107 protein-coding genes and 7 tRNA genes (2 of these 114 cut by a window edge) are annotated in these 115,343 nt (G+C 36.4%); 82 read left to right on the top strand and 32 right to left on the bottom strand.

Annotated elements, in window-relative coordinates:
- From CDOMF_RS02550 to CDOMF_RS02590, 9 genes are all read right to left on the bottom strand, one after another.
- On the bottom strand, positions 1-207 hold the start of the coding sequence (locus CDOMF_RS02550; RefSeq protein ID WP_260952318.1) for a GGDEF domain-containing protein. The gene continues 870 nt to the left of window position 1, outside the view; 207 of the gene's 1,077 nt are visible here — the first part of the coding sequence; it begins with the start codon at positions 205-207; its stop codon lies off the left edge, out of view.
- A gap of 168 nt (positions 208-375) precedes the next feature.
- The gene (locus tag CDOMF_RS02555; RefSeq protein ID WP_260952319.1) at positions 376-1,494 is read right to left on the bottom strand and encodes a M20/M25/M40 family metallo-hydrolase; all 1,119 of its coding nucleotides are present in this window, start codon (positions 1,492-1,494) and stop codon (positions 376-378) included.
- A 12-nt stretch (positions 1,495-1,506) separates the two neighbouring features.
- Positions 1,507-1,971, bottom strand: a complete 465-nt coding sequence (locus tag CDOMF_RS02560; RefSeq protein ID WP_260952320.1) for a YjiG family protein — start codon at positions 1,969-1,971, stop codon at positions 1,507-1,509.
- Positions 1,968-2,606 carry a nucleoside recognition domain-containing protein gene (locus CDOMF_RS02565; protein WP_260952321.1) on the bottom strand — a complete coding sequence of 213 codons (639 nt, stop codon included), beginning with the start codon at positions 2,604-2,606 and terminating at the stop codon, positions 1,968-1,970. Before CDOMF_RS02565 ends, CDOMF_RS02560 begins: the two co-directional genes overlap by 4 nt.
- Positions 2,607-2,841: 235 nt before the next feature.
- The gene (locus CDOMF_RS02570) at positions 2,842-4,611 is read right to left on the bottom strand and encodes a M3 family metallopeptidase (RefSeq protein WP_260952322.1); all 1,770 of its coding nucleotides are present in this window, start codon (positions 4,609-4,611) and stop codon (positions 2,842-2,844) included.
- A gap of 9 nt (positions 4,612-4,620) precedes the next feature.
- Positions 4,621-6,009 (bottom strand): C4-dicarboxylate transporter DcuC, encoded by a 1,389-nt coding sequence (gene dcuC, locus CDOMF_RS02575; RefSeq protein WP_260952323.1) that lies wholly within the window; start codon positions 6,007-6,009, stop codon positions 4,621-4,623.
- A 503-nt stretch (positions 6,010-6,512) separates the two neighbouring features.
- Complete coding sequence (locus CDOMF_RS02580) at positions 6,513-7,058, bottom strand: SCO family protein (protein WP_260952324.1); 546 nt, start codon at positions 7,056-7,058, stop codon at positions 6,513-6,515.
- 9 nt (positions 7,059-7,067) lie between these two features.
- Positions 7,068-7,535, bottom strand: a complete 468-nt coding sequence (locus tag CDOMF_RS02585) for a hypothetical protein (RefSeq protein WP_260952325.1) — start codon at positions 7,533-7,535, stop codon at positions 7,068-7,070.
- A 1-nt stretch (position 7,536) separates the two neighbouring features.
- Positions 7,537-7,986 (bottom strand): copper chaperone PCu(A)C, encoded by a 450-nt coding sequence (locus CDOMF_RS02590; RefSeq protein WP_260952326.1) that lies wholly within the window; start codon positions 7,984-7,986, stop codon positions 7,537-7,539.
- Positions 7,987-8,107: 121 nt separating this feature from the next.
- On the opposite strand from CDOMF_RS02590, the gene CDOMF_RS02595 reads away from it, so the two are divergent.
- The 10 genes from CDOMF_RS02595 (at position 8,108) to CDOMF_RS02640 (ending at position 17,162) form a co-directional block, all read left to right on the top strand.
- Positions 8,108-9,013: a L,D-transpeptidase family protein gene (locus tag CDOMF_RS02595; RefSeq protein WP_260952327.1), complete on the top strand. Its 906-nt coding sequence runs from the start codon at positions 8,108-8,110 to the stop codon at positions 9,011-9,013.
- A 1-nt stretch (position 9,014) separates the two neighbouring features.
- On the top strand, positions 9,015-9,257 hold the full coding sequence (gene cmeU, locus CDOMF_RS02600) for a CmeU family protein (RefSeq protein ID WP_260952328.1): 243 nt from the start codon (positions 9,015-9,017) through the stop codon (positions 9,255-9,257).
- A complete protein-coding gene (locus CDOMF_RS02605; protein WP_260952329.1) occupies positions 9,250-10,260 on the top strand; it encodes an alanine racemase in 1,011 nt (336 codons plus the stop codon). Before cmeU ends, CDOMF_RS02605 begins: the two co-directional genes overlap by 8 nt.
- Positions 10,261-10,355: 95 nt before the next feature.
- Complete coding sequence (locus CDOMF_RS02610) at positions 10,356-11,054, top strand: response regulator transcription factor (protein ID WP_260952330.1); 699 nt, start codon at positions 10,356-10,358, stop codon at positions 11,052-11,054.
- Positions 11,042-12,211, top strand: a complete 1,170-nt coding sequence (locus CDOMF_RS02615) for a PAS domain-containing sensor histidine kinase (RefSeq protein WP_260952331.1) — start codon at positions 11,042-11,044, stop codon at positions 12,209-12,211. Before CDOMF_RS02610 ends, CDOMF_RS02615 begins: the two co-directional genes overlap by 13 nt.
- A 108-nt stretch (positions 12,212-12,319) precedes the next feature.
- Positions 12,320-13,705: a hypothetical protein gene (locus CDOMF_RS02620; RefSeq protein WP_260952332.1), complete on the top strand. Its 1,386-nt coding sequence runs from the start codon at positions 12,320-12,322 to the stop codon at positions 13,703-13,705.
- Between the two features lie 10 nt (positions 13,706-13,715).
- Positions 13,716-14,675 (top strand): MBL fold metallo-hydrolase, encoded by a 960-nt coding sequence (locus CDOMF_RS02625; RefSeq protein ID WP_260952333.1) that lies wholly within the window; start codon positions 13,716-13,718, stop codon positions 14,673-14,675.
- An 18-nt stretch (positions 14,676-14,693) separates the two neighbouring features.
- On the top strand, positions 14,694-14,870 hold the full coding sequence (locus CDOMF_RS02630) for a hypothetical protein (protein ID WP_260952334.1): 177 nt from the start codon (positions 14,694-14,696) through the stop codon (positions 14,868-14,870).
- Positions 14,845-16,635 (top strand): CobW family GTP-binding protein, encoded by a 1,791-nt coding sequence (locus tag CDOMF_RS02635; protein WP_260952335.1) that lies wholly within the window; start codon positions 14,845-14,847, stop codon positions 16,633-16,635. Before CDOMF_RS02630 ends, CDOMF_RS02635 begins: the two co-directional genes overlap by 26 nt.
- 104 nt (positions 16,636-16,739) lie before the next feature.
- Positions 16,740-17,162, top strand: coding sequence for a hypothetical protein (locus tag CDOMF_RS02640; protein WP_260952336.1), 423 nt, complete (start codon positions 16,740-16,742; stop codon positions 17,160-17,162).
- A gap of 25 nt (positions 17,163-17,187) precedes the next feature.
- Here CDOMF_RS02640 and htpX read toward each other — a convergent pair whose 3' ends face one another.
- From htpX to ribA, 5 genes are read right to left on the bottom strand one after another with little or no spacing between them, the layout of a single operon-like run.
- Positions 17,188-18,039 carry a zinc metalloprotease HtpX gene (htpX, locus tag CDOMF_RS02645; RefSeq protein ID WP_260952337.1) on the bottom strand — a complete coding sequence of 284 codons (852 nt, stop codon included), beginning with the start codon at positions 18,037-18,039 and terminating at the stop codon, positions 17,188-17,190.
- Positions 18,026-18,400 (bottom strand): hypothetical protein, encoded by a 375-nt coding sequence (locus CDOMF_RS02650; RefSeq protein ID WP_260952338.1) that lies wholly within the window; start codon positions 18,398-18,400, stop codon positions 18,026-18,028. Before CDOMF_RS02650 ends, htpX begins: the two co-directional genes overlap by 14 nt.
- The gene (locus CDOMF_RS02655; protein ID WP_260952339.1) at positions 18,397-18,606 is read right to left on the bottom strand and encodes a PP0621 family protein; all 210 of its coding nucleotides are present in this window, start codon (positions 18,604-18,606) and stop codon (positions 18,397-18,399) included. Before CDOMF_RS02655 ends, CDOMF_RS02650 begins: the two co-directional genes overlap by 4 nt.
- Complete coding sequence (gene rsmG, locus CDOMF_RS02660) at positions 18,599-19,147, bottom strand: 16S rRNA (guanine(527)-N(7))-methyltransferase RsmG (RefSeq protein WP_260952340.1); 549 nt, start codon at positions 19,145-19,147, stop codon at positions 18,599-18,601. Before rsmG ends, CDOMF_RS02655 begins: the two co-directional genes overlap by 8 nt.
- Positions 19,134-19,709: a GTP cyclohydrolase II gene (gene ribA, locus CDOMF_RS02665; protein ID WP_260952341.1), complete on the bottom strand. Its 576-nt coding sequence runs from the start codon at positions 19,707-19,709 to the stop codon at positions 19,134-19,136. Before ribA ends, rsmG begins: the two co-directional genes overlap by 14 nt.
- Before the next feature lie 63 nt (positions 19,710-19,772).
- Between ribA and hemB the strand changes: the two genes are divergently transcribed.
- From hemB to CDOMF_RS02820, 31 genes are all read left to right on the top strand, one after another.
- Positions 19,773-20,750: a porphobilinogen synthase gene (gene hemB, locus CDOMF_RS02670; protein WP_260952342.1), complete on the top strand. Its 978-nt coding sequence runs from the start codon at positions 19,773-19,775 to the stop codon at positions 20,748-20,750.
- Positions 20,747-21,664: an ornithine carbamoyltransferase gene (argF, locus tag CDOMF_RS02675; RefSeq protein ID WP_260952343.1), complete on the top strand. Its 918-nt coding sequence runs from the start codon at positions 20,747-20,749 to the stop codon at positions 21,662-21,664. Before hemB ends, argF begins: the two co-directional genes overlap by 4 nt.
- Before the next feature lies 1 nt (position 21,665).
- Positions 21,666-22,157: a DUF2603 domain-containing protein gene (locus CDOMF_RS02680; protein WP_260952344.1), complete on the top strand. Its 492-nt coding sequence runs from the start codon at positions 21,666-21,668 to the stop codon at positions 22,155-22,157.
- Entirely contained in the window at positions 22,157-23,518 is a 1,362-nt protein-coding gene (hemN, locus tag CDOMF_RS02685) for an oxygen-independent coproporphyrinogen III oxidase (protein ID WP_260952345.1), read from the top strand. Before CDOMF_RS02680 ends, hemN begins: the two co-directional genes overlap by 1 nt.
- Positions 23,518-24,768, top strand: a complete 1,251-nt coding sequence (locus tag CDOMF_RS02690) for a (Fe-S)-binding protein (RefSeq protein ID WP_260952346.1) — start codon at positions 23,518-23,520, stop codon at positions 24,766-24,768. Before hemN ends, CDOMF_RS02690 begins: the two co-directional genes overlap by 1 nt.
- Positions 24,769-24,892: 124 nt before the next feature.
- The gene (locus CDOMF_RS02695; RefSeq protein ID WP_260952347.1) at positions 24,893-26,683 is read left to right on the top strand and encodes a TolC family protein; all 1,791 of its coding nucleotides are present in this window, start codon (positions 24,893-24,895) and stop codon (positions 26,681-26,683) included.
- 44 nt (positions 26,684-26,727) lie between these two features.
- Entirely contained in the window at positions 26,728-27,360 is a 633-nt protein-coding gene (locus CDOMF_RS02700; protein ID WP_211436563.1) for a transglutaminase-like cysteine peptidase, read from the top strand.
- Complete coding sequence (locus tag CDOMF_RS02705) at positions 27,360-29,291, top strand: bifunctional diguanylate cyclase/phosphodiesterase (protein ID WP_260952348.1); 1,932 nt, start codon at positions 27,360-27,362, stop codon at positions 29,289-29,291. The genes CDOMF_RS02700 and CDOMF_RS02705 overlap by 1 nt, the downstream gene beginning before the upstream one ends.
- A gap of 5 nt (positions 29,292-29,296) precedes the next feature.
- Positions 29,297-31,429 (top strand): type I secretion system permease/ATPase, encoded by a 2,133-nt coding sequence (locus tag CDOMF_RS02710; RefSeq protein ID WP_260952349.1) that lies wholly within the window; start codon positions 29,297-29,299, stop codon positions 31,427-31,429.
- 8 nt (positions 31,430-31,437) lie between these two features.
- Entirely contained in the window at positions 31,438-32,856 is a 1,419-nt protein-coding gene (locus CDOMF_RS02715) for an HlyD family type I secretion periplasmic adaptor subunit (RefSeq protein WP_169974415.1), read from the top strand.
- Positions 32,853-33,512, top strand: a complete 660-nt coding sequence (locus tag CDOMF_RS02720) for a DUF5416 domain-containing protein (RefSeq protein WP_260952350.1) — start codon at positions 32,853-32,855, stop codon at positions 33,510-33,512. The genes CDOMF_RS02715 and CDOMF_RS02720 overlap by 4 nt, the downstream gene beginning before the upstream one ends.
- A 12-nt stretch (positions 33,513-33,524) precedes the next feature.
- Entirely contained in the window at positions 33,525-34,136 is a 612-nt protein-coding gene (locus CDOMF_RS02725) for a response regulator transcription factor (protein WP_260952351.1), read from the top strand.
- Positions 34,137-34,218: 82 nt separating this feature from the next.
- A tRNA-Thr gene (locus CDOMF_RS02730) sits at positions 34,219-34,294 on the top strand.
- A 56-nt stretch (positions 34,295-34,350) separates the two neighbouring features.
- Positions 34,351-34,435 (top strand) — tRNA-Tyr (locus tag CDOMF_RS02735).
- An 8-nt stretch (positions 34,436-34,443) separates the two neighbouring features.
- Positions 34,444-34,520 (top strand) — tRNA-Gly (locus CDOMF_RS02740).
- Positions 34,521-34,654: 134 nt separating this feature from the next.
- Positions 34,655-34,729 (top strand) — tRNA-Thr (locus tag CDOMF_RS02745).
- Between the two features lie 90 nt (positions 34,730-34,819).
- Positions 34,820-36,019, top strand: coding sequence for an elongation factor Tu (gene tuf / locus CDOMF_RS02750; RefSeq protein ID WP_169974409.1), 1,200 nt, complete (start codon positions 34,820-34,822; stop codon positions 36,017-36,019).
- 57 nt (positions 36,020-36,076) lie between these two features.
- Entirely contained in the window at positions 36,077-36,250 is a 174-nt protein-coding gene (gene rpmG, locus CDOMF_RS02755; protein ID WP_169974407.1) for a 50S ribosomal protein L33, read from the top strand.
- Positions 36,251-36,268: 18 nt separating this feature from the next.
- Positions 36,269-36,344, top strand: a tRNA-Trp gene (locus CDOMF_RS02760).
- Between the two features lie 13 nt (positions 36,345-36,357).
- A complete protein-coding gene (gene secE, locus CDOMF_RS02765; protein ID WP_169974405.1) occupies positions 36,358-36,537 on the top strand; it encodes a preprotein translocase subunit SecE in 180 nt (59 codons plus the stop codon).
- Between the two features lie 15 nt (positions 36,538-36,552).
- Positions 36,553-37,083, top strand: coding sequence for a transcription termination/antitermination protein NusG (gene nusG, locus CDOMF_RS02770; protein WP_169974403.1), 531 nt, complete (start codon positions 36,553-36,555; stop codon positions 37,081-37,083).
- Between the two features lie 10 nt (positions 37,084-37,093).
- A complete protein-coding gene (gene rplK / locus CDOMF_RS02775; protein ID WP_169974400.1) occupies positions 37,094-37,519 on the top strand; it encodes a 50S ribosomal protein L11 in 426 nt (141 codons plus the stop codon).
- A gap of 61 nt (positions 37,520-37,580) precedes the next feature.
- Complete coding sequence (gene rplA, locus CDOMF_RS02780; protein ID WP_169974399.1) at positions 37,581-38,285, top strand: 50S ribosomal protein L1; 705 nt, start codon at positions 37,581-37,583, stop codon at positions 38,283-38,285.
- Between the two features lie 104 nt (positions 38,286-38,389).
- Complete coding sequence (gene rplJ, locus CDOMF_RS02785; protein WP_260952352.1) at positions 38,390-38,872, top strand: 50S ribosomal protein L10; 483 nt, start codon at positions 38,390-38,392, stop codon at positions 38,870-38,872.
- A 19-nt stretch (positions 38,873-38,891) separates the two neighbouring features.
- Complete coding sequence (gene rplL, locus CDOMF_RS02790) at positions 38,892-39,266, top strand: 50S ribosomal protein L7/L12 (protein ID WP_260952353.1); 375 nt, start codon at positions 38,892-38,894, stop codon at positions 39,264-39,266.
- Positions 39,267-39,383: 117 nt separating this feature from the next.
- Positions 39,384-43,523, top strand: a complete 4,140-nt coding sequence (rpoB, locus tag CDOMF_RS02795; RefSeq protein WP_260952354.1) for a DNA-directed RNA polymerase subunit beta — start codon at positions 39,384-39,386, stop codon at positions 43,521-43,523.
- The gene (rpoC, locus tag CDOMF_RS02800) at positions 43,516-48,024 is read left to right on the top strand and encodes a DNA-directed RNA polymerase subunit beta' (protein WP_260952355.1); all 4,509 of its coding nucleotides are present in this window, start codon (positions 43,516-43,518) and stop codon (positions 48,022-48,024) included. Before rpoB ends, rpoC begins: the two co-directional genes overlap by 8 nt.
- Before the next feature lie 198 nt (positions 48,025-48,222).
- Entirely contained in the window at positions 48,223-48,612 is a 390-nt protein-coding gene (rpsL, locus tag CDOMF_RS02805; RefSeq protein WP_169940604.1) for a 30S ribosomal protein S12, read from the top strand.
- A 75-nt stretch (positions 48,613-48,687) separates the two neighbouring features.
- Positions 48,688-49,158, top strand: coding sequence for a 30S ribosomal protein S7 (gene rpsG / locus CDOMF_RS02810; protein ID WP_260952356.1), 471 nt, complete (start codon positions 48,688-48,690; stop codon positions 49,156-49,158).
- A gap of 12 nt (positions 49,159-49,170) precedes the next feature.
- Positions 49,171-51,249 (top strand): elongation factor G, encoded by a 2,079-nt coding sequence (gene fusA, locus CDOMF_RS02815; RefSeq protein ID WP_260952357.1) that lies wholly within the window; start codon positions 49,171-49,173, stop codon positions 51,247-51,249.
- Between the two features lie 128 nt (positions 51,250-51,377).
- Positions 51,378-51,454: transfer RNA gene (locus CDOMF_RS02820), tRNA-Arg, on the top strand.
- A gap of 6 nt (positions 51,455-51,460) precedes the next feature.
- Here CDOMF_RS02820 and CDOMF_RS02825 read toward each other — a convergent pair.
- The 4 genes from CDOMF_RS02825 to CDOMF_RS02840 are packed head-to-tail and all read right to left on the bottom strand — an operon-like array spanning position 51,461 to position 55,342.
- Positions 51,461-51,817, bottom strand: coding sequence for a lipoprotein (locus tag CDOMF_RS02825; protein ID WP_260952358.1), 357 nt, complete (start codon positions 51,815-51,817; stop codon positions 51,461-51,463).
- A gap of 52 nt (positions 51,818-51,869) precedes the next feature.
- The gene (locus CDOMF_RS02830) at positions 51,870-52,787 is read right to left on the bottom strand and encodes an ABC transporter ATP-binding protein (protein ID WP_336296824.1); all 918 of its coding nucleotides are present in this window, start codon (positions 52,785-52,787) and stop codon (positions 51,870-51,872) included.
- A gap of 5 nt (positions 52,788-52,792) precedes the next feature.
- Positions 52,793-54,340 (bottom strand): ABC transporter permease, encoded by a 1,548-nt coding sequence (locus CDOMF_RS02835; RefSeq protein ID WP_260952360.1) that lies wholly within the window; start codon positions 54,338-54,340, stop codon positions 52,793-52,795.
- Positions 54,341-55,342 (bottom strand): Fe(3+) ABC transporter substrate-binding protein, encoded by a 1,002-nt coding sequence (locus CDOMF_RS02840; RefSeq protein ID WP_260952361.1) that lies wholly within the window; start codon positions 55,340-55,342, stop codon positions 54,341-54,343.
- Positions 55,343-55,527: 185 nt separating this feature from the next.
- On the opposite strand from CDOMF_RS02840, the gene CDOMF_RS02845 reads away from it, so the two are divergent.
- Positions 55,528-55,905 (top strand): rhodanese-like domain-containing protein, encoded by a 378-nt coding sequence (locus CDOMF_RS02845; protein WP_260952362.1) that lies wholly within the window; start codon positions 55,528-55,530, stop codon positions 55,903-55,905.
- Between the two features lie 7 nt (positions 55,906-55,912).
- Here the strand turns inward: CDOMF_RS02845 and CDOMF_RS02850 are convergent, their stop codons facing one another.
- The gene (locus CDOMF_RS02850) at positions 55,913-57,007 is read right to left on the bottom strand and encodes a CinA family protein (protein WP_260952363.1); all 1,095 of its coding nucleotides are present in this window, start codon (positions 57,005-57,007) and stop codon (positions 55,913-55,915) included.
- Positions 57,008-57,135: 128 nt separating this feature from the next.
- On the opposite strand from CDOMF_RS02850, the gene ileS reads away from it, so the two are divergent.
- The 12 genes from ileS (at position 57,136) to dapE (ending at position 72,632) form a co-directional block, all read left to right on the top strand.
- Entirely contained in the window at positions 57,136-59,895 is a 2,760-nt protein-coding gene (gene ileS, locus CDOMF_RS02855) for an isoleucine--tRNA ligase (RefSeq protein WP_260952364.1), read from the top strand.
- Between the two features lie 96 nt (positions 59,896-59,991).
- On the top strand, positions 59,992-61,350 hold the full coding sequence (gene gatA / locus CDOMF_RS02860; protein ID WP_260952365.1) for an Asp-tRNA(Asn)/Glu-tRNA(Gln) amidotransferase subunit GatA: 1,359 nt from the start codon (positions 59,992-59,994) through the stop codon (positions 61,348-61,350).
- Between the two features lie 2 nt (positions 61,351-61,352).
- Positions 61,353-62,801: an IMP dehydrogenase gene (guaB, locus tag CDOMF_RS02865; protein WP_169974371.1), complete on the top strand. Its 1,449-nt coding sequence runs from the start codon at positions 61,353-61,355 to the stop codon at positions 62,799-62,801.
- Entirely contained in the window at positions 62,801-63,904 is a 1,104-nt protein-coding gene (gene metX, locus CDOMF_RS02870) for a homoserine O-acetyltransferase MetX (RefSeq protein WP_260952366.1), read from the top strand. Before guaB ends, metX begins: the two co-directional genes overlap by 1 nt.
- Positions 63,901-64,107 (top strand): exodeoxyribonuclease VII small subunit, encoded by a 207-nt coding sequence (gene xseB / locus CDOMF_RS02875; protein ID WP_260952367.1) that lies wholly within the window; start codon positions 63,901-63,903, stop codon positions 64,105-64,107. Before metX ends, xseB begins: the two co-directional genes overlap by 4 nt.
- On the top strand, positions 64,100-64,900 hold the full coding sequence (locus CDOMF_RS02880) for a carbon-nitrogen hydrolase family protein (protein ID WP_260952368.1): 801 nt from the start codon (positions 64,100-64,102) through the stop codon (positions 64,898-64,900). Before xseB ends, CDOMF_RS02880 begins: the two co-directional genes overlap by 8 nt.
- 87 nt (positions 64,901-64,987) lie before the next feature.
- On the top strand, positions 64,988-66,295 hold the full coding sequence (gene murC / locus CDOMF_RS02885) for a UDP-N-acetylmuramate--L-alanine ligase (protein WP_260952369.1): 1,308 nt from the start codon (positions 64,988-64,990) through the stop codon (positions 66,293-66,295).
- The gene (locus tag CDOMF_RS02890) at positions 66,292-66,633 is read left to right on the top strand and encodes a hypothetical protein (RefSeq protein WP_260952370.1); all 342 of its coding nucleotides are present in this window, start codon (positions 66,292-66,294) and stop codon (positions 66,631-66,633) included. Before murC ends, CDOMF_RS02890 begins: the two co-directional genes overlap by 4 nt.
- Positions 66,634-68,835, top strand: a complete 2,202-nt coding sequence (locus tag CDOMF_RS02895; protein WP_260952371.1) for an endonuclease MutS2 — start codon at positions 66,634-66,636, stop codon at positions 68,833-68,835.
- A 53-nt stretch (positions 68,836-68,888) separates the two neighbouring features.
- Positions 68,889-69,488, top strand: a complete 600-nt coding sequence (locus CDOMF_RS02900) for a LysE family translocator (RefSeq protein ID WP_260952372.1) — start codon at positions 68,889-68,891, stop codon at positions 69,486-69,488.
- A 266-nt stretch (positions 69,489-69,754) separates the two neighbouring features.
- On the top strand, positions 69,755-71,509 hold the full coding sequence (locus CDOMF_RS02905; protein ID WP_260952373.1) for an EAL domain-containing protein: 1,755 nt from the start codon (positions 69,755-69,757) through the stop codon (positions 71,507-71,509).
- Positions 71,510-71,531: 22 nt separating this feature from the next.
- On the top strand, positions 71,532-72,632 hold the full coding sequence (gene dapE / locus CDOMF_RS02910; protein WP_260952374.1) for a succinyl-diaminopimelate desuccinylase: 1,101 nt from the start codon (positions 71,532-71,534) through the stop codon (positions 72,630-72,632).
- A gap of 7 nt (positions 72,633-72,639) precedes the next feature.
- Here dapE and hisG read toward each other — a convergent pair whose 3' ends face one another.
- Genes hisG through CDOMF_RS02935 form a run of 5 tightly spaced genes read right to left on the bottom strand, consistent with a single transcriptional unit; the run spans position 72,640 to position 75,765 of the window.
- Entirely contained in the window at positions 72,640-73,254 is a 615-nt protein-coding gene (gene hisG / locus CDOMF_RS02915) for an ATP phosphoribosyltransferase (protein WP_260952375.1), read from the bottom strand.
- Positions 73,251-73,874 (bottom strand): type III pantothenate kinase, encoded by a 624-nt coding sequence (locus CDOMF_RS02920; protein ID WP_260952376.1) that lies wholly within the window; start codon positions 73,872-73,874, stop codon positions 73,251-73,253. Before CDOMF_RS02920 ends, hisG begins: the two co-directional genes overlap by 4 nt.
- Positions 73,861-74,190: a hypothetical protein gene (locus tag CDOMF_RS02925; RefSeq protein ID WP_170018601.1), complete on the bottom strand. Its 330-nt coding sequence runs from the start codon at positions 74,188-74,190 to the stop codon at positions 73,861-73,863. Before CDOMF_RS02925 ends, CDOMF_RS02920 begins: the two co-directional genes overlap by 14 nt.
- A 1-nt stretch (position 74,191) precedes the next feature.
- On the bottom strand, positions 74,192-75,202 hold the full coding sequence (locus CDOMF_RS02930; protein WP_260952378.1) for a PQQ-like beta-propeller repeat protein: 1,011 nt from the start codon (positions 75,200-75,202) through the stop codon (positions 74,192-74,194).
- Positions 75,199-75,765 carry a hypothetical protein gene (locus CDOMF_RS02935; protein ID WP_170018599.1) on the bottom strand — a complete coding sequence of 189 codons (567 nt, stop codon included), beginning with the start codon at positions 75,763-75,765 and terminating at the stop codon, positions 75,199-75,201. The genes CDOMF_RS02930 and CDOMF_RS02935 overlap by 4 nt, the downstream gene beginning before the upstream one ends.
- Before the next feature lie 122 nt (positions 75,766-75,887).
- Here CDOMF_RS02935 and gatC point away from each other — a divergent pair, with 122 nt between their 5' ends.
- The 9 genes from gatC to CDOMF_RS02980 are packed head-to-tail and all read left to right on the top strand — an operon-like array spanning position 75,888 to position 83,385.
- Complete coding sequence (gene gatC / locus CDOMF_RS02940) at positions 75,888-76,175, top strand: Asp-tRNA(Asn)/Glu-tRNA(Gln) amidotransferase subunit GatC (protein WP_260952379.1); 288 nt, start codon at positions 75,888-75,890, stop codon at positions 76,173-76,175.
- A gap of 5 nt (positions 76,176-76,180) precedes the next feature.
- The gene (locus CDOMF_RS02945) at positions 76,181-77,263 is read left to right on the top strand and encodes a type IV pilus twitching motility protein PilT (protein WP_260952380.1); all 1,083 of its coding nucleotides are present in this window, start codon (positions 76,181-76,183) and stop codon (positions 77,261-77,263) included.
- A gap of 1 nt (position 77,264) precedes the next feature.
- Positions 77,265-77,930, top strand: coding sequence for a CvpA family protein (locus CDOMF_RS02950; RefSeq protein ID WP_260952381.1), 666 nt, complete (start codon positions 77,265-77,267; stop codon positions 77,928-77,930).
- Positions 77,931-77,935: 5 nt separating this feature from the next.
- Positions 77,936-78,391 (top strand): Fur family transcriptional regulator, encoded by a 456-nt coding sequence (locus CDOMF_RS02955; protein WP_260952382.1) that lies wholly within the window; start codon positions 77,936-77,938, stop codon positions 78,389-78,391.
- Between the two features lie 21 nt (positions 78,392-78,412).
- Positions 78,413-79,915, top strand: a complete 1,503-nt coding sequence (lysS, locus tag CDOMF_RS02960) for a lysine--tRNA ligase (RefSeq protein WP_260953116.1) — start codon at positions 78,413-78,415, stop codon at positions 79,913-79,915.
- Between the two features lies 1 nt (position 79,916).
- Positions 79,917-81,161: a serine hydroxymethyltransferase gene (locus CDOMF_RS02965; RefSeq protein WP_260952383.1), complete on the top strand. Its 1,245-nt coding sequence runs from the start codon at positions 79,917-79,919 to the stop codon at positions 81,159-81,161.
- Positions 81,161-81,703, top strand: a complete 543-nt coding sequence (locus tag CDOMF_RS02970) for a DUF1882 domain-containing protein (protein ID WP_170018594.1) — start codon at positions 81,161-81,163, stop codon at positions 81,701-81,703. Before CDOMF_RS02965 ends, CDOMF_RS02970 begins: the two co-directional genes overlap by 1 nt.
- Positions 81,704-81,712: 9 nt before the next feature.
- Positions 81,713-82,600 carry an SPOR domain-containing protein gene (locus tag CDOMF_RS02975; protein ID WP_260952384.1) on the top strand — a complete coding sequence of 296 codons (888 nt, stop codon included), beginning with the start codon at positions 81,713-81,715 and terminating at the stop codon, positions 82,598-82,600.
- A complete protein-coding gene (locus tag CDOMF_RS02980) occupies positions 82,600-83,385 on the top strand; it encodes a shikimate dehydrogenase (protein ID WP_260952385.1) in 786 nt (261 codons plus the stop codon). The genes CDOMF_RS02975 and CDOMF_RS02980 overlap by 1 nt, the downstream gene beginning before the upstream one ends.
- Positions 83,386-83,430: 45 nt before the next feature.
- On the opposite strand, the gene pyk is transcribed toward CDOMF_RS02980, so the two are convergent.
- Complete coding sequence (gene pyk, locus CDOMF_RS02985; RefSeq protein ID WP_169974325.1) at positions 83,431-84,888, bottom strand: pyruvate kinase; 1,458 nt, start codon at positions 84,886-84,888, stop codon at positions 83,431-83,433.
- 182 nt (positions 84,889-85,070) lie between these two features.
- On the opposite strand from pyk, the gene CDOMF_RS02990 reads away from it, so the two are divergent.
- The gene (locus CDOMF_RS02990) at positions 85,071-86,129 is read left to right on the top strand and encodes a TRAP transporter substrate-binding protein (protein WP_260952386.1); all 1,059 of its coding nucleotides are present in this window, start codon (positions 85,071-85,073) and stop codon (positions 86,127-86,129) included.
- Positions 86,130-86,155: 26 nt separating this feature from the next.
- Here CDOMF_RS02990 and recR read toward each other — a convergent pair whose 3' ends face one another.
- From recR to CDOMF_RS03005, 3 genes are read right to left on the bottom strand one after another with little or no spacing between them, the layout of a single operon-like run.
- On the bottom strand, positions 86,156-86,728 hold the full coding sequence (gene recR / locus CDOMF_RS02995) for a recombination mediator RecR (RefSeq protein WP_260952388.1): 573 nt from the start codon (positions 86,726-86,728) through the stop codon (positions 86,156-86,158).
- Complete coding sequence (locus CDOMF_RS03000; protein ID WP_336296825.1) at positions 86,725-87,972, bottom strand: ArsS family sensor histidine kinase; 1,248 nt, start codon at positions 87,970-87,972, stop codon at positions 86,725-86,727. Before CDOMF_RS03000 ends, recR begins: the two co-directional genes overlap by 4 nt.
- Positions 87,972-88,643, bottom strand: coding sequence for a response regulator transcription factor (locus tag CDOMF_RS03005; RefSeq protein ID WP_169974319.1), 672 nt, complete (start codon positions 88,641-88,643; stop codon positions 87,972-87,974). The genes CDOMF_RS03000 and CDOMF_RS03005 overlap by 1 nt, the downstream gene beginning before the upstream one ends.
- A 165-nt stretch (positions 88,644-88,808) precedes the next feature.
- On the opposite strand from CDOMF_RS03005, the gene dnaJ reads away from it, so the two are divergent.
- Complete coding sequence (gene dnaJ / locus CDOMF_RS03010; protein WP_260952390.1) at positions 88,809-89,954, top strand: molecular chaperone DnaJ; 1,146 nt, start codon at positions 88,809-88,811, stop codon at positions 89,952-89,954.
- A gap of 63 nt (positions 89,955-90,017) precedes the next feature.
- Here the strand turns inward: dnaJ and uvrC are convergent, their stop codons facing one another.
- Positions 90,018-91,823 carry an excinuclease ABC subunit UvrC gene (uvrC, locus tag CDOMF_RS03015; RefSeq protein ID WP_260952391.1) on the bottom strand — a complete coding sequence of 602 codons (1,806 nt, stop codon included), beginning with the start codon at positions 91,821-91,823 and terminating at the stop codon, positions 90,018-90,020.
- Positions 91,810-92,271 carry a hypothetical protein gene (locus CDOMF_RS03020; protein ID WP_260952392.1) on the bottom strand — a complete coding sequence of 154 codons (462 nt, stop codon included), beginning with the start codon at positions 92,269-92,271 and terminating at the stop codon, positions 91,810-91,812. The genes uvrC and CDOMF_RS03020 overlap by 14 nt, the downstream gene beginning before the upstream one ends.
- Before the next feature lie 224 nt (positions 92,272-92,495).
- On the opposite strand from CDOMF_RS03020, the gene guaA reads away from it, so the two are divergent.
- From guaA to CDOMF_RS03080, 12 genes are all read left to right on the top strand, one after another.
- On the top strand, positions 92,496-94,031 hold the full coding sequence (guaA, locus tag CDOMF_RS03025; RefSeq protein WP_260952393.1) for a glutamine-hydrolyzing GMP synthase: 1,536 nt from the start codon (positions 92,496-92,498) through the stop codon (positions 94,029-94,031).
- A 305-nt stretch (positions 94,032-94,336) separates the two neighbouring features.
- On the top strand, positions 94,337-97,984 hold the full coding sequence (locus tag CDOMF_RS03030; protein WP_260952394.1) for an ATP-dependent DNA helicase: 3,648 nt from the start codon (positions 94,337-94,339) through the stop codon (positions 97,982-97,984).
- A 468-nt stretch (positions 97,985-98,452) separates the two neighbouring features.
- Positions 98,453-99,091: a cupin domain-containing protein gene (locus tag CDOMF_RS03035; RefSeq protein WP_172128998.1), complete on the top strand. Its 639-nt coding sequence runs from the start codon at positions 98,453-98,455 to the stop codon at positions 99,089-99,091.
- 56 nt (positions 99,092-99,147) lie between these two features.
- Positions 99,148-99,525: an MmcQ/YjbR family DNA-binding protein gene (locus tag CDOMF_RS03040; protein ID WP_260952395.1), complete on the top strand. Its 378-nt coding sequence runs from the start codon at positions 99,148-99,150 to the stop codon at positions 99,523-99,525.
- On the top strand, positions 99,522-100,028 hold the full coding sequence (locus CDOMF_RS03045) for a DNA-deoxyinosine glycosylase (RefSeq protein WP_260952397.1): 507 nt from the start codon (positions 99,522-99,524) through the stop codon (positions 100,026-100,028). The genes CDOMF_RS03040 and CDOMF_RS03045 overlap by 4 nt, the downstream gene beginning before the upstream one ends.
- Before the next feature lie 24 nt (positions 100,029-100,052).
- Positions 100,053-100,697, top strand: coding sequence for a uroporphyrinogen-III synthase (locus CDOMF_RS03050; RefSeq protein WP_260952398.1), 645 nt, complete (start codon positions 100,053-100,055; stop codon positions 100,695-100,697).
- A 234-nt stretch (positions 100,698-100,931) separates the two neighbouring features.
- On the top strand, positions 100,932-102,191 hold the full coding sequence (purD, locus tag CDOMF_RS03055) for a phosphoribosylamine--glycine ligase (protein ID WP_260952399.1): 1,260 nt from the start codon (positions 100,932-100,934) through the stop codon (positions 102,189-102,191).
- Positions 102,188-102,640, top strand: coding sequence for an RDD family protein (locus CDOMF_RS03060; protein WP_260952400.1), 453 nt, complete (start codon positions 102,188-102,190; stop codon positions 102,638-102,640). Before purD ends, CDOMF_RS03060 begins: the two co-directional genes overlap by 4 nt.
- Positions 102,630-104,813, top strand: a complete 2,184-nt coding sequence (locus CDOMF_RS03065) for an LPS-assembly protein LptD (RefSeq protein WP_260952402.1) — start codon at positions 102,630-102,632, stop codon at positions 104,811-104,813. Before CDOMF_RS03060 ends, CDOMF_RS03065 begins: the two co-directional genes overlap by 11 nt.
- A gap of 26 nt (positions 104,814-104,839) precedes the next feature.
- Positions 104,840-105,514 carry a phosphoribosyltransferase family protein gene (locus CDOMF_RS03070; RefSeq protein ID WP_169974493.1) on the top strand — a complete coding sequence of 225 codons (675 nt, stop codon included), beginning with the start codon at positions 104,840-104,842 and terminating at the stop codon, positions 105,512-105,514.
- A complete protein-coding gene (locus CDOMF_RS03075; protein ID WP_260952404.1) occupies positions 105,515-107,722 on the top strand; it encodes a polyribonucleotide nucleotidyltransferase in 2,208 nt (735 codons plus the stop codon).
- An 18-nt stretch (positions 107,723-107,740) separates the two neighbouring features.
- Positions 107,741-108,592 (top strand): universal stress protein, encoded by an 852-nt coding sequence (locus CDOMF_RS03080; RefSeq protein WP_260952405.1) that lies wholly within the window; start codon positions 107,741-107,743, stop codon positions 108,590-108,592.
- A 74-nt stretch (positions 108,593-108,666) separates the two neighbouring features.
- Here the strand turns inward: CDOMF_RS03080 and CDOMF_RS03085 are convergent.
- Both CDOMF_RS03085 and CDOMF_RS03090 read right to left on the bottom strand, forming a co-directional pair.
- Positions 108,667-108,751: transfer RNA gene (locus CDOMF_RS03085), tRNA-Leu, on the bottom strand.
- Between the two features lie 49 nt (positions 108,752-108,800).
- Complete coding sequence (locus CDOMF_RS03090) at positions 108,801-109,103, bottom strand: F0F1 ATP synthase subunit C (protein ID WP_169974289.1); 303 nt, start codon at positions 109,101-109,103, stop codon at positions 108,801-108,803.
- A gap of 255 nt (positions 109,104-109,358) precedes the next feature.
- Here CDOMF_RS03090 and CDOMF_RS03095 point away from each other — a divergent pair, with 255 nt between their 5' ends.
- The 5 genes from CDOMF_RS03095 to CDOMF_RS03115 all read left to right on the top strand — a co-directional run.
- On the top strand, positions 109,359-110,693 hold the full coding sequence (locus tag CDOMF_RS03095; RefSeq protein ID WP_260952406.1) for a sodium-dependent transporter: 1,335 nt from the start codon (positions 109,359-109,361) through the stop codon (positions 110,691-110,693).
- 1 nt (position 110,694) lies between these two features.
- On the top strand, positions 110,695-112,029 hold the full coding sequence (locus CDOMF_RS03100; RefSeq protein WP_260952407.1) for a sodium-dependent transporter: 1,335 nt from the start codon (positions 110,695-110,697) through the stop codon (positions 112,027-112,029).
- 31 nt (positions 112,030-112,060) lie between these two features.
- Positions 112,061-112,555 (top strand): TRAP transporter small permease subunit, encoded by a 495-nt coding sequence (locus CDOMF_RS03105; protein WP_260953118.1) that lies wholly within the window; start codon positions 112,061-112,063, stop codon positions 112,553-112,555.
- 1 nt (position 112,556) lies between these two features.
- The gene (locus CDOMF_RS03110) at positions 112,557-113,879 is read left to right on the top strand and encodes a TRAP transporter large permease (RefSeq protein ID WP_260952408.1); all 1,323 of its coding nucleotides are present in this window, start codon (positions 112,557-112,559) and stop codon (positions 113,877-113,879) included.
- A 92-nt stretch (positions 113,880-113,971) separates the two neighbouring features.
- A protein-coding gene (locus CDOMF_RS03115) for a DUF4139 domain-containing protein (protein ID WP_260952409.1) crosses the window boundary here: on the top strand, positions 113,972-115,343 show its 5' portion. The gene runs 50 nt beyond the window's last position; only the first 1,372 of its 1,422 coding nucleotides appear in the window; its start codon is at positions 113,972-113,974; its stop codon lies beyond the right edge, outside the window.

The raw sequence follows: 115,343 nt of genomic DNA on the forward strand, positions 1-115,343 counted from the left end.
TATCTTCTGATGTTTGTGTAAAAATTTTAAAGCCCCGCCAAAAACAGCTATGCTTATTATATTATAAAACATCATTAGTTTGTTTCCGCTATATATAAAAATAAACTCAAATGTTGCATGTATAACAAAACCTGCAAGAATTAACCAGAAATAAAATGAAGCTTTTATATATTGTGATAAATCTTTAATTTCACTGTAACTTTTCACTAAATAGTTCCAAAAATAAATTTAAACTTCTTTTATTTTATATATAGCATATTAAAACATTACTAATTATATTATACATATTGTATTATTAATTATTAATTATTTTCGTAGGATATAAGAAATTTAGTAAAAGAGCGTTTAGTTTTAGCCCTTTTACTAAAAGTGAGTTTATACTATCTTTTTGATGACGTCTAGGATTAAATTGCACTTTGGTACGATTGAGTCTACGACTAGATATTCGCTCTTTGAGTGCATGTTACCGCCTGTCGGTCCAAGTCCGTCTATGGTAGGGCAACCTGCCGAAGATGCGATGTTTCCGTCGCTTAATCCGCCCGCATCGACCCAGCTTACTTTGACTCCGCTTTCTTTTGCAACCTCGTCAAATACTGCTTTGATCTTTGGCAAATTTGCCTCATCTATCATCGGACCTTCTTCGTTTGTTAGAATTTTTTTATGCGTTACACCTTCGACAAAAGACTTGCTTAAAATTTCATCCAACTTCTTCTTGCAAAACTCAACCGAAGAGGCGAATTTATACCTCATCTCGAAATTTACCGAAGCGAAGTCAGGCACGACGTTTTGAGCCGTTCCGCCGTTTGTCATTATGGCGTTAAAGGTATGTCCGGCTTTAAAGTCGGTTAATTTTGAGAGCTCCACTATAAAATTTGCCGCCTCAACTACCGCAGAGCGACCTCTTTCAGGGTGATTGCCCGCGTGAGCCGAGACTCCGTGAAATTCTATAGTATAAGCTATCATGCCTTTTCTAGTTGCTACCATCGAACCATCTTCTCTAGCAGGCTCCATTACAAGGCAGTATTTTGACTTTTTGGCATACTCTCTTATCTGATCTTTCGTGAAATTTGAACCCGTCTCTTCGTGGGAGTTCAAAAAGACAGCTACGTTAAGCTTGCTTAGATCAAGATCTTTTATGACATATAAAGACAGCAAAGCTCCCGCCTTATCGTCTATAACTCCAAGTGCGTTTATCTTGCCGTCATTTTCTTTAAAAGGCACATCTTTGCCCCAGCCTACAGGAAAGACGGTATCCATATGCCCCACAAAAAGTATGTCGAAATTTTGCGCTTTGGGGTTGTTTGATATCAGCAAACAATCAGCCACCTTGTCAGTGTTAAGCTTGATTATCTTATGTTTTAATCCAAGCGAATTTGCTTTAGCTATGAACCATTTTGCGACCGAATTTACGCCCTCTATATGCGAAGTAGGGCTTTCTATCTCGGTTAGCTGCTTAAGCTCTTCTAAAAATTTAGGCAACTCCTCTTGTCTCATGATAGCTCCTTTCTAGACGATCATGCTCATAACAAGCATCGCAAGATAGGCGTTTAGTATACAAATTCCAAAAAGAACCAGATAGTGTCTTCCGGGAATTCCAAGCACTCCTAAAACTCTACCCATGTACTGAACTGTTGAGCCTACAAGCGCCATCCCCGGAAGTAGCACCGCTATATCGCCTGCTGTTAATGTGCCGTTTTGCACAAGCGCTACAAGCACGCCCGCAGAGCCGCCCCAGCTTAAAAACGCAGCCATAAATACAGCTATGGACTCGCCCGGAAGCCCAAGCGGCACCATGATGAAGCCAAGATAGTTTCCTATGATTTTAAGCGCGCCTGATACGTTTAAGATGTAGATGATCACAAACGCCATCAAAACGTTTGGGATAGTGTTATGGATAGCGATATCCCAGCCTTTTCTTGCGCCCTCTACAAATACGTCAGTTAGTAGTTTGTTATTTGTTTTATCACTCATACTTCAACCTCGTCATCTTTTACGAATTTTTTGACATAAAGTCTCATTAAATTTGCACCAAAAACTTTAAAAACAAAGATTATGCCTAAGCAAAGCGCGATAGAAACAGGCGCTAAAGCCCCGTTTTTATCAGGTATGATAAGTAGCGGTGCAAAAGATGCCAAGAAATTTGTGATCATAGCTCCTGCGCTAAACTGAAACGCCGCAAATATCAAAAGCTCTTTGTGAGTCATCCTGCCCTCTTGGCGCAAAAATTTTGCGGTAGAGCTACCCGCATCGGTGCTTTGAGTGCTAGCCATGAGCGATATGGAGCAAGCTCCGGGAATGCCCATCATAGGTCTTAAAACAGGAGTAAGCCAAGCTGAAGCCGCATATAGCGCGTAGTATCTTTCAAATATCGCAACAAATCCAAGTGCCAGCATGACGCTAGGAACAAGGCTTAATGCAAATAAAAATCCGCCTTTTGCGCTGGTTCCGCCTGAGGTTTTAAACCACTCCGGGAATTGACCTGTTAGCTTGCTAAAGTCAAAAATTCCACCTGCAATATCCTTGGTAAATCCACCAAAGAAAACGATAGCCGCTATCAAAGCTATAGTGCCGATAATCAGCTTTTTTGTATCTCTTGCCTCTTGCATTGAGCCTCCTTGATTAGATAAGTAAATATAATAAAAATATACATTTAAAAGACTTAATAAAGAGTTAAAAATGGCTTTAAATAATAAAAATATTTTTTAAATTGATATTTTAAGATTGAATTTAAAAGATAGTATGATAAGTGTCAAAATTTCAGGTAAATTCGGCTTAAATCATTTGGGATATAAGTGGCAAAGTTAAATTTACCACTTATTTATGATTTCTTATTCTGAGTATCTAACTTAAATTTTGACTTCTCTTTTTGCTCATTGCCTTAAATTCTTCCACATAACCAAGCGCGCCATCGATACACTCAAGCCAAAATTCACTTTTTTTGATATCTTTTTTAAAGTGCTTTTTGATGATATCATCGACACTCATTGAGCCGGTATCTCTTAAAAACGCTTTGTAAATTTCAAAGAAATTTGGCTCTTTAGCTCTAAATTTTTCTATCAAAAACTGCGATAACAGATAGCCGACCGTGTAAGGGTAGTTATAGATGTATTGATCGGTTTTGTAAAAATGCAGCTTAAAGTATGGCAAAAACTCTTCCGTATCTTGCGTGCTACCGGCATACCACTTTTGCCAAGCGTTTTTCATCATCTCGTTTGTCTCTTTTGGCGTTACTAAGCCGCTGCTTCTAGCTTTGATAAATTCGGTCTCAAAGCTATACCTAACAGGAATGTGAAGCATGAAATTTGCTGCTGATTTAAGCTCTTGCCAAAGGATATTAAAGAGCGAATTTTTATCGGCATTTTTCTTAAGATACTCTCTTAAAACCGCTTCGTTAAAAGTGCTTGCAACCTCGGCTAGGCTCATTGGAAATTCAGTTTGGATACTTGGCATATCGCGCATTATCCAGTAGTGCCACGCATGACCAAGCTCGTGAGCTTGCTGTATCATGTGCGCCTCGGTGCCCATGTATGTAGAAAATACTCTAGCCTGCTTAAGCTCGTTAAATCTAGTATAAAACGCACCTGCAGCTTTGTTCTCTCTCGTGCTTGCCTCTATCCAGCGATTTTTAAGCATAAGATCTATAAAGCCTGAAATTTCTTCGCTAACTTCACTTAAAGCCGATTTTATCGTGGATATGGCTTGATGATACGGAATTTGTGCTTTAGCAGAAAACGGCGAAGGCGCAAGCAGATCGCACGCACTTATGCGTTCTTTGCCAAGATATGGCGCTCTTAAAGTTACCGCCTCTCTTATCTTGCTAACTCGCTTTTGGAGTGCCGAGTGCATCGCATCTATCGCGTCGTGGCTGATTTTATTTTGCTCAAAACTCGGTAAGAATATATCGCATTTTGCCTCTTTAAATTTAGCCTGTCTAAATCCGTGCAGCATATTTAAGGCATCCACGTAAATCGGCGCGTGCTTTTCGTAGTGTTTGCTAAGCTCATTAAAGACATTTTCGCGAAGCACGCTATCCGGAGAGCCCTTTAAAATGCCTCCGCACTTTGCAAAGCTATAGTTTTTTACTTCGCCAAGGCTATCTTGTGCCTTGATATCGATGAGGTTGTTTAAATGCGTAAAAATCGCATAAATCGGAGTAAAACTGCTTTGCTCAAGCTCGGCAAAAATTTCTTTGTTTTTTAAATTTTTACTCCGGCTGTTTTTTTGCTCTTTGTAGTAAAATTTCCAGTGCGAAAGCCCAAATTTTTCCCACTCATCCTCGCTTAACTCTTCAAATTTGGCTAGCATTGCTTGCTTTATAAGCTCTAGCTTTGAGAGCTGGCTTTGAATTTTTGCTTCTACGACGGCTACTCGCTCATCTTTTGTATTTTCGCTCATCTTGCAGCGACAAAACGCCTTTAAAGATGAGAGCTTATCAAAGCCCTCTTCATAAAGCGCGGCAAGCTCTTTAGCCGAAAATTTGCCGGTTTTAACTAAATCGCAAGCCTTACTCAGCACATCTTCAGCTCTTTTTAGCGAGCCGGTAAAATTCTCATGCTCAAAATCAACATAAGCATCATCAAAGCTCCATTGCGGAAGAGTTTGCGCCTCCATGACCACTCCTTAAAGCACAAGTAGAAATACAAATATATGATGGCTGATAAGTCCTAGTATCGCAGGGACCGAGCAGCGTTTCACGAGGCTTAGCGGGTTGCACTTAAGCATACCTGCGATGGCTACGACCACACCTGCGACAGGCGAGAGCGGACGCGCGATGGTTGAGGCTTGATGCATAGGAAGAACTAGCATCACCGAGCTTACGTTTAATTTGGTTGCGATTTGCGGTGCAAGCTCGACAAGAGGATAAAAGCTAGCTCCGTTTGAGCCTGCGATAATGGCGACCACGGTTGTGATGAGCACAAACACGACCGACATGCCAAATCCTCCAAGCCCAAGCGTATTTGCAAGACTTACAATGCTATCAAGCATGCCAAGGGATTTAAATCCTTGAGCAAAGACTCCTGCTGCGATGATGAGAGCAACCACTCCGCTTAAACTGCGCCCCATGGCTTGCAAAAAGACTTTTAGCCCCTCTGCTAGCGGCTCAAATTTAAATCCATGCCTGATAGTCTCAAAGCACATCGCGATGATGACTGAGAGTAGGATGATGGCTGAGATGTTTAGTTTGATTGATTTGAGGCAGTATTCTGAAAAGACAACCACTAAAATCATCGGTAAAAACGGCAAAATCGCATAAATTTTAGGTGCGGTCGCAGTAGGTGGCTTTGTAGCTTCGTCAAATTCTATGCTCTCTCCGACATGCTCGCTGCATACCCAGCCCTCTTTTTTATCCAAGTATCTATTCCAAAAAACTAGCGCTATGCCGATAACGATAGAGGTTGGAAGCGCGGCCGGAATTTTGTACAAAAAGACATAATCAAGCAGCGAAAGCGAAGTGGCTTTAGCCGAAGCAGCGGTTGAAGCGCCTATGAGCACCATCGAAGCGGCACCTGACATGCAGCAGATCGAGCCTACTGTGAGTTTGTTTAACCCAAGCGAGATTAGGATAGGTCCAAGAAGCGCAAGGCAAAGCACGCCAAGACCTGCGGCACTTGTGATGACCATGCTTATGAGCTTTGCTATGGCAAATGCGACAAATATCATAAAATAGGGGCTTTTGATCTTTGATAGCCTTCCCGTGGTAAGCGAGACGAAAGCACTGTTTGCTCCGATATGCGTCATGTAAGTGGCAAAACCGACCATAAACATGATAAGAAGCCCAAGATCAGCCATGCGGTCTGAAAACATATAGCGGATGTACTCTACGATGTCTAGGTACTCGTTGCCCGTAGGCGTGGCCTTTTTAGGCATAAATTTGCCCGTTTGAAGAACTATAGAGCAAATAAGCATAAATACGCCCGATAAAAACAGCGTAAGCGGTGCGTATTTACCCTTGATAATCGCCCAACCGACGATAAATAGCACTGCCGAACCGATGATAACGCCAAGCATTTGATCTCCTTTTTGTGTGAATTTGTTTTAAGTTTTGAATTGTAAAAACAGTGAATATTTTTTAAATTTATGTAGTCGGATAAAGATATGCCTGATATGGCTTTTAGTATCTCAAATCTCATTGTCTTTCTTATTTTTTAATTCTATATATATTATTTAATAGTTATTAATATAGAATTTTTAATATTGAAATTTTATCTTGCTTTTGTTTTAAATTTAATTAAATTTAAAAAGCTAAAATTAATATACTATATAAAAATTCTTTATTATAAGAAATTTGATTGTTCTATACTTTTTAAAATACTTTAAAAAGATAATAAAGGCTAATGGTATTTTTAACGACAATAGTAAATTTATTAGAATTTATAACTTGATTTTGTATAATCATAAGACTAAATATAAAGGATTTGTATTTTGACATCAATTATCTTGGCTACTTTTCTTATCGTTTTGACGATCGGCCTCATCTATGTTATCGCGTATGAAATGCACGATGAGGATTATTAGTTTTTTACCAGCTCTTTGATACTATCTCTTATATTTTCTATCGTTAAATTTGAAACTTCACTTACCAACTTACCCTTTTTATCAAGCAGATATATAGACGAGCTGTGAGCTACGGAGTAGTCCATGGCTGATTTTTCAAGCCTTATCTTTTTGTATTTGGCTCCGTAGGTAGCGGTAACTTTTTTTAGATTATCCACTACTAAACCATATGAGTTCGGATAGAAGTATTTAGCGTATTCATCCATCGTCTCAGGCGTATCGCGCTCAGGATCAAGCGTGATAAAAAGCACTATGATATCATCTCTTTTAAGCTCGCCAAGCACGCTGCTAACGAGCCCAAGAGTAGCAGGGCAGACGTCAGGACAGGAGCCAAATCCAAAATAGATGATTTTGTACTTGCCATCAAAGCTTTTTAACGTCACATCGCCGTTTATGCTCTTAGCGCTAAAGTTATAAACTCCGCCGTTTGCATATTTAAGCCCTAGAAAGACTCCGGCGGAAATTATCATGATAAACACGACGATCGAAGAAAAAAGCTTCATTTTGGCTCCTTATTGTTTTAGATCAAAGTCTATATAAAGCCCTGTTTTTTTGCCGCCGTCAAGCACTTCAAACCTATATCTCATAAGGCTTATGACGCAAGCACTTAGCACGACATCGGCTTTGTATTCGTTATCTCTTTTTTCAAGCTTGGCTTTTATCACACCCATTTCCATATTTACGCCGTGAATTTCTAGACTCGGTTCTTTGAAATTTAGCTCATTAAGACCCTCTATCCACATGGAAACAGGCTGCATCACGTAAACCGGCCTTGGAGAGAGGCTGAAATTTACGGTTTTGCCTTTAAATTTAACCGGACATGAAAAATTTGCGTTCATATCGCACTCAAGCGGAGTTAAATTCGTATCAACCTCTGCAAATTCGCTCTCTTGGCTTGATGACTTCTCGCTAAACACATAAAATCCGCCCGCGATAAAGGCTACGGCAAAGATAAGTGCGGCTATGATTTGTTTATTCATCTTAGTGCTTATGCATGCTTTCTTTTTTCATGACCGGCTTAGCGACTACGTCTTTAAGTTCGATTTTTGAGCCGTTGTCAAATTCAAGCGTCACGTCTATCTTATCGCCTTCTTTAACAGGTGCAAATATATTCATAAACATCACGTGAAGCCCACCCGGTTTTAAGCTCACTTCGCTTTTAGCAGGAATTTCTATATCATCAACCTGAATCATCTGCATCATGCCGTCTGCGTGCTTATGAGTGTGCAGCTCGGCTGTTTTTGAGATATTTGAGCTGGCTGCTATAAGCTTTACGGCTTTATCGGTATTATTTTTGATATCCATAAATGCAGCGCTATTTTTCACGTGCGGAGGAGTGGCTTTTGCAAAAGCGTTTGAAACCTCAATGTCTGCCGCATTTGCCGCGCAAAAAGTCGCAACTAAAGCCAAGGCTGATAACGTTTTTTTCATGTGTTTCCTTTTCTCAAAAATTTATTAACAAATATGAAATTATATCAGAAAATATATTTTTTCAAATTTAAACTCGCTGTGCTATAATTGGGCTTTTTATTATGACTTGATAGGGTTTTGTTTGAAAAAATTATTTATATATTGCATGCTAGCTGTTTTTGCCTTCGCAAACACTGAAAATTTAAAAGAGATTAGCTACTGGAAGGATAAATTTGTCGGCAAGGATCTGAAATTTGGCTACTATGAAGCAAAAACTACGATAATAACTGTAAATAAATACACTAAAGATATGCGGACATTTTTTTACGAAGATGGCGTTTTGGCAGAGAAATTTACTCAAAATGTAATTACGGGCAAAAAGGGCGATAAGCAAAAAGAGGGCGATTTGAAAACCCCTGTTGGCTTATATGACATAACTAGCCGATTTACTCCGCCTGACCGCTACTACGGGCCGCTTGCGTTTGAGCTTTCGTATCCGAATTTGCTTGATAAAATTTCTAAAAAAACTGGCAGCGGTATCTGGATACACGGCTTTCCGATGGATGGTAGGCGCGATAATGAAGTTAGAACCAGAGGCTGCGTAGCGATGGATAACGATAGGCTTTTAAAATTCGGCAAGGTTATAGAAGATAACGGTTTGGTTCTTATAGACGAGAGGCATGACACGCTTGCAAATGATGATGATATCGCTTTTGTGATGGCTTTTGTGTTTAAGTGGAAAAGCGCTTGGAGAAAAAACGACATAGATAAGTATCTGAAATTTTATTCTAAGGATTTTGTGCGGTTTGACGGGATGAACTTTGGCGAATTTGTCAAATTTAAAAAGAGAATTTTTGCCAAAAACGAGCAAAAAGAGATAAAATTCTCAAATTTTGCAGTCACCCCATATCCAAATGAGCAAAATTTAAAAATTTATAGAGTCGTTTTTCATGAGGATTACAGCGCTCCTTCGCATAAATTTAGCGGTAAAAAAGAGCTTTACGTAAGGCTTGAAAGCGGCAAAGCAAAGATCATAACGGAGAGATAATATGCAAGAAAAAAGTGAAGTAGTAAAGTCTAAGATAGAGGCGATTTTAAAAGCAAGAAGCGAGTTTTTTGCCGAGCTTGACGCTCAGGTGCCAAAGATAGAGGGCACTGATGTGTTTGATTTTAGCAAGTGCGAAAAGGGCGATTTAAAAGCCATATATGCGAAATTTTATGCTTATGACTACAGCGTGCGCAAGCTTTTACCTGATGTTTATGAAGCTTATGGTGTGAAATTTAATGTCTGAAATTTTATTAAATCGCGCTGCGTATCTAAATAACCTTTCTAAAATTTGCTCCAAAGCTGGCGGCAAAGAGCGCGTTATACTCGTTCTTAAGGATAATGCCTACGGACACGGTGCAAAATTTATAGCAAAAGAGGCTAGTAAATTTGGGATCAAATTTACAGCGGTTAAAGATGAACGCGAAGCTAATGAGTTAGATGGTTTTTTTGATCAAATTCTAATACTTTCTCATTTGCCAAATGGAAACGAGAGCGATAGATTTATTTATGCGGTTAATGAGCTTTCGAATTTGCAAGCGTTTAAAAGTGGCACTAAAATTCATTTGGCTATAGATACTTTGATGCACAGAAATGGCATAATACTTGATGAAATCGAGGCTGCTTGCAGGATAGCTAAGCAAAATTCGCTTAAGATTTTAGGCGCATATACGCATTTTCGTTCTGCAGATGAGCTAAATAGTGATTATTTTGTGCAAAGAGAGAATTTTAAAATTGCAAAAGAAAAAATTCTAAAATATAGCGGACTAAATCAAGATGATCTGATTTTTCATTCGCATAATTCTGCCGGTCTTGAGAGGTTTAAAGAGCTTAAAAACGAGTATATGAGAATCGGAATAGCTCAATATGGGTATGCTCAGTTTGATGATAGTTTAAATCTTGAGAGAGTAATGGAGCTTTGGGCCAATAGAATTAGCAGAAGGGAGCTCAAAAAGGGTCAATGCGTAGGATATGGAGCTAAATTTTGCGCAGATCGGAATATGGTAGTGGCAACTTATGATTTAGGCTATGCGGACGGACTTTTAAGGTATGATGGAGAAGGAGAGCTAATCTTGCCAAATGGCAAAAAAATGCTTGGCAAGATGTCTATGGATAGCTTTAGCTGTGAAGACTCAGGAGATAAGATTTGTGTATTTGAGGATGCAAGAGAATTTGCCAAGTTTTTTAACACCATAGAGTATGATGTATTGTCCAAACTATCGCCAAATTTAAAAAGAAGATGGGTTTAGATATATAATATAGAATATAATACTACTTTTATAAAAAACTTTAATATCATAAATTGGTTATAATTGTCGGTTAAAAAGATAATCAAGAGGTTTATATGGATATAGAACATATTAAAACTAAAACCTACCCTATGACAGCCTTGTATGTAGAGGATGACGATGAAGTTAGAGTCCAAACTGCTAAAATTTTAAAACTATTTTTTAATAGTGTAGTAGAGTGTAATAATAGCTATGATGGGCTAAAAGAGTTTAAAAAACATAGTCCTGATATAGTTTTTACCGATATAAATATGTCTGGTATAAACGGTCTTGAGATGCTTGAGACTATTAAAAATATCAATCCTGCTACAAAAAGCATCATATTTTCAGCGTATGACGATACTGCATATTTTACTAAGGCCATCGAAATAGGTGTGGATGGTTATATTTTAAAGCCTTTTTTGATATCAGATCTGCTAAATGTTTTAGAAAAGATAATTAATTCCGATGATATGAAACAAAAAAATTTAATTTGCTTAGACAACGGATTTGTATGGGATAGTGAGGGATTAAATTTGTTAAAAGATAATAGATCGATTAGACTTACCAAAAATGAAATTGAACTTCTTAAAATGCTTTTAAGCTGTAAAGAGAGGGTTGCAGCAAGCGAGGATATAGAAAATAGACTATTTAATGATGATATTTGCGATAATAAGCGTATAAGAAATATCATATCTCGCTTTAATAAAAAAGTGGATTATCAACTGATAGAGAATATATACTCTCAAGGATATAAGATAAAATGCCAATACTAGACATAGAGCAAAATTATGAGAGATTGGATAAGATATTTTTTAATTCCGGGGTTGGAATTTTTATAGTAGATAAGAATAGGAATATCTTAGAGTGCAATGAGACGTTTTGTAGAATTTTTGGATATGAATATAACGAGATAATAGGTAAGTCTGCAAGAGTAGTGCATGTAAGCGAGAAAAAATATCTTCATTTTGCGGAAATCGGTTTTAATAAAGTTAGAAAAAATCAGGCCTTATATCTAAACTATGAATTCAGACATAAGAGCGGAAAGACAATATGGCTTAGAATTTCAGGAGACTCTATAACTAGCAAAAAAGAAGTTTTGTGGATAGTGGTTGATATTACGGAGCAAGTTTTGGTTGAGAAAAAACTAAAAGAGAGTAAATTAAAGATAAAGCGCCTTAATAAGACACTAAATTGCGAAGTTGAAAATCAACTAAGGGTCATTAGGCAGCAAGATGAACAGCTGCAGTATCAATCGAGGTTAGTTCAGATGGGAGAGATGCTAAATATGATAGCTCATCAATGGAGACAGCCACTATCTGCTATTTCCGCGACCACGTCTTTTTTATCCGCGAGTTTGATGCTTGATAGTTTTAAAAAAGATGAGTTTTTGGGCGAGATTGGAAAGATAGAGGAGTATGCCAAGCATCTATCAAATACTATCGATGATTTTAGAAATTTTTTTAAACCTACAAAAGCGAAAGAGACTACTACTCTAGAAGAGCTTTCAAACATGGCAATAAATATGGTAAAAGCTATTTTGTATACGCATAAAATTAAAATCTATACAAATTATAAGTGCGATAAACCGATAATGACGTATAAAAACGAAGTGGCGCAAGTTATTTTAAATCTTATTAAAAATTCTCAAGATGCGCTTCTGGAAAGAAAGATAGAAAACCCTATAATTGAGATTACAACATGCCGAGATAAAGATTTTTTTTGCCTTGGTATAAAGGATAATGCAGGAGGTGTGAACGAAGAGATAATAGATAAAATTTTTGATCTCTATTTTTCTACTAAAAACGATAAAAACGGCACCGGACTTGGTCTATATATGTCAAGAATTATTATAGAAGATCACTGCAAAGGAAAGCTTGAAGTGCAAAATTTAAAAGATGGAGCACTTTTTACAATAAAACTTCCTAAATAGAAACTCTTTTGAGACAATCTTAAAATTTAAGCCTACGCACTAAGACAAATCCGATACACTCTTTCCCTATAATGCCTTATGTAAAGAAATCACATTAGGAGGTGAGTAATGAGCGATTCTGTAGATAGACTTTACTTGGAAGAACGTAGGCTTGTTAGAAGATACGGTCCGGTAAAATCCGTGCTTTTAAATAGTTTGTTCATCTTTGTGATCTTTTACGCATCATGGTGGATATTTCAAGATCCAAGGGGGCTAATGAGGATGTATACCCCTTATGTGGGGTATATGTGGTGCAGATGGCTACTTGTTGTTATGATATGGGTTGCTTATCTATTTGATTTTTGGCCCTTTAAAAAGGAGTGGTTATATAAGGCAAATCCTATCAAAAAGGGAATAATTTTTACGATAATCGTATTTTTTACCTTTTTTGTATTTTTAAAAGTATTTTTCGAATTTATTATGGGTGAGCTTGCAATATCTTATTTTAGCCCTAGGCGTCTAGCCGAGCTTGGCATAACTGATTTTTACGCTTTGGAGTATGCGGCTCAAGCTATTTTGATGTTTGCCGCTATTGCATCTTGGATTGGGCCATCTTGGGTTGTAGCGTCCGAAAACTCGCCATGGGAGAGGCTAAAACAGCCTGTAAAAGGATTTAGCGTATTTGTTTTGACCTTTTTAATGAGCTTTATAGTATATTTTGTATTTTTTCATTCTCAGATGGGAATTTTATTCGATCCTTGGCAAAAATACACTTCTATTACTCCACCATGGTGGCATAATTTTGCCGATACCGTGCATGGAAATTTTAATATCGCTTGGATTATGTGTTGTACCGTTATGGTGTGGGTATATGAGACTATTTGGGAGAGATACCCTTTTAATCTAATTAGAACCGATTGGACGAGAAGAGCGGCAGCCTTTATCGGAATTATCGCTATGGCGTTTTGTATAGCTTTTTTCTTCTATTACCTTCAAGAGTTAATTTGGGGAGAGCATATTAGAGGCGACAGAAGGCTTTATGCGCCTGATTGGAGATGGCTGCATGTGGGCGAGATAGCGATATTTTGGTTGGTTCCGGTGCTGTTTTTAAAATTTTATTGCAATAACGGAGTTAATCAATTTTCAAAGCCCGTAAATATCCTATTGAGAACAATGATTACGATAGTTGCGGCAGTGATACTTTATTATGTATATTATCAAATTTCGCACTTTCTTTTAGGAACTCAAAAAGGATTTTCTCATCCGCAACAATTCCCGATGATTCCTATGATATGGTTTATCAATGTGATGCTTATAAACTACTGGTTTATGGATGGATGGCCGGGATGGAAGCTTGACGGAAAACGCGAAGAGGAAAAAGAGCATCTTGATGACTTTGGAAATAAAAACGCGTTGCTGGGTATGCTAATAGGCGTAATTATAGGTGCGATAATATACTTTATCGTAGTATTTTTAGCGCCTACTGTGGGCAATGTGCTTACTATATTTAAATAAAGGATATTCTATGACAAATGAAGCTAGAAGAGATTTTATAAAAGGCGGTGCAGCAGGTATTGGGCTGGGAGCACTTGCGTCTATGGGTATATTTTCATACTCTCCGGCAAGAGCTCTTTTTATGCCTGACGAGGTAAGAAAGATGAAGGATTTCGGTGCGATAAAAAGTGTCGAAGTTACAAATATATCTGAAACAAGCTGGTTTGATAACTCCGCTTTGATGGGAGATATAAAGGGTGCCGGAGGGCTTTTAGTGGATCAATATCTTTTTAACTGGCCTCCTTTTGGTAATGGCAAAGGGCTTGCCAAAGGAAGCTATAAGGAGGGAATGGAAAAGATTAAGCATCTATTGCCTGATAAAGTAGATGAGGCTTGGGAGGTTACTAAAGCTCTATCTGTTAATCCTGATAATGCGGGCGGATATGCCGCATTGATTGAGATAGAGCGACTAAATGGCGAAAAGAAAAAATACCTGTTAGATTGTGGCTGGTCATATAAATGGATGCATGAATGTTTTAAAAGAGAGGGTATAGATAAGATGCTCTCATCCGGAGAAATTGATACTCTCATCCTCTCTCATGAGCATTTTGACCACTTCTGGGGGTTGCCTGTAGTATTGAAATACAAGCCTGATATTAAGATTATTATCCATGAAGGATTTTATCCAGAAGGCAGACAATATATCAAAGATTCAGGCCACAAGGGCGAACTTGTAGTGTTTAAAAAAGGAAGAAACGAGATAGAGCCCGGAGTTTGTACGTTTTGCTACGATTGTCCTATAATTAGCCGTGTTTTTGGCGAGCAGTCAATCTTCGTAAATGTCAAAGATAAAGGTCTTGTAAGTATTACCGGATGTTGTCATCAGGGCATTATTACATTTTCCGACTCTGCATACAAAGAGCTAAAATATGATAATGATCAAATGTATGGAATTTACGGCGGACTTCATATATCCCCGTTTGATGACTGAGATCCAAAGTATGATGATTTGGTTATAGGACTTAAAAAATGGGATTATCAAGTCATGGCTTGCAACCACTGCACAGGACTTTTGACTGTTCAGAAATTTGCAAGAGAAGGTTATCCTATAGTAAAAGGAACGGCTAGATTTAGAACCAAGACAACTGATTATCTAGGCAATGGAGACAAGGTTAAATTCGGATAGTGAAATGGACTTAAAGGATATATTCCCGATTCAATTTAATTATGGATTTGATGATTACAGGATGCTTATGAGAAGCATCCTGATAAAATCTTTATATGATAGTCAGGTTAAAGCATTAAGTCATTATAAAGGTATGCATAAAAGCAACTATTTTAACGAGTGCTGGACTATGAAATTTGGATTTTCGGAAGGAGTTTATGGGCTTATATTGTCAGAAGTAAAAAATAGCGAAGCAATATTTATACTTTACTATTTTCCTTCCTGTTCGGAATATCTTTTAGACAACAGCTCTCTTTTTGAGGCCATGGTTTCCTCAAAAGAGGGTTACGCAGAGAAAATTAGAAATTTTTCTTCTTATGAAGAGCTTTTTAATAATTTTATTATCGCTAAAATTTATGTTAAAGTTGAAAGTAATGGGATATTCTTATCTTTAAAAACTAAATTAAAAGATAGAATATATGCAAAAGATGGAGTTTGTATAGATGGCAAACAAATTATAAAAAAGGGTGGCATAGATAAAAATTTCCCGTCCTTTAAGACCTCTCTTGCTTTTGTAAATTTTATTCACTTAGCTATATCCGGGATATATGAGCCCGATTTTAATTCGCTTAAGATATATAAAAAAGAAGGGGAGGCTATACACTATAGCAACTCTTTAAAATTAAATACTAAAAAAGATATATTTTCTAGTGAAATTTGCTTAAATATGCTTTACGGAAAGTCTGATAAAAACTATCTTTTTGATGAGAGCGGATTTAAAATTTTAAAAAATAACTCTTGTATGTATAAATTTTTAATAAATTTAAAAAAAGAGAGCAAAAATTTGGCGCTATCGACTCAAAAAGATAGGGCGAATTTTTTTATAATTACCGGTTTTCTTGGCTCTGGAAAGACTAAATTTCTTCAAAATTTCATAGAATATGAAACGGCTCAGAATAGATTTACCGGGGTTATTCAAAACGAAATTGGCAAAATAGGGCTTGACGGACAACTAGTTGATGCCAATTATGCGACCATTGAGATAGATGAAGGATGCGTGTGCTGCTCTATGGCGGGACAGATAAAAATGGCCGTAGCTAAACTAAATGAAAAAAAGCCCGACACTATACTACTTGAAACAACCGGAGTAGCCAATCCTTTTAACCTGTTAAGCGAGTTAAACGAGATAAAAGATATTGTAAATTTATGCTCTATCGTTACAGTAGTGGACGGAGCTAATTTTTTAAGAGAGTATAAAAAGTCAAAGATCGTTTTGGAACAGGTTAAAGCTGCTGATGTAATTTTATTAAATAAGATAGATCTTATAACTTCTGGCGAAAAAGATAAAATTTTGCAAATTTTAACTAAAAACAATAGATGTGCAGAGATTTTTGAAACTATAAATTCTGAATTAAATCCCAATTTTCTGCTCTACAACCAAAGTCAAACATCATATATAGCCTCTTTGATGATTGAAGGTAAAATACACGCCACTCATTTAAATGAGGGCATAGTTTCTTTTAAAAAAGATTTAAGAGAGTATATAGATAAAGAAAGATTTATAAATTATATTAAACAGCTTCCGGAAAATTTTTTAAGAATAAAGGGTGTGATTTCTTTTGAGAATGATAAAGCTCAATATGTATTTCAGTTTGTAAATAGTAGATTTGATATAACGCTTTTTGACAGGGAGAAGAGATGTGATAATTTTTTAGTATTTATCGGTAGGGATGTTGACGAAGAATTTTATTTTCCACAAGAATTTTATAAAATTTCTTACCATTAGTTTTGTGAAATTTAAAAAAGTATTACAAAATAACAGAAAATTAATTAAATTTTTTAAATTTTAAGGTTAAAATACTATGATTATTTTAACTTAAGGAATTGAAAATGAGAAAATTTTTAGGTTCGGCATTATGTGCGATCTCTTTAATGGCGATGCCTCAAGATACAGAGCATACTCCAGAACAGATAGCAAAAAACATAGAGATTGAAATTTCAGCCCATCTTCCTAAAAAAATAGATGAGCATATAACATTTAAAAACATTAAAGCATTCGGAAGCAAAATAACATATAGTTATGAAATTCACGATACGTCAAGCGTTAAATTTTCTCAGTTTTCGTGGCAAAAGATTGACGATATGAAAAAGACATATCACGAACGCGTATTAAAATCCGCATGTGAAAAAGAGGATACAAGAGCAATATTAAATACCGGTGTTGTTATGGAGTATAGATACACTCTGGATAGCGGCAAATTCTTCTTTCAATTTAGCTTAAGTAAAGACGAATGCGAGAAATCAGGACTTTAAAGAAATTTAGTAGAGCAATCCTCTACTAAATTATTCTTTTTAGCTCTTCAAGCCTAGCTATGCGATCCTCTGTTCTTGGATGTGTGCGAAATAGTGTATTAATTGTATTTTTTACGCTTCCAAATGGATTTATTATAAACATATGAGCGCTTTGAGGATCCGCATTTCTCATAGTATAGTTTTTTGCGTAGTTATCAAGCTTTCTTAGTGCACTTGCCAGCCACTCCGGACGCCCTGTAAGTAGTGCCGCGCCTTTATCTGCCTTGTATTCCCTCTCTCTTGATATAGCCATTTGTATCACTGTGGCAGCTATTGGCATAATTACAGCTAATAGTAGCATCAAAATTCCATTTGAGCGACTTTGGTTGCTATTGTTTCCGCTAAGGGCACCAAATTGGGCAAAATTTGCAAGTATAGCTATAGCCCCCGCAATCACTGCGGCTATTGAGCCTGTCAGTATATCATAATGCCTAACATGACAAAGTTCGTGAGCAAGGACTCCTTCTATTTCGTCTTTGTTTAGTAGATTTAAAAGCCCTTCTGTTACCGCAACAGCGGCATTTTTAGGATTTCTACCTGTTGCAAAGGCGTTTGGAACCTGCTCTGGTATTATATAAACCTTTGGCATTGGTAGATTGGCTTTTTTAGTTAGGCGACTAACTATTTCAAAAAGCCCTTTTGCATCGTTTTCATGAACTTCAATTGCTTTATAGTGCCTTAATACGAGCTTATCACTAAAAAAATATGAGAAAAAATTCATCCCAAGCGCGATTAAAAAGGCCATTATCATACCTTCTTGACCGCCAATCATTCCGCCTACGGTTACAAAAAGCAACATCAGCCCTGTCATTAAAAATACTGTTTTAAAAATTTCCATCTTTGATCCCTTTTGCGAAAATAGCCACATCTACACCCAGTTCACAAAGCTCTTTAATTTCAGCCTGGCTCTCTATGATAACGCAAATTTGAGAGTCAAAAAGATAGTTTTGTGCGACTTTGGCGGCCTCTTTGGCAAGCTCTTTTGGAGTGATTATATATTTTGCTCCGCAAGCGTTTGCCATTACGACCTGCACTATATCATCTGTTTTTAAACTAAAATTCGCACCTATTTTAATGGCTTTTGCTATCATAGCTTCTTGATAGTAAAATAAATTTTGTCTATCACTTCTTATATCGCTTTCTTTATGACAATAAAATAGCGGTTTATACGGCACAAGTGAGTGCCCTATAATTTTCATTTGGGATTCCTTACGCAATCTTTGCATATATATTTTGTACTGCTTAAAATCGCCTCTTTAACCTCTACAAAAGTGCCGCACTTACTACACTCTACGAAGTTTTCTATCTCTTTTACATCTTTGCTTTTTGTATGCTTTTTTCTACTTTTGAAAAAAACTATATAAATTACAATTAAAACTACTATAAAAACTAAAAATTTAGCCACAATATCCACCTATCAATACATAATTTCTATTTTTAAAGTTATAAATTTTTGCATCTATGCCTACTATTTCGTCTTTTACTCCACTGCCTTTGTATAGTAAAATTTGCGTCTTTTCGTCATAAAAACCTTTACAAATTTTTAAAAGATCCTTTGTTTTCATGAGTGCTCTAGATGTAATAAGATCAGCTATAAAAGGCGAAGAGAGTTCGATTTTCTCGCTTTTTACATTTAAATTTTCTAAATTCATTTCGGCCTTTACATAGCTTAAAAATGATGATTTTTTTAAATTTGGTTCAAATAGAGTCCAGCTGCAATCTCTTAAAATAAATGCTAAAAATATAGCCGGAAATCCTGCTCCGCTACCTACATCTATCGCAGTTTTCGGATAATATTCTAGAAATTCCAAAGGCCTTATACTATCATCCACTATTTCACTTATGTTTTTATAATTTGTTAGATTATGCACTCTGTTAAATTTTCTTAAAATTTCTCTAAATTTTTCTACTTTTTCATTAAAATCTAAAGGCTTATCGATTTTCATCAAGCATATGTCCCATTTGCTCTTTTTTTATCTTTAGATACTTCTCGTTAAATTTATTCGCATGTATTATGATAGGTACGCGTGCTACGACTTCCACACATTTTAAGCCCATTAGCTTTTGAGGATTATTTGTAAGCAAATTTATCTTGGATATTCCAAAATCTTTTAGGATAAAATCAACTATCTCATAAGTCCTCTCGTCAGCCTTAAATCCAAGCTGGTGATTTGCTTTGATAGTATCAAGCCCTTTGTCTTGCAAATTATATGCGTTTACTTTATTTAAAAGGCCGATATTTCGCCCTTCTTGACGTAGATAGATGACCATGCCGGTATGTTCTTCGATATATTTTAAACTCGCTTCAAGCTGGTCGCGACAATCGCATTTCAAGCTTCCTATTGCATCACCTGTTAGGCACTCCGAATGAATTCTTACATTAACTACATCTCCAAAAGGCTTTTTAAATATCACCAAATGCTCTTTTTCACCCTCTTTAAAAGCTTTTATCTCAAACATTCCGAAGCGTGACGGCAAATTTGCCACGTTAGATAACTTTATATTCATAAATTTTTAACTCCTAATATGTTACACTTATAAAACGATATTGTATCAAAGAAAAGGAAAAATATGTTTAAACGCTTTAGAAGACTAAGACTAGCTCCTGCGATGCGCGATATGGTAAGAGAAAGCAGACTAAATGTAAGTGATTTTATCTATCCGCTTTTTGTGGTGCCTGGTAGCGGCATAAAAAAAGAGATAAGTTCGATGCCGGGCGTTTTTCAGATGAGTTTGGATGAAATTTTAAAAGAGTGTGCGGAAGTTGTAAATTTGGGCATAAAATCGATTATTTTATTTGGAATTCCAAGCGTAAAAGATAGCATAGGAAGCGACGCTTTAAGCAACGACGGCATCATAGCTACGGCTTTAAGAGCGATAAAGGATAAATTTCCGCATCTTGTCGTAGTGACCGATCTATGCTTTTGCGAATACACAGACCACGGACACTGCGGAATTTTAGATCACGTTCACGAGACAGTGGATAACGACGCCACGCTTGAAATTTCAGCCAAGCAAGCAGTGATCCACGCTAAAAACGGAGCCGATATGATCGCTCCAAGCGGCATGATGGACGGCATCATCACTACGCTTCGCGGCGCGCTTGATGATAGCGGATTTGAAAATTTGCCTATCATGGCGTATTCGACCAAATTTGCTTCGGCTTACTATGGGCCGTTTCGCGACGTAGCGGAGAGCACTCCGAGCTTTGGCGATAGAAGAAGCTATCAAATGGATCCCGCAAATCGCTTGGAAGCGATAAACGAAAGCCTTGAAGATGAGGCTCAGGGTGCTGATATACTCATGGTTAAGCCTGCACTTGCTTATCTTGACGTGATTCGCGAGATCAAAAACGCTACCTTGCTTCCGGTTTGTGCTTATAACGTAAGCGGAGAGTATGCGCTGCTAAAAGCGGGCGCAAAGGCCGGTATCATCGACTATGAGCGCGTGATGATGGAGACTATGATCGGATTTAAAAGAGCGGGCGCAAGCCTCATCATCAGCTATCACGCAAAAGAGGCGGCTGAAATTTTAAGGAGAGCGTTGTGAGGCACTTTCTTACCCTTGATGACTTTAGCAGGGATGAAATTTTAGAGATGATAAATTTGGCTCGCGAGATAAAAAGCGAGGCGAAGGCTAAAATTTATAAACCCTATCTAAAAGATCAAATTCTAGCCATGATATTTGAAAAGAGCTCGACTAGAACGCGAGTTAGCTTTGAAGTGGGCATGCATCAGCTTGGCGGCAAGGGTATGTTTTTAAGCGCAAACGACCTTCAGATAGGCAGGGGTGAGCCGATAAAAGATACGGCGCGAGTGATTAGCTCGATGACCGATATGGCGATGCTTAGGGTAAATAAACACGAAACGCTTGAAGAGTTTGCAAAATTTAGTAAAGTTCCCGTTATAAATGGGCTTAGCGATAAATTTCATCCCGTGCAGCTTATGGCTGATTATCTAACTATGCTTGAGTTTTCAAGCGGCGAAAAAGTCGCTTACGTGGGTGATGGCAACAACATAACTCATTCTTGGCTTATGCTTGCAAGCAAGCTTGGGTTTGAGCTTAGGATAGCTACGCCAAAAGGCTACGAACCTGATGCGCAAATTTTAGAAAAAGCCATGCAAAACGCTAAAATTTCAGGAGCTAAAATTTATCTAACCGAAGATATCAAAGAAGCCGTTAGCGGCGCGGATGTCGTTACGACCGATACTTGGGTATCGATGGGTCAGGAAGCCGAAAAGGATAGACGCATAAAAGACTTTGAGGGGTTTTGCGTGGATGAAAATTTGATGAAACTAGCCAAAAACGGCGCGATTTTTCTTCACTGCTTGCCTGCTTACCGAGGATATGAGGTGAGTGAAGCGGTCTTTGAAGCGCATGCGGATGAAATTTTTGCCGAGGCGGAAAACCGCCTTCACGCACAAAAAGGCGTAATGGTCTGGCTTGATAAGAACAGGAAATAATATGAACAACAAAGATGAAAAATTAAAAGATACTTATAAAAAAATCGATGAGATAAGCAGCGAGCTTGGCATAGACGAGAGCGAAAAGACGGTATTTGAGATAATCCCTACAAATAACCCTAATCAAATGAGCCTGAGCCTAAAAAGTGGCACTTGGAACGGGGTTGAGCCGTGGTTTGGCATTGATGAAAATCAAAATTTACACACCATGGTTTCTGTAAAATCTCTAACCGAGCTAATTGAGAGCCACCGCAAGCTACAAAAAGAGAATTTTGAGCTTAAGCTTGAAAAGACGATTTGGCAAAACGTGCCCGTTGATTTTAGCGACGTTTGGGTTGTTGTAATGGATGAAATTCGCAAGATCGCAGCCAAAGAAAACGGCAAGAGAAGCCTAGATGTAAATTTGGAAAATTTAGTAAAAAATATCAAAAAAGAGCATCCGAATTTATTTGTGGATATGGAGGATTTGATGGAGAAAAGGAACAGAGCCTAATGGTAGATTTTGACGCATATGTGAAGTATTCACGACCCGGACCAAGATACACAAGTTATCCGACTGCACCTGAATTTAGCGATAAATTCACTTACGATGACTATATAAGAGAGCTTAAAAATCGCGATAAAACTCGCCCGCTTTCGCTTTATCTGCACCTGCCTTTTTGCCGATCGGCCTGTTATTTTTGCGGCTGTAACGTAGTTTATACGAGCAAAGAGGATAAAAAGGAAAGATATATCGACTATGTCGAAAAAGAGCTTGAAATTTTATCTCACCACCTTGATACAAGCGCGGAAGTTTTGCAGATGCACTTTGGCGGTGGAACGCCTACGTTTTTTGACAACAAGCAGCTTGATAGGATCATCCGAGCGATAAAGGCGAAATTTAAAAATTACTCAAAAGAGGCTGAGATAAGTTGTGAGATAGACCCTAGGTTTTTATCTCAGGCTCAGCTTGACGTGCTTGTAGGGCACGGGTTTAACCGCATTAGCTACGGCGTGCAGGATTTTGACGATAGAGTTCAAAAAGAAATCCACCGAATTCAGCCTTATGAAGTTACTAAAAAAGCTATTGAAATGGCGCGCGCGATGGGTATAAAATCCATAAACATGGATCTTATTTACGGCTTGCCGCTTCAGACTTTAGATAGCTTTAAGCGCACGCTTGATATGACGCTAACTCTTGATCCGGATCGTCTTGCCGTATTTAACTACGCTCACGTGCCTTGGCTTAAAAAGACGATGCGTAAATTTGATGAAGCGACTTTGCCAAGTCCTAAAACCAAGCTTGAAATTTTAAAATATACGGCTGAATTTTTTATCAAAAACGGCTATAAAATGATAGGTATGGATCACTTTGCAAAGCCTGATGATGAGTTATTTACAGCACTTGCTAACGGAACTCTTCACAGAAATTTCCAAGGATATACGACTAAAGGAGGAGCCGATCTTATAGGTATCGGTCTAACAAGTATCGGCGAGTGCAAGCGCCACTATGCACAAAATTTCAAAGATATGCCCGAGTATGAAGCGGCGATTGATAGAGGAGTTTTGCCTTATATGAAGGGAATTTATCTAAGCGAAGATGACTTGATCAGAAAGGCTGTGATAATGAGCCTTATGAGCAACTTTGCTCTTGATATCAAGGCAATAGAGGCGGAATTTGGCGTGAAATTTTTCGATTATTTCAAGGATGATTTAAAAGAGCTTGAGAAGCTAAGCGAATTTGTTCACATCACTCCTGAAAAGATCAGTGTAAATGAGACAGGAACGCTTATAATCCGCAATATCGCGATGTGTTTTGATGCGTATCTAAAACAAATTCCTGAAAATTTAAGACGTTTTTCAAAGACCGTATGATGTATAAGTTTAGTGAAATTGCAGATAAGTGCGTAAAGTGCGGCAAGTGTATCCAAGTATGCACGATACACAACATAAACAGTGATGAGGTTACATCTCCGCGTGGATTTTTAGATCTGCTTGGAGCTTATGAAAGAGGCGAGCTAGAGCTTGATAAGAATGCTAAAAATATCTTTGAAAGCTGTTTTTTGTGCACAAATTGCGTTGATGTCTGCCCAAATTCGCTTAGAGTTGATACGGCTATAGAAAATGTGCGCAGAAATTTAGCGCAGAAATTTGGCATAGCTTGGTATAAAAAGATGTTTTTCTGGCTTCTTAGACATCGCTTTATCATGGATGTCTGCGCTAGGCTTGGATATGTATTTCAAAGTTGTGCGTTTAAGATAAAAGAAAACACCATGACGCCGCGCTTTAGCCTTCCGATGGTGAAAAAAGAGCGACTTTTCCCGACCGCTTCTAAAAAGAGCTTTTTAAATTCGCATCCTGAATTTATAGATAATGGCGGAGAAAAAACGATAGGAATTTTTATCGGTTGTATGGGAAATTACGCTTATACAAGCATCGGAGAGAGCTTGCTAAAAATAGCGCGAAAGCTAAAGCTAAATGTAAATTTGATGAAGCAGCAAGCTTGTTGCGGTGCACCTGCTTATTTTACGGGCGATTTTGATACGGTTAGCGTACTTGCAAAAAGAAACATCGAGTATTTTGAGAGCTTATCAAACGAGCTTGATGCGATAATCATACCTGAAGCCACCTGTTCGGCTATGGTTAAGATCGACTATGAGCATTTTTTTCACGATAACGACGAGTGGAGAGAACGTGCAAAAAAGATAAGCGAGAAAATTTTCCTTGCTACGGAGTATCTGGAAAAGAATACAAATTTAGCTGAAATTTTAGCAGACAAAGGCAAAAAGCTTGAAAGCATAACGTATCATGATCCTTGCCACGCAAGAAAAATGCAAGGAGTTTTCAAAGAGCCTCGTAAACTTTTGGCGCAAAATTACGATATAGTAGAAATGAGTGATCCAAATGAGTGTTGTGGGTTTGGCGGAGTAACGATGCAGGCTGAAAAATATCACCTGAGTCGTTCGGCCGGGCAGAGGAAGGCCGCAATGGTAGATGCCGTGAATGTAAAATTTGTAAGTGCTGAATGTAGTGCATGCAAGATGCAAATTTCAAATGCACTTCACATACATGGATCAAATGTAAAATTTGAAAATCCTATAGATTTGATAGCGGCAAATTTATGAAATTTACAATCAAATTAAAAATTTAATTGATAGATTATTACGATGATATATTAAATTTTGTTTTTTTGTAGTATAATAATTGGGCTATTGCGAGATTAAAGAATTTATTGAAAGGATGTTTATTATGAAAAACATAGTTGTTATTAGCATGTTAGCTGCTACAAGTATATTATTCGCACAAGATATGTCTTATAGAATATATATGAGTACTGTTAGTGAAGCTATGGGCGAAAAGCAGATAAATAGAGCTTTAAAAAAAGTAAGAAGTGAAATTTCGAGTGACTATAGACTTAATGCTGATATTTATTTAGACAAAGGATATAGGGTTTTGTATGTAGATACTACACCTGTTTCTAAAGAAGAGGCCAGTGAGATACTTTCTCAAATTAAGAAAATTCCTGGTTATGAAGGCTCTTTGATGAAGAGAAAAACTGAGCAGAGTGTTAGCTCATTGGTTGTAAAAAATGTCTCTAAAGATGTTGTATCAAAAGAAGTAAAAATGGATACTTCTGGAGAGAAAGAGAGCATTATCGCTCATAATATTGTTGAGAAAAAAGTTGAGGAGCCAGTTTTTAAAAACGATAATAATTTAAATAGCTTAACGAATGTGGATAAACAAAATGTTGCTATTAATGAAGTTATAACTTTAAGTCAGGCTATAAAAACTATTTTAGAAGAAAATCCTGGCTTTAAAGAGACCGAATTTGCATATATGCAAGTAGGCAAGGATTTAAATATTGCAAATAATGCTTACTATCCTACCCTTGATCTATATGGAACTTATGGATACGCAAAAGAAAAAACTGATGACGGAAGAGTTGTTCAGACAGGTAAGGGCAAAAAGGCTACGGCCGGAGTAACTTTTGTAGAAAATATATATAATGGCGGAGCCGATAGGAATAGGATTATTTCTCAAAGTCATAGACTTGATGCTGCTGCATATAGCGTAGTTCAAAGGGCAGACAGACTGTCCTTGCAACTAGTTAACTCATATCTTGAAGTTATTAAAAATAAAGAATTGCTTAATATTTCAAAAGCTAATGTAAAAACCCATGAAGAAATTTATGCTCAGATAAAAGATAGAACAGATTCCGGATTTGCTAGAGGATCTGAAGAGAGACAGGTCGGTTCTCGTCTAACATTAGCACAAGCTAACTTGGTGGCTCAAGAAAATAACTATTATGATGCTTTAAGCACATTTGAAAAGCTCTATGGAAAAAGAGTTGAGGCTGAAAATTTAACTCTACCTAATTTTGATTTACCGCTTCCAATTGCTGAATATGTGGTATATGAAAAGGCTATGAGATGTAATCCTACCGTTCTTTTAGAAATGTCTAATATCAAGATGAATGAATCTGTGGTAAATGAAAAAAAGGCTCCTTTTAGACCTAGACTTGATTTTGAGGCATCAGCAGCTTATGAGAGAAATGATGTATTTTATGATGATTATAAAAAAGAGCAATATGACGCATTGTTAAGATTAAAATATAACCTTTATAATAAAAATATAGATAAACTTGAAAAAGAAAAAAGCAAGCTGGCTGTTACAGAGTCTATGCATAGCATGGAAAATGTCAAAAGAGATCTATCTGAGAGCTTGAAATTTTCATGGCAAACATATGTTTTGAATCAAAAAAAGATGGAGTATCTTGAAAGACACGTTGCGTATTCTAAAGATACTCTTGACTCATATAGAGATGAATTTAGAATAGGCAGAAGAGATCTAATTAATTTACTTGACGCAGAGAGCGAGTATAATAATGCTCTTACAGAGATAATTAATACTAAAAATGCACTTTTATATTCTAAATATAGACTTCTTGATAATATGGGTATGCTTACTGATAGCTTTGAACCAGGATTTTCAAAGAGGTATATTCAAGGCGCTTGCAGTATAGATAGCGACCTTAAATAAGTACTGAAATGATCGCCCGTATAAATACGGACAAAACTATACTTATGGCACTCTTTATGAGTGCCTTTTTTTTATTTTTTCTTTTTGCAGAAAATGAATTTATAAAAGCTTCCACATATGAAAAAATTGCTAAAATTTATGGCGAGAATGCTAAAAAAAGAGTAATAGGATTAAATAAGCTAATGGTGAGTTTGCAAAACTCTAGTGAGCAAGAGAAGCTTTTGAAGGTCAATGACTATTTTAATCTTCTTACATGGAAGGAAGACCAAGATGTGTGGGGAAAGAAAGACTATTGGGCTACCAGAATGGAATTTTTGGGTAAGGGCGCAGGAGATTGTGAGGATTTCGTAACTGCTAAATATTTTACATTAAAGCAACTTGGCATATCTACCGAAAAGCTCTATTTTACATACGTAAAAGCCGTTGAATACAATCAAGCTCATATGGTTTTATCATATTATGACACTCCAAAATCAATACCGCTTATCTTAGATAATATAAATCCCAAAATAAGAGTTGCTACACAGAGAAAAGATCTTGTTCCTGTCTATAGTTTTAACGGTGATTCCTTGTTTTTGTCTAAGCAGGAGGGTTTGGGGCAAGCAATTCCAGGGGGAAATAAAAAACAAAATCCAAAATGGTTAAATTTGGTGGATAGAATGAAAGAGGATGGATAATGACACTTTTTAAACAGATTATGATTGCAATTATGTCTTTTGGATTGGCTATATTTATAGCTGTTGGTATATTAAATTTCACCACTATAAATAATTACATATCATCACAGCTTAGTGCAAATGCAAGACATACAGCAAATTCACTTGGTCTTGCGATTAAAACAGTGGCCGATTTAAACGATGTTTCAACTATAGAAGCCATGGTTAATTCAATGTTTGATAGCGGTTATTACTCTATGATAAAACTTGTAGATGTTGATGGCAACGCTCTTGTTGAAAATACTCAAGAGACTGTGGTAGAAGGTGTTCCAAGCTGGTTTGTTAAGAATATAAAATTAAGCGCCCCTATAGAGAGTAGCGAAATTATGGACGGATGGTCGAAATTTGGCACTCTTTATGTTCAAAGCAATACTGGCATAGCATACTATGAGTTATATACTATATTAAAAAATGTATTTTATATACTAACTGTTATATCTATAATAGCTCTTTTTGTAAGTTATTTTGGAATAAAATTTATTTTTATACCTCTTAAGAAAGTTCAGATTCAAGCTGAGGCTATTTTAGGAAACCGATTTATAATTCAGGATAAAATTCCATTTACTGTGGATGTTAGGCGTATAGTTTTGGCAATGAATAGTATGGTAGGTAAGGTTAAAGATATTTTTGAACAGAGTGCGAAAACTCTTAGTAAATACGAGGATTTACTTTATAAAGATGATCAGACGGGACTGTTTAATAGAAGGTATTTTCAGAATAAATTTGATGATTATCTATCAAGCGAAGAGTATTCAAGTGGCTCAGTTATGATGGTGTCTTGTAAGGAATTGGATAAACTTAAAAAAGATTTAGGTTTTGAAAAGTGGAATAATTTAGTCGTCTCTATAGCAAATTCTATCAGTAGTCATACATCTGGCATGCTATGTTCAAGGCTTAATGATAACGATTTTATAGTCATAGCACCGAGTGTTACATCATCAAGATTATTCCATATCGGAGAAAATACTCTCTTGCAGATAAAAGAGATATTTGAAAAATTTGACTTGAAAAACGACGATTGTTTTGTTAATAGTTCCGTAGTAGAGTATTCTTATGATAGTAAGTTAAAAAATATAATGATTATATCCGATATAACCATATTAAGAGCCAAGGAGATTGGAAACTTTAAAATCAAAGTTTACGATGAGGGTTCTGAAATATTGCTTGGTAAAGAACAATATAGGCAACTTATAATAGACTCTATTGAAAACAATATGTTTAAATTTGCAGGACAAAAAGTAGTTTCTGTTATAAAAGAGATTGAGCATCATGAGCTATTTTTAAGGCTTGTTGATAAAGACGGTAGGTGGCAGATGGCAAGTTATTTTATGCCTATGGTAAATGAGTTAAATTTTGCAGCAAAGATAGATTTGTATGTTTTAAATAAAGCTGTAAATATGTTTAAAGAAAAAACATTGCCACAAGGTGCCATATCTATAAATTTAGGAAAAGAAGTATTAACATCTACTTATTATTTTTCAGAAATTGAAGCAGCATTTAGACAAATTAGACAAAACGCAACCGGCAAAGTTTATATAGAGATACCAAATAAAGATGAGCTGGATACTTCTATACTTATCAATTTACATAGAAAACTTCTTGAATTCGGCATAGGCCTTGGATTCGACCATTTTGGATTTGATGCTAAAAGTATAGAGAGAATTAGAGAAATTACTCCTGATTATGTTAAAATTCCAGCCAGAGACTTGATAGATTTCTTTGGTGAGAGTAGTTCCGAACAAAAGCACTCTTTTGATACAATGATGAGGAGTAAAGATATTAATATCATAGCCATAAGCGTAGAGAGCAAGGAGCAAAAAGAGAAGCTGGAGTCCCTTGGTATTGTTTCAATGCAAGGAATGTTTATAGAAGAGACAAAAAATATTGGATAATAAAAATGCAAGAAAAAGTTAAAAACGATGAGCTTTTGGATTGTTTAGTAATTTTTACTAAGCTTCACAATAATCCATATACGGCAGATGCTCTGATTACGGGATTGCCTGTAAGCGAGAATGAAAACGTGGAGCTTTTTTCATTAAATGGTTCAAAATCTCTTTTTACAAGAGCTGCTAAAAGAGCCGGATTCATATCTACTCTTGCAAATAAAGAAATTGATGAAATTTCTCCTCTTGTGCTACCATGCATTTTAATTTTAAGAGGTAAAAAGGCTTGTATTTTAGAGAGCTTTGAAGATAAAACTCATGCTAAAATCATAACTCCAGATATGCCAAACGGTTCGAATATAGTAGAGATAAGCAAGCTCAAAGAGGAGTATCTTGGCTATACATATCTTTTAAAGCGTGAATTTATACCTGAAGAAAGCAATAATTATCTAATAGATAGTAGATCCGAACATTGGTTTTGGGGTACTTTAAAACGTTCTAAAAAAATTTATATAGATGTATTAATCGCCAGTATTGTTGTAAATTTATTTGTTTTAGCAAGCCCGCTTTTTACTATGAATGTATACGATAGAGTTGTGCCGAATAATGCGGTAGAGACTCTATGGGTGCTCGCTCTTGGAGTTGGCTTTGTATACATAGTAGATTTATTTTTGAAATTTACAAGAACTTATTTTCTTGATATTGCCGGTAAAAAGAGCGATATTATTATGAGTTCTCTGCTTTTTGAAAGAGTTATGGATATAAAGCTTTCTGTTAAGCCAAAATCAGTAGGCTCGTTTGCCAATAACCTTAGGGAATTTGATACGGTTAGAAATTTTTTTACGTCTAGCACATTAGTTGTTCTTGTCGATCTTCCGTTCTCTATCCTGTTTTTATTGGTTATATACTTCTTGTCTGGAGCAATGGTGCTTGTTCCTATGGTTTTTATATTGCTTATTATAATATATACTTTTTTGATAAAGGATCCTCTTCAAAATAGTATTAAAAGTACTTTTGAGGCAAGCGCAAAGAAAAATGGAATACTTATCGAGACTCTAAATGGACTCGAAACAATTAAAACAATGGGCGCTACCGGTCATGCGCAGTGGAATTGGGAAGAGGCTACCGGCGAGATAGCCAATAAAAGCATAAAATCAAAGCTTATTTCTGCATCTATTGGCACTGTCACCTCTTTTTTAGTACAGCTAAATACAGTAGCTGTAGTTGTTCTTGGTGTATATATGATACAGGATATGAAGCTTACTATGGGCGGTCTTATAGCTGCTGTTATGCTCTCGTCTCGCGCAATAGCCCCTATGGGTCAAGTTGCTTCGCTTTTGGCTAATTTTGAGCAGACAAAAACAGCGTATGAGAGCTTAAAAAATATTATGAATTTGCCAGTTGAGCGTCCTGATGGCAAGAAATTTATTAGAAGAAATACTTTTGATGGTAAAATAGAGTTTAAAAATGTTAGTTTTTCTTATCCTGAGAGCACAAAAAGCTCCTTGGATAGAGTAAATTTTGTAATTAATGCCGGAGAAAAAGTAGGAATTATAGGCAAAAATGGTTCCGGAAAAACTACTATACAAAAGCTTATTTTAGGGCTTTACTCTCCAACGGATGGTTCCGTGCTTATAGACGGAATTGATATAAATCAGATAGATCCTGCCGATTTGCGCCGAAATATTGGATATGTACCTCAAGATGTAATGCTTTTTAAAGGAACTGTTAGGGCAAATATAGTTTACAAGGCTCCTCATGTCGATGATATGCAGATAATAAAAGCAGCAAAAATAAGTGGAGTCGATGAATATGTAGACTCGCATCCTCTTGGATTTGATATGCCTGTGTTTGAAAGAGGCGAGGGTATTAGTGGTGGTCAACGTCAAGCTATAGCAGTAGCAAGAGCTTTTTTGCTTGATAGCCCGATTATACTTCTCGATGAGCCTACAAATTCTCTTGATAGTAGTGTTGAGGCTAAACTTAAAAATAACCTTAAATACAATACTAAAAATAAAACTATGATACTAATAACACACAAAACATCACTTCTTGATCTTGTCGATAGATTAATAGTAGTGGATGGCGGTAAAATTTTACTTGACGGAACAAAAGAAGATGTTTTGGCAAAGCTTAGCGGGAAGTAGGTAGTATTATGAGCAAAGAGTTAAAAGAAAACTTAAAACGCCAAGAGGATATTGGTAAAAATTTAAATGATTCCGTGGATAATATTAAAAGGATTATCCAATCAAAAGAATATGATGCTTACGATTTAAGGTTTATGTCCAGCTTGTCTGAGGCGGTACTAGCAAAGGCTCCATCAACTTCAAGAAAAATTTTATATATTATTTTTATAACCGTTGCTTTTCTTGTAGGCTGGGCATCATTTGCCGAGATTGATGAGATTACAAGAGGCACTGGCAAGATCATTCCATCGGGCAAAAACCAGATAGTGCAAAATTTAGAAGGCGGTATTATAGAAGAAATTTTTGTTCACATGGGAGATGAGGTTAAGAAAGGTCAAATTTTGATAAAAATAGACAATAAAACCTTTTCGAGTAGCTATGGAGAGTCAAAGTTAAGACTTGATGAGCTTCAAGCAAAATATTTAAGGCTTGATGCCGAAGCTAATGACAAGGAATTTGACTACAATACAACAATGGATGATCAGATGAGGCAATCTGTTGCTTTTGAAAAGAGTCTTTTTGAAACTAATAAGGCTAGATTAAGAGAGCAGGTTAATATATTTGAAGAGCAGATTAAACAGCGACAAAGCGAGCTTAGAGAGCTTAGAAATAAAATTTCTCAGACCCAAAATAGTTATAATCTAATGCTTAAAGAGAAGCAGATAACTGAACCTCTTTTTAGAAAAGGGCTTGTAAGTGAGGTTGAATATTTGCAGCTTCAAAGAAGAGTGAACGATTTACAAGGCGATCTAAATGCGGCTACCTTATCTGTTCCCAGAATAGAATCAACAATAAAAGAAGTTGAAAATAAAGTAACGGAGGCGAGGCTTGCTTTTAAAAATAATGCAAAAAGAGAGCTTAATGAAGTTTCTGCTGAAATTTCAAGACTAAACGAGAGTCAGATTAATTTAAGTGACAAAGTTGAAAGGACTCTTGTAAGATCTCCGGTTGATGGAATTGTTAGTAAGCTAATGGTGAATACTGTTTCTGGTGTTATAAAGCCTGGTATGGACATAGCGGAAATTGTACCCAATGAAGACACCTTGATAGCCGAAGTTAAAGTAAGACCAGCTGACGTTGCATTTTTAAGACCTGGACTTGAATCTATCGTAAAGCTTACAGCTTATGATTTTTCTATATATGGAGGCCTTAAGGGGCAGGTAACTCAGATAAGCGCTGACACCGAGACAAATGAAAAAAGTGGAGAAAGTTACTATCTAGTTAGAATAGAGACACAAAAAAACTATCTTGGAAGTGAAGAAAAACCGCTTCGTATCAAAGTGGGTATGGTGGCTAGTGCGGATATTATAACAGGTAAAAAGACTGTGCTTGATTATCTATTAAAACCTATTCTAAAAGCCAAACAAAACGCTTTAAGAGAGAGATGATGCTAGAACAATCCGCTTTTTTAATAGAAGAGAGCGATAGTATATCTGGCGTCACTCATAAAACTACAGCCGATAAGGCTATTTATAGTGGTAAATTTAGCGAATATATAGTAACAAAATCCAAGCTTATAAAAGAGAGCTTGGTTGTAACAGATATGTTAAACGATAGAGATGGAGTTGATATTATAAATTCATCGATAAAAGAGCTGATCTTTAGTGATTGTGTTAAAAAATTTAGTGAAATTTACTCAAATTTTATTGAGCTTAAAGAGGTTCAAGAATCAAATTTAGATAATCAATTCAAATTTTCGATTACAGAAGAAGATAGTGAAAATTTTATATACAGATTTAAAGAGGCTATAGACATACCTTTTTATAGCGTGAGAAGTATAAAGATTTTTATAAATGGATATAATGAAATTTCAGAAAGTATAAATTTTGATTTGGATCTTTTGAGGGATGAAAGCCGGTATAAATATAAGATTACAAGTAATACTATTGAAATTATAATATTGACCAATTTGACTGCAAGTTTGACAAAGGAGTTTTTAAAAACTTTTACTTATAAAAAGATGGATTCAAGTTGTAGCGAGATAAAAGAGATTTATATAATTATTAATGATATTTTAATTTATAAGACAGAGATTGAAATTTAAAAAAGAGTTTAAGTGAAAATTCTATTATACACTTCAAGCAATACGCTTGCTAACGAGCTGAAGAGTAAATTAAAAGAGCATGAAATTTCTCTTATTTCATCAAATTCTAGAATTTTAGAAAAGATAATAGAGGGCGAATTTGACCTCGTATTGTTTGATGCATATAGCAATTCCAAAGAGACAATTCACGATATCTTAGCCCTTAATCCAGATACAAAGATATTGGTTTTATCTCGTGATCCAAATTTTACCGAAGGTAGGGAGTATCTTGTTCTTGGCGTAAAAGGCTATGCGAACGCTCATATGCAAGAAGTGCACCTTAATGATGCTATAAACAGCATAGTAGATGGAAATATTTGGCTATATCCTGAATTTATTCAAAGCATGATAGTTGTAATGACTAAAGAGAGCCCTGCTGTGAAAAGTACCGATGTGCTTGAAAAACTAACCGTAAAAGAGAGAGACATAGCAAATTTTATATATAATGGTCTTACTAACCAAGAGATAGCTGATGTTTCAAATATTACCCTAAGAACTGTGAAGGCTCATATCTCTTCAATTTTTGAAAAGACAGGCGTAAAAGATAGAGTAAATTTAGTGCTTTTAATGAGAAGTAACCAATAATTTAAATTTAAGGTCTGTATTTTTATAAAAACCTTGACTTTTAAAAAAAATTGAGCTATAATTCAGGCTTCACAAATCAGATGCTGGTGTAGCTCAGTTGGTAGAGCAACTGCCTTGTAAGCAGTAGGTCGGCGGTTCAAATCCGTTCACCAGCTCCATTTTTGTAACAGTGTTTGACCAGAAATACCAAGTGCATTTATTAATGTTAAAATAGGGTGAGATACTCAAGCGGCCAACGAGGGCAGACTGTAAATCTGCTGACTATGTCTTCCGTGGTTCGAATCCACGTCTCACCACCATGCTACGTGCGGGAGTAGCTCAGTTGGCTAGAGCATCAGCCTTCCAAGCTGAGGGTCGCGGGTTCGAGTCCCGTTTCCCGCTCCATGAGAATTTGGAACTAAACTGGGAGCTGTAAATATTTTTATACATTAATATTACAGACTACAAGTTTATTTTCATATAGTTGTTTATAATTGTTTTAGGTTTTAATTTTTATCTAGTGCCAAGCGTTTTGTAACGCTCATATGGCTCAGAGGTAGAGCACTTCCTTGGTAAGGAAGAGGTCGCGGGTTCAAGTCCCGCTATGAGCTCCACGAGTTTTTAATACTAAAGATAATACAAAGCACCAAAACAATTATAAATTTTTTAGTTTTAAAGTCATAAATATCACTACGGAGGAAGAGATGGCAAAAGAGAAATTTTCACGTAACAAGCCACACGTAAATATAGGTACTATTGGTCACGTTGACCATGGTAAAACAACTTTGACAGCTGCGATTTCTGCTGTTCTTTCAAGAAAAGGTCTTGCTGAGCTTAAAGATTATGATAATATCGATAATGCTCCAGAAGAGAAAGAGCGCGGTATTACTATTGCAACTTCACACATTGAGTATGAGACAGAAAATCGCCACTATGCTCACGTAGACTGCCCAGGTCACGCCGACTATGTTAAAAACATGATTACAGGTGCTGCACAAATGGACGGTGCGATTCTAGTTGTTTCTGCGGCGGACGGCCCAATGCCACAAACAAGAGAGCACATTCTTCTATCGCGCCAAGTTGGTGTTCCATATATTGTTGTTTTCATGAACAAAGCTGATATGGTTGATGACGCTGAGCTTCTTGAGCTAGTTGAAATGGAAATCAGAGAGCTTTTAAACGAATATAACTTCCCTGGTGATGACACTCCTATTATAGCCGGTTCTGCTCTTCAGGCTCTTAACGAGGCTAAAGCAGGCACAGAGGGTGAGTGGTCAGCAAAAGTTATGGAGCTTATGGCTGCAGTTGATAGCTATATCCCAACTCCAACTCGTGCAACAGATAAAGACTTCTTAATGCCAATCGAAGACGTATTCTCAATTTCTGGTCGTGGAACAGTTGTTACAGGTAGAATTGAAAAAGGTCTTGTAAAAGTTGGTGATACAATCGAGATTGTTGGTATCAGAGATACTCAAACAACAACGGTTACCGGTGTTGAGATGTTTAGAAAAGAGATGGATCAAGGTGAAGCTGGAGACAACGTTGGTGTCCTTCTAAGGGGTACTAAAAAAGAAGACGTTGAGCGTGGTATGGTTCTATGCAAGCCAAAATCAATCACTCCACATACAAAATTTGAGGGTGAAGTTTATATCCTTACAAAAGAGGAAGGTGGTCGCCATACTCCATTCTTTAATAACTATAGACCACAATTTTATGTAAGAACAACTGACGTTACAGGCTCTATAGCTCTTCCTGAAGGAACAGAGATGGTTATGCCTGGCGACAACCTAAAAATTACAGTTGAGCTTATAGCTCCTGTTGCTCTAGAAGAGGGAACACGTTTTGCGATCCGTGAGGGTGGTAGAACAGTTGGCTCTGGCGTTGTTTCTAAAATATTAGCATAATTTAATATTTTTTATTTTTAGCGGAGATTTTCATCTCCGCTTTTTAGAAGGAAATTTATGGCAAAAAATAATAGTAGAGTAAAAGTAGGTCTTAAATGTTCTGAGTCTGGTGATATAAATTACACTACGACAAAAAATAGCAAGACAACTACTGAAAAGCTAGAGATTAAAAAATATTGTCCAAGATTAAAAAAACATACAGTTCATAAAGAAGTAAAGTTAAAGAGCTAAATAAAAGGCTAACGCATTAGGGCAATAGCTCCAACGGTAGAGCGCTGGATTCCAAATCCAATGGTTGGGGGTTCGAATCCCTCTTGCCCTGCCATCAAAGGTTGAAAATGGAAAAACTAATAAACTATTTTAAGCTCTCTCGAGCAGAGATAATGAAGGTTATTTATCCTACGAAAGAGCAAGTTAGAAATGCATTTATAACAGTTTTTGCTGTTGTGGCTGTTATTTCACTTTTTCTAGCAATTGTTGATGTAGTAATGTCTTACTCTCTTTCAAAATTAATTTAAATTAAGGTATAAGCAATGGCACATAAATGGTATGCGATTCAAACTTATGCCGGCAGTGAGATGAGCGTTAAGAGAGCTATTGAAAATTTAGTCAAAGATCACAACATTGAAGAACAATTAAAAGAGGTTGTTGTCCCGACTGAAGACGTTATAGAGATTAAAAACGGCAAGAAAAAAATAAACGAGAGAAGTCTTTATCCCGGATATGCTTTTGCACATCTTGATCTAGATACCGCTCTTTGGCACAAGATCCAGTCTTTACCAAAAGTTGGAAGATTCATAGGTGAGTCTAAAAAGCCTACACCATTAAGCGATAAAGATATAAATTTGATTTTGGAAAAAGTCCAAAAGCGTGGAGCGCCTAAACCTAAAATTTCATTTGAAAATGGTGAGAGCGTTCGAATTACAGATGGACCTTTTGCAAATTTTACCGGTATAGTAGAAGAATACGATATGATACATGGAAAATTAAGGTTAAATGTTTCTATTTTTGGCAGAAGCACGCCGGTTGAAATTTTATATTCACAAGTTGAGAAGATAGTATAAGGAGAGGTTTATGGCTAAAAAAGTTATAGGCGAAATTAAATTACAAATTGCAGCAGCTAAAGCAAACCCAAGCCCACCGGTTGGTCCTGCTCTTGGTCAGCAAGGTGTAAACATTATGGAATTTTGTAAAGCATTTAACGAAAGAACTAAGGATATGGCAGGTTATAATATCCCTGTTGTTATCACTGTTTATGCTGACAGAAGTTTTACATTTATTACAAAACAACCACCTGCAACAGATTTGATCAAAAAAGCAGCTGGAATATCAAAAGGTGCGGACAATCCGCTAAAGAATAAAGTAGGAAAGCTTACTAAAGCTCAAGTACTTGAAATCGTTGAGAGAAAAATCGTCGATTTAAATACAAACGACAAAGAGCAAGCCGCTAAAATAATAGCAGGTTCAGCTCGCTCTATGGGAATTGAAGTAATCGACTAATCCTTAAACCGCCGAGGATTTAAAATTTATGGCGGAAGCACTTTTAAATGCGGAGAAATTAATGTCAAAAAAAACTACAAAAAGATTTAGCGAACTACTTAAAAAAGTTGAAGTAAACAAAATTTATGCGCTAGATGAAGCAATAGATACCGTTAAAACTCTTGCTTCTGCAAAATTCGATGAAACAGTTGAAATAGCACTTAAGCTTAATGTTGATCCAAGACACGCTGATCAGATGGTAAGAGGATCGGTTGTTCTTCCTGCTGGAACAGGTAAGACTGTTCGCGTAGCTGTTATCGCAAAAGACGCTAAAGCCGATGAAGCTAAAGCAGCCGGTGCAGATATCGTTGGAAGCGACGATCTTATCGAAGATATCCAAAAAGGCGTTATGAATTTTGATGTTTTAATAGCTACACCAAATTTAATGGGTCTAGTTGGTAAAGTTGGTAGAATTTTAGGACCAAAAGGTCTTATGCCAAACCCAAAAACAGGCACAGTTACAATGGATGTTGCACAAGCTGTTAATAACGCAAAGAGCGGTCAAGTAAATTTCCGTGTAGATAAACAAGGAAATATCCATGCCGGTCTTGGTAAAGTAAGTTTTTCAAAAGAGCAGCTAAATGATAACATCTCAACTTTCATTAAAGCTATAAACAAACATAAACCGGCAGCTGCAAAAGGAAGATATATCAAAAATGCAGCGCTATCACTAACTATGAGTCCGTCTATATCGCTTGAGACTCAAGAGTTGATAGATTTACGTTAATTAAATTTTAATAAATTTATATCTTAGATTGGAGATAGCCGAGGTCAGTAGACTTAATTGGACGACCCGCTCTGCTTGAAATCACCGGTCGGAAAGGAGAATGAATGACAAGAAGCGAAAAATCTGAAATAATAGCAAAACTTGAAGCTGAATTTAAAGATAATGAAGCGATTATAGTATGTGATTACCGCGGACTTAGCGTTAAGAAACTTGAAGTATTAAGAAATGCTGCAAGAGAGCAAAACGTAAAAGTTCAAGTTGTAAAAAATACTCTTGCAAATATTGCACTTAAGAATGCGGATAAAGACGGTATGTCTCTTAAAGATACCAATATATTCATTTGGGGCGATCAGCTTTTGGCTACTAAAGTTGCGGCTAAATTTGAAGAGACTAACAGTGAGTTGTTTAAGATTAAAACAGCGCACATTGATGGCGAAGTTGCTAGTGTTGAAAAAGTTAAAGCACTATCTAAAATGCCAAGTCGTGATGAGCTTATTGCAATGTTATTGCAAGTTTGGAATGCGCCTATCCAAAATTTCACAATTGGATTAAATGCGCTTAAAGAGAAAAAAGAACAATCAGCATAAAAATTAGGAGAATTTAAAAATGGCAATTACTAAAGAAGATGTACTAGAATTTATCTCTAATCTTTCAGTATTAGAGCTAAGCGAATTAGTAAAAGAATTTGAAGAGAAATTTGGCGTAAGCGCAGCTCCTGTTATGGTAGCAGGCGCAGCGGGTGGTGCAGCAGTGGCAGAAGTTGAAGAGAAAACTGAATTCAACGTTGTATTGCTTGACGGCGGTGAGAAAAAGATCAACGTTATTAAAGTTGTTAGAGCTCTTACCGGTCTTGGTCTTAAAGAGGCTAAAGATGCAGTTGAGCAAACTCCTTCAGTTCTTAAAGAGGGAATCAGCAAAGCTGAAGCTGAAGAAGCTAAAAAACAACTTGAAGAAGCAGGCGCTAAAGTCGAACTTAAATAATATTTATTATTTTGTTATTTTTGGAAGGAAGCTCTAGGGCTTCCTTAATTAAATTTTAGATGCCATAAATTTGTGGCTCAATACTTTTCTTTCAAACTTATACCACGAGGTAGATGCATGTTAAACAGCTTATACTCAGGAAATCGTCTTAGAGTTGATTTTTCAAATGTCGCTAAAGAGATAGATGTTCCTAACCTATTACAATTACAAAAAAAGAGTTTTGATTATTTTCTAAATTTGGGCGAAAATCAAGGCGAAAGCGGTATCGAAAAAGTTTTTAAATCAATATTTCCCATACATGATCCGCAAAATAGACTTTCGCTTGAATATGTAAGTTCAGAGATCGGCAAGCCTAAATACACTATTAGAGAGTGTATGGAAAGAGGTCTTACTTACTCTGTAAATTTAAAGATGAAAATTCGACTTATAGTTCATGAAAAAGATGAGAAAACCGGTGAGAAGATCGGTGTAAAAGATATAAAAGAACAAGAAATTTTTATACGTGAAATTCCTCTTATGACAGATAGAATTTCATTTATTATAAACGGCGTCGAAAGAGTTGTTGTAAACCAGCTCCATAGAAGCCCGGGCGTTATATTTAAAGAAGAGGAGAGCCCGACTGTCGTAAATAAGCTAATTTACACAGCCCAGATTATTCCCGACCGCGGTTCTTGGCTATACTTTGAATACGACACAAAAGACGTTTTATACGTTCGTATCAATAAACGCAGAAAAGTTCCTGTAACCATACTATTTAGAGCGCTTGGATATAAAAAACAAGATATTATAAAACTATTTTATCCTATCCAGACTTTAACTATTAAAAACAATAAATTTTTGACTGAATTTAACCCTGAAGATTATGTTGGCAGAATAGAATATGATATAAAAGATGAAGACGGAAATGTACTTCACGAAGCAGGTAAAAGGCTAACAAAGAAAAAAGCAGACAAGATCATAAGCGATGGTATAAAGTGGGTTGAGTATCCGACTGAAATTTTGGTTAATAGATTTTTAGCTTCTCCTGTGATCGATAAAGAGAGTGGGGAAGTTATATTAGATACTCTTGTGCAGCTTGATGAGAATAAATTGGTTAAAATTTTAGCCGAGCAAGACACTATAGAGATAGCAAACGACCTTGCGGCAGGCGTTGATGATGCGATTATAAACTCATTTATCGCAGATAGCGAGACTCTAAAACTTCTTAAGCAAACTGAAAATGTTGAAGATGAAAACGACCTTGCGGCAATTAGAATTTACAAAGTTATGCGCCCCGGTGAGCCTGTCGTAAAAGATGCTGCAAAGACATTTGTAAACGATCTTTTCTTCAACCCTGAAAGGTATGACTTAACTCAAGTTGGTCGTATGAAGATGAACCACAAGCTTGGACTCGATGTTCCTGAATATGTAACCGTTCTAACAAATGAAGATATTATAAAAACAGCAAAATATCTTATAAAGGTTAAAAACGGACAAGGTCATATAGACGATAGAGATCACCTTGGAAACAGACGTATCCGCTCTATCGGCGAGCTTTTGGCTAACGAGCTTCACCTCGGCTTCGTGAAAATGCAAAAGGCTATCCGTGACAAATTTACAAGCTTAAGTAGTAGCATTGAAGAAATTATGCCTTATGATCTTGTAAATCCAAAGATGATTACTGCGACTATAACTGAATTTTTCACAGGCGGACAGTTAAGCCAGTTTATGGATCAGACAAATCCGCTAAGCGAAGTTACACATAAGCGCCGTCTATCGGCACTTGGTGAGGGAGGACTCGTAAAAGAGCGCGCAGGATTTGAGGTGCGTGACGTTCACCCTACACACTACGGCAGAATTTGTCCCGTAGAGACTCCGGAAGGTCAAAACATCGGTCTTATAAACACACTTTCAACTTATGCGAAAGTAAATAACCTTGGTTTTGTTGAAGCACCTTATAAAAAAGTTGTTGACGGCAAAGTAACCGATGAGATCGTTTATCTAACGGCAACTCAAGAGGAAAATATAGTAATAGCCCCGGCTTCAACTCTTATAGATGATAACGGCTATATAGTTGAAGATCTGATCGAAGCTAGACAAGATGGTGAGATGATACTTGCTAAACGCGAGGATGTTAAGCTAATAGACCTTTGTTCGGGCATGATAGCAGGTGTCGCGGCTTCTCTTATTCCATTCTTGGAACATGATGACGCCAACCGTGCGCTTATGGGTTCAAACATGCAGCGCCAAGCAGTGCCGCTTCTTCGCTCGTCTGCTCCTATCGTGGGAACGGGAATGGAAAGAATCGTAGCGCGCGATGCTTGGGAAGCTATCAAAGCAAGACGTTCAGGTGTTGTCGAAAAAGTAGATAATAAAAATATATTTATTTTGGGTGAAGATGAAGCAGGACCTTATATAGATCACTACTTTATGGAGAAAAATTTAAGAACCAACCAAAACACCACATTTTCTCAGCATCCGATAGTCAAAAAGGGCGATGTGGTTGAAGCAGGACAAGTGATAGCTGATGGCCCTAGTATGGAAAGAGGCGAGCTTGCCATAGGTAAAAACGCACTTATAGCATTTATGCCTTGGAATGGTTATAACTATGAAGACGCGATCGTAATTAGTGAAAAGATGATACGTGAAGATGCATTTACGAGTGTTCATATCTATGAAAAAGAGATAGAAGCTCGTGAGCTAAAAGACGGAGTAGAGGAGATAACAAAAGATATTCCCAATATTAAAGAGGAAGATCTGATACACCTTGACGAAAACGGAATCATTAAGATCGGAACTCATGTAAAGCCTGGCATGATACTAGTTGGAAAGGTATCTCCAAAAGGCGAGGTTAAACCAACTCCTGAAGAGAGACTTTTAAGAGCGATCTTTGGCGAAAAAGCGGGGCATGTCGTAAATAAATCATTATATGCAACAGCTTCTATGGAAGGTGTCGTTGTAGATGTGAAAATCTTTACAAAAAAAGGCTATGAGAAAGACAATAGAACAAATAAGGCCTATGAGGAAGAGAAGTTAAATTTGGAAAAAGAGCATCATGATAGACTTTTGATGATGGATAGAGAGGAGATGCTAAAAGTAACTTCTTTATTATCTAGAAACGCTCTTTCTGATAGTTTAACTATCGGTAAAAAAGAGTATAAAAAAGGAAGCAGGATAGATAAGGCAGATCTTGAAAATATCAACCGCTTTACACTAAATACTATTGTAAAAAGCTTTGCAAGAGATGTTCAGAAGAAATATGACGAGCTTAAAAACTACTTCCAAAACGAGAAGAAAAAGTTAAAAGAAGAGCATGACGCCAAGATAGAAATTTTAGAAAAAGATGATATCTTGCCAAGCGGAGTTGTCAAACTTGTGAAGGTATATATAGCTACAAAACGCAAACTTAAAGTAGGCGATAAGATGGCTGGACGTCACGGTAATAAAGGTATCGTTTCAAATATAGTTCCAGAGGTTGATATGCCGTATCTTCCTAGCGGGCAGCCTGTCGATATCGTATTAAATCCACTGGGTGTTCCGAGCCGTATGAATATAGGACAAATTTTAGAAAGCCATCTCGGACTTGTAGGTTATCGCTTGGGTGAGCAGATAAATGAAATTTTTGAAGAGAAAAAAGGTGAGTGGATCAAGACCCTTCGTGCCAAAATGATTGAGATAGCCGATGTTTCTAAATTTACCGATGCTAAAAAAGCCATATCTAGTATAAGTGACGAAGATCTAATAGAATACGCAAGAGATTGGGCAAGTGGTGTTAAATTCGCAACTCCTATCTTTGAGGGCGTTAGAGTTGAAGAATTTGCTAAGCTATTTGAGATGGCAAAAGTCGATATGGACGGTAAAACCGAGCTTTATGATGGACGCACAGGCTCAAAAATAAAGGAGAGAGTAAACGTAGGCTGCATGTATATGCTTAAGCTTCACCACCTTGTCGATGAGAAAGTTCACGCAAGAAGTACCGGACCATACAGCCTTGTTACGCAGCAACCTGTCGGTGGTAAGGCGCTATTTGGCGGTCAAAGATTTGGTGAGATGGAGGTTTGGGCGCTTGAAGCTTATGGAGCCGCTCACACTCTAAGAGAGATGCTAACGGTAAAATCAGACGATGTTGAAGGTCGTTTAATGGCATATAAGGCACTAACAAGAGGCGAAAATGTACCAGAAACAGGAATTCCTGAGACGTTTTTCGTATTAACAAACGAACTTAAATCCCTTGCACTTGATGTTGAGATATACGATGAGGAAGATAACAATGAGTGAATTAAAACCGATTGAGATAAAAGAAGAGCACCGCCCTCGTGATTTTGAAGCTTTTCAGCTTCGCTTGGCAAGTCCCGAGAAGATCAAATCATGTAGTTATGGCGAGGTTAAAAAGCCTGAAACTATCAACTATAGAACTCTAAAGCCTGAACGTGATGGTCTGTTTTGCGCCAAAATTTTTGGTCCGATCCGTGACTATGAGTGCCTTTGCGGTAAGTATAAAAAAATGCGCTATAAAGGCGTTAAATGCGAGAAGTGCGGCGTTGAAGTAACCAGCTCAAAAGTTCGTCGCTCACGCATGGGACACATCGAGCTTGTAACTCCTGTGGCGCATATCTGGTATGTAAATTCACTTCCAAGCCGTATAGGAACGCTTCTTGGTATCAAGATGAAGGATTTAGAGCGCGTACTTTACTATGAGGCATATATAGTTGAGGCCGTAGGAGATGCATTTTATGATAACGAGAATAGCAAAAAAGTAGAAATTTATGACGTTTTAAATGACGAGCAGTATCAATCTCTTGCTCAACGTTTCGAGGATAGTGGATTTAGAGCTAGAATGGGTGGAGAGGTTATTAGGGATATGCTTGCAAGTTTAGATCTGATAGAGCTTTTAAATACTCTAAAAGATGAGGTGAGCGCTACAAATTCAGAGGCGAAGAAAAAAACTATCGTAAAAAGACTTAAAGTTGTTGAGGCGTTTTTAAATTCAGGCAACCGCCCTGAGTGGATGATGATTACAAATTTACCTGTGCTTCCGCCTGATTTACGCCCGCTTGTTAGCCTTGACGGAGGCAAATTTGCCGTTTCTGACGTGAACGATCTTTACCGCCGTGTTATAAATAGAAATGCACGTCTAAAGAGACTTATGGAGCTTGATGCGCCTGAAATCATTATAAGAAACGAAAAGAGAATGCTTCAAGAGGCGGTTGATGCCCTTTTTGATAACGGAAGAAGAGCAAATGCCGTAAAAGGTGCAAACAAGCGCCCGCTTAAATCACTTTCTGAGATTATCAAAGGTAAGCAAGGTCGCTTTAGACAAAATTTGCTTGGTAAGCGTGTTGACTTCTCAGGTCGTTCTGTTATCGTTGTAGGCCCAAAGCTTAGAATGGATCAGTGCGGACTTCCAAAGAGAATGGCTCTTGAGCTATTCAAACCGCACCTTTTAGCGCGTCTTGAAGAAAAGGGCTATGCAACGACCGTTAAGCAAGCCAAGAAGATGATAGAGGATAAGACGAATGAAGTTTGGGAGTGTTTAGAGGAGGTTGTTAAAGATCATCCTGTTATGCTAAACCGTGCTCCTACGCTGCATAAGCTCTCTATTCAAGCGTTTCACCCTGTGCTAGTTGAAGGCAAAGCGATACAGCTTCATCCGCTCGTTTGTGCTGCGTTTAACGCGGACTTTGACGGCGACCAAATGGCTGTTCACGTGCCACTCTCGCAAGAAGCTATCGCGGAGTGCAAAATTTTGATGCTTAGCTCGATGAATATCTTGCTTCCTGCAAGCGGTAAGGCTATAACCGTTCCAAGCCAGGATATGGTTTTAGGAATTTACTACCTAAGCTTAGAAAAGAGCGACACTAAGGGAGCAAATAAAATTTTTGCAAGCGTTGATGAGGTTATGATCGCTGAAGAGGCGCACTGCCTTGAAGTTCATTCAAAGATCAAAACCATGATCGACGGTAAGACGCTATTTACGACTGCCGGACGTTTGATCATCCGCTCGATATTGCCTGATTTTGTTCCTGAAAATATGTGGAACAGAGTCCTTAAGAAAAAAGATATAGCAAATTTGGTTGATTATGTTTATAAAGTAGGCGGACTTGAGATAACTGCAGGATTTTTAGATAAGCTTAAAAATTTAGGCTTCCGCTACGCTACAAAAGCGGGAATTTCTATCTCTATAGCCGATATCATCGTCCCTGAAGGAAAACAAAAGCATATAGACAGCGCTAAGAAAAAAGTACGCGAAATTCAAAACCAATACGGCGCAGGTCTTTTAACGGATTCAGAAAGATACAATAAGATCGTTGATATCTGGACTGATACAAATAATGTAGTTGCAGGCGAGATGATGAAGCTCATTCAAAATGATAAGGGCGGATTTAACTCGATTTATATGATGGCTGACTCTGGAGCTAGAGGTTCTGCTGCGCAAATTCGTCAGCTTGCCGGTATGCGTGGTCTTATGGCTAAGCCTGATGGCTCGATTATTGAGACGCCTATTACATCAAATTTCCGCGAGGGACTAAACGTACTTGAGTACTTTATCTCAACTCACGGCGCTAGAAAAGGACTTGCCGATACCGCGCTTAAAACGGCAAACGCGGGATACTTAACTAGAAAGCTAATTGACGTTGCGCAAAACGTTAAGGTTACGATTGAAGATTGCGGTACTCACGAAGGCGTTGAGATCACTGAAATCACCGAAAACGGCGAGCTTATAGAAAGCCTTGAGGAAAGAGTGCTTGGAAGAGTGCTTGCAGATGACGTTATAGATCCGATAGCAAATGAAATTTTATTTGCGGAAGGCACTTTAATAGATGAGGAGAAGGCAAAAGCCATAATTGAAGCTGGAATAAAATCTGTTAATATCAGGACTCCTATTACTTGCAAAGCCGCAAAAGGAGTATGTGCTAAGTGTTATGGCCTTAACCTTGGAGAAGGCAAGCTGGTAAAACCTGGAGAGGCTGTAGGTATCATCTCTGCTCAATCAATTGGCGAGCCTGGAACTCAGCTTACTCTTAGAACATTCCACATCGGCGGGACCGCTTCTACCGAGCAACAAGATCGCCAGGTTATAGCGCAAAAAGAAGGCTTTATAAGATATTATAACCTTAATACTTATGAAAATAACGGCAAGAGAATTGTAGCTAATCGTCGTAACGCAGCTGTTTTATTGGTAGAGCCAAAGATAAAGGCTCCGTTTGATGGCAAGATCGAGATAGAAATAGCTCACGAAGATGTAAATATTACCATAAAAGGTAAGAAAGAAGAGGCTAAATACACCCTTAGAAGAAATGACCTTGCTAAGCCAAACGAACTAGCCGGGGTTAGCGGTAAGGTAGAGGGTAAAATTCACATACCTTATGAGCATGGAGCTAGTGTTCAAGAAAATGAGAGTATAGCCGAAATTATTAAAGAGGGATGGAACATTCCTAATCGTATTCCTTTTGCAAGTGAAATTAAGATGGCAGACGGTGATCCTGTAGCTAGAAAGATAGTTTCTGGAGCAAATGGAGTATTGAAGTTTTATATCTTAAAGGGTGATTATTTAGAACGTATAAGAAATATAAAAAAGGGTCACACTGTAAGAGAAAAAGGTATGTTTGTAGTAGTTGCCGATGAGGATGATAGAGAGGCTGTGCGTCACTATATACCAAGAAATTCGGTTATTAAAGTCAACGATAGCGATATAGTAAGCTTAAAAGATCTTATAGCTGAACCCGTAAATGAAGAGCAGTTAATAGTAGCAGAATGGGATCCATACTCTACTCCTGTTATTGCCGAAGAGGCCGGAGTAGTGGCTTATGAAGATATAGAGCCTAACTATAGCGCTTCAGAACAATATGATGAGGCTACCGGACAGACTCGTCTTGTGATCAATGAGTATCTGCCTTCTGGTATTAAGCCTACGATAGTTATATCTACTAAAGACGGAAGGCTGATTCGATATCAGCTTGAGCCAAAGACGGCGATATTTGTAAATGATGGTGTAAGTGTAGACCAAGCCGATATTTTAGCTAGAACTCCAAAGGCTGTAGCAAAATCAAAAGACATCACCGGAGGTCTTCCTAGGGTATCTGAGCTATTTGAAGCAAGACGTCCAAAAAATACGGCTATCATAGCTGAGATTGACGGTATTGTAAGATTTGATAAGCCGCTTCGCTCAAAAGAAAGAATTATTATCGAAGCGGAGGATGGAACTACGTCTGAATACTTGATAGACAAGACCAGACAAATTCAAGTTACGAGCGGAGAGTTTATCCATGCTGGCGAGAAGCTAACAGACGGTCTTATCTCAAGCCATGACGTGCTCAGAATTTTAGGTGAAAAGGCGCTTCATTACTATTTGATAAGTGAAATTCAGCAAGTGTATCGCTCACAAGGTGTTGCAATAGCAGATAAACACATTGAAATTATAGTTTCCCAGATGCTAAGACAAGTTAAAATAATAGATAGTGGAGATACTAATTTCATAGTCGGTGATATGATCTCTCGTATAAGATTTAAAGAGGAAAACGAAAGAATAATGCGCATGGGAGGCAATCCTGCTATAGCTGAGCCTATCTTGCTTGGTGTAACTCGCGCGGCGATAGGAAGTGATAGTGTGATCTCTGCAGCATCTTTCCAAGAGACAACTAAGGTTTTAACGGAGGCTAGTATAGCTGCTAAAATAGATCATCTTGAAGATCTAAAAGAAAACGTAATTTTGGGTCGCATGATACCAGTTGGAACAGGACTTTATCAAGATAGAAAGATAAAGCTAAAACAAAATTAAATAATTTTTTGCCCTGCTCAATTTTGGCAGGGCAATTTATAAAATTTGAGCTTAGATTTAAAATTTATCTTGCTCAAACTTCGAATTCAAGAGTTTTAAAACCAACCTATAAGCTAAAAATTTAGAAATTTACCTTAAATTAAGCCATTTTTAAATAAAATTAAGTCTTTTTAATAAATTTAGTCGAAAGGAATTACTGTGCCAACCATAAATCAATTGGTTAGAAAAGAGCGCAAGAAAGTGATTGTAAAATCAAAATCTCCAGCGCTAAAAGAGTGTCCTCAAAGAAGAGGCGTTTGTACGAGAGTTTACACAACAACTCCGAAAAAACCAAACTCTGCTTTGAGAAAAGTTGCCAAGGTTAGATTAACCAGTGGCTTTGAAGTTATTAGCTATATCGGCGGTGAAGGTCACAACTTGCAAGAGCACAGCATTGTGCTAGTTCGCGGCGGTAGGGTTAAAGACTTACCAGGTGTTAAATATCACATAGTTCGTGGTGCGCTTGATACTGCGGGTGTTGCTAAAAGAACAGTTTCACGTTCTAAATATGGTGCTAAACGCCCTAAAGCCGGCGCAGCAAAGAAATAAAAATTTAGGTTCGCAGACGCGCTTTTGATTTAGTTGCGTTTGAGTAAAATTTATAAAATTTGAAGGAATAATCAAATGAGAAGAAGAAAAGCCCCTGTAAGGGAAGTTTTACCTGATCCGATATATGGAAACAAAGTAATCACTAAATTTATTAACTCGCTTATGTACGATGGCAAAAAAAGCGTAGCAACCGAGATTATGTACGGCGCTATCAAAGCTATCGAGAAAAGAAATAGCGAAGTTAAAGGCATAGATGTTTTTAACGATGCTATTGAAAACGTAAAACCGATCATGGAAGTTAAATCACGCCGTGTTGGTGGTGCTACATATCAAGTTCCTGTTGAGGTTCGCCCTGCACGCCAACAAGCTCTTGCTATCCGCTGGATAATCAGCTATGCAAGAAAAAGAAGCGAAAGAACCATGATAGACAAGCTTGCTAACGAGCTTCTTGATGCTGCAAATTCAAAAGGTGCATCTTTTAAGAAGAAAGAAGATACTTACAAAATGGCAGAGGCTAACAAGGCATTTGCTCACTACCGCTGGTAAGAAGGAAAATTTATGGCAGATAGAAAAACCCCATTACATATGGTTAGAAACATCGGTATCGCGGCTCATATTGACGCTGGTAAAACTACTACCAGCGAAAGAATTTTGTTCTTTACGGGCATGAGCCATAAGCTTGGCGAGGTTCATGATGGTGCTGCTACTATGGACTGGATGGAGCAAGAAAAAGAGCGTGGTATTACTATTACTTCAGCTGCAACAACTTGTTTCTGGAAAGATCACCAAATCAACCTCATTGACACTCCGGGCCACGTTGACTTTACTATCGAAGTTGAGCGTTCTATGCGTGTTCTTGACGGTGCTGTCGCTGTATTTTGTTCAGTTGGCGGCGTTCAACCTCAGTCTGAAACAGTTTGGAGACAAGCTAACAAATACCGCGTTCCAAGAATGGTTTACGTAAATAAAATGGACAGAGTTGGCGCAAATTTCTACAATGTAGAGAGCCAAATCAAAAACCGCTTAAAAGCAAATCCGGTACCTATCCAAATTCCAATCGGTGCTGAAGATACATTTAAAGGTGTTGTTGATTTAGTAACTATGAAAGCTTTGGTTTGGGAAGATGACAGCAAACCGACTACATTCGTAGAGAAAGAAATTCCAGCCGATTTGCTAGAAAAAGCAGAAGAGTACCGCGCGAAAATGGTTGAGGCTGCTGCTGAAACCGATGATGCACTTATGGAGAAATACCTTAGCGGTGAAGAGCTTAGCGTTGAGGAGATTAAACAAGGTATAAAAGCCGGTTGTCTTTCAATGTCAATCATTCCTATGGTTTGCGGAACTTCATTTAAAAATAAAGGCGTTCAACCGCTTCTTGATGCTGTTGTTGATTATCTTCCGGCTCCGGATGAAGTTGAGGCGATAAAAGGCGAGTATGAAGACGGCACAGAGGTAAAGGTTGAGTCAGCCGATGATGGCGAATTTGCCGGTCTTGCGTTTAAGATCATGACAGACCCGTTTGTCGGTCAGCTAACTTTCGTTCGTGTTTATCGCGGCAGCCTAGAGAGCGGTAGCTATGCTTACAACTCAGCTAAGGGCAAAAAGGAGAGAATCGGTCGTCTTTTAAAGATGCACTCAAATAAAAGAGAAGAGATTACAGTTCTTCACGCCGGGGAGATCGGCGCTGTTGTGGGACTAAAAGAGACTCTAACAGGCGATACATTATCAAGCGAAAAAGACAAGGTAATCCTTGAGAGAATGGACTTCCCGGATCCGGTTATCTCTGTTGCGGTTGAGCCAAAAACTAAAGCAGATCAAGAGAAGATGGCGCTTGCACTTCAAAAGCTTGCGCAAGAAGATCCAAGCTTTAGAGTTAGCACGGACGAGGAGAGCGGTCAAACTATCATCTCCGGTATGGGTGAGCTTCACCTTGAGATCATCGTTGATCGTATGCTTCGCGAATTTAAAGTTGATGCAGAAGTTGGACAACCTCAAGTTGCATATCGCGAAACTATCCGTAAAACAGTCGAGCAAGAGTATAAATATGCTAAGCAATCAGGCGGACGCGGTCAATACGGACATGTATTCCTACGTCTTGAGCCACTTGAGCCTGGTACTGGATTTGAGTTCGTTAATGACATCAAAGGCGGCGTTGTACCTAAAGAGTACATTCCGGCTGTTGAAAAGGGTTGTAAAGAAGCGCTTCAAAACGGTGTTCTTGCAGGCTACCCTGTAGAAGACGTTAAAGTTACGTTGTTTGACGGGAGCTACCACGAAGTGGATAGCTCTGAAATGGCATTTAAACTTGCTGCTTCAATGGGCTTTAAAGAGGGCGCTAGAAAAGCAGGTGCAGTTATACTTGAGCCTATGATGAAGGTTGAGGTTGAAACTCCTGAAGAGTATATGGGTGATGTTATCGGCGACCTTAACAAGCGCCGCGGACAAGTTAGCTCAATGGATGAAAGAAGCGGTAATAAGATCGTTACAGCGTTTTGCCCACTTGCTCAGATGTTTGGCTACTCAACAGACCTTAGAAGCCAAACTCAAGGTCGTGCTACATACTCTATGGAATTTGATCACTATGAAGAAGTTCCTAAAAACGTATCTGAAGAGATCATTAAAAAGAGAAACGGCTAAAATTTAGGGCGGGACTTTCTCGCCCTTTTTAAATTTATTTAAATTAATAAGCTTGCAAACATATTTTATAAAATTTACTTGGTTTATTTGAATATTTATCAAGAATAGTATTTGTTTTTTTACCTTTTGTCCTCATAGCTCAGCTGGATAGAGCGCAAAATTCCTAATTTTGAGGCCGTGAGTTCGAATCTCGCTGAGGACACCATCTTGATTATATTTTAAAAATCTCTTCTAATTTTTGTTTTTCTTTTGTGCTGTTTTCTTCTAATATGTTATTTAAAATATCTTTAGTGTCTTTTCTTATCTCATCTATAGTGCTCTCTACTTTATCTTTGATCTCTTCAGCGCTTTTTATAGCCTTATCGGTAACCGTATCTATAATGTCTTGTGTGTTTCCTTTTATTTCTGAGGTTTTATCAATGACATCTTTTGCAGCGTTAGAGCCTTTTTCTATTATTTTGTTGGCAGCGTCTTTTGTGGAATCAACTATCTCTTTAGCTTGTTTGCCATCAGAGCATCCTGATAAAAGTAGAGTTAAAAGTATTATGAGGATTGAAATTTTATTCATAAAATAGCCTTTTGTTTTATTCTGTATATTTTAGGAGAATTTAGTTAATATTTTAGTTTAAATCAAAGCCAAATTTATCACTTATTTCAATATTTGAGTTTATGATGCTTTTAAATTTTACATTCATAAATTCTAATTCAAGCTCATAAAATGCACCTAAAAATCGGTAACTTAATACATTTGCTTCAAATTTATTGCCGCTTATAATTTGTTCCGGTCTAAACATATATCTCTTATTCTTAAGCCACTGTTTAAATTCATCTGGAAGCACTTCTATATTGTATCCTGCCACAGAATTCATTTCACCTAAAAATTTTGCCACCTCGAAACTACTTGGATTAAAATAGAGCTCTTTAGGTGTGCCAATATCTAAAATAATACCATTTTTAATAAGTGCAATTCTATCACTTAGCATAAAGGCATCTTCTTTATCGTGAGTTACCATAATAGCACTTAGACCGTTTTGCTTAATCATCTGTTTTAATTCGGATCTTAAAGTATGGCGGAGATTGTGATCTAGATTTGCAAACGGCTCATCAAGTAATAAAAGCTTTTCTTTGTTTGCCACTGCTCTTGCAAATGCCACGCGTTGAGCCTGTCCTCCTGAAATTTGATCGCACATTTTATTTTTTAGCTCTTTTATTTTAAATTTCTCAAGCAGACTCTCTATCTCTATATCACGTTCGTTTTTAGGCATTTTTGAAAGAGCGAATTCGATATTTTTATTTACATTTAAGTGCGGAAATAGAGCGTAGTTTTGAAACATCATGGCCACACCACAATCTTTTTTAAGTTCTATATCTCCGCTATCTTTTGTCTCAAGTCCGGCTATAATTCTTAAAAGAGTGCTTTTACCGCATCCGCTTTCACCCAAAATACTTAAAATTTCACCTTCTTTTAGTGTCAAATTTATATGTTTCAAAACATCTATGTTGTTAAATTTCTTGTTTAAATTTCTAATATTTAAAATTTCCATTACGCTTTTTTCCTAGATATTATTTCAAGCCAAATTACTGCCACTAAAGATAGCAAAACTATTAGTAAAGATGGCAATGCTGCCGCATATAATCTCTCGTCTGTGGCGTAGAAAAACGCTCTAATGCTAAGAGTTTCAAAGCCAAGCGGACGAAGTATCAGGCTTAATGGCAGCTCTTTTACAATGTCTATAAAAACTACAATCAACGAAAGAAAGAAAAAGTGCCTTAATAGGGGGAAATGCACTTTAAAAAAAAGTGTGAATTTAGATCTATTAAGAAGTAGGCTTGCGTCATCTATATTTTTTGGAATCTTTGCGTAACCACTCTCTACGGCATATACAGAAGTCGCTAAAAATCTTACAATATAGCCAAAGATCAATACGACAAACGAGGCTGATAAAAATTGAGTGCCAAAATTTCTATCTATATATCCGAATACTATCATCACGCATAGGCCTATGCTTGCCCCTGGGAGTGCATAGCCAAGAGAGGTAGTTTTTAGCAAGAATGTATTTAGCTTATTGTTTTTGATAATTCTTGTTGAAAATACTAGAAAGAAGCTAATAAAAGTTATTAAAATTGCACTTATGATAGCCATTAGAAGCGAATTTCCAGCCATGGTTATAAATTCTAGCTTGAAATCTTGAATCGTCATTATGCTCCAATAAACAAGCCAGATAACAGGAAATAAAAATGCCAAACAAAAAATTACAAAGCACCACAAGAAAGCTAAAGTTTTCCCGATAGTGTTAAGCTCGCTTTTGGTTGTTGTCTTTGCGATATTGTGTGTATTAAAGCTATAGCCTTTCGAATTTTTATTGATATGCTCAAATATCATTATGATAAATACTAAAACCATTAGCATTGCAGCCAAAATAGATGCGGAGTATGAGTCTCCTAAATCGAACCATAGTTTAAATATCCCTGCGCTAAATGTTGCCACTCCGTAATAAGCTACAGTTCCGTAATCACTTAAAGTTTCCATTAAAACTAACATTGCTCCGCCTATAATGGCTGGTCTAGAGAGCATCACGGCTACTCTAAATATTTTAAACTGAGACAGTTTATAAATTTTACATACGTCAAAAAGCACTTTCGACTGAGTTTTAAAGGAAGTTTTTGCGAACATATAGATATATGGATAAAGCGATAAGGAAAGCACAAAAATGGCTCCGTAAATATTCATAAAATCAAGCCTAAAGCCGAAAATTTTATGAAAATAGCCTTGAAACTCCATTATTCCGACATAACAAAAGCTAAATATGTAAGCTGGTATGGCAAGCGGAAGCATTAGGGCATATTCAAAGAAATTTACAAAAGGAAATCGGTAGTTAGCTACTATCCATGCCGAAATAACGGCTATTGTGGCACTTAGAGCCAAGACCCCGAAAGCTACTAAAAAAGTGCCTTGAATATACCTTAAAAATAGATATTTAAAAAAATGCTCTAAATTGGAGTAGTCTCCAAAAGCTATCTCGAAAAAAATGCTAATAATAGGGACTAGGATGATGAGGGCGACCGTAATCGCCCAAAATTTGATATTCACTTATTTCCAGCCAGCCATATCAAATATTTTTACGGCTTCGCTTATTTTTTCTACAGATTTATAAAGTGGAGTTGAGTCCTCTTTGAATTTTCCAAACGCTTTGATTGTATCGCTCGGTTCTACTGCTGTATTTACAGGATATTCGTAGTTAATGCCTGCAAGTATCTTTTGAGCCTCAGGACTTACCATAAACTCCATAAATTTGATAGCATTCTCTTTGTTTTTAGAAGCTTTTGTAAGCGCTATACCGCTTATATTTACGTGTGTTCCGCGGTTATCTTGATTAGGGAAGATTACTCCTAAAATTTTAGCTACCTCTACATCTTCAGGCTTTGGAGAATTTAGCATAAGTCCGATGTAGTAAGTATTCATTACCGCCACTTGACCCTCTCCTGCAAATATTGCTTTAGCTTGGTCTCTATCGCCGCCTTTTGGATCACGAGCTAAGTTGGCTAGAGTGCCTTTAGCCCATTTGCTAGCCGCGTCTACACCTTCGCTCTCTATAATTGAAGCCAGAAGAGATGTGTTATATCCTGCTGTAGCACTTCTAATTAGAAGTTTGCCTTTTAGCTCAGGTTTGGTTAGGTCTTGATAGTTTTTAATTATACTTGGATCAAAATTTCTCTTGTCATAAGCTATTATTCTAGCTCTTTTTGAGATAGCAAACCAATATCCCTCTGCGTCTCTATATTGAACCGGAACAATTTTTTCTAGAGTTTGAGATTTTACAGATTGCAATACGCCTTTTTTCTTAGCTGTGTAGAAATTTCCGGCATCTGCAGTGATAAAAAGGTCCGCTACAGAGCTATCGCCCTCTACCTCAAGCTTTTTAATAAGCTCTCCACCCTTTGCCTGAGTTGCATTTACTTTAATTCCAGTTTTTTCTTCGAATAACTTATAAAGTTGTGTGTCAGCGTCATAGTGGCGAGCAGAATATATGTTTATTTCAGCAGCAAGTGCAAAACCTGCTAGCAAACTTAAAGCTAGTATGCTTTTTTTCATGTCTATCCTTTTTAATGGTATTGAAACTCAAAATATTAGCATTTATTTCTTATAATAATATTAAGTATTGTAAATGCAGCTTATACCGAGGTAAAAGAGTGAGATTATAATATAGGCATTTGTTAAAAATTTTTTAACAAAAAAGTGATAATATTTCCTCAATTTTAAAAATAAAAGGCAAAAAATTGAAAAAATTTCTACTTCTATCAATGGCTGCATCGGCTGCTTTTTCTCAGTTTCAAAATGTAAATGTAACGCCTCAAAATATTAATGATTACGAGCAGATTGTAGACATTAGAACAGAGCCTGAGTGGAGAGCTACGGGCATAGTAAAAGGTGCTAAAACAATAACCTTTGATCCTTACAATACTACTAAATTTATACAAGAGCTAAAGGATAACTTTGATATCTCAAAGCCTATAGCTTTGATTTGCAGAAGCGGCAACAGAAGCTTTCATGCAGCTAGAATGCTTGATTCTGGTGGGCTAAATATCATAAATTTAAATGGCGGAATGGGTGCTTTGATTAGACAAGGCTACGAGCCTGTTCCTTTTAATAAATAAAATTTATTCAAAAAAAGATTTCAGGAGCAATGCGCAATAAGCATGTATAGGCGTGCAGTGCGCTTTGTTCTCTTATGTAGTTTCTATCTCCTTTTAAATTTAGCCTATCGACTATGATCTTGCCGTTTTTGCTTAAGGCTCCTACAAATACAGTTCCTACGGGTTTTTCTACGCTTCCGCCGTCAGGTCCCGCTATGCCGCTCACGGCCAATGCGAAATCAGCTCCGCTTGAGCGAATGACCCCACTTAGCATCTCATTTACGCATTGTTCGCTTACCGCTCCATAAGTTTCAATAGTATTCTTGCCAACTCCTAGCCATTCTGCTTTAATCTCGTTTGCATAAGTTATAAGCGAGCCGTCAAAAGCGGCTGAAACTCCTGCAAATTGACCAAATTTGGCTGCTATTAACCCAGCTGTACAAGACTCCGCAAAAGTAATTTTTAGATTTTTTCTAATGAGTGTTTTTGCGATATGTTCAACTAAATTTCTACTGGCGATAAATTTTTGAGAAAATAGATTTTTAACGCCGTTTATAAAGCTTTCTATCTGACCAAATTTATTAGCTTCCGCCCTTACGATAACTAAATTCTCTATGATTTGGGATATATAAATTTGTACTTCGTAAGTTTTAGCAATCGGTTCTAATAAAATTTTAGTACTTTCGCTATCGATATCAAATAGGTTAAAATAAGTAAAATTTATATTTGGTTTTATGTGAATTTGCCCTATTTCTTTAGTTGGAATAGCTTTTATAAGATTTACTTGAGTATCATTTAAATTTATTAAAAAGCTATCTTTCGTTATTGTTATAGCTTTGCTTGGCGCAAGTGTATTTTGCTCCTTTAGTTCTATTAAATCCTCGCTTAATGTAGCCAAAATTTTAGCCGTAGTTGCGTAGTTTTCGTTTGAGGCAAATATGCAAAGAGTATCAAATTTAGAGCATAAGTTTTCTATGATAAATGGCAACTCTTTGTCGCTTTTATTGGCGAAGTTAAACTCTCCAAGCTCTTTAAAATGAGCCTTGTAAAAGCTAAAAATATAGCCCAAAAAAGCGGCGTTTATGCTTAAATCCTCTCCGATTATCAAAAGTGCATTTTTCATAAAAACCTCCTTAATTTTTGAAATTATATCACAAAAAAATCGACTAAATTTTTGGCTTAACGCTCGATTTTCAGTAGCCTTTAATCACTGCTTAGATAAAATTTGCAAATTTGAAACAAGGCAACAAGATGGATTATAAAGATACACTCCTGCTTCCAAGCACCGAATTTCCCATGCGAGGAAGCTTGCCGCAAAACGAACCGACGCGGCTAGAAAAATGGTACGGCGAGAGAGACATCTACTCTAAAATGAAAGCCAAACGCCAAAAGGCGAAAAAGAGCTTCAACCTCCACGACGGACCTCCATATGCAAACGGCAACCTCCACATAGGACACGCACTTAACAAAACCCTAAAAGACATCATCACTAAGACTCACTACTTCTTTGGCGAAGACATCCGCTATACTCCTGGTTGGGACTGCCACGGCTTGCCGATCGAGCAGCAAGTTGAAGTAAAGCTTGGCGAGAAGAAGAAAGCCATGAGCACAACTCGGATCAGGGAGTTTTGCAGAGAGCATGCAAGAGAATTTATAGGGATCCAAAAAGAGGGCTTTAAACAGCTTGGTATAGTCGGTGACTGGGATGATCCTTATCTTACGATGAAATTTAAATTTGAAGCTGAAATTTACAAAACGCTTTGTAAAGTAGCTAAGCGCGGACTTTTGATAGAGCGAAGCAAGCCTGTTTATTGGAGCTGGGCGGCAAAATCAGCCCTTGCAGAAGCTGAGGTCGAGTATGAAGATAAAGAGGACTATAGCATCTACGTAGCCTTTAAACTAGGCGATGAGGCGCTAAAAAAACTAGGAGTTAAAGAGGCAAGCGCAGTCATCTGGACTACGACTCCTTGGACTCTTCCTGCAAACCAAGCCATAAGCTTAAATCCAAATGAAAAATACGTAGTTACAACTGAAAATTTGATATTTGCCAAAGAGATGATCGAAGAACTCGTTAAAGAAGGACTTACAAAAGGCGAGATCGTAAAAGAATTTAAAGCCGGCGAGCTTGAAAATCTCCACGCGATAAATCCTCTAAACGACCGTGAGTCTAAATTTATCCTCGGCGAGCACGTTACTATGGACGGCGGAACGGGTCTAGTTCATACGGCTCCGGGGCACGGTGAGGATGACTATCACATAAGCTTAAAATACGGCATCGAAGTTATCATGCCTGTGGATGAGGCAGGACTTTACGACTCTACGCTTAGAGTTAAGAAGCTTTTCCGCGCGGATGTAGCGGATGAGCTGGTTGGCATGCATATATTTAAAGCTAATGAGAAAATTTTAGAAATTTTGGGCAAAAGCTTGCTTAAAGTTAGCAAATTTACCCACTCTTATCCTTTCTGCTGGAGAACGCATAAGCCGGTTATCTACCGCGCGACAAAGCAGTGGTTTATCGCTATGGACGAGCCAAAGATAGACGGAAAGACTCTAAGAGAGGTTGCGCTTGCGGAGATAGAAAAAGTTAAATTTTACCCTGCAAGCGGTGCAAGAAGGATAGGGTTGATGGTTGCAAATCGCCCTGACTGGTGTATCTCTCGCCAAAGAGATTGGGGTGTGCCAATCGCGTTTTTTAGAGATAAAGAGACGAAAGAGCCGATATTTGATAGCGAAATTTTGGATTTTGTAGCCAAAATTTTTGAAGAAAAAGGAGCTGACGCTTGGTGGGATATGGAAATTAAAGAGCTTCTACCGCCAAACTCCAAATACGACGCTAAAAATTTAGAAAAGGTAACCGACATCCTTGATGTGTGGTTTGATAGCGGCAGCACTTGGTCTGCTGTTTTAAAGAGCGGAGATTACGACGCGGGTGGCTATCAGGCTGATATGTATTTAGAAGGTAGCGATCAGCATAGAGGTTGGTTTCAAAGCTCACTTCTTTTAAGCTGCGCGGCAGAAGGACAAGCGCCTTATAAAAGCGTCTTAACTCACGGCTTTACCGTCGATGAAAACGGTCAAAAGATGAGTAAGAGTAAAGGTAACGTCGTAGCTCCGCAAGACGTGATCAAAACTTACGGCGTTGAAATTTTGCGCCTTTGGGTTGCGCTCAGCGACTACTCAAGCGATCTAAAGATAAGCGATAACATCTTAAAGCAAGTTAGCGAGCAATACCGCAAGATAAGAAATACCATAAGATTTTTGCTCGCAAACGTAAATGACTTAGATGATCTTGAGACTTCAAATTTCAACATCCTTGATAAGTGGATACTAAGCCGCGCTAGACGCGCTTTTGGCGAGGTTGAGACGGCGTTTAGAAATTACGATTTCTCAAAAGGCTTTAGTGTGCTTATGAATTTCTTGAGTGCCGATCTTTCTGGTATCTATCTTGATATTTGTAAAGACAGGCTGTATTGTGACGAGATGGACGGCGATCGCAGAAGATCGGCTCAAAGTGCGATGGCTATCATCACAAGAGCGCTCTTGCCGCTTATAGCACCGACTCTTACATATACGGTTGATGAGGTTATGGACTATGCGCCTGAGATCATCAAAAACGGAGCCAAAGACGCATTTGATCTTGAGTATGCCCCGATAGATTTTGAATTTGAAGTGGATGATGAGCTTTTAGCTCAAAGTAGAGAGAAATTCTTTGAGCTTATAGACGTGCTTAAAAAAGACAAAAAGATAAAATCAACTCTTGAACTAGTGCTTCAAACCAGCTCAAATTCTATCCTGAGCGAAAATTTAGACGAGATAACCGACTGGTATATGGTAAGTGAGATCGAGAGCCTTGATGATAAGGATAGTTTGGCTGAATTTGAGATAGGACATGACAAATTTAAGCTTGTAATGTCAAGCAAATTTAAGTGCCCAAGATGCTGGAAATTTAGCGCTAAACATGACGGCGAAACCTGCCCGAGATGTGAAAGAGTGCTTAAAAATGCTCTCTGAGCCGATACATTTTAGCGTCATCGTAGCCACTATAGCAGCGATACTTTGCGTAGTGGGCATCGGGATAATTTTAGTAAATAAATTTAAGGAAAACAGATGATAACTTTAAAAGAGGCTTTAAAGCTCTCAAACGAGGAGATAAGATCACTAAGAAGCGAGCTTGAGGCAAAAATCATAGCCGAGAAAAGGCTTGGAGCTTATGTGGAGCAGCTTGAGAATTTACCCATATCAAAGCTTGGCGAAGGCATTCCTATAGCGATCAAGGACAATATCCAAGTAAAAGACTGGAGCATAACATCATGCTCTAAAATTTTGCAAGGCTACGTAGCGCCTTATAACGCAACTGTCATAGAAAAGCTTTTAGAGGCGAATTTGGCGCCTTTTGGTAGAACAAATATGGATGAATTTGCGATGGGTAACACTACCGAGAGTTCAATTTATGGAAAAACTTTAAACCCTTTAAATAACGCTCATATCCCTGGAGGCAGCAGTGGCGGCTCTGCGGCTGCGGTAGGCGGCGGTATAGCCATAGCCGCACTTGGTAGCGATACCGGCGGTAGCGTGCGTCAGCCTGCTGCATTTTGCGGATGTGTGGGCTTTAAACCGACTTATGGGCGTGTAAGCAGATACGGTCTTGGCGCTTACTCAAGCAGTTTGGATCAAATTGGTCCTATAACTCAAAACGTAGAAGACGCATCGATACTTTATGATATCATCGCTGGGCATGATGAAAGAGATAGCACAAGCGTAAATAAGAAATTCGAAACTACTGCAGATAAGCTTAACGCCAATAGAAAACTAACAATATGTGTGATAGAAAACTACATAAACGAGGCTAGTGAAGAGACTAAAAGCGCACTTTTGAAAGCGGTTGATGTATTAAAATCAAATGGACATAAGATAGTTTATAAAAATTTAGACACTTCAAAATATGATATAGCAACCTATTATATAATAGGAACTGCCGAAGCGAGTGCAAATTTAAGCCGTTTTGACGGAGTTAGATATGGACGCAGAGCAGAGGCTAAAAATTTAAAAGAGTTATATATCAACTCTCGCTCGGAAGGCTTTGGTGATGAAGTAAAAAGAAGAATTTTACTAGGAACCTTTGTGTTAAGTAGCGGATATTACGATGCTTATTATATAAAAGCGCAAAAAGCAAGAGCGTATACAAAGACAAAATATGAGCAAATTTTAAGCGAATGCGATCTCATGCTAATGCCTGTAGCACCTACTACGGCTCCTAAATTTGGTGATATTACGGATCCGCTTCAATCATACTTAGCTGATATATATACTATAGGTGTCAATTTAGCCGGACTTCCTGCGGTATCTGTTCCTGTGGCTAAGGATAAAAACGGCTTAAATGTCTCGGCTCACCTTGTGGCTAAGGCATGGGATGAGCAGACTCTGCTTGATGGTGCATTTGGCTTGGAAAATTTAATAAAAGGATAAAGATGAAGATAGTTAAAAGAGCTCTCACCTTTGAGGACGTACTTTTAGTTCCGCAGTATTCTGAAATTTTACCCAAAGAAGTTAGTATAAAGAGTGTATTTTCTAAAAACATTACTTTAAATATCCCTATTGTATCGGCTGCTATGGATACGGTTACCGAACACAGGACAGCCATTATGATGGCTCGTTTAGGTGGCATAGGGGTAATACATAAAAATATGGACATAGCCTCTCAAGTTCACGAAGTAAGACGAGTAAAAAAGAGCGAAAGCGGGGTCATAATAGATCCCATATCTATATCTCCAGATGCGACGGTTGGTGATGCACTTGATATGATGGCAGATCTTCATATCTCAGGAGTTCCTGTTGTGGATAGCGAAAATAAACTGATTGGAATTTTAACAAACCGTGATTTGAGGTTTGAAAACGATAGAAGAGTGCTTGTAAAAGATCGTATGACAAAGGCTCCTTTGATAACCGCTCCAAAGGGCTGCACTCTTGATGATGCTGAGAAAATTTTTAGTCAAAATAGAGTAGAAAAGCTCCCTATAGTCGATAAAGATGGACATCTTGAAGGACTTATAACGATAAAAGATCTTAAAAAACGTAAAGAGTATCCAAATGCCAATAAAGATAGATATGGCAGGCTTCGTGTTGCTGCTGCTATTGGCGTAGGACAGTTTGATAGGGCTAAAGCTCTTGTGGAAGCTGGCGTGGATGTTATAGTTATGGACTCTGCGCATGGACACTCAAAAGGTATCATAGATACTCTAAAACAGGTAAAAGCAAATTTTAATGTAGATGTAGTTGTTGGAAATATCGCAAATCCAGCTGCAGTTAAAGACTTGGCAGAGGCAGGAGCAGACGGCATAAAAGTAGGAATCGGTCCCGGATCGATTTGTACTACAAGAATTATAGCGGGAGTAGGAGTGCCGCAAATTTCAGCCATAGATGACTGTGCAAACGAGGCTAAAAAATATGGCATTCCTGTTATAGCAGATGGTGGAATTAAGTATTCAGGAGATATAGCTAAGGCTCTTGCTGCAGGCGCTAGTTGCGTTATGGCCGGAAGCTTGCTTGCAGGATGCGAGGAGAGTCCAGGAGAAGTTATAACTTTCCAAGGAAGACAATATAAAGTATATAGAGGTATGGGCTCTATCGGAGCTATGACCAAAGGAAGTTCTGATAGATATTTTCAGGAAGGCACAGCTCAAGATAAGCTTGTACCGGAAGGCGTAGAGGGTCGTGTGCCATATGTGGGAAGTGTAAAAGATGTTGTGCATCAACTTTTAGGCGGACTTAGAAGCGCAATGGGCTATATGGGCTCAAAAGATATACCAACTCTTCAAGAAAGGGCCGAATTTGTTGAGATTACCAGTGCGGGACTTAAAGAAAGTCACGTTCATGACGTCGTTATAACACAAGAAGCACCGAACTATAAAGTTAATTAGTGTTAAATTTAAAAACCAAAAGAGAGAAATTTGACGAACCGCTTTACCTTGAGAGCGGTCGAATTCTCTCAAATTTTGAGCTTGTTTATGAAACTTACGGAAATTTAAATCAGGATAAAAGCAACGTTATTGTCATCTGCCACGCACTTACCGGCTCACACCATGCCGCAGGCAGGTATGAAAACGATACGAAATCAGGCTGGTGGGATAACTTCATAGGTGATGGCAAAGCGGTTGATACGAATAAGTTTTTTGTCATTTGCGTAAATATTTTAGGCTCAAATTTTGGATCCACAAATCCGCTTAGTATAGAAAAAAGCACGGGTAAACAGTATCGCTTAAGGTTTCCAGTCCTTACGATAAGCGATGTGGTAAAAGCTCAGATGAAGCTTTTTAAAAGACTTGGCATAAAGCAGGCTCACGCAGTTATCGGCGGTAGCCTTGGCGGTATGCAGGCACTTTGCTTTGCGATTGAATTTCCTGATTTTGCAAAAAATGTAATCATCATGGCGAGCACTTATCAGACTAAACCTTGGGCGATCGCATTTAATAAAATCGCAATCGAAGGCATCTTGCGCGACAAGGAATTTAAAGACGGCGAATACGATCCAAACGATATCGCAGAAAGCGGACTTGTCGGCATGGCGCTTGGCAGGATGGTAGGGCATATTAGCTTTTTAAGTCCTGAGTCGATGGACGTGAAATTTGGCAGAAACTATGTCGAGACAGACGGACTTTACGAGCTTACGGGGCGCTTTCAAGTAGATAGATATATGGAGTATAACGGGCATAATTTCCCAAAGCGCTTTGATCCGCTGAGCTATCTTTATATCGTTAAGATGATGAATATCTTTGACTGCACGAGGCATTATGATAGCCTTGGTGACGCGCTTTCTTGTATCAAAGCAAGGCTTACTCTCATATCATTTAGCGGCGATATACTCTTTCCGCCAAGTTGTATGAAGGAGATGGCGGACGAGCTTGCTAAGCTTGAAAAAGCCTGCGAGTGCGAATATATCGAGATAAATAGCAGCTACGGACATGATGCGTTTTTAGTTGAGATTGATAAATTTGAAGATCATGTAAAAAAGGTTTTAAAATGAGTGAAGAGATAAGACAGGATCAGTTTGAAGATAAGCTTATAAAGGCAAATGAAATTTTAGAGCGATTAAGCGATGAGAATATCAGTCTAGAGGAGAGTGTAAAGCTTCACAAAGAGGGCAAAAAGCTACTTGATGAGGCGGCTAAAATTTTACAAAACGCCAAGCTTGTCATAAACGAAATAGAGGATGAAAAAGATGAGTAAAATTTGTGCATTGCAGCTTGCAACTCAACCTATGAGCGATTCTAGACTTGATTATTATTTTAAGATGTGTGCCGATGAGGATGCTCGTCTTGTAGTGCTTGGAGAGTATGTTCTAAATAGCTTTTTTAAAGAGCTTGAGACCATGCCTAAAAGCATTATAAAAGAGCAGAGTGAGAGGAAAAAAGAGTCGCTTTTAAATCTTGCCAGTAAATATGATTTGACTATAGTTGCGCCTTTTGTTTTAAGCAAAGGAAAGGAATTTATAAAAGTCGTTGCAAAATTTAATAATAGCGGAGTCAAATTTCATGAACAGCAAATTTTAATGCCGTATTCACACTGGAATGAGGCGAAATTCTTTAATAATGCTCAAGAGGACAAGATAAATTTTATGACCTTTATGCATGAAAAATTTAAAATCGGTGTGATGTTTGGTTACGAATCTCACTTTGACCCTGCCTGGGCGTATATGATGAATAAAAAAGTAGATATCATAGTAATGCCGACTGCGAGCACTTTTTTTAGTGAAAATCGCTGGGAAGAGCTTTTAAAGACTAGAGCTTTTACGAATAATACATATATTTTACGGGTAAATCGCGTGGGAAATCATAAGGTAACCGCCGGTCAGTGGAATTTTTACGGAGATACGATGCTTATTGATCCTTTAGGTGAAGTTGAAGCCAGTCTTGGAAACGGCGAAGAGATGTTACTGGCAAAGGTTAGTAAGCAAAAGATTGGTAATGCCAGAAATTTGTGGGAATTTAGAAAGATACTTCACAAGAGAGGACTTGTTTAAATTGTCTAATTTCTTATTTTAAATAGCTAAAAGTATCTAAGTCTCTTTTGGATATAATCGATATAAATTTTAATTCAAGGTCAAATTTTGAAAAAAGTCCATTTTATAGGTATAGGCGGCATAGGAATTTCGGCAATCGCTAGGTTTTTAAATGAAAAAGGTTTTGAGATAAGCGGTAGCGATATCAAAGAGAGTCCAACTACTATAGAGCTGCAAAATCAAGGCATTAAAGTCATCACTCCTCACTGCAAAGAGGCTATCAAAGATCAAGATTTCGTCATATATTCAGCAGCTATAAAGAGCGATAATATCGAACTTATCGAGGCTAAAAATAAAGGCATAAAGTGCTTATCTCGCAAAGAGGCATTGCCTATGGTTTTGGAGGGTAAACGTGTATTTGCGGTGGCGGGAGCTCATGGCAAAAGCACTACTTCTGCGATGCTATCCGGCCTTCTTGAAGGCTCTGTAATCATAGGTGCGATCTCTAAGCAGTTTAACTCCAATATGAAATATGAAGCTCATGAAAATGTGATATTTGAAGCTGACGAGAGTGATTCTAGCTTTTTAAACTCAAACCCGTATCTTGCTGTCGTAACCAATGCAGAGCCCGAACATATGGAACACTACGAGCATGATTTGGAGAAATTTCATGCCGCATATCGCGGATTTTTAGAGCGTGCTAAAGTTAGGGTGATAAATGCCGAAGATGAGTTTTTAAGTACTTTAAAAATAGAGGCGGTTAGACTAAATCCAAGCGTTGATATTACCGATATGAAGATGGTTGTAAGAGATTTTGTCCCTTATACCACATTTAATCTTAAAAATTTGGGCAAATTTGAGGTGCTTGGAATGGGCGAATATATAGCAATCGATGCTAGTTTAGCCATTTTAGCGGCGATTAACGAAGTATCTTTAAGTTCAATTAGAGAAAATTTGCTAAATTTTAAAGGGATAAAAAAGCGCTTTGATATACTGACTGCAAGTCGTAATTTTGTACTTATAGATGACTATGGACACCATCCTACTGAGATTAAAGCTACTTTAAAATCTGCATTTGAATATGCTAAGTTACTTGGAATTTCAAAAGTTACAGCCATATTTCAGCCACATAGATATACTAGACTTAGTGCGAATTTGGATGCTTTCAAAGAGAGTTTTAAAGGCATAGACGAGCTTGTAATTTTACCTGTATATGCGGCTGGTGAGACACCTATAGTTATAGATCTGAAAGAGGAATTTAAAGAGTATAATCCGGTAATGACTAAAAAAGTTGAGCGAGAAGGCGATGCTATCGGATTTATAGATGAATTTGGAGTAAAAAATTTGCTTGATGACGGGCTTGTAATAGGCTTTGGAGCAGGAGATATCACATATCAGTTAAGGGGAATTTTATGAGAATTTTATTTATTTTAGCGGCTCTTTTACTGGTTGTTTTGCTATTTAGCATAAAACATGAAAGCCTTAGTCTAAAGGCTAAAGTAATGCTTACGATAGTCATATCTATTGTTTGCGCAGCCGCTTGTTTTTATCAATTTGAGTTTGAAAATAGACAGGCTAAATCTCAAGAAATTTTAACACTTTTTAATCAAGGAAAAATTTTAAAGTGTGGAGATATTGAAGTAAATAATTCAAAATTTAATTACGAATTTGGCACCTCCTCTTTTGTTGCAAAACGCGCAATCACAGAGCTTCGTAGCATAAAAGTAGATATTAAAAATTGCGAGGCGAAGTAAGTGGATAGGCTTATTCAAACCCTTGATTTGACTGAATATATCGCTAAATTTAGCTCATTTTTGGCCCGCGAAAAGCCTCTTTTTATGCCTGGAGACACAAGACTTCACTATGAAAAGATTATCGAACTCTCTTTAATGGAGTTTAAAGAGCCGGAGAATACCGCAAATTTAGACGATGCACTAATGCGCCTTAGCAAACAAGCAATACTTCATATAAGTGAAATTTACGAATTTGCCAAAATTATCAGATATTTTACCTATCTAAAAACTCTAAAATTTGAGAAAAAACTTGGAGAGTGGCTTGCAAAGATAGAAATTCCGGAAGCGGTTTTGAAAGCTGCAAACTATTTTGATAAAAATGGTGAGTTAAAAGATGAGATAGATGAGAGATTGGTTGGCATAAGAGCCGCTTTTAACACAAAAAAAGCGCAAATTGATGCCGACATGAAAAGGCTTATATATTCTAAGTCGATAACTCCTTATCTTGTCGATACACAGGTGCATTTTATAAACAGTCAAGAGGCGTTGCTAGTTAGAGGAGGCTTTAATCACGCTTTAAAAGGCACCGTTATAGGGCGTAGCGCTAGCGGATATTTTTATATAATGCCGGCGAATATAGAAAAGTTAAAAAAAGAGCAAAGTGAGCTAATAGATAAAAAAGAGCAAATAATTTATGAATATGCAAAGCAGATTAGCGGAGTTTTTCACAAAAATTTATTATTTTTAAAATTTATAAACACAGCCTTTGATCTTTTTGACGCCTATAGTGCAAGAGTTTTGACAGCTAGAAGCTTGGATTACGAGTTTGTTTTAAGTGATAACTCAGATAAGATAATTCTTAAAAATTTCGCCCATCCTGCGCTTAAAAACCCAAAGAGTGTAAGTGTGGATTTTAGTAAAAAAGTTCTTTTGATAACCGGTGTAAATGCTGGCGGTAAATCTATGCTACTAAAATCAATAATAGCTGCTTCTTTTATGGCGAAGTATCTTTTGCCTATGAGAATAGATCCTCTTAACTCTCGCATAGGCGGATTTAAGGAGTTTGATACCATCATCGAAGATCCGCAAAACGTAAAGAACGATATCTCAACTTTTGCTGGCAGGATGATGCATTTTTCTAAACTTTTTACAAAGAAAAATTTGCTAATCGGTATTGATGAGATAGAGCTTGGAACGGATTTTGAAGAGGCTGCAAGCTTATATGGGGTAATGATAGAAAAGCTTATATCTCAAGATATTAAGATGATAATTACAACCCACCACAAACGTTTAGCCATGATACTTGCCAAAAATAGCGAGGTTGAGCTTGTGGCGGCACTTTATGACGAAGCAAATTCTCGTCCGAAATTCGAGTTTTTAAAAGGAACTATTGGTAAATCATATGCCTTTGAAACAGCGGCTAGATACGGAATCTCTCAAAATTTGGTAAGCGAGGCTAAGAGGCTTTACGGAGAAGATAAAGAAAATTTAAATGAAATAATCTCAAAGACTCTAAATTTAGAGGTTGAGCTAAAAGAAAGGCTTGAAAATACACTCAAAAAAGAACAAAAATTAGACAGCCTAATAGACAGCTTAAGAGATCAAAAAGAGCGTTTTGAAATTGAGCAGCAAGAGATTGTAAATAGACTTGAAAGAGAGTATTTTAAGGCTATAAATGAGGCCAAAAGAGCTATAAATTTAGATGATACCAAAGAGAAACAGCGCGCTTTAAACAGGGCTAATGAAGCTAAAAAAACGATAGTAAAACCAGAAGTTGCCACTGCGCCTGAGCTAAATGTGGGAGATCATGTAAAATATGGCAAAATAAAGGGGGTGGTGATAAATTTAAGCAAAAGCGATGTGACTATACAAACCGATGCCGTAAGCTTGAGGGTGCCTATAAAGATGTTAAAAAAGAGTGGAAATCCGCCATCTGCACCACAAAAATCAGAAGTAAATTTGAAAATACAAAAGCCAAGAAGTGCAAATGTAGTGCTTGATCTGCACGGAATGCGTGCTGATGAGGCGATAGATAAATTGGATAAATTTATAAGCGATAGCCTTGTGATGGGTTTTGATGAGGTAAGCGTATTTCACGGTATAGGCACAGGTAAACTTGCTTATGCGGTCAAGAATTTTTTAAGAGAGCATCCTAGTGTAAAGGAATTTTTTGATGCACCGCCAAATCAGGGTGGTTTTGGAGCAAAGATTATTCGTCTTTAGTAGTCCAAATCTATCAATTTATACTACTTAATATGAAATTTTAAAGGATTGATTTGACGGCATTTTTGCAAGGGTTGTTTTTTGGTTTTGGTGCGGCGGTCCCAATAGGCCCTATAAATATAATGATAATGACAGCTGCTCTAAAATCGTTTTGGATAGCTTTTGCTATAGGGCTTGGAGCCATGAGTGCTGATATATTTTATCTTGCGCTTTTGGTCTTTGGTCTGCTTGAATATTTAAATGGCGATACTGTCTCAAAAATTATAGGGACTTTTGGTATCTGTTATCTTTTTTATATATCATATCTTATACTTAAAAATTCCAATAAACCTATAAGAGTAGATGAGCAGATTGGAGCAATCAAAGGAAATTTTCTTAGAAATTATTTTAAAGGTTTCTTGGTAACTCTTACAAATCCTTATACGGTAGGCTTTTGGCTTAGTGTGACAAGCTATGCTAAAAGCTTTGAGAATGTATATTTAGTTATGGTCGGGCTTGTTGTCGCTATTTTTATATGGATAGTGTCTATGCCTTTTGGAGTCTATAAAAGTGCTAAATTTATCTCTCGTAATTTAGTAAAATGGATGAATATTGTATGTGCAATTATATTAGTAGTATTTGCGTTAAATATGCTTTATAAGTTATTTTTATAGATAGATATTTTATTGATGGTTGTTAATAGCTTTTTAAAACAAAAGATGATAAAATGCAAGGTAGTTTGTCTTATAAAAAAGAGGCTTAAGAAGTTCTAATGCAAAATTTCGATTTAAAGAAATCAACTAGACTATTTGTAATACTACCTGTAACAATATTATTTATATGTTATATTGCTATCATTTTTTATATTTTCAGTATTAAATATAAAGGATCTATTGAACATCCCGTGGATATATCCATAAATCAGAAAGTAGAGTCTTTTATGAATGTTGTAGAGATGATTTATAAAGATATCGCCAGAGAAGATATAGCAAAATTTCAAGAATACACAAAAGAGACTAAGGCAATTCCTACTTGGATATTACAGGGTTCTGAAACTAAAAAAGAATTTATTGTTTTAGCCAGTTCAGAATATCCCGACCTTATTAATAAACCTATGCCCCATGAGATTTGTGATATGGACGCAAGAAGATATCAAAATCTAATTAATAGCGACCACTATAAAAATATTAAACTAGTGCCTGATAATAAAATTTTAGTTTGTTATTTTAAAAAATATAAAGATATAATTATCGGCTATCGTATGCTTCATAATGCTAAAATTTCAGGTTTTGGCGACCCTTACTTTAAAGAGTGGGTTATCGTAAATATGAAAACTACAATAGTTGTAACGACTTTAATACTTGTAATAGCTCTATTTCAATATTTTTTATTTTTTAGAAACTTAAAAACAAGCCATTATATAATGACTAAAATTAATTCAGAGCTTACTAAAAAAAATTCTGAAATAGAGTATAGGCTTTATTTTGACATATTGACAGGACTGCCAAATAAAGAGTCTTTACAAAGAGATATAGAGTCTATGAAAAATCCTAAAATAGTTATTATGGATATAGATAATTTTAGAAAAATGAATAACTATTTTGGCTATAAGATATGTAATCAGGTTTTAGTATATCTTGCTGAACTTACAAGAAGAATAGCCGACAAAGAGGGAATGACGGTATATAGGACGGGAGCGGATCAATTTACTTTTGTAGAAGATAAAAATTTCTTCATAGATAGATATGAGGAGCTTGCTGCAAAATTATTGGATACATTAAAGGGTCTTATTATAGATGTTGAGAGAGAGGATGAAGATAAGCAAGATCTAATAGAGGTGCATTGCACTGTAGGATTTTCTCTTGATGAGTTTGATACCTTTAAAAAGGCTATGCTAGCTTTGGAGCATGCAAAAAGTAATGGTAAAGATTATTTTTGTTACCTCAAAAGCATCGATGATACAACGCAATATGTTGAGCAGATTAAGCGTTCAAATTTAATTAGAAATGCAATTATAAATGATAGGATTATCCCTTTCTATCAGCCTATATTTAATGCAAAAAAACAGGTTGTTAAGTATGAGATGTTGGCTCGTATACAAAATAGCAGGGAGATAATATCACCCAATGTTTTTTTAGATGTATCAAAACGCATTAAGAGGTATGTTGATATAGAAAAAATGCTTTTGGAAAAGAGCTTTAAGCTTATAGCTGATAAGCCAGAAGCGGTAATATCGGTAAATTTATCAGGTAGAGATATGACAGATGGCGATATGAGCGTATTTATAATAGATAGAATCAATAGATATAAGATCGCAAATCGTGTAGTTTTTGAAATACTGGAGGATGAGAACCTTGAGAATTTGGAGAGGGTTATTAAATTTATAGAGCGCGTTAAAAATATGGGAGTTAAGATAGCTATAGATGATTTTGGCTCAGGATATAGCAATTTTTCATATTTATTAAGGATAAAACCTGATTATATTAAATTAGACGGCTCTATAATAAAAAATGTAGATATTGATGATGATTCACGCTCTGTAGCCGGAGCTATAATAGCATTCGCCAAAAAGCTTAATATCACTATAGTTGCCGAATTTGTGCATTCAAAGAGTGTTTTTGAAGCTTGCGTAGATCTTGGAGTAGATGAATTCCAAGGATTTTATCTAGGCGAGCCTTCGGATTCACTGCTTTAAAATTTAAAATATTGGAAATAGTATGCAAGTCATAAATTTTCTTACTGAACTTCTTAAGTTTAAGTCTATAACACCCAAAGACGATGGAACTTTAGATTTTATAAGCTCTTTTTGTAATGAATTCAAGCCCATTTTTGTAAATAAAAATGGTGTTAAAAATCTGATTTTGACTAAAAAATTTGGCGATGGGCCACATCTGGCTTTTGCCGGTCATGTTGATGTTGTGCCTCCTGGAAATGGTTGGGATAGTGATCCTTTTGAGCCAATTTTAAAAGATGGCTTTATATATGCTAGGGGCGCTCAAGATATGAAAGGGGGAGTTGCGGCATTTGTTTGCGCTTGTAAAGAAGCTAAAAATTTTAAAGGAACTCTGTCTATTATATTGACCAGTGATGAAGAGGGAGATGCGATTTACGGTACTAAAGAGGCGCTTAAATTTATGGAAGAAAATCATATGTCGCCCGATTTTGCTGTAGTAGCTGAGCCAACTTGCGATAAAATACTTGGAGATACCATTAAAGTCGGGCGTAGAGGATCTATAAATGGAAAACTTATAATCAAAGGAGTTCAAGGACACGCCGCATATCCTGCTAAGTGCATAAATCCAGTTCATCAACTAGCAAGCGTGTTTTATAAATTTGCAGGGCATGACATGGATAATGGAAGCGAATTTTTTGATCCTAGTAAAATCGTGATAACTGATATAAGAGGAGGTATGGAAGTCTGTAATGTCACGCCTGGTGAAGTAAAAGTAATGTTTAATGTTAGAAATTCTATTCAAACTAATGCAGAAAATTTAAAAGATTATATTAAAGAGCTATTTGGCGAATTTGAATATGAACTTGAAATCAACCAAAATGCAAAACCATTTTTAACCGATAAAGATAGTAAAATAGTAAAATCTATACAAAGTTCCGTTATAAAAATTTGTGGAGTAATACCTGAGCTAAATACTAAGGGTGGCACAAGTGATGCTAGGTATTTAGCTGAATTTGGTGTCAAAGTAGTAGAATTTGGAGTGATAAACGATAGAATTCATGCTATTAACGAGAGAGTTAGTGTTAATGAGATCGAAAAGCTATATGAGGTTTTTGCTGATTTGATAGAAAATTTCAACTCTTAATAGGCAATTAATCTTCAATCTCTTTTTTTATCTTGTCGTAAAGCGACAAGATCTCATCTTTTTTTATTATAAAGCTATTTTTATTTGCTATTAGATGGGCCGATGAGTGCATTATTGTTTCGGCTACTTTAAGCCCGTTTTGCTTCATTGTAGTCCCAGTTTCGACCACATCTACTATTGCATTGCTAAGCCCTACAATCGGAGCAAGCTCAATGGAACCATATAACTTGATGATTTTTAGTGCGGTTGCCTTTGTTGAAAAGTAATTTCTGGATATGTTTGGCATCTTAGTGGCTACTCTAAGCTCCGGCGCACTATAGTCCAGATTATCGCTTTCTTTTATCCCTACGCATACGCGGCATTTTCCTATTTTTAGATCGAGCAGCCTAAGTACGTCCGGCTTATGCTCTTCTAAAACATCAAGCCCAACCACTCCAATATCTGCAGCACCGTTTACTATATATACGGGTATGTCTTGGTTTCTGACCATTAAGAATTTAAAACCCCCTTCGCTCATTACGAGTTTTCTATCTTCAAATAAAAAAGGTGTCTTAAAAATTTTCCTAAAAATCATTAGAGTTTCTTCGGCTATTCGACCCTTTGGAAGAGCGATTGTTATCATAAAATTTCCTTTTCTTCTATAAGCTTTTGCATTCCTCTAAAGATGAGTATTCTATCGTATATTCCGTTTTTGAAAAATCTGGATAAGAACTCCCCATCTCCGCCTGTAAAATAAATTTTAGAGTTGTTTGAGATATTTTCTATTAGTAAAACTATAGGCTTTACTATACCGTAGCTTATGGCATCGGCAGTCTTTTGAGGTAGCGCATCAAGCTGTATCTGCGAATTTAGAGCTATTTTTAATCGAGAAGATATGTTTTCATAAGTCTTTAGGCTTTGAGAAATACCCGGCACTATACATCCTCCAAGATGCATTTTGTTTGCCATGACATCAATTGTTATAGCGCTTCCGGCGTCTACTATTACTCCCTCGTCTATACTGTAGCAGTTAGCTATCCTGTCTATTCCAAGAGTTTTATATATAGTATCTATTTCAAAAAATGGCTCTAAATTTACAAAGTTTTTATCATTTTGAAGCTTTTGGTTTATGCTGTCATTTACACTTATATAGTATATTTTCTCATTACGCTTGAAATTTTGGAATTTATCTATACTTATTTTTGAGATCTTTCCGTCTTCAAATATAGTTGCATTTGTGTTTCCTATATCACACAAAATCATAATTAAATCCGTTTTCTTTCATTAAATTTTGTGCTTTAGAGCAAATTGGCGAGCTATAAAATATAGTTTTTTTCTTGAAATTTATCTCTAAGTCAGCTTGGATTTTAGAGTAAATTTCAAGAATTTCATCAAATTCTTTTTTTAAAAATCTACTTTTAGCTTCTCTTATAAATACAAGAGTATAAAAACCTTTTAAATCTACGCCACTAGCACAATTAAGAGTTCTTTTGTTTGTAAATTTACTAAGGTCAATCTCTTTTAGGTCTTTTAAAACAATCTTTTTGTCTTCAAAAATTTTATAGATTCGGGCTCTCATCTCATTTTAACTTAAGATATTTATTGTCGTAGTAAAATTCCTTAAAGCTTATAAAGCTCTTGTCGTCTATCTCGTCATTTAATCTAAAAATTTGGTGCTTTTTAAGATCTAAATCCGCCTTTATCAGATAGCCCTTTTTCTCGATTATGTATAAATGGTCATCTAGCGTGATCGCATTTGAAAAGATTGCAAATTTAAAATTTATGGAATTTAATTTCTGCAAATTTAGATCCGTTAGTAAAATTTCCCCATCTTTTTTCAAGATGTATAGTCTGTCTTTATGCGAAACTATATTTTTTATCTCGCCATTATAGTAAAGTGTTCTTTCCGGATTGATAACCACTATCCTTTTTCCTGTCGCCGCTATCATTGTGTCATTTATAACGTCTAAAAATATTATATTATTAAAGAATTCATCACTGCTTACAACAACATCTCTTAAAATTTTACCCTGATTTTTATCCACTATCATGATCTTACCATCGAGAGTCGGGAATATCACTAAAGAGCTCATAAAATAAGGCGCTGCAGCTCTTGAGTCCTGGGTGTATATGGCAGATGATTCAAACTCTAATAAATTTATATTTTTTATTGTGTCTATTAGATATATTATGTTTGAAGCAGTTACTAGAGCCAGTTTATCGCCATCTATTGCAGCAGATACTATTGCCTCATTAAAACTTCTTTGAAACAGCACCTCTTTTGTCTTGCCTGTAACTATCAAATTTCCATCTAGAGAAGAAGTAATAATCTTGTCTTCATAAGCGTTTAAAAGTATTGTGTCTTTTGTAAAGCTGATATCATTTGATAATACTCCGTCTTTTGTTACAACCATACCGTTTTTAAGTATAGCCCCATTAACGCTAGTTGTTAAAATATGAGAAGGAAGGGTATAGTCAAAATTCACTCTTAAATCTACATTTTCAGGCTCAAAATATTGTCTTTTGGTTCCGCATCCTCCTAGTAAAAATAGTGCAGACAGTATCGATATAATAGTGTAAATTTTTTTCATTTGCTATTTCCTTGATAGTGTTCAAAATTTTTAACAACAGATTGAAGTTGTGAATTGAGAGGTATCTTTTTTAGCTCGTTTTTAGCTTCGCCTATTTTGTTCTCTCTTATTAGGATATATCCTTTTATTAGGGTTTTGTATGAATTTAAAATTTGCCCACTAGGCTCATTCAGCTGAGCTTTTATTATATCTTTTAAGAGTTCGTCTATCGGCTCGTTAAGCAGAGATTTTAAAGTTGCGCTATCATTGTTTTCCATAGAGTTTTTAAATTGATATAGGGCATATAAGGAGATGTCTTTTGATTTTAGATCCGCCTTTGCCTCTGCATCATTAGGATTTATTATAAGTTTTGCATAGGCCTCGTTTGCAGCTTTGAAATTTTGCTCTTTTATAAATTTGTTAGTATAGTATCCGCCTATACCCAAGACTCCTAAAGCTAAAGCGATAATTATCATTTTTTTATATTTTTTTATGAATCTTTCACTTTTTATTATATTTTCTAAAAACTTTTCTTCAGTATTTAGCTCTTCTTGTATAGATTTTATATCGTCTTTAATAGCCAATTTGTTTCCTTAAATTTAGTAATTAAAAGATTGTAATTGTAGCATAATAAATCTGAAATCTCGCGAAGTTAAAGCTAAAATGTGTTATAATGCATCAAATTTTGAAAATTTAAGAGGTCTTTATGAATATAGATGATAGTTTGCTTACTAAGCTTGAAAAGCTTAGTTCTCTAAAAATTGGAGATGATAAGCGTGAAGAGATCAAGAATCAACTTAGTGAGATTTTGAATTTTGTAGATATTTTAAATGAGCTTGATTTGGATGATTTAAAGGCTGTTGTAAGCTCTATAGAAGGCGGAACTCCTTTTAGAGATGATATTGACATAAAGTCTGAAGTTGTGGATGTTATTTTGAAGAATGCGCCTGCAAGAAATGATCATTTTTTTGTTGTTCCTAAGATTATAGAGTAGTAAAGATGCAAAAGTATAGCGATAGCAATATAAGCCTTGAAGCTCTGCTTAGGACTGTTGTTCACAATAAAGCAAGCGATCTTCATCTTGTATCAAGAAGTGAACCTCAAATAAGAATAGATGGCACTTTGCGTCCTCTTGAGCTCGGAATTTTAAGCGGTCATGACATACAAGATATATGCTATGCCCTTGTTACCGATGCACAAAAGAGTGAGCTTGAAGAGAATAGAGAGCTTGACTTTGCGATAGAACTTCCGAATATAGGTCGCTTTAGAGGTAACTACTACTATACTATGAATGGTGATTTAGCTGCGGCATTTCGTATAATACCTACCGAAATCCCATCTCTTGATGATCTAAAGACTCCTAGTATTTTTAAGGAGATTGTAAAACGCGAAAAGGGAATGATACTTGTTACAGGACCTACGGGAAGTGGTAAATCAACTACTCTCGCTGCTATGCTAAATGAGATAAATTTAAATGAAAGAAAACATGTTATTACGATTGAAGATCCGGTAGAATTTGTTCATCAGAATAAAAAATCTCTATTTTCCCATAGAAATATAGGCACGGATACACACTCTTATGCGAGAGCTCTTAAATATTCTCTTCGTGAAGATCCGGATATCATACTAGTGGGCGAGATGAGAGATAGGGAGACTATATCTACTGCTATTACTGCGGCAGAGACTGGACACCTTGTTTTTGCTACGCTTCATACAAACTCGGCTCTTCAAACAATTAACCGTATTATAGATAGCTTTGAGGGCGGAGAACAGCTTCAAGTTAGAAATATGCTCTCAGTTTCTCTTACAGCTGTAATTTCACAAAGTTTGCTTCCTAAAAATGGCGGGGGTCGTTTGGCCGTTCATGAAATTTTAATAAACAATCCTGCTATTGCGAACCTTATAAGAGAGAATAAAGTTCATCAAATTTACTCTCAAATGCAATTAAATCAGCAAATGACCGGTATGACTACACAAACGCAATCTTTAATGAAGGCTATACAAAATAAGCTTGTGACAAAAGAGATGGCCATGAGATACTCAACAGCTCAGCAGGAGCTTGGAAATTTAATAGGAATGTAAAATGGATTTCGTAACAATTTTTGATATTGGCATATTAGCTGCGGTTTTGATTTTAGGCATTAAAGGCATAATAAATGGACTAATAAGAGAGGTCTTTGGACTATTAGGACTAATAGGCGGAATAGTTGTAGCTAGTAGATTTGCTAGCGATGCAGGTAAAATCATAAGTGACAATGTCTATAAAATAGAAGGTGATTCTATACTATTTTTCGCAGGTTTTTTATCAATCCTTATCGTCTTTTGGATTACTTGTGTCGGTATTGGAATGTTTTTAGCAAAACTTGCGGGATTAAGTGGTCTTGGTTTTTTAGATAGAGTAGGCGGATTTTTAATGGGAAGTTTAAAAATTTTCCTTATTTTTTCTGTTTTAGTGGTAACCGTCTCAAACATCCATGCTTTAAATAGTAAAATCGAGCCATACTTTAAAGATAGTAAGCTATATCCTATTCTTTTAACTGCTGGAAAATGGATAATGAATATAGATGTAAATAGTGTAAAAAAAAGTATAGAAGAGAGAATCCAAACGCCTATTGATAAAATGAAAAATAATATGATTCAAATTGAGGATAATACAACCACGCAAGATAATAGTATCAAATCCGAAGATAATAAAACCATGCAAAGTGCTATTATTATCGAAGATCAAAATAATACAAGGAAGGAGTAGTAACAATGATTGAAAATTTAGAATACGATGCTCTTCTTGAGAAATTTAAGAAAGTTTTGAAAGATAATGGGCTTAAATATACACAACAGCGAGAAATTTTGTTAAAGACCCTTTACAATAACGACGAGCATTTTACTCCGGAGAAGCTGTATTTGTTTATAAAAGAGGCTCATCCTGAACTAAACATAGGAATAGCTACAGTTTATAGAACCTTAAATTTACTAGAAGAATCAGAAATGGTAACATCTATAAGTTTTGGTTCTCAGGGTAAAAAATTTGAGCTTGCCACCAAGCCTCATCACGACCATATGATATGTAGACGTTGCGGCATAATCATAGAATTTGAAGATCCTATGATAGAAAAAAGGCAATCCAATATAGCAAAAGAGTATGGGTTTAAATTAACAGGTCATATGATGCAACTTTATGGAATCTGTAAGGAATGTAATAAAAAAGCTTAAATACTAAGGAATAATAAAGTGATATTTGAAAACCAATTGGAAATTCAAAGGCTACAAACTGCCGACGAACTAAGGCAAATAGGGATAAGTCCGTATCCTCATTTTTTAAGACGTGATATGGATATCTCAAAATTTAGATTAAAATTTTCTCATATAAAAGATACTGAAAGCAAGAATGCCGAGGGTCAATTTGTTAGCTTGGCCGGACGCATAAAGCTGATACGAGACGCTGGTAAGGCTATATTTGCCAATATTGAAGATGAAGATGGAAATTTACAAATTTATTTTAGCAATAAAACTCTTGACGAAGAGTGGTTTAAGGTAGTTAAAAAAAAGATAGAGGTCGGAGATATAATCTTTGTAAGAGGATATGCGTTTATAACTAGAACCGGTGAGTTCTCTATGCATGTAAGCGAGCTAAAGCTAGCATCTAAAGCAATCTGTCCTCTTCCTGAAAAGTATCACGGATTAGTTGATATAGAGACTAGATATCGCCAAAGATACCTTGATATGATTATGAATCCCGATGTTAGAAATGATTTTAAAAAGCGTTCCATAATTATCAGCACCATTAGAAGATTTTTTGAAGATAAAGGGTTTTTGGAGGTCGAAACTCCTATGATGCACCCGATTCCAGGCGGTGCTAATGCAAAGCCTTTCGTGACCTTTCATAACTCTTTAGGTGTAGATAGATATCTTAGAATTGCACCAGAACTTTATTTAAAACGTCTGATAGTAGGTGGTTTTGAAGCTGTATATGAGATGAACAGAAACTTTAGAAACGAAGGCATGGATCTTACGCACAATCCTGAGTTTACAAGTATTGAATTTTACTGGGCATATCATACATATCATGATTTAATGGGACTAACAGAAGAGCTTTTCGGTGTTCTTTTTGATAAGCTTGATATGGAAAAAATTGTAGAGTATGATGGGTTAAAAATTGATTTTTCAAGACCTTTTACGAGAATAAATTACAAAAAGGCTATTATTGAGATAGGTAGGATTTCTCCTGATATTGTAGAAGATAAGTATAAAATTTTGGCTAAATTAAGAGAGGATGGATTTGAGGCTAATGAAAAGCTTAGCTTAGGGCATCTTCAAGCTGAGCTTTTTGACAACTATGTAGAAGCAAGACTAATAAATCCTACTTTTGTTATGGATTTTCCTATAGAAATAAGTCCTCTATCAAGAAGAAGCGATAGTAATCCAAATGTTGCGGAGAGATTTGAGCTATTTATAGCAGGACGTGAGATAGCTAATGGATTTAACGAGTTAAATGATCCTATAGATCAATACAATCGCTTTGCTTCTCAAATTGAAGCAAAAGATGCCGGAGACGACGAGGCTCACGAGATGGATGAGGATTATGTAAAGGCTCTTGGATATGCTATGCCTCCAACAGCTGGACAGGGTATCGGTATAGATAGGCTTGTGATGCTTCTTACTAATAAAAAATCGATTAGAGATGTAGTATTATTCCCTGCTATGAGGCCACTTAAAACAGAAATTAAGGAGAATTAAAATGAGTTTAAAAGATTTTGATAAAGCTATATTTGACCTGACCGAGCTTGAGCTTAAAAGACAGTGCAATCACCTTGAGATGATCGCTAGTGAGAATTTTACTTATCCTGAAGTAATGGAAGTAATGGGCTCTATTCTTACAAACAAATATGCAGAAGGATATCCTGGTAAGCGCTACTACGGTGGTTGTGAATTTGTCGATCGGATCGAACAAATCGCAATAGATAGATGCAAAGAGCTTTTTGGTTGCGAGTTTGCAAACGTTCAGCCTAATTCCGGCTCACAGGCGAATCAGGGGGTATACGGTGCACTTTTAAATCCCGGAGATAAAATTTTAGGTATGGATCTAAGTCATGGAGGACACTTAACTCATGGCTCTAAGGTAAGTAGCTCAGGCAAGATGTATGAGAGCTTTTTTTATGGTGTTGAACTTGATGGACGTATAAACTATGATAGGGTTTTAGATATTGCTAAAATAGTGAAGCCAAAATTGATAGTATGCGGTGCTAGTGCTTATACAAGAGAGATTGAGTTTAAAAAATTTAGAGATATAGCCGATGAGGTTGGTGCGATACTGTTCGCAGATGTAGCTCATATCGCAGGTCTTGTGGTTGCCGGCGAGCATCAAAATCCATTCCCGCATTGTGATGTCGTAAGTTCTACTACGCACAAGACTCTTCGTGGCCCAAGAGGTGGAATTATTATGACAAATAATGAGGAGTATGCCAAGAAAATAAACTCTTCTATATTCCCAGGAATTCAAGGCGGTCCATTGGTTCATGTGATAGCTGGTAAGGCTGTTGGCTTTAAACATAATCTATCGCCAGAATGGAAAGTTTATGCAAAACAGGTTAAGGTTAATGCTAAAAAACTAGCAGAAGTATTGCTCTCTAGGGGATATGACCTAGTAAGTGGCGGAACTGATAATCACCTTATTTTGATGAGCTTTTTGAATAAGGAATTTAGTGGAAAAGACGCAGATATAGCTCTTGGAAATGCTGGAATTACAGTAAATAAAAATACTGTTCCTGGCGAGACAAGGAGTCCTTTTGTAACAAGCGGTATACGCGTAGGAAGCCCTGCGTTAACAGCGCGCGGTATGAAAGAGGCCGAATTTGAGATAATTGCTAATAAAATCGCGGATGTACTGGATGATATTAATAATGCATCCGTTCAAGCTAAAATAAAAGCCGAGTTAAAAGAACTTGCGAGCAAATTTATAATTTATGATAGAGCGACATTTTAATGCAAAGCATTGACACCGCTCTTATTAAGATGATTACTAATCATTACTATATAAAGCGCGATAGTATAGTAAATAAGATTGAGTATAAAGGCAGAGTGTTTTTCAATAAATTTGAAAGAGTTGACGAGCCTTTAAACTATAAAGTTATAAAAGATCATGCCGAAGGCAAGATAGTGGTCGCTCACTCTTTAATAAGTGCAACTGATAAAGTTGAAAATATTGTATTTGATTATAATGGCAGGATGCCAGATAGGTTTTGGCATAGGGCACAATTATTGCTTAGGGAAGAGGGATATATAAATTTTACAGCTTATGAGACTAAGACGCCAGGGCATCTGCATCTTTATATTCATAAAGGGCATACGACATTAAATGAGGGATACCAGCTGGCCAATAAACTCTCTTTGTTACTCTCTCAGCGTTTGGTTAAGGAGTGGAGAGTGTTTCCTACTCTTGATCTTCCAAGAGAGTTTAATATACTTACTTTGCCTTATAAGGTCTATCAAAAAGAGCGCGGGGCATCGTGGTCAAAGCATATGTAAGGAGTGAAAATGGAATACAATGAATTAAGAGATATCATGCTGGAAAAAGAAGAGGATAAAAAAGGTAGAAGTTTTAAGAAAATTCTTATACTAATTGCCGCATTTACTATTTTGTTTTTAACTGTTTTGATAGTTATGAAAATTTTAAATACTAGTGATAGTGGAAATCAAATTTCTCAACCTGACTCCAGACTTATTCTTCCGCCTGAGCCAGATACAACCAAACAAACTCTTCCTCAGACGATCGCCAAAGATGAGGCGCAAAATACCGCCGAGAAAGATATTCAACCAAATACTCAGTCAAATTCCGTCTCGGATAGCCAGAAGAATGATAGCCTATTTCAGCAGGTGCCTATAATACCTGAAAACAAAGGGCAAGAGAGCTTTGAGGATATGGTAAAAACACTCAAGGAAAAAGAGGTAAAAAAACAAGAACAAGCTATGACTCAAAATAAATCAGTTACTCCTCCTGCTCCAGCAGAAAATGTAGCCACTTCAAAGGACGGAGAGAAGACAAAAGTAGAAACTAAGCAGATAGAGTCAAAGAAGAATGAGCAAAAAGTAACAGTAGTAAAACCAAAAGAAGATAAAAAAACTTCCCAGCCTCCTAAAGAGAGCATAAAAAAGGATACCCAAGTCTCTAATGTAAAATCTCAAGGCCTTGCAAGAGGAAGCTATGTGCAAGTTTTTGCGGTGAAAAAATTCAATGAAAATGTATCTGAAATTAAAAAAATAAAGGCAAATGGATATACGTATAAGCTCTATGAGGCAGATATTAAAGGTGGAAAGGTTATAAAGGTTCTAATAGGACCATTTAGTGGCTCGCAGCTATCAACAGAGCTTGCAAATATAAGGAAAAATATCGCAAGCGGTGCATTTATAGTCAATATTAAATAATGCGGGTTTTTGCAGTTTTTGGAAATCCGATAAAGCACTCGATCTCTCCAAGGCTTCATAATCTAGCCTTGCAGAGAATGGGTCTTAACGGATTTTATACTAGGGTTTTGCTTGAAGACGGCAATAGTTTGGTTGCTAAATTTAAAAGTCTTAAATTAAGTGGTGCAAACATCACGATTCCTCATAAAGAGATAGTTTTAAATCAATGCGATGCGGTAGAAGAAAAAGCTCTAAAAATAGGCTCCATTAATACCATTGTGCTTAAAAACGATCAAATTTACGGATACAATACCGATGCTCCCGGATTTATGCGCTCTATTGAAAAATTTGGTAGCATTAAAACCGCTCTTGTCTTGGGTGCAGGAGGAACAGCAAGAGCCATAGCTCATGCACTTAAAAATTCTGGAGCCAATGTTACTATCCTAAATAGAAGTAAGTCAAGGCTTGAAAATTTCAGCGAATTTAAAAATTTTACATGGGATACATTTGCGGGCAGTGAATTTCAGCTGGTTGTAAATACAACTTCTGCCGGACTAAATGACGATAGTTTGCCTGCGCCAATTGAAATTTTAGAGCCTATATTTAAAAGAGCCAAATTTGCTTTTGATGTAATATATAATAAGCCTACCTCATTTTTAAATATGGCTATTGCAAATGGAATTATTTGCAAAAACGGTTCTGATATGTTGCTTCATCAGGCTGTTTTGGCTCTAAATTTATTTTATTCCAACTCCCTTGATGAAAAAGTTATAGAAAAACACATGAGAGAGGCTTTTAATCTTTAATTTATCCTCTCTTTGCCAACTTCACATTAGCAAAGAGAAATTTATTTAGCTATTATCGTCGGCTATATTTAGATAGTAGTCTATCTGGTCGCGCTTCAAGATACGTATCATATTTGTGCTACCCTCTATTCCGGCAGGGTATCCGGCAGTCATTATATAGGTTTTATCGTGATCTATATATCCTAGTTTGTGAGCTTTTTTTGTCGTATTTGCGATTATCATGTTTAGCATCTCAAGCTTAACCGTAAAGGCCGGCATTACCCCCCATGCAAGAGTGAGTGAGTGTGCAGTCTCTTCATCGTGAGTAATTGCTATAATATCAATGTTTGGTCTATATCTTGCCATTTTTATAGCCGATTTTCCAGATCCGGTTACGGATAATATCGCATCAACTTTTAATTGCGAAGCAAGGCGAGTGGTGCTTGAAGCCACCATATCTGTCTCGTCGAAGTAGCCAAATTGATCAAATTTATTAAAAGGATAAATTTGCTGAACCTGTACTATCGTATTTCTCATCGCCTCTACGACCGCGACAGGATTTTTGCCTATAGCGCTCTCTTCGCTTAACATTACAGCATCTGTTCCATCTAAGACGGCATTTGCTACGTCGCTTATCTCAGCTCTTGTTGCAGTTTCGTGTTCTGCCATACTTAGCATCATTTGTGTTGCCGTTATGACCGGCTTTGAAGCTTCATTCGCTTTTTTTATAATTAGCTTTTGAATTGTAGGAACTCTGTAATAAGGCACTTCTATGCCCAAGTCCCCTCGAGCTACCATTATACCGTCGCTTACTCTTATAATCTCATCAATGTTTTCAACAGCATCAAATTTCTCTATCTTGGCATAAATTTTAGCTTTTGAGCCGAATGATTTTAAAATTTCTCTCGCCTTTAAGATGTCATTGGCGTTTTGCACAAATGAGATTGCTACGAAATTTACTCCGTTTTTGGCTCCAAATTCCATATCTTTTAGGTCTTTTTCTGTGATTACATCAATATTGATCTTTGTATTTGGGAAATTTACTCCCTTGTTTGAGTTTAAAAAACCATCATTTTCAACAACCGCTTCAACCGCATCATTTCCGCTTTTTATAACTTTTGTGCGTATTGAGCCATCATATAAGTAGATGTATTCGCCTTCTTTTAGCATAGGCAGAATTTGAGGCTGATTTATGCTAAGTTTATAGCGATTTGGTGAAATTTGCCCACCTATTATTTCGCCGGAGTGAACCTCTATAATATCTCCTGATTTAAGCTCAAAGGGTTTATCTAGCTTGCCTATTCTTATTTTTGGACCACAGATATCCTGAAAAATGCCTACCCTGTAGTTTAGCTTCTCTTCGACTCTTCTTATTTTTTCTATGTTTGCCTTATGATAATCGTGTGTGCCGTGGCTAAAATTTAGTCTAAAGGCATTTACGCCAGCTTTAACTAGATTTTCGATTATCTCTTCACCTTCGCTTGCAGGACCTATAGTGGCTAAAATTTTTGTCTTTTTTATCATAATATTCCTTATTAAATTTCTCGTATTCTATCAAAAATTGGATACAAATAGGATACATTTCAAACTCAAATGTAGTATTTATATACATCTTATATCTTTGATGTTTTTTTAAATTTGTAATTTTAAAGCCACTTTAAATTTCTAAAAGTATAATGCAAAAAATTTAATTTCAAGGAGAGTGGATGAGAAAAATTTTGGCTATTTTAATGGCTATGTTGGTTTCTACATTTGCGTTTGCTAATGATGGCAAGAAGCATAAACTAAAGCTTGCAAGCACATGGGAGGGCACAACACCTGTTTTAGGTGATGCCGTAAAGAATTTTAAAACATATGTTGAGGATATGTCAGGTGGCAGGATAGAGATTAGAATTGACTATCCGTCTAAACATAAGTCATCTTTTGGTATTCTTGATTTTGTAAAAAGCGGTCAATACGATCTTGGCTATACGGCATCTTATTACTACAAGGGAAAAGATCCTAAGACTATGTTTTTTACAGCTCTACCTTTTGGTATGACTCCTGCAGAACTTCATGCTTGGTATGAATTTGGCGGCGGTAAAGAGCTTGAGGCAAAAGTTTACGATAAGCACAATATTAAAGTATTTAGTGCAGGCGACACCGGTACTCAAATGGGCGGTTGGTTTAAAAAAGAGATAAAAAGCGTAGATGACCTAAAAGGTCTTAAGGTCAGAATTCCCGGCTTTGGCGGTGAAGTAATGGCTAAAATCGGCTCTATTATCAATACTATTCCTACAGGCGAGTTATATATGGCTCTTGAGATGGGGACTATAGATGCTGTAGAGTGGGTAAGTCCTGCATTTGATATGGGTCTTGGATTTCACAAAGTGGCTAAATACTACTATACGGGCTGGCAAGAGCCAAGTGCGCAAACTCAATTTTTTGTAAATAAAAAAGTTTATCAGAAGCTTCCTGATGATCTAAAAGCTATTATAGAGACTGCTTCTAGCAGGGTCGCAAGCGAGCTTTATGCAAAAGCTTATTTTGATAATATTAACTTTTGGAGCAAGATGAAATCAGAATTTCCTGGAATAGAGATTAAATCCTTCCCGGATGATGTTATGGCTGCTCTTAAAAATGCCGCAAATGAAATTTTGGATCAAGAGGCTGCTAAAGATCCGTTATTTAAAGAGATTTTAGACTCTCAAAGATCGTTTTTAGCAAAAGCTAGAGAGTGGACTAAGATATCTGAATTTGCCTATATTCAAAAGGCTTCTAAATAATTAATTTTAGGCGATAAGCTTTAAGGTTATATTTTCGTTCTACTCTCAATAGCTTTCATAAGCGAGAGTAGATCGATATTTTCTAAACTTACTCCGGTAGGGACTCCTTGAGCGATCTTGCTAAATTTTACATCTAAATTTTTAAGTTGATCCTCTATGAAAATTATCAACGCATCGCTGTTTATATTTGGAGTTAATGCGAATATAATCTCTTCTGTGCCGTTTTTAATAATGCAGTTTTTTAAATCTTCTATGATTTTTGGGGTAAGCTCTTCAAGCACGAAGTAAAGCCCTGAATAGATTCCGTTTTGTTCAAGTATTAAGATGTCTTTTGGATTTTCTACTACTGCTAGTAACGCTCTATCTCTCGTTTCATCGCTACAAATATCACAAATTTCATCTTCGCTAAGTCCGCTACAAATTTGACATTTTTTAGTAAACCTAACCGCATCTTCTATACTTTGAGCTAGCTTAAGTCCTCCGAAGCTATCGCCTAAACAAACATGGTAGGCAAATCTTTGGGCTGATTTTTTGCCAACTCCAGGAAGCTTTTCAAAGGCTGCTATAAGCTCGTTAAATTTCTCAAGTCCTTTTCTCAAGCGGCTACCTTGGGTTTTGTATTGATGCAAAATATATGATATCCATCTTCATAAGAATAAGATAAGTTAAATTTGTGCATTTGACATATATGATCTATGATGTAAAGTCCAAGCCCCATTCCTGCGCTATTGCTATTTTTTTCTCTTATAAAGGCTTGCATATAGTATTCTATAGGTTTCTCAAGAGGCTTGCCTAAATTTTTAATATAAATTTCATTTTTGGTACAGATTACCTGAGCTTTTTTATCATCAGCATATTTTAGGGCGTTATCTACTAAATTTTTAACCGCCAAAGCAAATAGCTGAAAATCAACTCTCAAAAGCATATCATCATTAAAGTCACAAATAACTCTCTCTTCAAATTTATCAAGCATAAGCATATCTCTGACCTGCTCCATTATTATAGAAAAGAAGCACTCTTGATAGTTTAGGGCATAGCTTTTTGAGAGTAGTTGCTCTATTTTTGCAAATTCGTTTATTAGCATGTCAAGCTTTTCAAAGATAGTTATAAGACGATTTTTTTGAGTTTCGTTTTGCACCATTTCGGCCACTATTCTACCTTTGCCTATAGGAGTTTTTAGTTCGTGCATTATTGTTCGTAAAAATAATTGCCTAGATTTTATAAGCTCTCTTATCTTGGCTGCTGCATTATCAAATTCAATTGCTACACGAGAAATTTCATCATCAGACTGCGCAGTCTTTGCTGATATTTCGACCTCCATATTTCCGCTAGCAAATTTACGTATATCTTTACTTAGCTTTTTAAGCGGAGCAAGAGAGTTTATAACAGAGATATAGAGTGATACAAGCAATGTCACCGTAATAAAAAATCCTATCCAAAGCGGATCGTTTATATTTTTTGCATCGTTGCTTTCAAGCAAAATTTGAAATGCCGGATTTTTTATCTGTAAAAATAGATTATCTCTGTAGTGAATTGACTGTATAAGCCCTAAAGGAGTTTGTTTAGCAAACACCGGATGTCCGTTATTTACTATCTCTGTGACTAAATTTTTATTATCTATGTAAGATAGTCCAAAATTTTTAAAATAGTGCGATAAATCGCTTGGCGGATTTGATTTTTCATATAGCGTAATAAGATAATTTATCGCGCTTACTTGCTTGTCTTTGACCTTTTCTAGCATATTATTAAGCTGTATGTTGCCAAATGTAAATAGCAACATACAAACAAGCGAAAACGCGATTACGAATACTACAGTGATTTTAGTGGTGATAGAGTATCTTATCATCCTATTAGCTTATAGCCTATACCGCGAACCGAGAATATGTGCCTTGGATTTTTTGAGTTATCCCCTATCTTGGTTCTCAGTCTTCCTATGATTACGTCTAAGCTCTTTGAATCCTTGTCTTTTAAGCTTTTGCAATTATAGACAAGTTGCTCTCTTGATACTGAGAAGCTATGTTGCTTGATAAGATAAGTTAAAATTTCATATTCGGCAGGAGTTAGTGTTAACGCCTCATTGTTGTAATAAATTTCATGTCTTTTTTCATCTATTCTAAAGGCTGAATCCACTACCTCTTCTACGTTTTCGTGAGATTTTTTATATCTTCTAATTAAACTCATTATTCTGGCGTGCATCTCTTTTGGATCGTAAGGCTTTGGAAGATAGTCGTCAGCCCCTATTTGAAGTCCTACGACCTTATCGCTTATATCGCTTCTGGCCGATGAAATAATAATAGGTATATCGTATTTTTCGCGAATCTCTTTGCATACCTCAAGTCCGTCTATGCCAGGTAACGTAAGATCTAAAATTAGTAAATCATAGTTTTTGATGCCTGCACTTAGTCCAAGATAAGGATCTTCATAGTTGGTGACTTTTATATTAAAATTATCTAAATATTCTGATAGAATTTGAGCAAATTCTGGATCGTCTTCGATCATCAAAACGTTAATCATTATGAACCTCTCTTTGTTGATTTGGCGCTTATTATAACTAAAAATTGTTAAATTATATGACAAATAGCTTTTAGCGCCTAGTTTTGCTATTTGTAAATTAAAATTTAAATTTTAGCTTCAATAGGATAAAATCTATTTTTAAAATTAAAAAAACTAGGAGAATTTTTGGAGATTAATTATTACGAAATTCTAGAGATCAGTAGAACAAGCGACTCCGAAACTATAAAAAAAGCATTTAGAAAACTTGCGCTTAAATATCATCCGGATAGAAATCAGGGAGATAAAGAGGCCGAAGAGAAATTTAAGCTAGTAAATGAGGCTTATCAGGTATTAGGTGATGAAGAAAAGCGTAGAATTTACGATAGATATGGCAAGGCCGGGCTTGAAGGCGGTGCTGGAGGATTTGGCGGAGGCTTTAGTGCCGATTTTGATCTAGGAGATATATTTAGCTCGTTTTTTGGCGGTGATTTTGGAGGCGATCGCAGGAGAAAAAGAAGCCTTGATAAGTATCCTCTTGATTTTGAAATCTCTGTAAATATAGAGTTTAACGAGGCTGTTTTTGGAGTAGAAAGGGAAGTAAAATTTAGTATTAAAAAACCTTGTCAAAGTTGCAAAGGCACAGGCTCAAAAGACGGTGCGTATAAGTCTTGTCCTCATTGTGGAGGAAAAGGGCGAATAAGCCAGCAAAGAGGCTTTATGAGCTTTGTTCAAGAGTGTCCATATTGTAGCGGAACCGGCGAAGTAGTAAAAGATATTTGCGGTAAATGCGAAGGCAGAGGCTATGATGAGGAGAAGCAAAGCGTCACCATAAATATCCCAGCCGGCGTAGATAACGGCATGAGAATGAGAGTAGCAGGCAAAGGCAACCTTTCCGTAGATGGAAGCAGAGGCGATCTTTATGTGAGTATATCGGTTGAGCCAGATGAACATTTTATCAGAAACGGAAATGACGTATACATAGAAATTCCTGTATTTTTCACTCAAGCGATTCTTGGAGAAACTATCAAAATACCTACGCTTAACGGATCAACAGATCTAAAGTTACCAATAGGCGCCAAAGATAAGCAGCAGTTCGTATTTGAAGGCGAGGGGATAAAAAGCGTAAGTAGTAGAAAAGTAGGGCGATTGATAGCTCAAATTTCTATAAAGTCACCTAGTAAATTAACCGATGAGCAAGCAGAGATACTTAAAAAGCTTCAAGAGAGCTTTGGTATAGAAAACGGCAAAAGCAGTGCCGATGAAAGCGTATTTGATAAGGTTATAAATTGGTTTAAGGGCGACAGTCTTCAGGATAAAAATAGCAAAAAATAAATTTATACAAATTTAGCCTTTGCGGTTTAATTTCCTCAAAGGCTAAAATCCTAATCTTTAATACTATTTTTTTATTAACTCTATTTTTTCCGCAACGCTTTTGTTTGTTATTTTAGTTATCTCATCAAAATTTGCGTTTAGTATATTTTCAAAATTTCCATAAAATTTAACGAGCTTGGCTATGCTTCCTTGAGAAATTCCAGCTTGTATCAGCCTTGAAGCCTCCATATCCTCTCTTTTTTTAGTCTTTTGATGAAATGTTATGGCAAATCTGTGTGCCTCATCACGAAGTCTTTGAAAAAACTGCAATTTTTTATCATTTGTAGCAAGCAAAAATGAGCCTAAATTCGTATAAATTTTATCCTTTGCAGCTCCCTTGGCGCGGTGGGCTTTGGAGTCTATTTTCTCTTTTGAAATTGCTATGACATCTACGTTTGCTCCGCTACTTTTTAAAATTTCATTAGCCAGATCTAGTAAAGCTTGCCCTCCGTCTATTATCCAAAGATCGGGAGCGGAAATTTTATCAAACCTAAGAGCTCTTTCTATGAGCATCTCTCGCATCTGATCGTAGTCGTTTTTGCTTTGTAGATGAACGTGGCGGTATTTGTCTTTGATGAAATTTCCATGCTCAAATCTTATCATAGCGCCGACACAGGCTTTGCCAAACATATGCGAGTTATCAAAGGTTTCGACAGCATATGGAGTATGAGTAAGCGAAAAATACTCTTTTATCTCTTTTAAAAGCTCGTTATCATGGGTTTTTAGATAGTTTTGTATAGAAATTTCCGCATTTTTTCCTGCCATATCGCAAATTCGTTTTTTTTCGCCTATTTTTGGTGTAGATATGCTAAATTTTTTACTATGCCTAGCGGTTAAAATTTCCTCTACCAAGCCCGAGTCTTCAAATTTATCAAGTGTGTAAATTTTAGAACTAATTACCGGCATATCGACAGGAAAGCTCTCTAGGATTATTTGCTTGTAGGCATCGTTTGTATCGTTATCAAGATTCATTTTTAAATTTGTAATATTTTGATTTACTCCGCTTATTTTGCCGTTTTGAATGCTAAATCTAACCGCACAGATCATATTTTGGCAAGAATTCATCGCAAACACTTCAAAATCCTCAAGTTTGGCCAGATCGACTTCTATTTTGGTATCCAGATCTTTTATGGCATTTATCTTGTCTCTGATTTTTGCCGCCTGCTCGTAGTTTTCGTTTTGGGCGTATTTTGTCATTAGATTTGTTAAAGTTGCTATTAAAGAATTTGGATTTTGCAGTGCTGATATTGCAGCATTTACGACTTTTGAATATTCATTTTGAGAAATTTTGCTTATAAGCGGAGCCTCTGAATATCCTATCTGATATGGCAAGTATGAGCCTTTTGCCTTAAGTGCGGCTTTGCTTTGCACTAGTTTAAAACTCATTTGCAAGGCCTCTAAAAGCTCTCTTCCGCCTCTAAAATATGGGCCAAAATACTTAATATTTTTGCCTTTTACTATCTTTCTTGTGATATCAAACCTTGGAAATTCATCATCCAAATTTACGTAGATATAAGGGTAGGTCTTATCGTCTCTTAACAAGATATTATATTTTGGCTTAAGTTGCTTTATAAACGAGTTTTCAAGAATTAAAGCATCAGCTTCGCTTGGAGTTATTATATACTCAAGATGAGTGGTTTCGCTTATCATTTTATGTATTCTTGGACCTACTTTTGGCGATGGCGCAAGAGTTGGCGTGAAGCTAAAATAGCTTTTGACTCGGTTTTTTAAAATTTTTGCTTTGCCCACATAAAGAAGCTTGCCAAATTTGTCAAAATATTGGTAGATCCCTGGACTATTTGGAAGTGAGCGAATTTCATCTATTAGCATCTAAATTCGCTTTTATTTTCTCTCTTATAGCTTCAAATTTGGCATGAATTTGGGGATTTTTAGCTAAATTTATAAACTCCCCTTTGGACTTTTCAAAATTTACAATTTTAAGTAAAATTTTTGATTCTTGTTTGAAGCGTAAATTTTTAGTTACGAAAAATTTTATATCCGAAATTTGAGCCAATTTACTATCTTTATTAACGCTGCAATAAATTTTTAATAAGCCTTTTATCATACTTATATTATTATCTCGTTTTAGCTCCTGAAGTCCTAGCGGATGAAGTAGGGCAAAAAATAAAATGTTATTTTTAACATAGCAAAAAGCTATTAGCCGTTGATGGTTTAAGCTAAGTAGTTTGGTGAATTCCAAGCACTCGCTACGGCTTTTAAGCTCTTTATACGAAGGATTATTTAGAATATGGTCTATAATAAATTTAGCATCTTTCATAAATGGATTTTAGCATTTTTTTTATTAATCTTTTTATTGAGCGGTTGCGGATATAAGGCTAATCCATTTTATGATACTGGCGAAAGTCAAGAAAGTATAAGAAAGACGGATAGAATTAATAAATTTTAAGCATTTGCGCTTTTTGGCTATGTTTTGATTTTATGATAAAAGAATTTATGTCGCCCATTTTATGGTCGATTAAATAAAATTTTTAGGATTTTTTTATGACTACATCAGATATTATCGTTTTAGATTTCGGTTCTCAATACACTCAGCTGATAGCTCGCAGATTGCGTGAACAAGGTGTGTATACGGAAATTTTACCATTTAATGCCAAGCTTGAAGATATCAAGGCAAAAAAGCCAAAAGGTATCATTTTAAGCGGTGGTCCTGCAAGCGTATACGCAAGCGATGCTTACTTTTGCGACGATGGTGTTTTTAAGCTAAAAGTGCCTATCCTTGGTATCTGCTACGGTATGCAGCTAATCGCTTATGTAAATAAGGCAGAGGTTGCATTGGCTAGTCAAAAAGAGTATGGCAAGGCTGAACTTAGCATAATTAAAGAGCATGGTTTATTCACAGGAACTCCTGAAAAACAGATAGTATGGATGAGCCATGCCGACTATGTTAAAAATATTCCAAATGGCTTTGAGGCACTTGCTATTAGCGAAAATTCGCCTTATTGCGTATTTGGAGACGATAAACGCAAAATTTATGCACTTCAATTTCATCCAGAGGTGCAACATAGCGAATTTGGCTCACAAATTTTAAAGAATTTCGCTAAATATATCTGCGGTTGTGAAAGCACTTGGAATATGGGAAGTTTTGCTAAAATACAAATCGCAAAGATAAAAGAGCAGGTAGGAAATAAGAAGGTTCTTTGTGCTGTAAGCGGTGGCGTGGATAGCTCTGTAACCGCAGCACTTTTAGCTAATGCGATACCTGAAAATGTAATACTTGTCTTTGTCGATAACGGACTTTTAAGAACTGGCGAAAGAGAGCAAGTGGAAGCCACTTTTAGGACAAGGCTTGGCGTAGAGCTCGTAAGTATCGATGCTAGCAAGACTTTCCTCGAGCGACTCGCAGGTGTCACTGATCCTGAGAGAAAACGCAAAATAATAGGCGAAACTTTCATAGAAATTTTTGAAAAAGAGGCCAAAAAACACGATAATGTAAAATTCTTAGCCCAAGGCACCCTGTATACTGATATTATTGAAAGTTCTGTCGTTGGTGCCGGTAAAACTATAAAAAGTCATCATAATGTGGGAGGCTTGCCTGATTGGATGAGCTTTGAGCTAATTGAGCCTTTAAAAGAAATTTTTAAAGATGAGGTGCGCCAACTTGGGCTTGAGCTTGGTTTATCTCGTGATCTTGTCTTCCGTCATCCATTCCCTGGTCCCGGACTTGCCATACGTATAATGGGAGAGGTAAATACGCCTAGCCTTGAGCTTCTTCGCAAGGCTGATGTGATACTTCGCGATGAGCTTAAATCAACAGGTTGGTATAACAAGACTTGGCAAGCGTTCTGCGTACTCCTAAATGTAAATTCAGTCGGCGTAATGGGTGACAACCGCACTTATGAAAACGCAGTTTGTATCCGTGTTGTAGATGCGAGCGACGGTATGACGGCTAGCTTCTCAAGACTTCCTTATGATTTGCTTGAAAATATTTCTCGCCGTATCATAAATGAGGTTAATGGCATCAACCGCGTAGTTTATGATATAAGCTCTAAGCCACCTGCAACGATTGAATGGGAGTAGAAGAAATAATTTAAAATCAAGTCTTGTTAATGATTTATAGGTTAAAAAATTCTAATAGTATTAAAATATAAAATCCTGTCAAAAATAATAATTAAAACAATAGCCTCTATTGACTTTCCACGAGAAGATATGGAATAAACTATCTGTCCTTTTGCAAAAGTTGTAAAAAGACAGATAGTTTAATTAATATATTAAGTTAAGTTTTTATGTGAGAATTGTTATTTTAAATATACTAAATTATTGATAGGGAAGAATAACGAATAGTATATAGAGTGTTTGATATTAAAACTAGGAGAACACGATCAATGGATAGTAGATTGGAAACAAAGTATGTACAACACTTTTCGACAAGAATTCCGTGGAAGGACAATGATTATACCGGAAGAATTGATGATAATCCAAAATTTAATGTAGCCGCTCAAGTAATACCCAACATCGCTTCATCAAGGGATTTAGAGTTTGAATATAACAATAAAGGTAAAAGTTATGAAGAAGTAGGTTCTTTGAAAATGCAGAATTGGATTACAGAGAATGCAGCTTTTATGAGTAATATTAAGCTTAATCTTGAAATGAACCATCCATACAGAGAAAATAATGAAAAGTTTAAACATTTCAAAAAAACCGTTTTTGAGATGAAGCCATATTCTTTTTTGTTGCGTCCTTTTTCTTGGACTTTAAAGAATAATGCTAAAGAAAAGCAAAAATACTATAATTTTTATTTTGATTTAGAAAAGACCGAGCAAATGCTTAATTGGTCAAGCGCATGGGTATCACACGGAGAGTCTCAAAAAGGAATTCTTGAATATTTTTTCTCACATATTAGTCCAAATAATTCGCTGATTTTTCCTTATTATAAGCAAGTTCCGTTTATTGAAGATAATAGACGTGTAATTGCAGGGATAGGAAATATAGTTTCCAATACAGAACTTCATGAATATGCATCGGATGGGAGTAGTGAAGAAAAGAACTACATATGGGAAACTAATGTGGCGCATTCGATAAGGTTTGATGGTAAAGAAGGCTTTTTGATGCCATATCATGAAATATTGGAGTATATAAAAAGTCATCCTGATTTTGATATAGAAAGTGTTACATTATTTGAACCGGCAGGTTTTAGAGAAGAGTTTTCATATACAGCAGAATGGGTTAGCTATGATGCGGCAATTGATATTCTAAATCAAGCAAAAACTGTATTAAAAAACATAGCCGAACTTAATCTCAAAAATGCTAATCATAAATGGGTTAATACGCAACTTAAATATATTGATATTCAATTAGAAAGTATTTGGAATCAGCGTGGAATATTTCCGGGACTTGGCTCTATGCTATCAGCTTTTGGCTTAAGATACGGATTTGATATTGCAAAATATATCGATACATCTAGTAATGATTTGATTTCAGAATTGAAATTATATTTTATAGGAGATAAGATAACTGAGGATGAAGAATTAGATGAAAGCTTGGCTGAAAATGAAGATGAATTTTACGGCTTGCTAAAAGATGAAGTAAAAGTAAAATACTTCGAACTGTTATCACGATTAAATCTTTCGGTTGAACAGTCTGTTTATGCATGGAACAAGTTAAAGTGTAAATCTGAAGAAATTTTGAATAATCCCTATCTCCTATATGAATTGACAAGAAAAGAAGAAGAGAGTATTCAGATTGCTATTTCTCAAATCGACAATGCAATGTTTGTTAATTCGCTGGTAATAAATAAGTATCCGCTTGAGAACCCGATTAAAATGAGAACAGAAGGTGATAAACGCCGATTTAGAGCAATGGTGATATATGTTTTGGAAAAAGCTGCGGCCACTGGACATACTTTACTTAGTTATGATCAAACAGTTGAAGAAATCAATAAACTTCCATTAGATTATAAAACTGATTTTAAAATAGAAAAAATTGAAGGCGTTGTTGAATTTTTAAATGAAAGTGAATTATATGTTGATGAGAAAAATACTTATATTAAACTGAAAGAATATCAAGATTACAAGCAATTAGTTGTCGATATAGTGAATAATCGTTTAAAAAACGGTTTATCAAGTGAACAGAACTGGAGAAAGATTATTGATGACCAATTTGGAGAACTTGAGAAAAGTAATGAAGAAAACGATAAACTGGCTCGCGAGGAAAAGGTAGAAGCATTAAAAATTCTTGAATCATCTAAAATATCTGTTTTATTAGGAAGAGCTGGAACAGGCAAAACATCGGCATTAGGGATTTTTGCTTCTTCTGAACAAATTAAAAATGGTGGAGTACTAGCATTGACTCCTACAGGGAAAGCGAGAGTGCAGCTTGAGAATTCATTTAATAAAAATGGTGTTAAGGCTGAATTTATGACTGTAGCACAATTTTTGACTCGTTCAAAAGGTTTCAACTGGAATACAATGACGTATAAGATACCGACAGAACCGAGTTCCAGTAGTGCTAGGACGGTAATTATTGACGAAAGTTCAATGCTGACTGAAGATATGTTTGCCGGTATATTAAAGCTTATTGATTCTCATGCAGTAAGAATTATCTTTATAGGAGATCCTAACCAATTGCCTCCAATAGGAGCCGGACGTCCATTTGTAGATTTAATCAATTATTTGGAAGTTTGCTATCCTCAAAAAAACATTGCAAAATTAAAAACAGAGATGAGGCAAGGTTCTGGTGGAGATGACGTATCATTTGCTCAAATATTCTCTGATTCGGATTCGATCGATAAGGATATTATATATCGTATTCAAGATAATGAAACAGATAGCCGTTTTAAATATATTCAATATACTGATTTAGATGAGTTAAAAACAGTTTTGTTTGAACAATTGACAGAAATTACAGGTATGAATAATGAAGATGATATTGATGGATTCAACAGAAGTTTAGGAGCTACAGTAAATGAATACACTAATTATCTGACGGGCAAGCATATAGAAAATTGGCAAATCTTATCAGCAACTAAATCTATCGGTGCAGGAAGTTACTATTTAAATAATCTAATTCATGAAAAATATCGCAAAGCTATTGTTGATGAATGGAAATATCCGTTTGTGAAATATAGTCCTCAATCGATTCAAAACATTGTTTATGGAGATAAAATTATATCTAATGTAAATGGTGAGAGAGACTATTGGGATGGTTTATCCGGAAAAGGATATGTAGCGAATGGTGAAATTGGAATCATGTCTGGCTATCCTGGACATTATGGCAAGAAAGATAAGAATACCAAGTGGTATAAAATTCGTTTTGCTTCATTTGAGGGAAAAGAATTTTCTTACATTAAAGATGATTTTGGTGGCGATAATAGTGATTCCAAGCTGGAACTTGCCTATGCTCTTACTGTCCATAAATCACAGGGTTCCGGTTTTGGAAAAACCATAGTAATTATAAACGGAAAAAGTTTATTTATCACAAAGGAACTATTATATACCGCATTTTCCCGTCAAAAGGAAAAATTAGTGATCATAAGTGATCTATCCGTCGAAGAATTAATTCGGTATGCCAATGATTGGTATTCCGATACCAAACAAAGATATACAGATTTATTCGAAACTCCAAATATTACGGAGATAAATATCGGAAAGCAGAAACGATACTTTGCAGAAAATCTGATTCATAAAACAAGTCGAGGTGAAATGGTTAGATCAAAGTCTGAAGTAATCGTTGCGAATATTCTGGATAAAATGAAAGTTGAGTATTTCTATGAGAAGCCTTTGAATGTTAAGGGGAGGAAGTATATCCCTGATTTTACTCTGCACTATCAAGGAAAAACTGCTTATCTTGAACATCTTGGAATGTTAAGTGATTCATCATACAGAAAGCGTTGGGAAGAGAAAAAAGTAAATTATGAAAGCGAAAGTATATCAGAAATTAAAGGGAATTTAATAATTACTAAAGATGGATTAGACGGGAGCATAGACGCAGAATTAATAGAGAATAAAATTAGAACATGGATGGCGGACATTTGACTCTTTCTGCGTTACTAAAATTTTATATTGATGCTGTTTTTACAAAATATTCTGAGTAGTAACATAAAGTTATTAAGGCTTTTTATGAGATAGAAGTGCCATCTTAGACATTACTTTGGATGAATTATAAATGATAAAAAATATCAAAAAATGATATGGAGTACAAGCTAAATAGGCAATTTTATTTTTTAGGCTAATCTACACTATTTGAAATTATGAATTCCAAAAAAAATATAAAAAAGAACTTAAACTAGATGGATTTGTCGGTATTCGGTAAGCACAAGACTTTAACTTTAAACTGTTTTATGTATTGAATAGTAGAAGAGTAGGAGTAATTTATATAATTTACTAAATTTTAAAATCCAGCTTCTTTTATAAAATGTAAATAAATATCAATTCATTGATCTAAATCTACAAAAATATTTTTAAATCACACTATAATTGTCCGAAATTACCAAAGGGGTAAAAATGCCAAAAATATACAATATTAAAGATGAAATTTATTTCCAAAGCGGCGGTATAGTAAGCCAAAGGCTATTTTCAAGCAAAAATTTAGATATAGATTTGTTTGCTCTTGACAAGGATGAAGAACTTGACAAGGAGAAGAGGTTTGGCGATTCGCTGGCTTGGGTTTTAGAAGGAGAAATTTCACTTTTTTACGAAGATGAAAAATTTGATCTAAAGCAAAACGGCGGCTTTCTTATAGCCAAAGATTATTGGCGTAAATTTGAGACTAAAGAGAAAACTAAGATGATCTTAATAAATTTAAAGGAGAACGTGATGGTAAATCATTTGCCAAAGGCTGAAATTTTTAGTTTAGTTGATGCGATAGAGTATCAAGAGGGTAAGGTTGTGAGTAAAACTCTTGTAAAAAACGAGAACGGCACTATGACCCTAATGAGTTTTGATGGTGCACAAGGTCTTTCAACGCATGCCGCACCAGGAGACGCTCTTTTGGTGGCTCTTGACGGAGAGATGGAGCTTACTATAGCTGATGAAAAATTTGATATAAAATCAGGCGATAGTATCGTAATGCCAGGAAAGATACCGCATGCTTTAAAAATAAAAGATAAATTTAAGATGTTGTTAATAGTTACTAGAGATTAGTTTTACACGCCGCATATGGATTTTGGTATAATCCACTTAAAAAACGAGAGCGGTGGATGGGCGGTAGAAATTTAAAAGATAAGATAGTGTCGTATATCGAGGACAAATTTAATATCGCCCCTGAATTTATATTTCAAAGAAGCCCTAAAATAGCCATTTTTAGACATCCGAAAAATAAAAAATGGTTTGCCGCTCTCCTGCCCGTAGATGCCAAAAAACTAAATGAGAAAATTGTTAAGAAATATAGCGCCGAATTGAATATATTAAACTTAAAATGCGATCCGTCTCTTGCCTATATTCTTTGTGATAATGAGCGCATAATGCCCGCTTATCATATGAATAAAAAGCACTGGATAAGTATAAATTTAGATAGCGAAATTTCAGCAGAGCAAATTTTTGATCTCATAGCTCAAAGTTTCGAGCTAACAAGATGAATAGTTTGCTCACGCATCCATTTAAGCCGATTTTTGACAAAAACTCTAAAATTCTAATCTTAGGCTCATTTCCTTCGGTTGCTTCAAGAGAGCAGGGATTTTACTATGCCAATCCTCAAAATCGTTTTTGGAGAGTGCTTACGGCAGTTTTAGATTGTCAACTTCCAAAAAATACCGATGAGAAAATAGAATTGTTAATAAAGCATAAGATTGCAATTTATGACGCGGCTCTTGCTTGTGAAATAACTGGTTCAAGTGATGCCAAAATGACTAAGATAAGCCCGTCAAATTTAGAGCCTATATTTGAAGTTGCGAGCATTTCTCAAGTGTTTACAAATGGCAATAAGGCTTATGAAATTTCTAAAAAATTTCAAAATGAGCAGATTTTAAAAGCCACTAAAAAAGAGATCATAAAACTTCCTTCAACAAGTCCTGCAAATGCAAAATTTAGCCTTGAGAGGTTGCTTATAAGCTGGAGCGAGATAGGTAAAATTTTGATATAATCAAACAAAGTTAAAAGGTCTGCAATGCCTAGAATTTTCTTAGTTTCTAACACAAAGAGTAGCGATAAAGAGATAATAAATCTAAATCTTAGCGAGATTGAATTTTTAGAATTTAATCTGAATTTAGCTGTTTTTGAGGTGCTTGTAGTTACATCTAAAAATTCAATAAGCGCTTTAAAATTTAATGATATAAATATTGAAAAAAAAATTGTAGTTTACGCTATCGGAGAGCCTTGCGCGAAAGCCGCCAAAGAGGTTGGATTTGAGCAAATTTATATAGCCAAAAACTCTCACGGAAACGAATTTGCTTATGAGATCGCTCCTTTGATACAAGGCAAAAAGGCTTTATTTTTAAGAGCTCAAAAGACTGCTTCAAGAGTTGGCGAAATTCTAAAAGAAAAAGAGTGCAATGTGACTCAAATCATAGCTTATAAAAATATGTGCAAAAGATTAGGATTGGAGCATAAGCCAGAATCAAATTCTATCTTAATATTTACCGCCCCTTCGGCTGTAAATAATTTTATTTCAAATTTCGGCTGGGACGATAGTTATAAAGCCGTTAGTATAGGCAAAACCACAAGTAGTGAGCTAATTAAATTTACAAACCCAATAACTAGCGAAATTCAAAGCGTGGATTCTTGCATAGAGCTTGCTAAAACATTACTTTAAGCAAAATCACTATATAATTTAATTGCCTGAGTGATTTGGCAGTGTATTTTTTTGGGTCCAACACATTAGTATTGGCGAAGATGTGCGGTATCTGTGCGATGTGGCTTTGTCTGAACGCCCAAAAAGCGCGAGAAGTTGCAACCTAAAGGAAATCGCCTATTTGCAAGGTTGGCTTTAGTTTTAGGGTCACTTACTTACACACCGCTCACTTGGGTATTAAAATTTGGAGCTACTATGAATATCCTTATAATCGGAAATGGCGGACGAGAGTATGCAATAGGTCTTAAGCTAAAAAGCGAAAAAAACGTATCAAATTTATACTTTGCACCCGGAAACGGCGCTACTTCAAAACTCGGAAAAAACTTAAAATTTAAAGATTATCACGAACTGGCAAAATTTGCTAAAGAAAATAATATTACTTTAACTATTGTAGGCCCGGAAGCTCCGCTTAGTGAAGGAGTGGTGGATATTTTTAAAGAGCATGGACTTTTGATATTTGGACCTAGCAAAAGTGCCGCTAGACTTGAAGGCTCAAAGGTCTTTATGAAGGACTTTTTAGCAAGAAACGGTATAAAAACCGCAAAATATCTAAATACCGATGATTTTGATAGGGCTAGTAAATTTATAGACTCTTTAAATGTTCCTATCGTAGTAAAAGCCGATGGACTATGCGCAGGAAAGGGTGTAATAATCGCCAAAACAAAAGAAGAAGCAAAGTCTAGCGCAAAAGAAATGCTTAGTGGAGAGAGTTTTGGAGATGCCGGCAAATGCGTAGTAGTAGAGGAATTTTTAGACGGATTTGAATTAAGTTTCTTTGCGATCTGTGATGGAGAAAATTTTGTAAGCTTGCCTGTGGCTCAAGATCACAAAAGACTACTTGATAACGATGAGGGGCCAAATACAGGCGGAATGGGGGCATATGCTCCAAGCCCACTAGCTACAACTAAACTCATAAAACAAGTAGAAGAAGAGGTTGTAAAGCCTACTTTAAAAGGTATGAAATCGGAGGGTTATCCTTTTTGCGGAGTGCTTTTTGTAGGGCTTATGGTGGTAAATGATGAGCCTTACGTGCTAGAATTTAACGTGCGCTTTGGAGACCCAGAGTGTGAAGTATTGATGCCATTGATAGATGGAAATTTAAGTGAAATTTTACTAAATGCCGCAAAGGGTGAGCTAAAAGAGGTAAAGCTAAAGAATGAATTTGCGGTCGGAGTTGTAATAGCTAACAAAAATTATCCATATTCAAGCACACCGAAAGCTAAGATAGAGGTTTTAAAAGTGCCTCAAAACTCTCATATCGCATACGCTGGAGTTAGCGAAGAAAATGGCGAAATTTATGCAGATGGAGGCAGAGTGCTAGTATGCGTAGGGGTCGCTAAAAGTATAAAAGAGGCCAGAGATAGAGCTTATGAGCTTTGTAAAAATGTCAAATTTGAAGGTTCTCAATACCGCAAAGATATAGCTTGGCAGATGCTTGGCAAAGATAAAAAATGAGCCAAAATATCATAGATAAACTAGAACGCGAGAATATAACCTTAGCACCATTTAAAAAGCGCGCGCTTGCTTACGCCATAGATGAGCTTTTGCTCTCTATGCTATTTTTGATAATTTACTGGGATATGTTTGAGGGTGTAAAAAGCTATGAAGAGACTGTGATGATGACCTCAAATTTGTTGGTTCAAATTCTAGCTCTTAAGGTCGTATATCAAGCGTTTTTTACTTGGTATTACGGTGCTAGTATAGGCAAGATAGTGATGAAAATCATCTGTGTAGATACCGATTTTCTTGATAGGCCAAATTTTAAAATTTCTATCATTAGGGCGCTAATGAGAGTTGTGAGTGAAAATGTATTTTTCCTAGGATGTATCTGGGCGCTTTCTAATCCGCTTCTTCAAACTTGGCATGACAAATTTGCAAAAACAGTGGTGATTGATGTTTATTAGACTATTTTTTGTCTTAGTTGTTTCGTTTGTGAGCGTTTTTGCAAATATTCAGGACTTTGAACTGCTGGCAGATGACGTAAAACGCGAGGCAAATATAGTAACCGCAAATAAAAACGTGCTGGTTTATTCCAAAGAGTACATAATGAGTGCGGATAAGGCCGTATATAATCAAGATAGTAGAATTTTAGAGCTTTTTGGAAATGTAAATTTGATGCGTAGTAAAGAGGAGGTATCTCGTTGTAATTACGCAAAGATAGACCTAAACAGTAAAGATAGTAGCTACGAGGCCTTATTTCTCATGAATAAAGATATGGAAGTATGGATGCAAAACGACGAAAGCAAGAGCAACTCTAAATACTATGAAACTAGAGGTTCTATCGTATCTAGTTGCAACGTACAAAATCCGGATTGGAAGATAAAATTTAGTAGCGGAAAGTTGAACAAAGAGAGTAAATACCTACATCTTTATAATCCGGTCTTGTATATACACGATACTCCTATGTTTTACCTACCTTACTTTGGATTTTCCACTGATACTAGGCGAAGAACAGGACTCTTGTCTCCGGAGATTGGGTATAATAAAAATAGCGGATTTTTTTACAGGCAGCCAATATACATAGCCGAATACAACTCTTGGGATCTACAGTTTGATCCTCAGATTAGGACTCTTAGGGGATCCGGGCTTTATACGGTATTTAGATTCGCAGATTCTAATTATTCTGGCGGCTCTATCGGATTTGGATTCTTTGATGATAAAGATAGTTACAGGCAAAAACAGATATCTCAAAACTCTAATAGACTTCCTTTAAAAAACAAAACACATAAGGGCCTAGAAGTAAAATACGAACGCAGTAGGCTAGTAAAGCATCTTATAGACGGTGACTTGCAAGAGGGGTTGTGGCTGGATGCGACCAAACTTAATGATATAGATTTTATTAATTTAAAAAGCAGAAGTGGCGATAATAATGAGGAGAATTCGCTTATAACCTCTAAATTTAACTATTTTATAAGCAGCGATAAACATTATTTTGGTAGTTATGCAAGATATTATATAGATACCGCAAAAGTTGGTAATATAAATGAGAACAAAGATACTTTGCAAGAGTATCCCAGCTTGCAGTATCATAAATATACAGATAGTATGATACTGCCGAATATTCTTTATTCGGTTGATTTTTACTCTCGTAACTATACAAGAAAAATCGGTGTAGAGGCTACGCAGCATGAATTTAGCTTGCCGGTCTCAGTTCATATTCCGTTTTTACAAGATTATCTAACGTTTTCATATCATAACCACTTGTATGCAACTCAGATAAATTACTCAAATAAGATGTATAGACCTACAAGAGCCGAAGACAATAGCGCAAGCTATATAGAAATTTCTCATAAATTTTCACTTCACACAGATATTGCTAAGGCTTATGAAAGCTTTTATCATAGTCTAAATTTAGGAATAGACTATATAACTAGAGGCTACAGTAATGGAGAGCTTCCGGATGACTATAAGACTATAGAGTATGATCAAAATACTTATGTTTACGATATGTCCGGTAATAAGTATCAAAGCTTTATAAACTCTCCATATACTAAAGATGAGGTGGCTGCTAGACTAACTCAGTATTTTTTCAATCGAGACGGCAGAAAGCTTTTAAGACACACTATCTCACAAGGATACTACACTAAAGAGAGTAGATACTCTAATCTAAAAAATATCATAGGCTTTTATCCTATGACAAATTTATCATTTTATAATAAACTTGAGTATTCGCACAAGCATAAATATATTGAAAAGATACAATCAGGAGCCAATCACGATAATAGATATTTTGACTTAGGATTATGGCACACATACGAAAAAAAGAGCGACCAAGAGGTACAAAATTTTATAAGCGGGACAGGCTCTATAAATTTACCGCACAATTATAAGCTTCTTGGCAGACTTCAATATGATATACAAAGAGCATATACAAAAGATTGGAGGCTAGGTATTGTTCATAAGAGAAAGTGCTGGAATTACTCTATTCTTTATGAAGAAAAGATCGAACCTACAAGCACAAGCGGTGGTTCAGCCTCTAAAAAATCAAAGGGCATATATCTTATGGTTAATTTCTATCCTATGGGTGGCATTCATTATGACTTTTCACTTAGTGAAAGTTACGAAGAAGGCAGGTAGGTAGCGTGGTCAATCTAGATGATCTTATGTTTGAAAATCAGCTTGATGCCGCAAAAAAGTTACTTGAAATTTTACCTAAAAAAGAGCTTGTTCAAAATGAATATCTACTCATCTGCTCCTCTATTGATTCGGTAATTTTGGTAGATGTTATCGCAAGGGAGCTAAAGCTAAGCTATGAGATGCTTTTTACCGAGAGGGTTTTTGCTCCAAATAATCCTGAATGTGAAATTGCCATGGTTAGCGAAGCTGATGATATAGTTCTTCATGATGAGCTCATAAAATCATTTAATATAAGCTATGATTTTATATACGGAGAGGCTCAGAGAAAATATGAAGAAAAAATTTTAAAAAATGTTTATAAATACAGAAAGGGAAATTTAATCAAGAATTTAAAAGATAGAAATATATTGCTTATTGATGAGGGTTGCGAGACAGGTTTTACGGCGCTTACATGTCTTAAAACTCTGATTAAAGAGAGAGTAAAATCAGTTACTTACGCTACTCCTTCTATAGCAGTAGATGTTGCAAATGCACTTGCGCCGCTTGTGGATAATATTTTTGCAGTTCACAAAATAGTAAATTTTATAGATGTGGATTTTTACTACAAAAATAAGATCGAGCCAAAACCAGAGGTAATCCTCTCTATACTTGAGGAGAGCCCGTTTTATATACCATTACAAAAACAAGGAGATATCAAATAGATGCAGTATTCAATAGAAGTAAATAATCAAGTTGAAATTTATGATATAAATAAGGTTGCAAAACAGGCCAGTGGAGCCGTTTTGCTAAGAGTTAAAAACACTGTCGTTTTGGCCACTGTCGCTCGTGAAGATTCACAAGTGGAGGAGGACTTTTTGCCTCTAACGGTTCAGTATATAGAAAAGACCTATGCTGCAGGGAAAATTCCCGGCGGATATGTTAAAAGAGAGACAAAACCTGGTGATTTTGAGACTCTAACGGCACGTATTATAGATCGCTCTTTAAGGCCGCTGTTTCCAAAGGGCTATGCGTATCCTACGCAAATTGTGGTAATGGTATTATCTGCCGATCCGGAGGTGGATTTGCAAGTGGTCTCCTTAAATGCAGCCTCAGTAGCGCTATATCTTAGTGATATTCCTGTAAGTCAACCGGTTTGTGGCGTAAGAGTGGGATATATAGATAATAAATTTGTTATAAATCCTAGTAATAGCGAACTAAAAACAAGTGCGCTTGATCTTTATGTGGCCGGTGTTAAAGATGAGCTTTTGATGATAGAGATGAGAAGTATCGCTCAAGCAAAGAGTGAAGCGGTACCTATGATGGCGATTGATCCTATGATGGATCCAAATATAAATGACGGAATAATATTGCAGCAAGATATGAACGAGTTTAGCGAAGATTTGATGCTAGAGGCAATAGCTGAAGCAGGTAAGGCCATACTTAGAGCATCTAACGCATACGAAGAGGCGTTTTTGGCCCATAAAAAAGAGGACGCACAGCTTGAGCTAAAACCTGAAATCGAGAATGAAAGCATTGCTATTTATCTTGATGAGTTTTATAAAAAAGAGGTAAAATTTGCGATCAATCAAATGGCAAAAAGCGAAAGAGCTAGTGAGCTTGGAAAGATAGCTAAGCAAATTTTTGCCGATGATGTGGCTCAAAAAGAGGGCTGGAGTGAGGATGTGATAATGAATGTCCTTGGCAAATTTAAGAAAAAGATAGTTAGAGAGCAGATTATCAACGAGAAAACAAGGGCTGACGGCAGAGGGCTTAAAGACGTGCGTCCAATCTCTATTGAGACAAATATATTGCCAAATGCTCACGGAAGTTGTCTGTTTACAAGAGGTCAGACCCAAGCTCTTGTGGTGGCGACTCTTGGAACTGATAGTGATGCGCAAATGTATGATATGCTAACTGAAAAATCGGCTGTTGTTGATAAATTTATGTTTAACTATAACTTCCCTGGATTTAGCGTCGGTGAAGCCAGTCCTCTAAAAGCGCCTGGTAGACGCGAACTAGGGCACGGAAATTTAGCTAAACGTGCTTTATCTCCTAGTATAGATATCAATTCCCCTTATACTATTCGCTTAGTTTCTGAGATTTTAGAATCCAATGGCTCAAGTTCTATGGCTAGCGTTTGCGGTGGTTCATTAGCACTTCGCGCCGCAGGTGTAAATAGTGCAAAACTTGTTGCCGGCGTGGCTATGGGACTTATATTTGAAGGTGATAAACATGCCGTTTTGACCGATATAATGGGTCTTGAGGATCACGACGGAGATATGGACTTTAAGGTTGCGGGTAGCAAAGATGGCATAACCGCACTTCAGATGGACATAAAGCTTGGCGGAATTAGTCTGGAAGTGCTAAAAGAAGCTCTTGAGCAAGCTAAAGAAGGCAGGCTTCATATCTTAAATTTGATGGAGAAAGCAGATGAAGAGATTGCTGTAAATGAAGAAATTTTACCTAAGCTTGAGTTATTTAGCGTAGATCCTGGCAAGATAGTTGATATTATCGGTCAGGCTGGAAAAACTATAAAAGAGATTATAGAGAAATTTGAGGTATCAATAGATCTTGATAGAGAAAAGGGTGAGGTAAAAATCGCAGGAGCTCAAAAGACAAAGGTTGATGCGGCAAAAGATTATATTATCCAAATAGTCTCAAAAGATGGCTCTAAAAATGGCTTTGGTGGCGGAAAGAGAAGAGATAACAGAGATAAAGAGAGGTCAAAACCTACATTTAATATTGGCGATGAATTTGAAGGAGAAGTCAAAAAAGTAGTCGATTTTGGCGCCTTTGTGGGATTAAAGGATGGAGTTGATGGACTGCTTCATATTTCTAAAATCTCTACACCTCTAAAAGAGGGAGATAGGATCAGAGTAAAAGTAAGCGAGCAAAAAGGGCATAAAATTTCCCTTGTTTTAGCTGAGTAAATTTAAAAGGAGAGTATCGTGCAGTATAAGAAGTTGTTTTTCCCTGTAGGCGCAGGAGATGATGTAAAAGAGCGTATGTATGGTGCTTTGCTTATAGCCAAACATTTTGATACTTATGTAGAAATTTTGGCTTCTCAGCTTGATCCAAGCGTTGTTTATAATATGAAAATGGCTCTTAGGGGCGGTGTTTTATATGAGGAGTTTTTAAAAGCCGCCCATAATGAGCTTAAGATGGAACATAATCAAAACGAAGAGATCTTTAAGAAGCTTTGCGTGGAGCTTGATATTGAAATAAGCGATAAGCCAACAGGCAGAGCTAGCGCAAATTTCATTACAAAAAGTGGCAAAAGAAGTGTTTTGGTAGAGCAGGAGTCTAAATTTTGTGATATGGTCATAGCTGCGGTACCGCTTGATGGAAAGATAACCGGCACATTTGAAGCGGCAGTGTTAAAAAGCGGAAAAACCGCTATTACAATACCAAGAAATTTAAAAAAATTTAGCACAGATAATATTTTGGTTAGCTGGAATGGGTCTATCCAAAATTCGCGTGCCCTCTCAAGCTCGATAGAGCTTTTGAAAAAAGCCAAGAGGGTTCATTGTATAACTTGTAGAACAAGTCTTAACGATGAGTCTGTAGAGGAGAATTTAAAGAAGCTTGAAAAATATTTAGATATCCATGATATCAAGGCTACTTTTGAAATAGTGACTACTACGGCAGTGCCAGGAGAGGCTCTTTTAAAGAGTGCAAAAGATGGGAATTTCGATCTTATAGTAGCCGGAAGACATGGTGAAAACGGATTTCTAGAAATATTTTTGGGCGGTACATCTAGATATTTTCTTAAAAATACTACAATTCCTGTATTTATGTAAAAGTGCAAAGGGGCAATTTGCTCCTTTTACTTTATAACTTTCTATTCTATTTTTATCAATTTTAATAGTTTTAATGGTGCGATCAGCGAGATTTGAACTCGCACACCTACTGGCACTACCCCCTCAAGATAGCGTGTCTACCAATTCCACCATGATCGCAACAGAAGTAAAATTAAAGAAGAGTCAGCCCGTATATTGGGCTGAGTTATTATAACATTGGGTTTGCGTAAAGAAGGATCAAACAAATAACAAGAGCATAGATAACTTGTGCTTCGATCATCGCAAGAGCAACGAACATAGTTGTCATAAGTTTGCTTCCGATGCTAGGGTTTCTAGCTGTTCCTGTAATTGTTGCAGAAGCTGTATTTCCCATAGCTATAGCGCCACCAAAAGCTGCTATACCTAGAACTATAGCCGCAGCAAGAACTGTGTAAGATTTTAGCATTTCGCCACCATCTGCTGCAAATGCGAAAGAAGCAAATGCCGCCATTAGAAAAAGAAACTTTTTCATGAATTCTCCTTAGAAATTTAAAGCCATTTCGGATTTATCCCCTACTTTGAAACTTTTTGAACTCGTATTTTATATAAAATTAGCTTTGAATTACTTAAAAATTTAAAAAATAGGAAACATAATGAAAGTGTTACAAATTTACAAAATATTTTTATATTGTTTCGTTTTTTACTATTCTATTAATCAAATTTAAAAAATTAAAAGTTTTTTTATGATAATGTAAAATCCAAATTTTATGAATCTCAAGGTTAATCCGTGCAAGATAAATTCTCAAAAATAGGCTTTGTATTAGCGATGGCAGGATCTGCCGTAGGTCTTGGAAATGCTTGGAAATTTCCTACAATGGTTGGCAATAACGGCGGTTCAGCCTTTATAGTCCTTTATTTGGTTTTGACTTTTGGTATAGCCTTTGTCGCATTTTTAGCAGAGCTTAGTATAGGAAGGCTTGGCGAAACAGATCCTGTGCACTCTTTTGAAAAACTTGCTCCTAAATATAAAAAACAGTGGTCTATGGCAGGATTTTTTATGATAGGAGGAGTGCTTATAGCTTCTTTTTATCTACTTGTCATAGGATGGATATTAAAATATATATTTTTGAGCTTTTCAAGTCTTCCATCTACTACCGATGAGGCTGGTGCGGCATTTGGAAATCTTATAACTAATGATTTTGTAAGCTCGGCCATGTGCTTTAGCATAGTATTTTTTATCGTATTTTATGTAGTCTCAAAAGGTATAAAAAGCGGCATAGAGAAGCTAAATGTATGGATGATGCCATCGCTTTTTATTTTGCTTTTAATCATGCTTGCCTACTCTCTTACTATGGGCGATGGATTTTTTAAGGCTGCTGAGTTTTTATTTGTGCCAGATTTTAGTAAAATCACTCCAGATATTGTTCTTCAGGCATTAGGACTTGCATTTTTCTCACTTTCTATGGGTGTTTGTACTGTGCCTACATATGCTGCTAGCTTGCCAGATGGAACAAATTTGGTCAAGTCAACACTATCTATCATATTTATTAATATCTTGGTTGGTATTATGATGGGACTTATAGTGTTTACTTTTGTTTTTGCATATAGCGGTGATACTACTCAAGGAGGACCAGGGCTAATATTTGTCTCTCTTGCCACACTTTTTGCTAAACTTGGAGTTGTAGGCAATGTTCTTGCTGTAGCATTTTTTACATCGCTTCTTTTTGCTGGTATTACAAGTGCGGTTTCTATGATAGAACCTTTTACATTTTATCTTATAAACAAGCTTAAAATTTCTCGTAAAAGAGCCTTAGTATATATAGCCATCTTTGTATATAGCTTAGGGATTGTTTGCATACTTTCATTTTATGAACCTACATCATTTAAGCTGCTTGGAAAACCATTTTTTGATATATTGGACTATTTGACCTCAAATATTATAATGCCAGTAGGTGCAATTACATTTAGTATATTTGTGGGTTTTGTGCTCAAAAAAGAGGGTATATACATATTATTTAGCGGTTTTATGAGTAAAACCATGTTTGAGATATGGTATTTCTTGCTACGATTTGTAATACCTGTTGCTATTTTGGCCATTATGATATATCAAATTTTAAAATAAAATGAGTGATAAATTTTCTAAAATAGGTTTTATCCTATCTATAGTAGGTGCTGCCATAGGGCTTGGTAATGCTTGGAAATTTCCGTATATGGTAGGAAGCAACGGAGGCTCCGCCTTTGTGCTTTTGTATCTTATTTTTGCCGTCATAGTTGGGCTTAGTATATTTTTTGCAGAGATGGCTATGGGTAAAATTTCAAATTCGGATCCAGTAAATGCATTTAAAAATTTGGCTCCGTCAAATTCCAAATTTTGGGGATTTGCCGGCATAATGATGATAACAGGTGTATTTATAGCATCATTTTATACACTAATTATAGGCTGGGTTATGAGATATGCCATCTTGTCTTTAGACTCTTTGCCTTCTCGGATAAGTGACTCCGCTCAAAATTTTACCAAATTCATATCAAGCGATATCTTAGGTCAAATTGCATATTTTAGTATAGCGCTTTTTGCCTATTTTATAATCCTTGCAAAAGGTGTAAAAAAAGGAATAGAACGCATAAATTTATGGTTGTTGCCAGCTTTTTCTATTATTTTAATATTGATGCTAATTTACTCAATGCAGATGAGCGGATTTGGCGAAGCCACTAAATTTTTATTAGTGCCTGATTTTTCAAAGATTACTGGTGAAGCCGTATTTATGGCGCTTGGACTTGCATTTTTTACTATGTGTGTAGGAATTGGCGCGATAATTACCTATTCAACCAGTCTTGATGATAAGACAAATTTGTTTACATCATCTCTATATGTAGTTATTCTAAACATCGTATTTAGCGTTGTTATAGGACTTATCGTATTTACATTTGTATTTGAGTTTAACGAGCAGCCAAGTCAAGGAGTAGGACTTGCTTTTATCTCGCTTCCTACGCTTTTTGCTAAGCTTGGAGCTATAGGAAATTTACTAAGCTTTGCGTTTTTTACAGCCCTTGTTTTTGCGGGACTTACATCTGCTATCTCTATGGTAGAGCCTTTGATATTTTATATAACAAAAGAGTTTAAAATTTCTCGTTCTAAAGCCATTTTTATAGTGGGGGCGAGCGTATATATTTTAGGAGTTCTTTGCGCTTTATCAAATATAGAAAATTTTAAAGATCATCTAACTTTCTTTGGCAAAGGGTTTTTTGACATATTAGACTATATAAGCTCAAATATTATGCTGCCACTTGGAGGTATAGTTATCGCGATTTTTGTTGGATTTTTTATGAAAAAAGAGAGCTTGAGTGCGCTATTTGTACCATATATGGGAGCTGTGATTTTTGAAATTTGGTATTTTTTACTTAGATTTGTTGCTCCGACTTGCGTTGTGGCGATTATGATTAAGCAGATTGTGGGGTAGGATTGTGGAAGAAAAACTTTTAGAAGCGGAGATGTTTTTTAATAAATTAGCTAATATCATCGGGTGTATTTGTATGTTTGTTATGCTATTGATGATAGTTGATGTGTTTTTCAATGTCATTGCAAGATATTTTTTTAAATACGGAAACGTTGGACTTCAAGAGCTTGAGTGGCACTTTTTTGCGATTATTATTATGCTTGGCATGAGCTATGCTCTAAAAGAGGATGTGCATGTAAGAGTCGATGTATTCTATGAGGGATTTAGTCCTAAAACAAAGGCCTTAATCAATATGCTAGGTGTTATATTTTTTATACTTCCTATCGCGCTTTTAGTCTCTTGGCTTTCGTTTGATTATGTAGTAGAGGCTTATGAATCCGGTGAAGGAAGTAGCGATCCAGGTGGGCTTCCTTATAGATGGATTATTAAGGCGTTTATTCCTTTATCATTCTATCTTTTGATATTTTTTAGTATAGGATATTTTATAAAACATCTAAATTTATATATAGCAGCTAAGAAAAGAGGGTAAAATGACTGGTATAGTTATGTTTATAGCCGCTCTTTTGATGCTTGGTATAGGCTTTTCTGTCGCTTTTACATTTGGAGCTGTTGCGGTTCTTTTTGGTCTTATTGGTGGCATGGTTGAGAGCTTTGGAGATGGTGGCGGCTTTATTGGCGGACTTGAAGTTTTTAAAGAGATGTTTGCTTTTATGCCATATAGAATTTTCTCAATCATGGAGAATAAAATTCTCATCGCCGTTCCACTATTTGTGTTTATGGGTATTGTTTTACAAAAGACAAAGCTTGCTGAGCGTTTGCTTGAATCAATGGCGTTTTTGTTTGGTGAAATTCGCGGTGGTGTGGCTATAAGCACTGTTTTAGTAGGAGCTTTGCTTGCGGCTTCAACAGGAGTTGTTGGCGCAAGTGTCGTCGCAATGGGTGTTATGAGCCTTCCTGTAATGCTTAAATATAAATACAATAAATCTTTAGCCTGTGGAACCATATGCGCATCAGGAACTCTTGGGCAAATCATTCCTCCATCTATAGTGCTTATAATTTTAGGCGATGTGTTTTCCGTGCCTGTGGGCGATCTTTTTAAAGGCGCAGTAGCCCCGGGACTAGCTCTTGTAGGTATTTATGTAGCTTATATTCTTATTATCTCTTATCTGCATAAAGATTATGCTCCGGCTGTTATTGAAGAAAGTGAAATCCCTAAAAGTAGACAAATTTTAAATGCTCTCAAGGCTATCTTGCCTCCTCTTGTGCTTGTATTGCTTGTTTTGGGTTCTATATTTAACGGTATTGCCACACCTACTGAGAGCTCTGCATTTGGTTGCGTAGGAGCTCTAGTTTTATCCATATTTTATAAGACATTTTCATTTAAAATGCTAAAAGAAACCCTTGAAGAGACTGTAAAAACCACGGCCATAGTATTTACTATCCTTGTCGGTGCAACTGCTTTTTCAATGGTTTTTAGCTATACGGGAGGAGATGAGATAGTAGAAGAGGTAATGTCAAATTTACCCGGTGAAAAATGGGGTTTTATACTATTAACCATGATTGTAATTTTTGCTCTTGGATTTTTTATAGATTTCGTTGAGATATCATATATAGTTTTGCCTATTTTAGTGCCGATAGTTGCAAATTTGGGTATCAATCCTCTATATTTTGCCATTATTGTGGCTATGAATTTACAGACTTCGTTTTTGACTCCGCCTTTTGGTTTTAGCCTGTTTTATCTAAAGGGAGTGGCGCCATCGTCTATAAAAACTACAGATATTTATAGGGGGGTTATACCGTTTATAATTTTGCAGATTTTGGTTTTGGCGGCATTTTTAGTCATACTTTTATAAATTATACAAAATATTATTGATAAAGAGTTTTTAAATTCAAATATTAATCCTGAAAGAGTATAATTAACTCAGATTCTAGATAAGGAGTTAATATGAAAGAAATTGCTATTACGTCAGCACTTATACTTTGTGCAATGGCCGATGAAAACCTGCTTGAAGTCTATAAAAATCAAAGCTTTTTGCATCAAAATTTTACAAACCAAAAGAGCTCTTTTAGTATAAATTTGCCCGAAAATATCAATCAAAACGATATTGACGTGTCAGCTTCGTGCGAGCTAAGAAGCATTATCTTAAAAGAGCCCGAACTCATTAAAAATAAGATTTACGAGCAGTATGAGGCAGATGTTAAAAAGCTTTCTTTGCTTAATAATAAGCTTGTTGCGCTTGATGAGAAATTTAAATTTATCACTATTACAAATCCTATCAAGGTGTCAAATGTCGAGAATGTAAAATCAGATAGCGATAAATTTTATGATGCGGTTTTGCAAAATTTAAACGAACAAACATCTCTAAAAGAGGAGATTAAAGAGCTAAATAAGAAGATAAATGCTTATAATCTAAAAAAAATTAAAAAGGCCGATCTTGACTTTGAATGCGATCCAAAGTTTGTTAAAATTTCATATCCTGTAAAGCTTAGCATTAATACGCAAAACAAAGTTTTAGCGGATACTACAAAATCAAAAATTTATATAGAGCAAAATTTAGTGGTAAAAAATCCTTTAAGTATCGATATAAACAATCTGACTATCGTGATGTATCCATTTTATTATTCGTCAAATTTAACTCCGCCTAAATTTAATCCTTGGTACGAGGGCAAGCCTGAACCCGAAAGAAGCTCTGCTAGGATGATGCAAGAATCCGTTGCCATGATGCCTTTGGATTCAAGTAGTAAGCGCGCATACAGTAGTGATATAGAGAGTCAAAATATACAAAACACTCTTGCCAATGTTTGGAAAATTTCAAGAGTAAATTTAAAAGCTGACGAGGAGAGTGTATTTAACTACGATAAGCAAAATTTAGACGCTAAATTTGAGATTGTTATAGATGGATATAGCGGCTCAAATGCCTATATAAAGGCAAATTTTATTCCGTTGAAAAGTATAGAATATGCTCTTGCTACATTTAAGATAGACGGCGTAAGTATCGGCAAGGCTTCAAATTTTAAGGCTGAACCAAATAGCGAGAGTCATGTCTACTTTGGTAAGAATGATCTAATAAATGTGAAAAAAGAGAAAAATACAAATTTTACTAAAGAGTCGTTTTTTGGAGCAAAGAGTAAAATTTTGGAAGGCTATAACTACGAGGTTAAAAATAATTCAAATTCGGCATGGAGCGTAACTTTGATAGATAGACTTCCTGTGCCTACGCATGAAAGTGTAAGTGTATCCACCAAAAACAATCCAAAAGAGAGTGAGATATCTAAAAAAGGCGAGATAAGCTGGAAATTTTACCTAAATCCAAGTG

The sequence above is a fragment of the Campylobacter sp. RM16187 genome (genome assembly GCF_025319965.1).
In the GTDB taxonomy this organism is placed as follows: Bacteria; Campylobacterota; Campylobacteria; order Campylobacterales; family Campylobacteraceae; genus Campylobacter_A.

Excerpts from the sequence above, each read along its gene's own strand:
- CDOMF_RS02825 (WP_260952358.1), bottom strand. The coding sequence starts at position 51,817 with ATGAATAAAATTTCAATCCTCATAATACTTTTAACTCTACTTTTATCA.
- CDOMF_RS02850 (WP_260952363.1), bottom strand. The coding sequence starts at position 57,007 with ATGAAAAATGCACTTTTGATAATCGGAGAGGATTTAAGCATAAACGCC.
- guaA (WP_260952393.1), top strand. The coding sequence starts at position 92,496 with ATGACTACATCAGATATTATCGTTTTAGATTTCGGTTCTCAATACACT.
- rplJ (WP_260952352.1), top strand. The coding sequence starts at position 38,390 with ATGACAAGAAGCGAAAAATCTGAAATAATAGCAAAACTTGAAGCTGAA.
- CDOMF_RS02680 (WP_260952344.1), top strand. The coding sequence starts at position 21,666 with ATGAACAACAAAGATGAAAAATTAAAAGATACTTATAAAAAAATCGAT.
- CDOMF_RS03075 (WP_260952404.1), top strand. The coding sequence starts at position 105,515 with ATGCAGTATTCAATAGAAGTAAATAATCAAGTTGAAATTTATGATATA.
- rsmG (WP_260952340.1), bottom strand. The coding sequence starts at position 19,147 with ATGAAAATCGATAAGCCTTTAGATTTTAATGAAAAAGTAGAAAAATTT.
- CDOMF_RS03065 (WP_260952402.1), top strand. The coding sequence starts at position 102,630 with ATGTTTATTAGACTATTTTTTGTCTTAGTTGTTTCGTTTGTGAGCGTT.
- CDOMF_RS02930 (WP_260952378.1), bottom strand. The coding sequence starts at position 75,202 with ATGAAAAAAATTTACACTATTATATCGATACTGTCTGCACTATTTTTA.
- gatC (WP_260952379.1), top strand. The coding sequence starts at position 75,888 with ATGAATATAGATGATAGTTTGCTTACTAAGCTTGAAAAGCTTAGTTCT.
- CDOMF_RS02590 (WP_260952326.1), bottom strand. The coding sequence starts at position 7,986 with ATGAAAAAAACGTTATCAGCCTTGGCTTTAGTTGCGACTTTTTGCGCG.
- CDOMF_RS02610 (WP_260952330.1), top strand. The coding sequence starts at position 10,356 with ATGGATATAGAACATATTAAAACTAAAACCTACCCTATGACAGCCTTG.
- rpoB (WP_260952354.1), top strand. The coding sequence starts at position 39,384 with ATGTTAAACAGCTTATACTCAGGAAATCGTCTTAGAGTTGATTTTTCA.
- rplK (WP_169974400.1), top strand. The coding sequence starts at position 37,094 with ATGGCTAAAAAAGTTATAGGCGAAATTAAATTACAAATTGCAGCAGCT.
- CDOMF_RS03070 (WP_169974493.1), top strand. The coding sequence starts at position 104,840 with ATGTTTGAAAATCAGCTTGATGCCGCAAAAAAGTTACTTGAAATTTTA.
- CDOMF_RS02695 (WP_260952347.1), top strand. The coding sequence starts at position 24,893 with ATGAAAAACATAGTTGTTATTAGCATGTTAGCTGCTACAAGTATATTA.
- CDOMF_RS02925 (WP_170018601.1), bottom strand. The coding sequence starts at position 74,190 with ATGAGAGCCCGAATCTATAAAATTTTTGAAGACAAAAAGATTGTTTTA.
- CDOMF_RS02990 (WP_260952386.1), top strand. The coding sequence starts at position 85,071 with ATGAGAAAAATTTTGGCTATTTTAATGGCTATGTTGGTTTCTACATTT.
- CDOMF_RS03035 (WP_172128998.1), top strand. The coding sequence starts at position 98,453 with ATGCCAAAAATATACAATATTAAAGATGAAATTTATTTCCAAAGCGGC.
- CDOMF_RS02705 (WP_260952348.1), top strand. The coding sequence starts at position 27,360 with ATGACACTTTTTAAACAGATTATGATTGCAATTATGTCTTTTGGATTG.
- CDOMF_RS03090 (WP_169974289.1), bottom strand. The coding sequence starts at position 109,103 with ATGAAAAAGTTTCTTTTTCTAATGGCGGCATTTGCTTCTTTCGCATTT.
- CDOMF_RS02880 (WP_260952368.1), top strand. The coding sequence starts at position 64,100 with ATGAGTAAAATTTGTGCATTGCAGCTTGCAACTCAACCTATGAGCGAT.
- rpmG (WP_169974407.1), top strand. The coding sequence starts at position 36,077 with ATGGCAAAAAATAATAGTAGAGTAAAAGTAGGTCTTAAATGTTCTGAG.
- CDOMF_RS02615 (WP_260952331.1), top strand. The coding sequence starts at position 11,042 with ATGCCAATACTAGACATAGAGCAAAATTATGAGAGATTGGATAAGATA.
- htpX (WP_260952337.1), bottom strand. The coding sequence starts at position 18,039 with ATGGAAATTTTTAAAACAGTATTTTTAATGACAGGGCTGATGTTGCTT.
- CDOMF_RS02560 (WP_260952320.1), bottom strand. The coding sequence starts at position 1,971 with ATGAGTGATAAAACAAATAACAAACTACTAACTGACGTATTTGTAGAG.
- CDOMF_RS03040 (WP_260952395.1), top strand. The coding sequence starts at position 99,148 with ATGGGCGGTAGAAATTTAAAAGATAAGATAGTGTCGTATATCGAGGAC.
- secE (WP_169974405.1), top strand. The coding sequence starts at position 36,358 with ATGGAAAAACTAATAAACTATTTTAAGCTCTCTCGAGCAGAGATAATG.
- uvrC (WP_260952391.1), bottom strand. The coding sequence starts at position 91,823 with ATGCTAATAGATGAAATTCGCTCACTTCCAAATAGTCCAGGGATCTAC.
- CDOMF_RS02920 (WP_260952376.1), bottom strand. The coding sequence starts at position 73,874 with ATGATTTTGTGTGATATAGGAAACACAAATGCAACTATATTTGAAGAC.
- CDOMF_RS02555 (WP_260952319.1), bottom strand. The coding sequence starts at position 1,494 with ATGAGACAAGAGGAGTTGCCTAAATTTTTAGAAGAGCTTAAGCAGCTA.
- rpsG (WP_260952356.1), top strand. The coding sequence starts at position 48,688 with ATGAGAAGAAGAAAAGCCCCTGTAAGGGAAGTTTTACCTGATCCGATA.
- dapE (WP_260952374.1), top strand. The coding sequence starts at position 71,532 with ATGCAAGTCATAAATTTTCTTACTGAACTTCTTAAGTTTAAGTCTATA.
- hemB (WP_260952342.1), top strand. The coding sequence starts at position 19,773 with ATGTTTAAACGCTTTAGAAGACTAAGACTAGCTCCTGCGATGCGCGAT.
- CDOMF_RS02565 (WP_260952321.1), bottom strand. The coding sequence starts at position 2,606 with ATGCAAGAGGCAAGAGATACAAAAAAGCTGATTATCGGCACTATAGCT.
- CDOMF_RS02570 (WP_260952322.1), bottom strand. The coding sequence starts at position 4,611 with ATGGAGGCGCAAACTCTTCCGCAATGGAGCTTTGATGATGCTTATGTT.
- CDOMF_RS03005 (WP_169974319.1), bottom strand. The coding sequence starts at position 88,643 with ATGATTAACGTTTTGATGATCGAAGACGATCCAGAATTTGCTCAAATT.
- dcuC (WP_260952323.1), bottom strand. The coding sequence starts at position 6,009 with ATGCTTGGCGTTATCATCGGTTCGGCAGTGCTATTTATCGTCGGTTGG.
- CDOMF_RS02700 (WP_211436563.1), top strand. The coding sequence starts at position 26,728 with ATGGCACTCTTTATGAGTGCCTTTTTTTTATTTTTTCTTTTTGCAGAA.
- rpoC (WP_260952355.1), top strand. The coding sequence starts at position 43,516 with ATGAGTGAATTAAAACCGATTGAGATAAAAGAAGAGCACCGCCCTCGT.
- CDOMF_RS02950 (WP_260952381.1), top strand. The coding sequence starts at position 77,265 with ATGGATTTCGTAACAATTTTTGATATTGGCATATTAGCTGCGGTTTTG.
- CDOMF_RS02710 (WP_260952349.1), top strand. The coding sequence starts at position 29,297 with ATGCAAGAAAAAGTTAAAAACGATGAGCTTTTGGATTGTTTAGTAATT.
- cmeU (WP_260952328.1), top strand. The coding sequence starts at position 9,015 with ATGCAAGAAAAAAGTGAAGTAGTAAAGTCTAAGATAGAGGCGATTTTA.
- CDOMF_RS02945 (WP_260952380.1), top strand. The coding sequence starts at position 76,181 with ATGCAAAAGTATAGCGATAGCAATATAAGCCTTGAAGCTCTGCTTAGG.
- CDOMF_RS03020 (WP_260952392.1), bottom strand. The coding sequence starts at position 92,271 with ATGAAAGATGCTAAATTTATTATAGACCATATTCTAAATAATCCTTCG.
- CDOMF_RS02905 (WP_260952373.1), top strand. The coding sequence starts at position 69,755 with ATGAATGTTGTAGAGATGATTTATAAAGATATCGCCAGAGAAGATATA.
- hisG (WP_260952375.1), bottom strand. The coding sequence starts at position 73,254 with ATGATAACAATCGCTCTTCCAAAGGGTCGAATAGCCGAAGAAACTCTA.
- CDOMF_RS02975 (WP_260952384.1), top strand. The coding sequence starts at position 81,713 with ATGGAATACAATGAATTAAGAGATATCATGCTGGAAAAAGAAGAGGAT.
- guaB (WP_169974371.1), top strand. The coding sequence starts at position 61,353 with ATGAAGATAGTTAAAAGAGCTCTCACCTTTGAGGACGTACTTTTAGTT.
- CDOMF_RS02980 (WP_260952385.1), top strand. The coding sequence starts at position 82,600 with ATGCGGGTTTTTGCAGTTTTTGGAAATCCGATAAAGCACTCGATCTCT.
- CDOMF_RS02840 (WP_260952361.1), bottom strand. The coding sequence starts at position 55,342 with ATGAAAAAAAGCATACTAGCTTTAAGTTTGCTAGCAGGTTTTGCACTT.
- CDOMF_RS02690 (WP_260952346.1), top strand. The coding sequence starts at position 23,518 with ATGTATAAGTTTAGTGAAATTGCAGATAAGTGCGTAAAGTGCGGCAAG.
- fusA (WP_260952357.1), top strand. The coding sequence starts at position 49,171 with ATGGCAGATAGAAAAACCCCATTACATATGGTTAGAAACATCGGTATC.
- rplL (WP_260952353.1), top strand. The coding sequence starts at position 38,892 with ATGGCAATTACTAAAGAAGATGTACTAGAATTTATCTCTAATCTTTCA.
- CDOMF_RS02635 (WP_260952335.1), top strand. The coding sequence starts at position 14,845 with ATGGAGACAAGGTTAAATTCGGATAGTGAAATGGACTTAAAGGATATA.
- purD (WP_260952399.1), top strand. The coding sequence starts at position 100,932 with ATGAATATCCTTATAATCGGAAATGGCGGACGAGAGTATGCAATAGGT.
- pyk (WP_169974325.1), bottom strand. The coding sequence starts at position 84,888 with ATGATAAAAAAGACAAAAATTTTAGCCACTATAGGTCCTGCAAGCGAA.
- CDOMF_RS02720 (WP_260952350.1), top strand. The coding sequence starts at position 32,853 with ATGATGCTAGAACAATCCGCTTTTTTAATAGAAGAGAGCGATAGTATA.
- nusG (WP_169974403.1), top strand. The coding sequence starts at position 36,553 with ATGGCACATAAATGGTATGCGATTCAAACTTATGCCGGCAGTGAGATG.
- CDOMF_RS02585 (WP_260952325.1), bottom strand. The coding sequence starts at position 7,535 with ATGAATAAACAAATCATAGCCGCACTTATCTTTGCCGTAGCCTTTATC.
- CDOMF_RS03110 (WP_260952408.1), top strand. The coding sequence starts at position 112,557 with ATGACTGGTATAGTTATGTTTATAGCCGCTCTTTTGATGCTTGGTATA.
- CDOMF_RS02955 (WP_260952382.1), top strand. The coding sequence starts at position 77,936 with ATGATTGAAAATTTAGAATACGATGCTCTTCTTGAGAAATTTAAGAAA.
- tuf (WP_169974409.1), top strand. The coding sequence starts at position 34,820 with ATGGCAAAAGAGAAATTTTCACGTAACAAGCCACACGTAAATATAGGT.
- CDOMF_RS03105 (WP_260953118.1), top strand. The coding sequence starts at position 112,061 with ATGTTTTTTAATAAATTAGCTAATATCATCGGGTGTATTTGTATGTTT.
- CDOMF_RS02640 (WP_260952336.1), top strand. The coding sequence starts at position 16,740 with ATGAGAAAATTTTTAGGTTCGGCATTATGTGCGATCTCTTTAATGGCG.
- CDOMF_RS02580 (WP_260952324.1), bottom strand. The coding sequence starts at position 7,058 with ATGAAGCTTTTTTCTTCGATCGTCGTGTTTATCATGATAATTTCCGCC.
- CDOMF_RS02605 (WP_260952329.1), top strand. The coding sequence starts at position 9,250 with ATGTCTGAAATTTTATTAAATCGCGCTGCGTATCTAAATAACCTTTCT.
- CDOMF_RS02890 (WP_260952370.1), top strand. The coding sequence starts at position 66,292 with ATGAGAATTTTATTTATTTTAGCGGCTCTTTTACTGGTTGTTTTGCTA.
- CDOMF_RS03045 (WP_260952397.1), top strand. The coding sequence starts at position 99,522 with ATGAATAGTTTGCTCACGCATCCATTTAAGCCGATTTTTGACAAAAAC.
- hemN (WP_260952345.1), top strand. The coding sequence starts at position 22,157 with ATGGTAGATTTTGACGCATATGTGAAGTATTCACGACCCGGACCAAGA.
- CDOMF_RS02715 (WP_169974415.1), top strand. The coding sequence starts at position 31,438 with ATGAGCAAAGAGTTAAAAGAAAACTTAAAACGCCAAGAGGATATTGGT.
- xseB (WP_260952367.1), top strand. The coding sequence starts at position 63,901 with ATGAGTGAAGAGATAAGACAGGATCAGTTTGAAGATAAGCTTATAAAG.
- CDOMF_RS02965 (WP_260952383.1), top strand. The coding sequence starts at position 79,917 with ATGAGTTTAAAAGATTTTGATAAAGCTATATTTGACCTGACCGAGCTT.
- CDOMF_RS02620 (WP_260952332.1), top strand. The coding sequence starts at position 12,320 with ATGAGCGATTCTGTAGATAGACTTTACTTGGAAGAACGTAGGCTTGTT.
- rplA (WP_169974399.1), top strand. The coding sequence starts at position 37,581 with ATGTCAAAAAAAACTACAAAAAGATTTAGCGAACTACTTAAAAAAGTT.
- gatA (WP_260952365.1), top strand. The coding sequence starts at position 59,992 with ATGATAACTTTAAAAGAGGCTTTAAAGCTCTCAAACGAGGAGATAAGA.
- CDOMF_RS03060 (WP_260952400.1), top strand. The coding sequence starts at position 102,188 with ATGAGCCAAAATATCATAGATAAACTAGAACGCGAGAATATAACCTTA.
- CDOMF_RS02970 (WP_170018594.1), top strand. The coding sequence starts at position 81,161 with ATGCAAAGCATTGACACCGCTCTTATTAAGATGATTACTAATCATTAC.
- CDOMF_RS02650 (WP_260952338.1), bottom strand. The coding sequence starts at position 18,400 with ATGAAAATTATAGGGCACTCACTTGTGCCGTATAAACCGCTATTTTAT.
- CDOMF_RS03030 (WP_260952394.1), top strand. The coding sequence starts at position 94,337 with ATGGATAGTAGATTGGAAACAAAGTATGTACAACACTTTTCGACAAGA.
- CDOMF_RS03050 (WP_260952398.1), top strand. The coding sequence starts at position 100,053 with ATGCCTAGAATTTTCTTAGTTTCTAACACAAAGAGTAGCGATAAAGAG.
- CDOMF_RS02625 (WP_260952333.1), top strand. The coding sequence starts at position 13,716 with ATGACAAATGAAGCTAGAAGAGATTTTATAAAAGGCGGTGCAGCAGGT.
- CDOMF_RS03100 (WP_260952407.1), top strand. The coding sequence starts at position 110,695 with ATGAGTGATAAATTTTCTAAAATAGGTTTTATCCTATCTATAGTAGGT.
- ileS (WP_260952364.1), top strand. The coding sequence starts at position 57,136 with ATGGATTATAAAGATACACTCCTGCTTCCAAGCACCGAATTTCCCATG.
- ribA (WP_260952341.1), bottom strand. The coding sequence starts at position 19,709 with ATGAATATAAAGTTATCTAACGTGGCAAATTTGCCGTCACGCTTCGGA.